The sequence below is a fragment of the Luteolibacter arcticus genome, assembly GCF_025950235.1.
GTDB classification, from domain to species: domain Bacteria; phylum Verrucomicrobiota; class Verrucomicrobiia; order Verrucomicrobiales; family Akkermansiaceae; genus Haloferula; species Haloferula arctica.
Map to the genome: position 1 here is coordinate 112,785 of NZ_JAPDDT010000007.1, position 115,047 is coordinate 227,831.

Below are 115,047 nucleotides of genomic sequence, written 5' to 3' on the forward strand. Positions count from 1 at the left end.
TTTCGGGACGGGCGGGGAACAAGGACTGGAGAAACTCGTGGCACCGTTTCGGGGCGCAAGCCCCGCGGTGCCGACCTCTTTCCAAAAAACACCGGCCCGCCTTTCGGGGGGAACGGTGGCCACAAGCAGACGACGGATCGCGAACGGTGCCGGGGGGCTCGTTTCGCGGATGTCCAAGCCGGCCACCGTCTGTGAGGCGATCGGTGCCAGGGGAACGACACCTGCCCGTCGGGGGACAGGCAAGGTGTCGGCCCCACGGTTTTTCAGACTCTGGTTACCGTAGTATTCAAGCGCGCCCGGGGCCGGGTGGTCCCGGCGCGCTGAAATTTTCCACGATTACACACACACGGAGAGGCTGGGACGGAACGATCCGGGGGGATCGGGGGCCGTTCCGGCTTTTCTGTTTTTGTGGGGGTGGATCGAGTTCTGGATGCGCCGTAGCCCGCCGCGCCCAGCAACTGCCAAGAATGCGGCGCTCCTCCGGGTCTCCAACTTATCGTTTCAGCAGTCCGGATGTCCGACCGCTGGGGAGGGTGACGCGGTGGCACCTAGCATCTCCCCGTGGATCTGCGCGTCGACGGGACGTCGACGCCCCTTATTTCCGGAAGAACTCCAGCGTTGTTGCCAGGGACTGGTCGAGCGAGTGCTGCGGCTGCCAGCCGGAACCGCGGAGCTTGTCGGCGCTGGAGCGCGAGTGCTTCACGTCGCCGGCGCGTTCGGGGCCGTGGAGGACTTGGGATGATGAACCGGCTGCCGCGAGGATCTTCGAGGCGAGATCGTTGATCGTCATCTGGCCGCCGTAGCCGGCATTGAAGACGCCGGTCACGCCGGGAGTTTCGACGGCGAATGACAGCGCGCCGACGATGTCCTTCACGTAGATGAAGTCGCGGGTTTGCTCGCCGTCGCCATGGACGGTGATGTCTTCGCCTTTGATTGCCTTCTCGATGAAGATGGGTACGGCTGCGGCGTAGGCACCCTTGGGATCCTGACGCGGGCCGAAGACGTTGAAGAAACGGATCGCTGCCGTTTCGAGGCCGCGCTCGCGGTTGAAGAGGTCGAGGTAGTACTCACCATCGAGCTTGGTGACGGCGTACGGGCTCTTCGGCTCGGGCAGCATCGTCTCAAGCTTCGGCACCGTCGGGTTGTCGCCGTAGATCGCGGCGGAGGAAGCGAAGACGAGCTTCTTCACGCCCGCTGCGGCGGAGGCTTCGAGGACATTGAGGAGACCGTGGACATTGATGTCCACGCACTCGGCGGGCTTCGCCATCGACTCCGGCACGCTGACGAGAGCGGCGAGATGGAAGACGTAGTCGACGCCTTCGACTGCTTTCGCCACGACCTCGCGATCGGTGATCGAACCTTCGATGAAGACGTGCTTCAGTCCATCGAGATTCTTGCGGTAGCCGGTGCGGAGGTTGTCGAGCACGCGGATCTCATCCGCCCTGTCCTGATAGTGCTCGACGATGTGAGAGCCGATGAAGCCGGAGCCTCCGGTGACGAGGATTTTCATAAGGGAGACAGAAGACGGGAAGACGACAGATGGAAGACTTGAGGACGAACGAGAAGACCCTTTCGAGTCTTCTGTCTGTCGTCTTGGGGCCTTCTGTCTGGCTGATTAGGCAGCGGCCACGATCTTGTCGCTGCCGGCGGCGACTTGCACCATTTCTTCCATACGCTCGAGATTTTCCTCGATCGCCTTCACCATCGCGAACTGCGAGCGGCAGCGGTCGAGGTTGTGGCCGGGGCGCTTGGTCTTGAAGTAGGTGTCGCCCTGCAGGTAGTCGGTGAGGAAGCGGATGCCGCACTCGAGCGTGAGCAGCTTGCCGGAGAAGGCGAGGTGATCGATTTCGGCGCGGTTGAGGAAGGAGGCGGCGCTATCGACGTAGCCTCGGACCAGCGCATCGAAGCGATCGAGGCGGATATTGATCAGCGAGAGGTCGGTCTCATCCTCGCGGGTGGTCGGCGTGGCGGTACGGACCATGTCGCCGAAGTCATAGAGCACCGAGCCGGGCATGGTGGTGTCGAGGTCGATCACGCACACGCCTTCCGAGGTCACATCGTCGAGCAGGACGTTGTTGAGCTTGGTATCGTTGTGAGTGACGCGCTCGGGGATCACACCTGCAGCGATCAGGTCGGTGACCTTGCGGCAGTCGGTGGCACGGGACAGCGCGAACTCGATCTCCGGTTGGCAATTGCGCGCGCGGCCGAAGCTGTCGCTGGCGATCGCTTCCTGAAGTGCCTGGAGGCGCTTCGGCGTGTGGTGGAAATTCGGAATGGTCTCGTTCAGGCGGTTGCCGCCAAGGTCGGCCGCGAGCTTCTGGAACTCGCCGAAAGACTTGGCCGCTTGCTCCGCCTGGAGGTTGGTACGGATTTCATCGTAGCCGCGGGCGCGCTCGATGAATGGGTAGGTGCGCCAGAAGTTGCCCTCGCGATCGATCACGTAGGGCTTGCCGTCCAAGCCGGGCAGCACGGTGAGCGTGCGACGGCGGGCTTCCGGGTGATCCTGGTCGAGAAGACGGGCGAGCGAGTGAGCGGTGACGCGCTCGATATTCTCCATCAGGCTCGCCGGATCCTTGAAAATGTGATGGTTGATCCGCTGGTGGATGTAGCGAATGCGGATGCCGGCTTGGTCGTACCACGCGCAGTACGTGTCGTTGATGTGCCCCGAGCCATAAGGCTGGGCATCCACGAAGTCGGCTCTCATATCGAAGAGGCCGGCAATTTGTCGGACATCATGCATGCCAAGGGGGTAGGTGTGAAAGATCATACATTCCAGAAAAAAATGACTTTTGCGATTCTGGAAATGCGCTTCGTTACTGGGATTTTGCGAAGGGGATGAGTCTTGATGTCGCTGGAATTTAGCCGGAGAAAGCGGGGGATTTGGGTTGATCCGGGGCGGGGGCGGCGGGGAGTTTGGTTCATGTTCGTGCCGGGCTTCCGCGAGTTGGTGAAAGAGGGATGGGTGAAGATCCTCGATGAGCTAAAGATTTCCGGCGGTCTGCCGGTGCCCGAGCTGAGCCGGCGGCTGGGCGGGAGCTACATGGGCATGAAGGACCAGTGCGACCGGCTGGTGAAGCTGGGCTATCTGGAGCGCTGGCGGCTGCCGCGGCAGGAGGTGGGGCGGCCGGAAATCATGTACCGGCTGGCCCCGAAGGCGGAGGCGATCTTTCCCCAGGCCGGCGTTTCGCTGTCGCTGGAATTGCTGGATGCGGCGCGGGCGCTGTTTGGCGCCGCCGCGCCGGAGCGGCTGCTGATGCAGTATTTCAGCCAGCTCCGCGAGCGCTGGCGGCCGAAGCTGACCAAGGCGAAGTCGCTGGTCGAGCGGGCGACCCTGCTGTCCGGGCTGCGCGAGAAGGAGGGCTGCTTCGGGCGCTGCAAGTATGATCCCGCGCGGGGTTTCCGAATTGAGGAATACCACCATCCGCTGCAGACCGTCTTCCAATCGTATCCGGGGGCGGTCACCCTGGAGGTCCGGATGATGGAGGAGCTTCTCGGCGCCCGCATCGTGCGGAAGGAGGTGCCCGGGGGGCGTGGCGGTCCGGCGCGGATCGATTACGAGGTGGCGACGCTCGGCGTGCGGGAGGGGGTTTAAAGCGGCGCTTTGATTTAATTGCGAGGCGGTTGAATAGTCCTCGACCGTCTTCGGTCAAATGCCCGCTATCCCCATCTACCGATGAAACCCCGCCGCCTGATTTGGGCATCGTCTGCCCTGTGCCTCCTGATCGCTTCCTGCGACAAAACGAAATCCACGTCTGCCGCCGCCTCCGGTGGCAGCGATGCTACTGCCGATGCCCTCGCCGCGGAACGCGCCGCCCTGGAGGATGAGCGCATGGCGCTCGAACGACAGCGCCTCGAAGACGAGCGCCTGGCGTTGGATGCGGAGAAGGCCGCGCTCGAGGCCGAGCGGGAAGCCCGCCTCGCCGATCGCGAGCAAGACGTCGAGCAGCGCGACCTTTCCCTTGAGGAAAGACAACAGGCATTGGCGGACCGTGAGCTGGATCTCCGTGATCGCGAAGGGGAGCTCGCCGATCGCGAGGCAGGTCTCAGCGACCGCGAGCTGGAACTTGCCGGCCAGGAGTCGCTCGATGATTGGGAGCCAGAGCCCATCGAGGATTATCAAGAGCCGGTCGCCGACTACGGAACCTTTTACGATGACCTGCAGCCCTACGGCTCGTGGTTCGAAACGCCGGACTACGGTTACGTGTACCAGCCGAGCATCGTGGTGCAGGACAATTCATGGCGGCCATACACGCGCGGGCGTTGGGCATGCACGAATCGCGGCTGGGCATGGGTGTCGGATGAGCCTTTCGGCTGGGCATGTTTCCACTATGGTCGCTGGACCTTGCTCGGCGGCAAGGGATGGGTGTGGGTGCCCGGCGACGAGTGGGCGCCATCGTGGGTCTCCTGGCGTGAAGGCGACGACTGCGTCGGCTGGGCACCGCTGCCGCCGGAGACGCTGTGCTATCGCGGCCGCGGCTGGGACCGCAATGTTGAGAAGGACTTCGGCATCGGGCATGGATGCTTCACCTTCGTCCACTGCCGGAACATGGCGGACCCGATCTGGCGTCATTGCCTGCCGGTCGGGCAGAACAACATCTTCATCAAGAAGACGGTCAACATCACCAACATCCACATGGATCGTGATCGCGTGGTCAGTGGTGGACCGCGCTTTGAAAAGCTGCGCGCGATGGTCGGCAAGCCATGGCGGGTCTATCAGCTCGATACCGATCGCTTCCAAGGCCTGCGAGATCTTGCCCATCGCAAGAGCGAACTCCGCGGCAATCGTCTCTCGGTTTTCGCGCCGAGCATGAACACGCGCTGGAATGCCGAGCTCAAGCCCCAGCGTGTGGCTGGCAAGTGGGATGACGTGAAAACCGTCCGTGCTGAAAGTGGCATCAAGCCGGAGTGGACCGAGCGCTTCCGTGAGTCGCGGCAGAAGCAGAAGGAGCAAGCGGTGGCGTGGAAGCGAGACCATTCCGCAGGCGAGGACGTGAAGAAGCAGCTCGAAGTCAACCGCGAGAAAGTGGCCGAAGCTCAGAAGACCTATCAAGCGAAGCAGCGCGAACTCGTCGAAGCCCGTCGCGAGAAGCAGATGGAGAAGCAGATGGAGAAGCAGATGGAGAAGCAGATGGAGAAGCAGGAACAACTGGCTGAGAAGCGCGGGCAGCAAGCCAAGACCAAACCCACGCCGGGAAGCGTGGCCGGACAGCCGGCGACTCCTGACAAGGGGGCTCAAGGAGAAGCCGCCGATCGCAAGCCGTCGCTTGCCGAACGTCAGCGCGAATTGGCAGAGCGCATGCGCGAGTCGCGCAATCGTGGCCAAGCCGAACCTCAAGCGGAGACGCCGGCGGATCGCACCTCGCGTCCGGGTAATCCATCGGCCGGTGAAACCGCGGACAACCGTCGTCCACGCCAGCCTCGCACGGAGACCCCACGTGCGACTCCCGCGGAGCCGACGACGCGGCCGGCCCAACCCCAGCTTCCGGAGGGGATGGTGCCGCGAGGTGAAGCGAACGAGGGCGGGGTCGCACAACGTGAAAACCGTCGTCCGACGCCACAGCCAGTCGTGCCGGGACGTGCAGGAAATGATGGTGCGGTCGCGCAGGATGAAACCCGTCGCCAGCAGCTTCAGGAAGCGCGGGCTCAGCAGCAGGAACCGATGCGCCAGCGTCAGGAGGAAGCCCGCCAGCGCCAGGAGGAGTCCCGGCAAACGCAAGATCGTTCGCGCGCCGAAGCAGAAGAAGGCGGTCGCCGTGAACTGGTGGAGCAAGCACGCCGCGAGCAGCAGGAAGCTGCTCGCCAGAAAGCCGATCAAGCGCGTCAGCAACAAGAAGCGGGCCAACGCCAGATGGAGGAAAGCCGTCAACGCCAGCAGGAAGAAGCGCGTGCGAGCCAGGAGCAGTCGCGCCGTCAGGCCGAAGACAATCAACGCCGCCAGCAACAGGAGGAGATGCAGAAGCAGCAGCAGGAGACTGCCCGCCAGCAACAAGAAGAGCGTGCGCGTGCGCAGCAGGAGGAACGCGCACGTCAACAAGAGCAGCAACGTGCGCAGCAGGAGGAGCGCATGCGTGAACAACAGGAGCGTGCGCGCCAGCAAGAAGAAGCACGCGCACGCCAGCAGGAAGAGATGCAGCGTCGCCAGGAGGAAGCGCGTCGCGAAGCCGATGAGCGTTCCCGCCAACAGCAGGAGGAGCGAGCCCGTCAGCAAGAGGAGTCGCGTCGCCAACAAGAAGAACGCCAGAAGGAACAGCAGGAGCCCTCACGCCAGGAACAAGACGAGCGCAACCGCAAGCAGCAGGAAGAAGGACAGCGCACGCGCGGCGGACGTTGATCAAAGCGGAGGTGAAGGCGTCAGAACGGCGCCTTCACCAGCGTGGCCAGCAGCTCTTCCATGAGCTCGGCATCTTCTGTTTCGCCGCGGACTGACCATGAAGTCGCAAGTTCTTCCACGACCCGGACCAACAATTCACCGGGAGTGGCGGGACGTGCGACCATCGCGCGGACTTCACGCGGATAACGCCGGATGCGATGCGCGAGATCTTCACTAGTGATCGTGCGGCCTTTCATCGCGGGCTCGGTGAGCACGACTTGTCCCTCGTCATGAAAGCGGCACAAGAACGATTGGGGGAGGCTGACTCCCTCGACATCGATATCCAGCCGGTGGGCGACGAATAGAAATACGAGTCCCAGGCCGAATGCGTTAGACGGATTTCCCGCAAGCACATGGCCAAGGTCGTAATTGTCCGGCTCGTCTTCCTCGCGGAAATTCGCCTTGAAGCGGCCGCTTTCAAATAGCGCCCTGTTCAAGCCGGCAGCTCCTTCCTGAGTGCCGATGTCCTCAAGCTCTTCCGCCAGTAAATCGAGCGCATCTCCCAACGGTTGTCTCAGGGTGACACCGTCGTGCAGATAGTCGGAAAGGGAACGCAGCAGTGCTTCAAATTGATCCCAGTCATCGAGCACTGCTCCAGCGCCACCGGCGGGAACAACCCATTCGCGGCGGAGGCGTTCGCGTCGTGCGGGAAGCAACATCAGCGAGAGCAATTCCTGCTCCGGCTCGCCGAGCACGATCTGGAGTCCGCCGAGCAACTCGCTGACATCGCCATCGTAGGCGGAGAGGGCGGCTTCCACGGACGCCCGCACTGGGGGGGAGTCGTCGTCGAGCAGCCTCAGTAGCAGGGCGAGGCGCTCCGGTGAAGTATCGGGAGCAGCGGTCACAGAAGAAAGGGGATGGTGCGCGATACTGGGATCGAACCAGTGACCCCCACCGTGTCAAGGTGGTGCTCTACCGCTGAGCTAACCGCGCATATGTCCCCGGACGGGGCCGGGAGAATGGGTAACGAGGTGCGGTGATGCAACCCATTTTTCGGAGAAATGCGGGGCGCTTTTGCGGTGGCGAAAAAGACCCGTAAACAAAAGGGCGGGGAGCCGTAGCTCCCCGCCGTTTGAGACAGTAAACTCAGCGCGAACAGGCCGCTTCGCCCAAGGCGAGGGGATCTGTGCGCGGATGGGGAACCTTAGGCCTTCTTCGCGGCTTTCTTGGCGGCCTTCTTGGCAGCCTTCTTGGCCGGAGCGGCTTTCTTGGCGGACTTGGCGGCCTTCTTTGCAGGAGCCTTCTTTGCAGGAGCCTTCTTGGCCGGTGCCTTCTTCGCGGCGGCCTTCTTGGCTGCCTTCTTGGCAACGGTCTTCTTCGCTACCTTCTTGGCGGCCTTCTTGGCGGACTTCGCGGCTTTCTTGGCGGCCTTCTTAGCAACCTTCTTCGCCGGAGCCTTCTTGGCAGCCTTCTTCGCCGCAGCCTTCTTGGCCGGGGCCTTCTTCGCTACCTTCTTCGCTACCTTCTTCGCAGCGGCCTTCTTGGCCGGGGCTTTCTTGGCGACCTTCTTGGCCGCCTTCTTCGCTGTTTTCTTTGCAGCCATGGCTTTGTGTCGTTTGAGTTCGCGTTCGATGTTTGTTTTCTCTTCCGGGGTCAAAGTCCCGGCGGAGAGGAGTGCGAGGATCGCCTCACCGAGACGACCCCCGAAAGCGTTGGTAAGAAAATCGTGCGCGGCACGACGGACGATGGCGTCCTGGGAAAACGCAGCTTCATAAACATGGGCGCGACCATCGCGCGCACGCTTGACGAGCTTCTTGCGTTCGAGGCTTTGCAACACCGACAGCACTGTCGTGTAAGCCCGGTCCTTTCCGTCGGGGAGGTTCTCAAGTACGGCACTTACCGTAGATGGACCCTCGTGCCACAACACGGACAATGCCTGGAGCTCGAGGTTGGAGGGGTGGGTTGCTCGTGCCATGATTTTTATGGTCGCCGAATTGGTGTCACCATAAAGCTAGTAGTTCACAAATCCGTCAAGTTCAAATTGCCGGATTTTTCGGAACACTTAATAAAAATCCACATGCTGTTTTTCCATCTACGACGTTCATCGTAGTTGATGCCGTACTCAATGTCCTTCGACAGCGGGTCGTTTTACTTCGGGTGCAAGTTTCGATAAGGCATCCCACAGTCCGTCTTCAGAAGGATGTCCGTTGTAAATCACACTGCCTTCAGGTGAGACGAGAACCATCGTGGGAAGGTTCTGGATGCGCAACAAACGCATCAGCGAGTCCTTCTCGCGATCCAACAACCACACGCCCGGTGGCTTGTCGCCGAGTCCCGCGACGATCTCCTTCGCATCCTTCGCTGCATCCGGCGTCGACTCTGCAAGCAGCGATGCGACGGCGACTCCATGCTTCTCCAGCTCCGTCGCGGTGACCTTGAAGTCCGGCATGCTCGCTTCGCACTCGCGGCTCCACGGTGACCAGAAGTGAAGCAGAAGCGCCTTGCGATCGCGCATCAGCGTGGCGAGTTCCAGCGGATCCTTCGCAAGCAACGACGGCAGTTTGATCGAGCCATCGATCTTCACGGTACGCATCGCCTCGTCCAGGCGCATGCGATCGATGTGCGGTGCGAAGGCGCTCGCCTGGCGCGGGCTGAGCCAGAAGGCCTCGGTGATGTGCTTCTTGAAGCCGTCGCGATCATTCTTCTTCAGCGCGTCGATCGCCTCGACGTATTCCACGACGGCGAGCCAGTCTTCCTTCACGGCGAAGATCTCGGACTGCTCGATCTTGAAGTCGTCCTTGCGCCTGAGGAATTCCGGCAGCATCGCGGCGATCTTGTCGTCCTCGCGGCGATCCACGTGGTAGAGGAAGCGCGCTTCGAGGATGGCTTGATCGCTGACGCCTTGCTCGCGCGCCTTCTTGATCGCCGCTTCGAAGGCCTCGGGCGTGCCGCGTTCGGAGATCATGCGCTCCAAGGCGGCGCGCTTTGGTGGCAGCGAGGCGTAGGGGTCTTCCTCCGGCGCGGGTTTTGGCTCAGGCACGGTTTTCGGCTCCTGCGCGAAGCAGGTCGCTGCCAGCAACAGCAGCGCGGCGAGGGATGAGGTCGTGCCGGAGGAAAACATCAGGTCAAGGAATGCGGAGCTTGGTGCCGAGCACCACCGTATCGGACTTCATGGCATTGGCCTTCTTGATCGCCTCGGAGGTGGTGCCGTATTTCGCGGCGATGCGGCTGAGCGAGTCGCCCTTGGCAACGAGGTGGGTCTTGCCACCGGCGGCTGGTGCGGATTTCACCGGGCCGGAGGAGCCGGGGATGACGAGCGTCTTGCCGAGCACGACGGTATCGCTGGTCATGGCGTTGGCTTGTTTGATCGCCGCGGAGGTGGTGCCGTAGCGGCGTGCGATGGCACCAAGCGTGTCGCCTCTCACCACGGTGTGACTCGTGCTGGCGGCCGATGGTGCCGGTGATGAACCAGTAGGTGCGGCCGGTGTTGGCGTGGCCGCGTGGTCTTCATAGGCGGCTTGCCCGTACGTCGGGTTGGCATTGGCGGGTGGATTCACCGCTTGGTAAGGCACGGCTTCAGCCGATACATCACCGGGAACTCCGTAAGGATCGGATGGAGGTGCACCATCGACGGTATCGTAGTTTTCCTCGCCCTTCTTGAAGAGCGAGCAAGAGGCGAGTGTGAAGGCGGCGGTAGCCAGGGCAAGGTAGCGGACGGTGCTCATGGATTCGGTGCGACAGGGATTAACAACGCGCGTGCGACTTGGGAAGCACCGACGCGTCGAACATCAAACGCAGCCGGCATGATGCTTTGTTCAAATGACGATCACGCACGGAAGCGGAAGAAGGCCGATGCGGTTGCTTCCGTTTGAGAGGCGAGCTGTTGGAGTGTGATTCCACGATGCTGTGCGAGGTGCTCGGCAACATGCCTGACGTAGGCAGGCTCGTTACGTTGGCCCCGATGTGGCACCGGCGCAAGGTACGGTGAATCGGTTTCCAACAGGAAGCTATCTGCCGGTACTGCAGTGGCGGTGGCAAGCACATCGGCAGCATTCTTGAAGGTCGCGACTCCACCGAAGGATACGAGGCCACCGAGTGCGATCACTTCGCGGGCATTCGCTTCGGGGCCGATGAAGCAGTGGAACACGGCGCGTACCTTCGCTGCATAACGACGATAGATGGCGAGCGCGTCTTGGAACGAGGCATCGCCCTTCGTGTCGCGGGTGTGGATCACGACGTTGAGGTCGGCTTCAGCCGCGAGTTCGAAGTGCGCATCGAGCAGCAGCCGTTGGCGCTCGCGGAAGGTTTCCTCGGTCCATCCCTCGGGCGCGGGGTGGTAGTAGTCGAGGCCGGTCTCGCCGATGCCGCAGACGCGTGGATCGGAAACGTGAAGCCGCAAGCGATCGATCCCGTCATCGGGAGCTTCATGCGCATCGCAGGGGTGGAAGCCGATGCAGACCGAGACTTCGGGATGGGCTGCGGCGATGGCGAGATTCGCTTCGAGGTCGTCGAGACCGGTCACCAAGGTGACGAGGCGCGTCACGCCGTGGGCTTTCGCCCGTGCGATGAGATCGGGAACCTCCGCCGGAGCGAAGCGATGGCTGGCGAGGTGGCAGTGGGAATCGGTGAGCACTGGCAGGATGATTATTCGTGCAGGTAAGTCCGCGGGCGATACGCCAACGCGAAGGGCACGTAAAGCACCGCGGTGCCCAACATCAGCCAGGTGAAGAAGCGGAAGTACTCCGCTCCCTCGAGCTTCGTTTGGCCGCCGCAGAACGCGGAAGCGGAATAGCGGGTCTCGGAAGTGGTGTTGGCGGTGGAGATGCCCATCTGCGCCTTGCGCCTCTCGAGCCAGCTCGTGGCGCTGCCGGGGCCCTCGGGTTTTTCGACGGAGACGGTGAGCCCGATATCCCATTTGGTACCCGGCTTGCGGTCCGCGCCGTCACTGATCAGGCGGAAGTGGGTCGAGTCGATGATCTCGTAGCGGATGGCATTGCCGAAGATGTCCTTGCCGAGGTCGGCGCCGAGTTTGTCCGGCTCGGGAAGCTGGTCGTTGTTCTTGCGTGCGGCGGTCTCGATCACGGCGGCGGCGCTCTTGAATGCATCGTGACCCGGCAGATCGAGTTCATCGATAGTGCCGTTTTTCAGATGGGCCACCATGTCATCGGCCGGATCCTCGAGCGAAAGTCCGGGCAGCACGACATTGCGCGGATCCTTCCGCCAATCTCCCGGCAGGTTTGCCGTGGCTGCGCCCAACTGCTCCTCGGCGGCACTGGGAATCTGGATGAACTCATTGACCTGGGCGGTCATCTTGTTACCGATGAAGACCGCGGCGAGGTAGCACGCCATGACGAGCGACTTCATGCTCTTGGGTGCCTGGGTGTAGGAGAACTCCAAGCCTACAATGGACACCATCACCTCCGCTGCGGTGATGAGAATGTAAGCGGTAAGCTGCCAGCCGATCGAAGGGCTTTGGCCCTTGTCGATCCATGATTGGATCAAGGTGGACAGGGCGAAGCAGCCCACGGTCAGGAAGAGGCCGAAGCCGATCTTGCGCAGGGGCGTGAGTTTGAAGACGCGATTGATCAGCGGGTAGAGCACCAGGCTGAAGAGCGGGACGAAAAGAAGGATGAGGATGGGGTTCGCCGCCTGGACCTGGGATTCCAGCCAGGTGATGCCCATGAAATTCAGGTTCATCTGGGCAGCCTGCTGGACCCATGAGGATCCGGTCTGATCGTAGAGGCCCCAGAAGACCGCTATGAACAGGAAGAGTGGAATGAGCTTGGCGAGCGCGACCAGGCCTTCGCGCGATCCCAGCTCGCGGAAAAAGGAGGATCCCGCCGGAGGTACATGGACGAATCGGTTTCGACCCATCCAGAAGACCAAGGTCGCGAGCGCCATCAATCCTCCGGGAATGCCGAACGCCCAATGCGGGCCATAGTGCTCAAGCAGCCAAGGGGTGAGAAGGGTCGAGAAGAACGAGCCGAAATTGATCGAGAAGTAGAACCAGTTGTAAACGCGCGTCAGCAGATGCGAATTCTTCGGGCCGAACTGGTCACCCACGTGCGCGGAGACGCAGGGCTTGATCCCGCCCGCTCCGAGGCAAATGAGAATCAGGCCGGTGTAGAGCCACGTCGTCGAACTCCCGGAAGTGCCCATGAGGGCGAGTGCCCCGTGCCCCAGGCAATAGAAGATGGATAGCCAGAGGATCGTGCGGTATTTCCCCAGCAGAACATCGCTGAGGAGCGCTCCTAGGAACGGTGTGAGATAGGCATAGGCCACGAAATCGTGGTAATGCTCCCGCGCGGCAGCGTTCGTCATCGCCGTGCCCGCCTGCTGGTCCATCAGCCACAGGTACTTCGTCATGAAGACCACCAGAATGGTCCGCATGCCATAGAAGGAGAACCGCTCCGCGGCCTCGTTGCCGATGATGAAGGGGATGCCCGGAGGCATCCGGTCGGTGTCGAGAGCGCTGGTGCGGTAGGACATGGTGGGAGACGCAAGACTTGAAGACGCAAGACCCAAGACCAGAGGGTCATGCGTGGATTGCGCGCGAAGCTAGGAAGCAACCTGCGCGCCGTAAAGCTCAGGAAATCGCGGCAAAAGCCGGACCCTGCTCAGCGCTCCAGTCTGGCGTCTGTCGTCTCTTCCTGTCTGCTGTCTCAGATCACCACCTAACGGCAGCAGCGGCCCACGTGAGGCCTGCGCCGAAAACGACCAGCACGACGTGCTCGCCGCGTTTGATGAGTCCGGCGCGGTTCGCTTCGTCGAGCGCGATGGCGACGGCGGCGGCGGAGGTGTTGCCGTACTTCTGCAAGTTCACGAACACCCGCTCGGGCGGCACCGACAGGCGGTCGGCGATGGCATCGATGATGCGGAGGTTCGCCTGGTGCGGCACCACGAGCTTGATGTCCTCCGGCTTCAGGCCGGCGCGCTCGATGACCTTCTCCGCCGATTCCTTCATGCGATTCACGGCGTGCTTGAAGACCTCCTTGCCCATCATCGAGAGGCTGGCGAGGTTCATCCCGGCGTTGTCGATGGTGATCGGGCAGGCCGAGCCACCGCCGGGGATATTGAGCAAGTGGGTGAGCTTGCCATCGGTGCCCATCTCGGTGGCGATGATGGATCCTTCATCCGGAGCGGCGCGGCGCAGGACCGCGGCTCCGGCGCCATCGCCGAAGAGCACGCAGGTGGTGCGGTCGTCCCAATTGATGAAGGAAGAGAGTTTTTCCGCGCCAATGATCAGCGCGTTGGCAAAGGCGCCGTCGGAAATCAGGCGCTTGGCGATCTTCATCGCGTAGAGGAAGCCGGAGCAGGCGGCGGAAATGTCGAAGGCCACCGCGCCCGGTGCGCCGAGCTGCTGTTGGACGTAGCAGGCGGTCGCCGGCGTGAGCGTGTCCGGCGTGATGGTGGCGACGATGATCAGCTCGATGTCCTCTGCCGCGAGGCCGGCTTGTTCGAGAGCCCGCATGCCGGCCTTGGAGGCCATGTGCGAGGTGAACTCGCCCTCGGCAGCGATACGCCGTTCACGGATGCCGGTGCGGCTGAAGATCCACTCGTCCGAGGTGTCGACCAACTTTGCGAGATCGGCGTTGGTGAGGACTTTCTCGGGCAAGTAGCTGCCGGTGCCGGCAATGCAGACCTGGTGCTGCGAGGTGAAGGCGTCGCTCATGAACGGGCGGACTTTGGAAACCGGCCGCCGGGGTGGCAAGTGCGAAGGCTCAGGAAGCGGGGGTGGCTGCCGAAGTCAGGTAGGCGCGGTGGCGGCGCTTTGATCGATCGAGCTGCCACGCCCAGATCCCGAGCCAACCCACCAGAAGAATCCAGGTTGGCACCTCGACTCCGCGATATCTCATGACCGAATCGCGTTCGTTGGTCACCTTTGGGAGCCAGATCGTGGGGATTCCGGGATAGGGTTTGCCCCGTTCGTCATTCCCCCCATAACCCGCCCCCGGCCAGTTTATTTCGTCATTCCATCTAACCCCAACCGCTCCCCACGCCAGCATTAGCATGAGCGAGCCGGACTCAGCGGGAGTGCCGGCCGGGATGGTGGTTTCGTTGGACCAGTCCCGCCACGACCCACGGTGGATGGTGCGGATGATGGACATATTGACGTGTGAATCGATGGTCAGCCAGATGAAGAAGGCTGAGACCCCGAGACCCAGCCAGAAGGCCCGTGAATGGAGGAACCAGGAACGGGGGAGAGAAGGGGAGCGCAGGCGGACGGATGGACTATAACGCGGTCGATTTTCTTCATGCGAATCCAGCCATGCTGGTGTGACCACATCCCGGAGAACCTTGAAGAGGGGGCAAGCGGCTACCCAGCTCAAGCGACTTCAACCATCGGGCGGACTCTTGCAGGGGGAAACGGAGTACCGTCGGCAGTCAGATCGTTCTCCCACTCATCGATGACCTCTTGCAGCTCCCGGGCGACCTCAACCGGATCGTCGCCGTGGACGCCCCCACCGAAAAGGTCGGGGCAGCGGCCGATATAGACCTGATCTTCTTCCGACCAAGCGACCCAGCGGTGATAGATGTCGGTTTTCTTTTTCATTGCCCGGAGTCTTTCGAGGCGTTGAAGACGTTCGCTGAAATTGGGAAGGACGGCAAGCCGGAGGCTTGCCTGTCCAGTTGCACGCCGGAGGCATGCACCACTTTACAAACGTGCCAGAATCGCATCCGCCATGGCGACGGTGCCGACCTTGGTCTCGCCCGCTGCGCCGGTGGCGATGTCGCCGGTGCGGAAGCCTTCGTCGATCGCCTTGGCCACGGCGGCCTCGATCGCGGCGGCGGCGTCGTTCTCGCCGAGCGAGAAACGCAGCAGCATGGCGGTGGAGAGGATCTGGGCGATGGGATTGGCGATGCCCTTGCCGGCGATGTCGGGCGCGGAGCCGCCCGACGGCTCATACATGCCGAAGTAGAGGCCGCCGTCCTTCTGCTTGCCGAGCGAGGCGGAGGGCAGCATGCCGAGCGACCCGGAGATCATCGCCATTTCATCCGAGAGGATGTCGCCGAAGAGGTTCTCGGTGACCAGCACGTCGAAGGAATCCGGGCGGCGGACGAGCTGCATCGCGGCGTTGTCCACGTAGAGGTGGCTGAGCTCGACCTCCGGGAAATCCTTCGCGACCTGCACGGCGGTTTCGCGCCACAACACCGAGGTGGCGAGCACGTTGGCCTTGTCCACGGAGACGAGGCGCTTGCCGCGGCCCATCGCGGCGGTGAAGGCGACGCGCAGGATGCGGTCGATCTCGCTCTGGCGATAGATCATGGTGTCGAAGGCGACCGGCTCGCCATCGCGTTCCTCGCGGCCCTTCGGTTGGCCGAAATAGACGCCGCCGGTGAGCTCGCGCACGCAGAGCACGTCGAAGCCATTCGGGATGAGTTCATTTTTCACCGGCGAGGCGTGGGTCAGCGAGGGCAGGCAGACGCCGGGGCGGAGATTGGCGAAGAGGCCGAAGTGCTTGCGCAGCGGCAGCAGTGCGCCGCGCTCGGGCTGGATGTCGGGTGGCAGGCTTTCCCACTTCGGTCCGCCGACGGAGCCGAAGAGGATGCCATCGCTCGCTTCACAAGAGGCGATGGTTTCCGGCGGCAGCGGGTGGCCGGTGGCATCGATCGCCGCGCCGCCCACGAAGCGCTCCTCGCGGGTGGTGGTGAAGCCGAACTTGGTCTCCACGGCGTCCAGTACGCGGAGGGCTTCGGTCATGACTTCCGGGCCGATTCCGTCGCCGGAGAGAACTGCAATGCGATAGCTGCGAGACATGGGCGGGACGCTAGGAGCCGATTTCCCGGCCGCCAAGCGCAGAGCGTGTCGGGATTTCAGCGGGTGACCGTGCAGGTTCCTTTTACAAAGGGCTGCCAACCGAAAATTCCGAAAGTCTGCGTCGAGTGGTGCCCCGAGATCACCGTCTCGGATATCGAATCACACCCTACTTTCACCCAGTAGTAGCGAGGGCTGCCGTTCACTGTGTCGGCCACAAAATTGATATTGTGGGCTCCCAAGGAATAAGGGGCCAGCGAGGTGCCGTCGCTGGGGTTGACGGTCGTAAACGACGAGGTGCTAGAACCACCGGAGGCGGGAGTGTAAGTCAGGATTCCACTTTTTCCGGTGGCGTCGAAAGCATAGCTCAGCGTCCCTCCGCCGAATGCAAAGGCCACGGTCCGGTCAACTAGCGTCGTCGGGCCGATTGCGCCGGAATGACGAGCCACCGTGAGCTGGTAGAACCCTTGGACGCCCGGTTCGGTCTCAATCGTCGCTTGGGTTGCCGATGCGACCTGGGGATGCGAGAGGATCCCGAGCTGGAGAGATGCGTCTTCCAGTTCGGCCCACGTGCCGTTCGGCAAATTTGACCGGAATGCTCGGAAGATCGTCCCGGTTGTGATGGGAGCGTCGAACTTCCAAATGGCGGAGACTCCGGGGGTGACTTCAAGCTTGCCGAAAGGCCTCACCACTTCCGGCAATCCCTGCGCCAGTTCGTTGAAGGCATTTGCCGCAGGGTCGGTGCGCTCAAAGGTGATCCCGGTGATGGTGGATCCGTTGTCACCGGCATTGATGATGGCATCGATGACCGTGCGGCTTGCGGCATCCGGAATCAGCCCGATGATGCTATGGACATCGTCGTAGGAGGGGATGGTGAGGTTGCCGGTGAAAAAGATTTGGCCGTTGTTGGTGTTGGGGCCGGCATTTGCGGAGGACAGCGTGTATCCGGTGTGGCGCACTGACGGAGTGAACTCATCCTGAAACGTGAAGCCGGACTGGCCGGCGGGAGTTCCGGTGCCGGAGCCGGTCTGCGCGAACTTGTAGGCCGCGTTGTTGAGGGTGCGGAAAAACTTTTCGCCGACGTAGAGAGGGTCAGTGGTTGCGGCACCCGTGATCGGATTCACGCGGCTTCGCGTTCCCTGCGCGAGCGTCATGAAATTCGCGACGGCTTTGGGTGCCGTGGCATGCTGGAGCTCGACGTGGACGGTGCCCAAGGTCGTTTGGACATGGGCGATCAACGCCGCATGCAGCGGACACGCCAGGAAGGTCAGCAGGGTGATTGCCTTCGTCACGCGGCGCATGCCGCCATGAAGCAGGCGGTTCGGCAAGCCCGTTAGTCAGGCGCCCTCGGCTTCGGACGGCTCCCACTCGTCGTAGCGGGGGTCCTTGTCCTCGGATTCTTCCTTCAGCTTGCGCTCCCAGATGTAGCGGCGGAAGAGCACTTTCACCGCGGCGGTCAACGGCACCGCGAGCAAGGCACCGACGAAGCCGCCGAGGATGAGCGACCAGAAGAGCATCGAGAAAATGACCGTCATCGGGTGCAGGCCGACCGAGTCGCCGACGATCTTCGGCGCGGTGACCAGCGAATTGATCTGCTGGACGATCACGAAGATCGCCACCACGCCGCCGACATACGCCCACGGGTTCGAGCCGAGGATGTGCTGGTTCTCCGGGACGCTGAAATGGAACCACGCCAGCACGCAGGCGGGGATGAGGGTAATGATGTTCCCGATGTAGGGGATGATGCCGAGCACCGCCATGATGATGCCGACCAGCAGGCCGAGCGGCAGGCGGAAGGCGGTGAGCGCGAGACCCACCAGCATGCCATCGATGAAGGCGACGAAGACCTGGCCGCGGAAGAAGGAGATCAGGTAGCGGTTGATCTCGGTGAGCGTTTCGACGAGCTCGGTTTTGAAGCGGGAGGCCTTGAGCGGGACGTAGTCGTGCCAGTGCTCCTTGATGGCGGCGCTTTCGTTGAGGATGTAGTAGAGGTAGATCGGCACCATCAGGAAGCCGAGTGCGAGGCCGAGGAAGCCGAGCACCTTGCCTGCGCCGCCTTTGACCCAGCCGACGATTTCATCAATGTAGCTCTTGCCCTGTGCCCAGAGCTCTGTGTCCTGAAGAACAATCGGAGGATCGAGTTGTTTGCGGCCGGCCTCTGCTGCCTCGTCGAGTGAGGCGGTCAGGGTGGCTTTCGGCGCATCGGATTTCGGGTCTTCCGGTGGGCCGAGCAGCGGATCGATGAATGGCTTCGACCACTCGTTCTTGTTCCGGGTGTGGATCAGCATGTCGACGATGATCTCGTCGAAGGGCTTCTTCGCAGCGGCAGGATTCTCTTCCACCGCTTTGTTTTGAGCGTCTGCCGGGGCTGGCTGGCCGGCCGTCGCCTGGTCCACAGCGGCGGGCTCAACGGGCGGCGCGATGGGATCGACCACCGGCGGCGCGGGCTCCCTGGAGGCGGCGATGGCCTGGCGCTGTTCCTGGAACTTATGGATCTGCCCGCCGACCAGCGGGATCATGATGGCGACCAGCCCGGCGACCAGCAGGGTGAAACCGGCGAACACCGAGACGACCGACCAGCGGCGGGAAAATCCGCGCTTCTGGAAAATGCGCACCACCGGATCCAGCAGGTAGGCGACGATGGCGGCGACCGCCAGTGGCACCAGCACCGGCTGGAGAAAGCCGAAGATCTGACCAATCAGCCAGACCATCCCGACGATGAGCGCGCCGAGCACCAGAATCGACACGCCGGTGGCGGCGTTCCATAGGGTGCGAAGCTGAAAGCGAGTAGGGTAGCGGGCCATCGGCAGGACGGTCTAGCAGATCCGACGCGGTGGCGGGATGGGAAAATTCGACCGGTTACGGAATCAGCACCGGGGCCGGTCAGCTCCCTTGCTCGGCAGCGGTCTTGGAGATCTTGTCGAGGACTCCATTGACGAAGCGGCCGGAGTCGGTGGTGCCGAAGCGCTTGGCCAGCTCGATCGCCTCGTCGATGGCGACGGCGGCGGGGACGTTTTGGGCGTGCAGGATTTCCCAAGTCGCCAGGCGCAAGATGGCGCGGTCGACGGGGTCGATGCGTTCCGGTGCGAAATTCTCCACCACGGCGGCGAGGCGTTCGTCGATGGCATCCTTTTCGCGCAGCACCGCGTCGGTCAGGGAATTCGACTCGCGCAGCAGGGTGGCGAGAGATTCCTTCGACTCGCGGAGTTTCGCCAGATCGACCTGATCGGGGAACTTCTCCGGCTCCTCGACCATGCGGACGCGCTCGGAGATGCGGTCGAGGCGGCGGATGCTGCCCGCGATTGGATCGAGTTGGGCGCGCAGGCCGGGGATGTCTTCGAGCGCTTCGAGGAAACGCTTGCGGGTAAAGATCAGGTCGCGATCGGTGCGGAAAAACTTCTCCAGTGTCGGCTCGAAGCGCTCGCTGAAAGCATCGTCATCGCTATCGCGCGGGATGCGGGACAGCTCGATCATGACGGCCGACCACTTGTTCTCGAGGTCGGCGACCTGCTGCAGGGCCATCAAGGTGCGCTCGAGGTCGGGCCGGGCTTTCAGCGTGGCCATGGCGACGGCGAGCCTCTGCTGGAACTCCGCCAAGCGAGCCTCGCGGCCTAGGCTCAGGTGATGCAGCGTCTTCCAAGTCGCCTGCAAGATGGCACGACGGTCCGACTCGGTGACGAACTGCCAGAAGGCTTCGCGGAGCGACGCGGGGTCGGCTCCGCCTTCGAGGTCGGCGCAGTAGAGGAACTGGACTACCGCCTCGCGGATTTGTCGGCGGCTAGGCATTGCGGGAAATGACGCGAGGCATGGTGCGCTCGATCTCGTGGAAAATATCGACCATCGATGCGGCGACCCGGGCGGCTTCGCGGCCGCGGTTCAGATTGGAGCCGATGCAGCGGGCGTAGGCCTGCTTTTCATCCTCCACCAGCAGCACCTCGTGGATGATCGGCACCTTGTGCTGGGTGGCCATCGACATCAGCGACTGGGTGATGGTGCCCGCAATGAGGTCGGCATGGGAGGTCGCGCCTTTCAAGATCACGCCGAGGGCGATGATGCAGGCGGGCGGGGACTCGTTGCGGTCGAGGATATTGGCGATGGTCACCGGGATCTCGAAGGCCCCCGGCACGCGGATGATATCGACGCGGGTCTGGGGCATCAGCTCGCCGAGCTCCTCGACGGTGTTATCCACCAGTGCGTCGGAGAATTGCTCATTGTACTTAGCCGCGACGATGCAGACCCGGACGCGGGGACCGATGATGCGGGGCTTGGGCGGCAAAGCCGAGGACATGGGCGGGGTATGGAGGGCGGTGGGGGAAAAGTCAACGGAAGCAACCGGAGAAAGCCGCGGCGGCCCGGAACGCATTTGAAATGCCAATCACTCCACGTTCTGGACCTGTTCCCGGATCTTCTCCAGCTCGGTTTTTGCCTCCACCACGTGTTGGGCGATGCCCGCATCGGAGGCCTTGGAGCCGATGGTATTGAACTCGCGGTGGATCTCCTGGCAGAGGAAATCGAGCGGCCGTCCCGCTGGTTCATCGCCCGCCATGTATTCGCGGAACTTCCGGAAGTGGGAGTCGAGGCGGGTGACCTCCTCGGAAATGTCGCAGCGATCGGCAAAGACGGCGATTTCCCGGAGCACGCGCTCGTCCTGCAGATCGAGTTCCAGACCTGCATCGCGCAAGCGCTTTGTGAGCACCTCGCGGTAGCGCTCGGGCCGGCCGGGGGCCAGCGTGGTAATGGCCGCGGCCGATTTTTCCAGCGCGGTGAGCCGGGTGGAGAGGTCCTTGGCGAGGTCGGTGCCCTCGGCGGAGCGCATTTCCAGCACCTGCTCGATGGCGACCTCCAGTGCGCGCTCGATGGCGCTCCAGACGGTTTCCGCGGCCAGCCCGCCGTCCTCGATGCGGATGATCCCCGCGGTGCGCAGGAAATCGCCGGCCTCGGGGGCGACATTGCGGCCGGTGTGCCGGGAGATGCACTCGAAGGCGGCCTCCAGTGCGTCCACCATGCGTAAATCCACGCTGACCGGAGCGGGCGCTCCGCTGGAGTGGTCGAATTGGACGCTGACCTGAATGCGGCCGCGGGAAATTGTATTCAGCACCGCGCGGCGGATCCGGGCTTCGAGTTCGCCCAACTCGCGCGGGAGCTGGATGACCACCTCGGCCTGCTTGCGGTTCACGCAGGCGATTTCGACCGTGGCCGTGCCCTCATCCGCCGTGGCCGAGCCCCGGCCGAATCCCGTCATGGAATGCATGCGCGGAGGCTGGAGGGACATTCGGGCCTTGGAAATGGGAAACTGGGCCTCAGAGGTCGGACATCCGCCGCTTTTCCTCGTCGGGAATACTTTCCGGCGGATCGTCGCTTTCGTCTTCGGTGGGTTTCTCGGCGGGCCCTTCGGCAGAAGTTTCGCCTTCTTGTCCGGCCTTCCAGCCCTCTTCGGAGGATGATGGATCCCAAGGTTCGCCGCGGTCTTCTTCCTCGCCGCCTTCCGGCTCGTCGCGGCCCGTCAGCAGACGCTCCATGCGTTCGCGCTCCTCGGCTTCCTCGGCGCGGCGGAGTTTCCGGGCATCCAACCACGCCAGCCAGATGCAGCCCTCGTAGAGCAGGATCATCGGTGCGGCCATCAGGCACAGCGTGAAGGCATCGGGCGTGGGGGTGATGATGGCCGCGACCACGACGATCGCCAGGATGGCGTAGGCGCGGGTGCGGCTCATGGACTCGTAACCCAGCAGGCCGATCTTCACCAGCACCATGACCACCACCGGCAGCTCGAAGGAAAGGCCGAAGAGCAGGGTGAACTGGGTGGCGAAGGTGATGTATTCGCCGATCCGCCAATCATTCGACACGCCGAGCTTCAAGCTCCACTCGTGGAAGAACACCAGTGCCCGGGGCAGCACGAAGAAGTAGGCAAAGGCGACGCCGAAGAGGAACAGGCCGAAACCGATCGCCAGCGCCGGCCACATCACCCGCTTCTCATGCGAGTGCAGGCCAGGCAACACGAACTGCAGGATGAACATCAGCAGCAGCGGGAAGGCGACGATGATGCCGGCGAAGAATGCCAGCTTCATGGAAAGCATGAAGCCCTCGGTGGGCTTCAGCGTGGACATCATCTGGACATTGCCCCGCGGGTCGATGTCGGGGCTGGCACCCTTTTCGAGCATCACTGCCAGCGCCTGGGTCACCACCGGATCGGCCTTGCTGAATTCCAGGAAAGCGGGCCGTTTCTCGACCGGGAGCACTGCCATCGCCCGTAGCATGCGCACCATCTGCACCAGGCGCTGCGTCTTGGCGTCGAATTGTGAGAGAAGGTATTCGCCGCTCTCCGGAGAAAGCCCGATCGCGGCACGCTCAATCTTTTTGGCCTGCTCCCACTCGTCGGGTTTGATCTCCTCGGGCAGGATACCCTTGGCGTGGGTCAGCCAGACCTGCTCGACCGGCTTCTTCAAGATCGCCATCAGGTCGTCTTGAAACGAGAAGCAGACGATCATCGAAATCAGCAATGTGATCACGATGCGCGTGACCATGACCCGCAGATCTTCGAGGTGATCCAGGAAAGGCTTTTCGTTATCCGGGTTCGCCTTGTCCCGCAGTTGGAAAACCTTCTTCAGCAAAAACATCGCCGGTGCGGCGGGATTCAAGGCGTGGCCCGGCCCGGTGGCAAGGGCTCATTCCCCATCGTTTGCCGGTTCCGTCATCCGGAAAGATTGCGGCTCTCCGCTGCGTCCCTGTCCAGTTCCGATGAAACCCGCCATTCTCCTCGCCCTCCTCCCGCTGGTCGCCTCGAGCGCCGAAGGCCCGTATCCCGTTGATCCTGCGTCCGCCCGCCAGGATGGCGTGCCAAAAGGGGTCACCAGCAAGCACACCTTTTCCGAAAGCAAGGTCTACCCTGGCACCGGGCGGACCTACTGGCTCCACGTCCCGGCCCAGTATGATCCGGCGAAACCGGCGTGCCTGATGGTTTTCCAAGACGGCGGCGGCTATGTGAACGAGGGCGGGGCGAACAAGGTGCCCATCGTTTTCGACAATCTCATCGCGAAAGGCGAGATGCCGGTGACCATCGGCCTGTTCGTCGATCCAGGCGTGGTGCCGGCACCGAACGGAGAGAGCCAGCCGCGTTTCAATCGCAGCTATGAGTATGATGCCTTCAGCGGGGACTACGCGCGCTTTTTGGTCGATGAGCTGATTCCGGTCGTCGCGAAGGATTATAAGATCAGTGAGAATCCCGACCACCGCGCGATCTGCGGTGCTTCTTCCGGCGGGATCGCGGCTTTCAATGTCGCGTGGCAGCGGCCGGATGCCTTCCGGCGCGTCTATTCGATGATCGGCACCTACGTCGGGCTGCGTGGCGGCGATGAATTCGCGACGCTGGTCCGCAAGACCGAGCCGAAGCCGCTGCGCGTCTTCCTGCAGGACGGCTCGAACGACCTGAACATCTACTGCGGCGACTGGTGGATGGAGAACCAGACCATGGAGCGCTCGCTGACTTTCTCCGGCTACGAGGTGAATCACGTCTGGGGCGAAGGCCCGCACTCGCATCAGCATGGTGGTGCGATCATGCCCGAGGCCCTGCGCTGGCTGTGGAAGGACTTCCCGAAGCCGGTGGCGGTGAACTACGACGCCTGCCGTAGCCGCGCGAAGGAGATGCTGGTCCCGGGCGAGGAGTGGCAGCTTGTTAGCCAGGGCCATGGTTTCACCGAAGGCCCGATCCCTGCGCCGGACGGTGGCATCTTCTTTACCGATATCCCGAAGAACATGATCCACCGCGTAGCTCCTGACGGCAGCGTGTCGGTCTTCCTCGAAAACACCCGCGGCACCAATGGTCTCGCTTTCGGCCCCGATGGCCGCTTGTATGGCTGTCGTGCCGGGAGTGGGGAGATTGTCTCTTGGGACATCGCCACCAAGGAGGAGAAGGTCCACGCCGCCGGTATCAAGGCGAATGACCTCGTCGTCGCCAATGACGGCGTCATCTACGCGACCGAGCCGGAGAAGAAGTCCGTGTGGGTCATCCGGCCGGGCGAGGAGAAGGTGCTCGGCACCAACCGCTGCAACGGCGTCAACGGCATCACCCTCACGCCCGACCAGAGCCGCGTGGAGATCGCCGATCCGAATGGCCGCTATGTCTGGTCCGCCTGTCGCGCGAAGGATGGCTCTCTAACAAACGTCCAGCCGTACCATCATCTCCACCTTCCTCCGGCCGATCCCGATCCGCGCAGCCGTGCCGATGGCTTGAAGGTCACCCGCGATGGCTGGCTGCTGGTGGCGACCGCGATGGGCATCCAGATCTGCGACCAGCCCGGTCGCGTGAACCTGATCCTGCCACCACCTCCCGGTGCCCGTATCCCATCGAACCTCTGCTTCGCCGGCCCGGACCTGAAGACGCTCTACATCACCGCGGGCGACAAGGTCTTCAAGCGCCAGACCAAGCTCACCGGCATCAAGGCATGGGAAAAGCCGGTGATGCCGCCGAAGCCGGGGTTGTGAGGGAACAGCCCGGATGCAATTGGGAGGTGATCGCTTCCGGGTGCCTCACCTTGTTAGACCACTATCTGCCTTTGATCGTCGATCATGTCCTCGGGTTGGTAGATGCCGACACCGCCACGCGTATCGATGAGCAGCCAGCCAGTGTCCGGCATCAGGGCATCGTAGGCAGCTTCAATCGAATGCTCCAGAATGCCGAAGCCCCGCACCTCGGAAAATGAAAATCCGGGTTGGCTTCTTTGGACGGCGCTCAGGGTGTTGTTGGGCAGGTCCTCGCGGAAACAATCACCGACGGTGTGATAAAGGTCAGCGAGGAATCGCTTCTGACCTTTTGGCCGCTGGATGAGGTCGCAATACCTCTCGGCCTTCCGTGGATCCAGAACGTGCCGAAGGAAATTATCGAGAGCCTCGGTCGCGTTCATTTTCTAGGCGCAACGAATGAATATCGAACAACACGCCCTCACAACGACGGCTTCCAGTCGGAGTCCGATGTCGTGGGCTGATCGAGATTGTCGTCGGCGAAGATGATCTCGCCTTTCAGGCTGCCGAGAATGTCCACACCGGCAATTTGGCAGATGCTTTCCAGAAGTCGAGGTGGTAAGGCCGAACTCCTCACAGCATCCGGCACGGCGTCATCCCGTTGCGGATCGACGCCCATGGTTCTTCCGTGGAGACGTCGCATGGGTCCTCGTCCTTTGCTTCGTCGTCCGGTAGCACGGCGGGCGAGAGGATGGCGTGGAAGACGAGCGTTTCAGGGAAAGGATTATAGGTCGCATGTACCACGCCGGCCGGGAGGTGGGCGATTTCGCCGGGGCCGAGGATGCGGTATTCATCGCCGACCCATTGCTCGGCGCGGCCTTCCACCACGTGGATGATTTCCTCGCGGTGCGGGTGACTGTGGAAGGGATGGCAATGCATCGGCAGCATCGTGGCGCGGACCATCAGCAGCTTTTCCGCGGCGACGAGGTCGGGCCGGCAGAGCCATTCGTTGTGCGTCCACGGGTTGGTTTCGCATTTAGTTTCGCCGGCTTGGATGAAGCGCTTGGGTGACTCGATCATATCGGATCTGCACTTTCGGGAGGGTGGGGGAAGTCGACAAGCTCGGGTAGCACAATTTCCCCTATCGAATATCCACATTTCGTGAACTTGCGAACCCGGTTCGCCCGGTTAGGGTAATGCGGCATGTTTGCCCCTGAAACCCAATTGAGCCGGCGTTCGGTGATTCGCGCCGACGTCAGCGATGACCGCGATTGGCTGAGCGGGAGTCCGGTGTGCGCCTTGCTGGCGCAGCACCACATCGCCCATGCAGGGATCCTGGAGGCCGAGCCGACGTTCGAGATGTCGCGGCCGGACCAGTCCGGGACCTTCATGCTCGCCTGTTTCGGCGGTAGCGGGTTGGTGAAGGCGGATGGCCAGTGGCGAAAGGTCACGGCGGGACAGGCGTGTCTGCTTCCGCCTTTCGTGACCAATGCGATGAAGACGACCGGCCGCGAGCGATGGCGGATGTGCTGGGTTCGCTACCTTGAATCGCGGGAGTCGAATCCCATCGTATCCGCGGCCTCGCCGGTGCTCGGCGCCTATGACCCGCAGCCGCTGCTGAATGCGATCCAAGGACTGCACGCCGAGTGCACCAGCGCGAATGCCCCGGCGATGCTCCACCTGTGGACGGAGCTCATCCATGGCTACGTGCTTCGCTTCGCCCAACCGCACCAGAGCGATGCCCGGCTGTGGAAGCTCTGGGACATGGTGGAAAAGTCGCTCGATCACGCGTGGTCGCTGGAGGAACTCGCGGCGCGCGCCTGCGTCTGCAAGGAGCACCTGCGCCGCCTCTGCCGCGATGAACTCGGCCGTAGCCCGATGCAGCACGTGACCTTTCTCCGGATGCAGACCGCGCGTCACCTGCTGTCCACCACGGATGAGAAGGTGGAGACGATCACAAGGATGGTGGGCTACTCGAACCCGCACACGTTTTCTAACACTTTCAAGAAATGGATCGGCTGGCGGCCGTCGGAGAACCGGCGGTGAAGTGAGGGTTCTCCGGGAGTGAATCACTGACAGCAGAACGTCTAGAAACTTGGCGACCCTGCCCGCGCGACACGTCAATTGCAGCCGAAACGCGAGGACCGAGTTCGCTGAAGCGGGTGGTTAAGCCGCGTTTTCACGGTGTCAATCTGACCGATGGACCTCCCGGGAACAGTTTCGATATGAGCGGATCAGGAAAGCCAAGCTCTACAAACCTCTGCATGGCCTCCTCGATCGCTGCCCTTGTTAGTGGTGCTGGTATCACTGCACATAGCTTCGGCCAAAACGGACTCCACTCGTCAACGCGAGCGTAGAGTCCAGGTTCCCGGGCCGCCCTGTCGCTGACACAGCACTCCAGCAGCGCAGCGTCTTCACCGAGAAGACACCAGCAGTCGGCGGTCCAAACGGCGCTGTCGGTCTCATCTGCGAATAAATGAACCGGGATATACGGCCACCCTCCAGAATGATGGTGATAAACGGCTTCTGGCGCGTAAGCCGCTCTCCGCTGGAAATCCGTAACTCGACTCTTGCGACGTTTCATCACCATGGGCACGTGACGCGGGTTCGCTGAGGCGCAAGGTTACGCCGCCTTCGTGTGGCCCTCACGATAATTTTTCCACCTCGTCTAGCATCATCAAATAATCGGGCCCGCCGCTCCACTTGCGAACGTACGGCGCCAGGAATGCCTGCCGGAAAAACGAGATGCTGAAGTAGTCGCGCCATATCTCGTGTGGCAGATTGTGGAATGCATCCGCAAGGTCCGATGCCTGCTCCCCGTGGCCGCTCGCCGCAAGCATCCGAATGTCAACGAAGGCGAGATGCAGCATGTCGCAGAGCTTTTTCTGCTGGACCTCATTTGGAGCTTTCGAGTCAGGGTGCATGGCGTGTGAAGCTCAGCGATGGCGGCCACGAGACGCGCCTATGTCGACTGGGACGGTCTGCCGCGGTTCGCAGCAGCGCGGGGTTGGGCGACTCGATCATATGTCGATGGGTCGCCAGTCGAAGAGAGCAGGAAGGCCGTCTCCTTGGTAGAATGCCCTGAACGCCTCGACCACGTCGGCCAATTGAATGAGATCACGGTGTTCTCCAGGGCTGACGTAGTCGTGCTTCTTTAGTTCGATCGGTTTCGATGAGCCGCCCGGATAGCCTGCACGATAGTGGATGTAGCCGTCGGGGGCTGTTGGGGTGAATATGCGCCATTCCAAATGGCAGCCATTGAAGCCGCGTAGCGTCTGGACGTAGGAGTAGTCTGGTGCCGCCAGGCAACAGAAGCTGTTGCCATGGCCTGGGTCCAACTCGTGGACGACTTGATTGACGAGCTGCCAAGGTGGATTGTCGCAGTGCAGTCCAGCCTCATTCTTGAGGATGAGTCCTGCGGAGGTAACCCAGGGCACCGCTTTTGGCTTTGGTAGTTCGGCAGTTTTCACGGGACGCGCCGGTGGCAGGTGCCTTTCCGGGATTTCATGAGAAGAAGGTACGAGTGCCAAGGGCCCGGCGGCAAGGAAGCTTTGCGGCGGGCAATCTGTTCAAGGGAACTCATTGGCGGTTCTCCTGGATGGAAGCCGGGATTCACGCGGAGCCGGATTGGCCGCTGCGGGCCTACGGAAAACCGCTGGTGAAATCCACAATCCCGTATCGCGTTTGCTGCGCGAGCTAGAACCGGCTTTGTTCCCGTAGTAGTGGAGACGACCAACCCATGAGAGCGACCCTTGCCGCGATTCTTTGTACCGCTTGGATGACTGCCACCCAAGCGGCTCCGCCTCCGATGTTCGTGCAGGAGGGCGTGGTCGAGGGCGCGCCTTCGCAGGCTGGCTTCCCGACGGCTGCGGACTTGGCGAAGGCGAAGGTGATCCTGCTCGGTGCCGGTGAGCGCTGGACCGATGACCAGCGAAAGTCGATCGAGGGCTATGTGGAGAAGGGCGGGGGCGTGGTGCTGGTGCACGATGCGATCACGGCTTCAGGCTGGGTGAAGGGTGAGGCGAACCGCTGGTCGGGGACCGTGCCGTTGTTCTTCACGCCGCCCGGGCGCGAGCATCCGCTGACGAAGGGGATCTCGAACTTCGACATCGAGGATGAGATGATCCACGGCCTCGAAGTTGCGGCCGGCGATCACGTGCTCACGACGACTTGGTCGCCGAACCGCAAGCACATGAAGGGCACGGTGCCGCAGCCCTACGTCTATGGCGTCTCCCCGGTCGTGTGGACCGAGGCTCGTGGCAAGGGACGCGTGGTGTATTTCGTTCCCGGAAAGCGGCCCGAGACGCGCGCGCATCCCGCGATCCGCACCATGATGCGTCGCTCGCTGCTGTGGGCGGCCGGGCAGGAGAAGGTGGATGAGCTTTCCATCAAGGACGACCTTGCAGCGTTGATCTATCCACCGGGTGGCCCGCTTTCTCCGCAGAAGGCGATCGAGAGCTTGAAGGTGCATCCCGAGTTCACCGCCGAGTTGGTCGCGGCCGAGCCGCTCCTCTCGAAGCCGCTCAATCTTGACTGGGACGACAGGGGGCGGCTGTGGGTTGTCGAAAGCGTCGAGTATCCGGAAGGCAAGCGGGGTGGGGGACCGGAGTCGATGCACACGCTGTGGCAACGCGAGACGAATCTGGGCAAGCCTGAGCCGGTGGAGCGCCCGGGCCGCGACAGCGTCTCGTGGTTCGAGGACAAGGACGGCGATGGGGTGATGGACACGAAGCACGTCTTCGCCAGCGACCTCGACATGGCGACGAGCTCCTGCTTCTACAAGGACGGCGTGATCGTCGCGCAGCCGCCGCACATCCTTTTCCTCCGCGACACGGACAAGGACGGCAAGGCGGACAAGCGCGAGACGCTCTACACCGGCCTAGGGACCTTCGATACCCACTCGGTGCTCAATAACCTGCGCTGGGGCCTGGACGGCTGGGTTTACGCGACGCACGGCTATTCGTCGTCCACCAAGGTCACATCGGGCGATGGCAAGACGGACTTTGGAGGGATTGGTTCCGGGATCATCCGCTTCAAGCCGGATGGATCGAAGATCGAGATGGTCAGCGCGAAGAGCGGGAATTGCTGGGGCGTGGATATCACGGCGGATGGCGAGATGTTCTTCACCCAGCCGACCTCCGGCGACTTGGTCATGCACGTGCCGGTCACCGATCGACTGATGGCTGAGGGCGGCATGGGCAATGAGCCCTCGTGGCAAGTGATGGTCCACCTGCGGCCGGTGAAGCCGCTGATGTCGTGGGAGGAGATTGTGGAGAACCAGCCAAACGACGTGATCGGCTCCTACACCGCCGCCTGCGGCTGTGCGGTCTATGAAGGCGGTGCGTGGCCGGATGCGTGGACGCGCGGCTACCTCACCTGCGAACCTACGGTGCACATCGTACATCACGAGGCGCTTTCGCCGGATGGTGTGACCTACAAGGCGGAGATGGTGCGCGACGAGGAATTCTCGGCGACGCGCGATTTCTGGAGCCGGCAGATCGACACGCGGGTGGGGCCCGATGGTCAGCTTTATGTGATCGACTTCTACAATCAGGCGATCCTTCACAACGACCCGCGGGGGCCGATCCACTTGTGGAATCACCAGGCCGCACGGCCCGACCGTGACCACTTCTTCGGGCGCATCCAGCGCTACGCGCACAAGCAGTCGAAGCCGCTGCCGAAGGCTGACCTGACCACGCCTGACGGACGTATTGCTGCATTGGGCCACCCGAATCGCGAGGTGCGTTTTCGTGCGCAACGCTTGATCGAGGAAGGCGACGTGAAGGCGGCTGCGGCGAAGCTGGCCGGTGCGAAGGGCGTGGCGAAGATTCACTCGCTGTGGATTCGCGCGGCGGCTGGTGTGCTGGAAGAGGACGAACTCATCGCTGCTTTGGACGATGCTGACATGAGTATTCGAGTGACTGCCGGTCGTGTGATCGGGACGCATCCGCGCCTCGCCACGGCCAAGGTTGTGAGCGCCATCGGTGCGCGGCTTGCCAAGGAAAAGGAGCCGCGTGTGCGCCTGCAGTGGCTGGCCGGGTTGCCCGGTGATGCCGTGCTTTCTGCGGAGGCGCTTGCCTCGATCCCCACGGATGACCGCTGGACGCTCGCGGCAGTGGCGCGGTTGTCGAAGCGCGATCCGGCAGCGGTGCTTGCGAAGGCGCTGGCTTCACCGGATGCGGCGAAGCGTGGCGGCTTGGTGCGCTTGCTCTTCGATGCCGGGCGCAAGGACGCCGATCAGCTTGCCGGCATGCTGGCCGCCTTGGAGGGCTCCGAGGAGATGGCGGTGGCGTGCTTGAACTCGCTCTATCAGGGTGAGCTGCCGCGCAGCGCGCACTTGGATGAGGCCTTGGGCGAACTCGCCACCAAGGGCACTCCGAAGGTTCGTGCCGCTGCATTGCCGCTGGCTGCGAAGGGATGGAAGGCCGATCAACTTGAGCGCGCGGTGGCAGAACTCTTGAAGGTCGCAGGATCGGATGAGCAGGTGCTCGTTTCCCTCAGTGGCCTGCCGAGCTACTCAAAGGACCTCGCCGTCGCGCTGGCAGGCGGTGCCACGAAGTCCGGTTCAGTCCGTGATGCCATCGCCGGGAATGGTTCGCCTGATGCCGCAAAGCTGCTGATTGCTGCGCTGCCATCGCTCGGTGCGCAGGAGCGGGCGAAGGTGCTGGAGTCGTTGTTAGGAAAGCCGGAGTCTGCCATCGGCTTGATCGATGCGATGGAGCGCGGCGATCTCACGCTGGCGGTGGTGGGCACTACGGTCCTGCCGCGATTGGCCGATCACCCGGATGCGAAGGTCAAGGAGCATGCCGCGCCCTTGTTGAAAAAGCTTCGGGGGGCGAACGAGGCGAAGGATGCCATCATTGCGCGGCTCTTGCCGGAGGTCAGCAAGCCCGGCAATGCCGAGGTGGGGAAAGCGCTCTATGCCTCCTGTGCTTCCTGCCACAAGTACCGCGACGAAGGTGCGCTCATCGGCCCGGTGCTCGAAGGCATGGGCGTTCATGGCATCGAGACGCTCCTGACCCACATCGTTGATCCGAACCGCGAGGTGGAGCCGAGCTATCATGTCTGGAACATCACGACCACGGATGGGCGCTCGGTGTCCGGTTTTGTCAGTCGCGAGACGGCTGGCAGCCTCTTCGTGAAGAATGCCGCAGGCGAAACGGAAGTGCCGCGGGACAGCATCGCCAACCGGGTGAACACCGGCAAATCGCTGATGCCGGAAGGCTTCGAAGGCATCGGCGCGGAAGCCTTGCGCGACCTGGTGGCCTACCTTCGATCGGGCGAGCAGCGCTTCCACACCGTGTCCTTTGGAAAGGCGGCCACGGCTGATGGGAGCCGCGGGGTTTATCTTTCCGTCGATACGCCGGGTGATCGCGTCGGCATCAAGCGCTACGGCCTGGTCGAGGAACGCGGCGTGCCCTTCCAGCTTTCGGATCCCGTGACCACGCCTGGTGGGAAGAACGTCATCGTGCTGAAGGGTGGCATGGACGACCGCGCAGTGAGTCGGACGATGCCGGAGCGTGTGGAAATTCCGGTGAATGCCGCGGCCGGTCGCCTGCACCTGTTAGGCGCTGTCGCCGGTTGGGGTTTCCCGGTGATGCGCGAGAAGGATCCGCTCGTCACCATTGCCGTGCACTATGTCGGAGGCGGGGTGGAAGAAATTGTTCTGCGCAATGGTGTCGAGTTCGCCGACCATGCGGGGCGCATCGATGTCCCCGGCTCGGCCTGGGCTGACCTCGTGAGCCATGGCCAAATCCGCTACCTGTGGCGCGACTTGAAAAAGAAGGACGGCGTGATCGAGAAGCTCGTGCTGACCAGCGGCAACAAAGTCGCGGCGCCGATGATCGCCGCGATCACGCTTGAGTCCGCTGCCAGCGACGGGAAACTCGCAGCGCCGCCAGCCGAAGGAGGTCCGGACGAACAAACGGCCGACTCCTTGCCCGATACCAAGGACAAGGTGCGCGTGCTGCTTGCCGGCGGGGGTGGCTCGCATGATTTCTCCGCGTGGTACAATCGCGAGGACCAGGCCATCCTCCGCGAAGCAGGCTTTGCCACGCTCTACACCTCGGACCCGCGCAAGGCGGCCGAGGAATTGGCCAGCACGGACGTCTTCCTCTTCAGCTCGAATGATCCCGCCTACGTGAAGAGCCCGGAGTTCCAGCGCGCCTTCGGCTCCTATGTGGCAGGCGGCGGAGGCCTGGTGCTGCTCCATCCCGCGACGTGGTATAACTTCGCCGATTGGTCGGCCTTCAACACGACCTTCGTCGGCGGAGGTGCCAAGGCGCATGACCCGCTCGGCGAATTCGGTCTCACCGTCATCAAGCCGGACCATCCCGTGGTGGCCGGCTTGCAACGCGAGTTCAAGCTGCGCGACGAACTCTATCAGGTGACCCTCGATCCCGGCGTGAAGACGCAAGTGCTCATCGAGACCTCTGTCTCCGGCCAGACTGGCAAGAAGCATCCGTCCGTGTGGATCGTCGAGCACCCGAAGTCGCGCATCGCTTGCATCGCGCCGGGTCATGATGGAGCCGCGCACAGCGAAGCGAACTTCCGCAAGTTGCTGGCGAATGCGGTGAAGTGGGCGGGCGGGAAGTGATCCTGGGAATGGCAATTTGAAGACCGGCCGAGAGGGAGCGTAATCGACTCCCCTCGGCCGGTTTCGCTTGCTGCCCTTATCAAAGGACGGGCGTTGCTGGTAAGATTCACGAGGCCGAACAAGTCGCGGGAGGAGAACTGAAAGTTCGGCGACTGCCACCTTACGTGTGAACCTTTTCAAAGAAGTTCGTCCTTCGCTCCGGCGGCAACGACTGATTCCCGGAGTCAGGCTGAGCGAATTGTGATGGCTCTGTGAAAAATTGGCGGGAGACGGTTTTTGGCGAGCGTCCGCCTGTGGATTGAGGGATGGTGGTGCGATTCCTTTGAAAGGGTCGTATCATTCCACCTCCTCCTGAACCCATGAAGGCCTCAATGCTCCCTACGGTGTTTCTATTCACGGCAATCATTGCGTGCTCTTCCAAGAAGCCGGCGCAGGTGGGGGATGAGACGGATCACCGGCTTGTGTTCCCCGCATCGGCCAAGAACATTCAGAACCGCGGCGATTCCACGAATTGGAAACCGGATCGGGGGATCGCAACCCTGCTGGATATGGACCGAGGAGATTTTGGTGCCTTTGAGGCTCAGCTCAAGGTCACCGACCGGCGAGCGCCAGTGAAGGGCCATGGCGATCCATTGGTGAATGGCTGGAATGTCTGGCCGCAGGACGCGAAATCCTTCGTGCCTGGCAACGAGGTTTATGGCGGGTTCAAGAAGACGTGGACGACCGCTCCTGTGCCTGAAGAAATGCTCAGCTGTCAGTCGACCGCCGGAGACCGGTAGCATGTCGAAGTGTGGGACCTGCCGGAGAACCGGGTATTGCTGAAACTGTTCACGGACTGGAACTGAGGCGATATCCGCACGGCTTGATGAAGGGTTCCATCAAGCCGTGAGATCTAGCGAAGACTATTCCTTCCGCTTCAGCAGCGGGAAGAGGATCACGTCGCGGATCGTCGGGGCGCCGGTGAGCATCATGATGAGGCGGTCGATGCCGATGCCGATGCCGCCGGCGGGGGGCATGCCGTGCTCGAGGGTTTCGATGAAGTCGTAGTCGACCTTCTGTTCTTCCTCGCCGCCGGCCTGGTGTTCCAGGCGGTCGCGCTGGACGTCGGGGTCATTGAGCTCGGAGTAGCCGGGGCTGATTTCCTGGCCGTTGATGATGAGCTCATAGACTTCCACGGTCTTGCCGCCGTGGGTGACCTTGGCGAGCGGGACGAGTTCGCTGGAGACGCGGGTGACGAAGCACGGATCGAAGCTGTGTTCCTCGACCTTCTTCTCGAAGACCTGCTGGATGACCTCGTGGTCCTCCATGTTCTCGGAGATCTGCACGCCGAGTTCCTCGCAACGCTCGCGGCGTTGCTCGGCGGTGATGGTGAAGAAATCGGCACCGGCAGCTTCGGCGATCAGGTCGTGGTAGTTCGCGCGCTTCCACGGGCGCTCGAGGTTGATGGTGCGGGTGACGTTGCCCTCGTCGTCCTTGTGCTCGATCTTGAGGGTGCCGCAGAACTTTTCGGCGAGGCCGCACACGAGCTCCTCGACGAGATCGGCCATGATCTCGAAGTCGGCGAAGGCCTGATAGGCCTCCAGCATGGTGAACTCCGGATTGTGGCGGCGCGAGATGCCTTCGTTGCGGAAGTTGCGATTGAGTTCGAAGACCTTGGTGAAACCACCGACCAGCAGGCGCTTGAGGAACAGCTCGGGCGCGATGCGCATGGTGAGCGGCATGCCGAGCGCATTGTGGTAGGTCTCGAAAGGACGAGCGGCGGCACCGCCGGGGATGTCCTGAAGCATGGGCGTCTCGACTTCGAGATAACCGCGCTGGTGGAAGAAGCTGCGGATCTCGGCGACCATGCGGCTGCGGGTGACGAAGATGGCGGCGCTTTCCTCATTCGACATCAGGTCGAGGTGGCGCTTGCGATACTTGATCTCGCGGTCGGCCACGCCGTGCCACTTGTCGGGCATCGGGCGCAGCGACTTCGAGAGCACGGTGAACTTCGCGACCTTCACGGTCGGCTCGCCGGTGCGGGTGAGGAAGGTTTCGCCCTCGATGCCGAGCCAGTCGCCGCGCTCGAGGCACTCGAAGATGGCGAGGTTTTCGGGCGAGAGTTCCTTCACGGAGATGAAGCCCTGGACCTGCCCGTGGACGTCGCCAACGTGGAAGAAGCAGGACTTGCCCATGTTTCGCCAGCCATTGATGCGGCCGGCGACCTTCACCTGCAGGCCTTCGGCGAAATTCTCGCGGAGGCCGACAGGCGTGTGGGTGGTCTCGAAAGCCGCGCCGAAGGGGTCGACGCCCAGCTCGCGCAGTTTGCCGAGCTTCTCACGGCGGACGGCGATGAGTTCGGCTTCGGTGGACTGGGGCTGAGTGGCTTCGGACATGTCGGGGCCGGGATTAAGGCCCCCGGCGTCCGGTGGCAAGTGGCAAGGGATTGGAAAAGAGAGGGGCGCGTTTGAAAAACCTCTGGTTCATGGGCGGCGATCCCATTGTAATCTATCAATGCATATTGCAGTTCGATTATAATTTACCTCGACCGGTTGGTGCGGCGCTTCATAAGGATGCCCGCCATGCACGCGCTCTCCGCTTCCTTCTTCCTCCAGATGGCCGTCATCCTGGTGGTCTGCCGCTTGGTCGGGATCCTTGCGAAGAAGGTCGGGCAACCTCAGGTCGTCGGGGAGATGATCGCCGGTGTGCTGATCGGGCCGTCGCTGCTGGGCTATTTCTGGCCGGACACGATGAAGGCGATCTTCACGCCCGAGTCGCGCGGCATCCTCTACGCCGGTGCCCAGCTCGGGGTGGGGCTTTACATGTTTCTCGTCGGCCTGGAGTTCAATACCGGGCACTTCCGCTCGCGTGCCCGTAGCGCCGCCTGCGTGTCGATTGCCGGGATGGTGGTTCCTTTCATCCTTGGCGCGTTGCTGGTGCTGTGGCTCCAGCATGTGCCCGGCATTTTCACGCCAAAGGTCCGCTATTTTGAAGGCGCGCTCTTCCTCGGTGCCGCAATCGCCATCACCGCCTTCCCGATGCTGGCCCGCATCATTTCCGAGCGCGGGCTCTCCGGCACTTCGCTCGGCACGCTCGCGCTGGCCGCGGGTGCGATTGACGATGCCGCCGCGTGGTGCGTGCTGGCAATCGTGCTGGCGACCTTCGGCGCTTCGCAGCCGCTGGTGATCGGCGGGATGTCGATCGGCGCGGAGGTGGTGGCGATCGGCGGCTCCGCCCTCTATGGTATCCTGGCGCTCACCGTGGGCCGGAAATGGCTGTCTGCACTCGGGCGCGCCGCGGAGCGCAAGGGCGAGGTCACGCAGCCGATGATGGCCATCGTACTCGCGCTCTTCTGCCTTGCCGCGTGGTACACGGATGTGATCGGGGTTCACGCGGTGTTCGGCGGCTTCATCCTCGGGATCGCGATGCCGCGCGGTGCCTTTGCCGACGACATCCGCAAGAAGATCGAGCCCTTCGCCGTGGTCTTCCTGCTGCCGATGTTCTTCACTTTCTCCGGCCTCAACACGAAGCTCAACGTGCTGATCGATCCGAAGCTCATGCTGATTGGGGTGGTCATCCTGCTGGCCTCGGTGCTTGGCAAGGGGATCGCCTGCTGGGCCGCTGCCCGTCTCACTGGCGAGGACAACGCGACCGCCATGGCGGTGGGCACGCTCATGAATGCCCGCGGCCTGATGGAGCTGATCATCATCAACATCGGCCTCCAGCGCGGCATCATCGGCGAGGCTTTGTTCTCGATCCTGGTGGTGATGGCGATCGTCACCACGCTGATGGCATCGCCGGTCTTCGAGTTGGTCTATGGGAGGAAGAAGAAGCCCGTCGAAATGCCGGCGGGAGTGGCGGGTGCGTGAGAGTCCGTCTCCGGATTCGGTCTCGGTCGCTGTCGACAGATCAACTGTGACAGTATCCGAAACATTGGGGCTCCCCGGACGTTCCTCTCCCATGCCCTCGCGGATTCTCCTCTTCCTCTTCCTCTTCCTCTTCGCCGCCGCTCTGCCGCTTGTCGCGCAGTTCCGGCCGGATGAGCCCTACCCGCGCATCCACGATCCCTCCACGGTGGTGACGGAGAAGGGCGATGCCTGGTGCCTCTCCACCGGGAATGGCGTACTGCTGCTGCGCCGGGAACAGGACGGCCGCTGGAAGCGCGAGGCACCGCTCTTCCGCGAGTATCCCGCCTGGCACAAGACGGAGGTGCCGGAGAACAAGGGTCACCTGTGGGCGCCGGACATCGTCCGCATCAAGGACAAGTGGTTCATCTACTACTCGGTCTCCAGCTTCGGCTCGAATCACTCTGCGATCGGCCTACTCACCGGCAAGACGCTCGATCCGAAGTCGAAGGACTATGGCTGGAAGGACGAGGGCGTGGTGATCCGCTCGCGAAGGCCGGATCGCTTCAATGCGATCGATCCCGCGGTCATCCTCGATGGCGGCAAGCTGTGGATGAGCTACGGTTCATTCTGGGAAGGGATCTTTCTCATCGAGCTCAATCCTGAAACCGGACTGCGGAAGAACGACGATGCTCCGCTCAAGCTCGCGATGTATCCCGAGATCGAGGCGCCCTTCATCCATAAGCACGAAGGCTGGTACTATCTCTTCGTGAATTGGGGGAAATGCTGCCGTGGCGTGGACAGCACCTATGAGATCCGTGTGGGCCGCAGCAAGAAGATCACCGGCCCCTATCTCGACAAGGATGGCACCGACATGAAGGACGGCGGCGGCTCGCCCTTCCTCGCGACGCAGGGCCGCTTCATCGGGCCGGGCCATGCCTCGATCTTCCGTGAGGAGGGCAAGGAGTGGCTGGTTCACCACTACTACGACAAGGACCGTAGAGGGCGCTCGGATTTGCGGATGCTGCCGCTTGCGTGGAAGGACGGCTGGCCGGTAGTGGAGTGAATCTAACGCCTCCTGCGGCAAGCCGCTGCCGTGGCGGCGAGCAGTATCAGCAGCGATGTGGAGGGCTCGGGAACGCCGGGCACTTGCGGAACAGAGTCGGCATCGACCGGCTTGAGCCCGTGCTGTTCATACTGCTCGATCGTTTCCAGCACGACCGCGCCGGAAACGCGGGTGACGAGTTGGTAGCGGGCAGCCAGCGCGGGACGATCGGTTTCGGGGACTTCGGAGAGAGTAGAGTCGATCGACTCCATCGCCCACTGGCGGGCGAGGTGATCCCAGACCGGCGCGCCGAGGCCTTCGGGGGGCGTTGCGCTGCGCCGCCAGTGCGAGGCGGGCTCATCGCGCTCGATGGCAAGCGTGTCGAGGAAGGCTGCGAGGTCCTCGAGAGGATTCAGCAGGGCGGGGCCGCGGCGCATCGCTCCGCTGCTTTGAAGTGCTTCCGCCAAGCGGTTCGGTCCCGGTGATGCCATGACCTCATGGATCACTGGGATGCGGGTGCCGCGCTCGATCAATTGGAGCAATGCTTCTGTCTGTGCAAGGCCAACGGCTTGCGGGCCATGGATCCACACGATGTCACCGGCCTCGCCGGACTTGGCGCGGCGGACGGCCTCGCGCAGGGCGGGTTCATTGTCGCGGCCGCCGCTGAAACGTTGGTCGTGGAGGTCCCTCACGGTGACCGGGCTCACGCCATCATCTGCCAGGAGGATGTCGGCATTCCGTCCGCTCAAGGCCTGGAGCAACCACGGCTTCGCCTCATCCATCGAAGCCGAGCCATCGATCACGACCAGCAGCTTGCCCTCGGGCTTGCGGTGAAATTTCTTCGGCTCGCGCACCAGATAGCGCTCGAAGGCGGGCGCGAACTTGTCCTCGCACCATACGGCGGGGGCCTCGCCGGAATCGGCGGTGGCTTTCACGGCGAGAAGGCTGTTGCCAATGGTCGCCGCCGGCAGCGTGAGGGCCATCGAGCGGCCGGGGCCATCTGCCGCGGCGGTGCGTTTCTCCGCTCCCTGCTCTAACAGATCGAACGTGCCTTCGCTCTGCATCCAGACCGCGTGTTCGAGACCGTCCTTCAGGCCGAAGTTGCGTTCGAGGATGCGCGGCATTTCCCATAGGTCACCATCGAGCGGCGCGGTGATGCCAAAGCGGATCTTCATGTCGCCGCCTGCCGGCACCGGGAAGCACTGCACCATCACGGTGTCGGGGCCACACATGGTGACGAGGACGGGATCGCGCCGCTGCACCACCGCAACCGCCTTGTAGGCGGCTTTCACTTTCGAAACCGCGTTGAAGGCGGCTTCGCGCGGTTCGCCATTAACCCACAGCGTGAGGCGGGACACGCGTCCGCCGCGCGGCAGCAACACCTGGCAGCGCGCCTCCTGTGCATTCTGGGCGCGATTGTGAAACACCATCGTCCACTCGCCGTAGCCGAGCCGCGACCGTGGGTCGACATGGCCATCGAAGCGGGACTCGGAGAGGTCGAGGTTCTTCAATCGCAGGGCGACATCGTCGCCCCCGACATGTTCGTCGAATTCCCACTCGCGGTCTCCGTCGACCCGGGACCTGCGGGCGAATCCCGTCTCACTCACGGCCCGCGGCGGCTTCACGCTGGTGAACGGCTTGCCGGTGACGCGGAAGAAGACATCGCGAACCTTCGCGGTATCGAGATTGGAGGATGCCGATCCTCCCAGCGTCGCGGCTTGAAGCCACCCGTGTGCCATCCAGCCGACGATATCGGTGGTGCGTCCCATTTCGCCGTTGCGTTCATAGCAGGCACGCAGCAGCGCCCGGGATGAATGGAATGCGCGCAATCTCTGCACCGCGGCTTCCCGGTCTGCACCGTTGCCGGTGGCGGCTTCCAACTGTGACCGAGTCCACAGCGACGGGCCTTCTAGCGCCATCAGCGCCACCAGTGCCGTGGCAAGGCCAGCCTTCCAACCGCGTCGATAACGCGGAACGTCCGGCGATTCCTTGCCAACCTGGCGACCGATTCGCCATGTCCACAACCCAGCGAAGACCGGCGTGAGGGAAAGCAGGCCCATGCCGATATAGATTAGCGCGAACGCTGACAGATGGATCAGCGGTAAGAAAAGCAGTCCATAGAATACGGCGACGATCACCGCAAGGCCGGCGGCGAAGCCCTTCGTGGGCTCCTTGGCGCCCGGTGCTCCCTTCAAGAACCATGCATTGATCGCCGGTACTAGCAGGATCAGCAGCGCATGCCACCATGTCGGCACTGGATCAAAGAACACGCCGCCACAGAATGACGTGAGGATTTCCACCAGCACCACGATGACCGGCATCACCACTCCCCAAGACCACGCCCACATCGGATTCAGGGGCCGCTTTGATTGGCCCGACCATGGCTCGGGAGCCGGCCGATAGCCTGCATCGAGTCGTCCGAGGATGCCTTCCAATTGCATCAGGCCGATGTTTCCGGAGGCTTCCCTCTCGGCTTCCTCATGGATGTGGCGGCGCAGGTCTGATTTGAGTTCGTCCGCCTCTTCATCGTCGAAGCCTTCGCGGCGGGCGCGCTCGTCGAGGTATTCGGCCAGACGTTTCTCGGCTTGGGTAGTCCACGTTTTCATGGCGGGGAGAAGTCAATTGCGGCGGGGAATTGCCGGTTTTTTCGGAAGTTCGGATGAAGGCACGGTGAAATCGGGGAGACCTCGCACGCCCTTGGCCATCTCTTGGAAATAGGCCTGCATCTCCTCGCCAAGCATCTTCCCGGCGGGCGTCAGCCGGTAGTACTTGCGGGCAGGACCTTCGCTGGATTCTTCCAGGCGGGTGGTCACCAGGCCCTGTTTCTTCAGGCGCGAGAGCAGGGGATAGATCGATCCTTCCGCGACGCCGATGCCTGGAATGGCGACCAGCGTTTTGACCAGCGCGTAGCCATAGCATTCACCACCGGCCAGTGCCTTGAGGATGCACAGGTCGAGCACGCCCTTGCGCATCTGGACGGTCCAGTTCTCGAAAAGCTCGTTGGGATCGACTTCGCTCATGGCTCGTCTTTCATGCCCTCCGGCAGGAAGGGAGGGCGCTCGCTCTTCTCGCCCTTGCTCAGGTCAAAGGTGCGCTCGACCTTGTCACCGCCGGTCATTTCAAGAACCGAGCCGTCCTCGCTGAGGCGGACCGAACAGTGCTCCCAGTGGAGGGCCTCGTGATCGACATAGTAGGCCTGCCAGCTCCCGCCGGGCGCGCGGGTGTGGAGTCGCACGGTGTAGGGCTCGCTCCAGCTATCCCAGCCGTTCCATTCCTGGGTCACGACATACCGGACGCCTTGTGGCGAGGCACCGTGCGCCACCACTCCGCCCTGATCGGGCTGGATGACGAAGCCGATAAAGAGCGCGATGATCAGAGCTGCTGCTTCCATGGCCGGAAAAGAGTTTCCGGACAGGTAGCGTGCATCGCAAGGTAGTGGCAAGCCAAATCGTCACCGGCCGAGGGCGGCAGCGCTCAGTGGTTGTGGCCGTGCTCGGCCGCGCCGAGATTCAGCACGAACTGGAGCCACACCGTGTGCTCGTCCGCATAGCCGCCGAGCCGGTCGTAGGTGTATTGCAGGCGAGTATGGACGTCGGCGTTCTCCGCGAGATGAAACGCGCGCCCAATATTGGCGGCGGCACGCCAGCGGCGTTCGTTGCCCGACATGCGGTTGCCCGAAGCCCATTCGATCCTCGCGCCGAGCGTCCAGTCCTCGGTGAACTCGATGCCGCTGGCGGCGTAGATGCCGAGCTCATCGTAGTCGCCCTTGATGCCTGCGGCATCGCGCGCCTCGACGGCCCGATAGAACGCCTCGCCACGCCACCACACTGGGCGACCACCGGCTTCGCACTCGCCGAAGACATCCGCACCGGCTGTCCAAGTGGTCCGGCCGAAGCCGTTCTCGCCGGCGGCTAAGGACAGGCCTGCCCGCTCGATCACCTTCAGCCCCGGCTTCGTTTCCAAGCGGCCGAAGAAGAAGCCGTCGTCGAGGTAGGCTTCCTCGGCATCGTAGGTGCCGCCGTTGCCGGCAAATCCGTGGCCATGGTGGTGGTGATGCTCACCTTCTTCTTCCTCCTCTTCCTCGTGGTGCTCGCCCGCGTGCTCGACCGCTTCCAAGTACGCCTCACGTCGTAGTTCGCGGGTCGCGCCGTGCTCATGATCACGTGTCTGGCCGTAGCCGAAGCGGAGCAGCCAGCGCTCGTCGGTGCCGGGCAACGGCCAGGAGAGCTCGGTGCCTAGCACGACCAGCCCTTCTTCGCCGAGCAGGCGGATCATCGAGATCGGCGGCTCCACGAACTGGCGGTCGTGCAGGTGCAGCGTGTTCTCATGGCCGAAGGGCGCGAAGAATTGCCCGCCGCGGAAGACCCCCTCGCCCGGCAATTCGACGGTGGCATAGCCTTCCTCCCACTCGCTGCCCCAGCCGTCGAAGCGATCCCAAAACACGTTGTGGTTCGCATGCACCGACACCCGCTCGCCGAACTCCATCACGCCACCGAGTTCGATGCCCTGGAGATTGAAGCCATCATCGATTGGCGCGTGGCTGCCACGGATCAGTCCGAGGTTTTTCTCGGAGGTCGATCCACCGATGGCCATCGCGGCATTCAGGTGGGGGTGGAAGTGGAACCAATCGTTCTTGTCCTCTTCCTTTTCCAAATGCGGATGATGCGGACTGCCCGGCAAGTGGCCGGGGTGTCCGTGATCGTGATCATGATGCTGATGGCCGGAATGCGAGTCACCATCGGCGAGCAGAAGGGCAGGGCAAAGCAGGAGGGCGGCGGCGCGATTCATTGATGCGAGAAAGAAACTGCTGCATGAAAAGTGCAATAATAATATTGCACTTGGTTTGCGTTTTGTGGATTCGTCGGATGTGGCCGCCCTCCGCCACGAACTCTTCGCAAAGCCACCTTCACGACCCATGTCCACCTCGAGTCCATCGCCCTCCTTCGACAAGGACCACGCCGCTGCCTATGACCAGCGATTCGCCAAGCTGGATCCCATGCGGGATGCGCTGCACTCGCGCGCCCGCTGTGTGTGGGTGCGGGTACGGGGGCTGAGCTGTTAGCCTTGGCCGCCAGGTTTCCCGGCTGGCGATTCACCGCGGTCGAACCCTCGGGTGCCATGCTCGATCACTGCCGGAAGAAAGCGACCGAAGCGGGGATTGTGGATCGTTGCGAGTGTCATGAGGGCTATCTCGACTCGCTGGTCGGATAGCTCAGGACGGGATCAATCCACCTCTTGCGGGAGGGCGCTCTTCAGCACCTGCGCTTTCTAACAAGTCAGTCCCTTGCCGGGGCGGCAGGCAGGAACAGCACCACGAACTGGGCGATGGAAGTCAGGATGATCAGGCCCACCCGCATCGTGGCGTCCTCCGCGGGGACTTTCACAAAGCAGTAGAGGTAGAAGCCGAACACCAGCGCGACGACCGGCCCGGCCATCGCGCGGGCGGCGGAGAGCTTTCCGCAGCGGAGGAGGAAAGCCCCGGCCATGACGATCAATCCGGTGACCAGGCAAAACCACAATGCGTTGGGCTTGTAGGCGCGTTCTTCGATGCAGCGCTGCAGACCGGTCCAGATGAGGTGCAGCGAATAGAAGACCGTGAGCAGCCAGCGGTAGTCAGGGGAGAAGGGCACGGTCCTCATTTACGACGATTCTGTTGCCTCTGGTCCTGCTGTCGAGGAAGTCATGGATTAGCGGTGAATTGCCATAGTGTGCGACATGGTAAATGAGAATGGGTCGCAATTCGTTGAAATCCTAGGACTTGAGACTGTTTCTCAAGTCATTCTTAGGTTGCGCGGGAGAAATCCCGGCAGCATGTTAGGGCGAATCTTTCAACCAACCTACCGATCTTATGAATACGAAAACGGCAACCCGCGCCTGCCAGGCCTGCGCTTTCTGGAACAAGCTTGAAGACGATGCTGGCGAGTGCCGCCGCCATGCACCCCAAACCGTCGCCTTCGAGGTCGATGAAGAGGTGAAGTTCGAGTCGATGTTCCCCGTGACCGCCGGTGACGACTGGTGCGGCGACTTTCAAAAGGCTGATTGAAATGGCCGAATGACTTCGGTCATGTGCAAAGCCCTGTCCTTCGCGGGACGGGGCTTTTTCTTGTACCGCGCGATGCCCTTCGTCTTTCCTGCGGCCTGTTGATTGGCAACGACGGGCGCAAGTTCCGCAAGCGGCCGCGAGCGCGGTGGGGGGAGGGGGGGTATCCTCCGGGCATGTTCTGCTCATGGAGAAGAAGCCCCTCGGCCCCGTGCTCGTGTGCGTTCCAACTGCGCGGGCCGCTGCCCGAGCTGCTCAATCATCTTTGCTGTCTTGGAAAGACCACGCTTGTCCTGCGGCAGCAGGGGCTGAGCCTTGCCAAGTCCACCACCTTCGGGCTCTCGGTTGCCACCCGCGAAAGCGGCTGGCAGGTCATTGGCGATCATCTCAGCGGCTTGGAAACCGACACGGGCCGGCTTCAGAATCTCTACCTGCTCGCTGGTGCCTCCGACCGGCGGCCGCTGATCGGAATGGCGGAGCCGGGCCGGCCGCTGCACCTGACGATCCGGCTCGACGGTCACGCATGGGATTCACCGGTGGTTCGGAATTTGATCGATCACTTCGAAGGGGTTTCGCTCGATTGTCTCGAGAGCCGCCGCCTCGGCGCGGGGGCCTGGCTGGATGAATGGGAGCGGCCGGTGAACCCGGCTTGTGATGCCGCCGTTGTCCGCGACGCCTGCCAGATCCTTCACGAGTGCCGCGACCTGGAGGTGGATGTCCGGACGCCGGGCAGCCGGGGCGCGGCACGTTTTGAGCCGTCGTTTGTCGATTCCTCAGGAAGCGTGCTCCGCGTCGCGGACAGGACCCAACGGCACGTGGTGCATGCGGACGTGAATGATCCGGGCTTCCACCTTTCGAGAACGGAGCACTTCGGTCTGCGGTTGCAGATTTCGGCTTAACTCAAAGCGGCTCCACGATCCGGTAGCCGATGCCGGGTTCGTTGCGAATCAGCAGCAGGTCGCCGAGCTTCTTGCGCAGCAGGTTCGCATAGACGCGGAGGTAGTGCGTTTGTTCCTCCGCTTGCGGGCCCCACACCTCGCGCAGGAGTTGGCGCTGGGTAACGATTTTCCCCGGATGCTTCACGAGGGCGCGGAGGAAGGCGAACTCGGTTGGCGTGAGTTTCAGCTCCTCGCCCTTCAAGATCGCCTCGTGGCGGTCCAGCCGGACAAGCAGCGGGCCGAAGACGATCTCCGGAGCATCGTTGCCATGACGGCGGCGCTGGATGGCGGAAAGACGTGCGAGCAGCTCGCCGGTGGCAAAGGGCTTGGTGACGTAGTCGTCGGCACCGTTTTCGAGTGCGGCGATCTTGCCCTGCTCCTCGTCCCTCACGGAAAGAATCAGCACCGGCACGTCGCTCCACTCGCGAAGGCGCTTGAGGACTTCGAGCCCGTCGAGATCCGGCAAGCCGAGATCGAGTAGCACCGCATCCGGCCGGTGGACCGCGCAGGCTTGCAGGCCGAGTTGGCCGTTCTCGGCCTCCTGGACGCCGTAGCCGCGCGACTCAAGCGCCAGCCGGAGCAGGCGGCGGATCTGGATTTCATCGTCAATGACAAGGGCGGTCATGCTTCGGTCACGGCGGCAGGTTCCATCGTTTCCGCATGGAGGCGGAGGGTGAATTCGGCGCCGCCGGCGGGGTGGTTGCGGGCGACGATCTCACCGCCCAAGGCGCGCAGGAAGCCTTTCGTGATCGAGAGCCCGAGGCCCGTGCCGCCGGCTGGCGCGCCGGGCGAGCGGTAGAACTTGCCAAAGATGCGCCCCTCCTCGCCCGCGGCGATGCCCTTCCCGTGGTCGCGAACCGTGAACTCAATGTGCTTGCCCCGGCGCGCGACGGCCAGCTCCACCGGTGTGCCCTCCGGCGTGTGGACCGCGGCATTGTGCAGGACGTTTGCGAGTGCCTGCTCTAACAAGGCGTGGTCGGTCTTTACCAGCGGCATATCCGCACCGATCTGCTCGGTGAAGGTGCGCCCGCGGAAGATCTCGCCCGTCGTTTCCAGCGCGCTGCCTACGATCTCATGGACGTCGCACCATTCCATGCGCGGCTCGATCACCGAGGACTCGAGGCGGGTCATTTGCAGCAGGCCTTCGACGATTCGCTGGAGCCGGCGCGAGGCGGTATCGATCTCGGAGAGGTAGGGATTGCCGGCGGTGCCGTGCGCGTCGAGCGCGGCGCGGATCACGGCAATGGGTGTCTTGAGCTCGTGGGAAACGCTGTCGAGCAGCGCGCGGCGGAGCTTCTCGCCTTCCTCCAGTCGCTCGGCGTGTTGCACGGCCTGGATGAAATGTTCCTTCTCTAACACCAGGGCGAGCTGCAGGACGAAAGCTTGTGCCGCCTGACGCTCGGTGAAGGTGAGCCGCCCCGAGTCGCGTTTCAGGCCCAGCGCGCCCATCGTCGAGGTCGCGGTCTGGAGAGGAAACCAGGTTGCCACCGCGGACGGCAGCGTGTCCGTGAAACGGCCCGCGGCCTGATGATTGGCGAAGGCCCAGGCGGCCACCGCGAACTCACTCTCTTCCGGCGCGAAGGCGCTGGCCGGATGCGGGTTCCGGCCAAGCGAATGGTCGTCCTGCCGGAGCAACAACGTGACCTGGCCCCCGAGGATGGACTCGATGATGCGAAGCGCAGCCTCCAGGCCCTTGTCCGCCTCGGGATGCAGAGCGGCCTGCTGGGTGACCCGCAGCAGGGCATCGGTGTGGCGCTGTCGCTCGCGTTCGGCGCGCTCCCGCATCTTCAGGCGAGCGGTGAGCTGGCCCATGGAAAGCGCCACGACGAAGAACATCGCAAGCATCGCCATGTCTTCCGGTTGCTCGACGTGGAGCGTGAAGCGCGGCGGGATAAAAAGGTAGTTCCACCCCACCGCGGACACCGCGGCCATCATCAGTGTGGGCCCGCGGTCCCAGCGCATCGACCCGAGCACGATCGCCAGCAGGTAGAGGAATGAAGGAACGGTGTAACCGCTGTAGGGCAGCACGAGGAGAGACAGCAACGTCACCCCTGCGGTGAGGAGCAGCGCGCTGCCGTAGTCGTGCCATCGCGACGCGGGTGCCTTTTCCTCGACGGACTTTGGCCGCTTGCCGGCGAGCGGGCGGACCACGCAGACATCGATGTCGCCGCTGCCGGAGATGACGCGGTCGGTCAGGGTGGATCTGAAGATCCGCTTGCGTTCGGATTTCCCGACGACGATCTGGCTGACGTTGCGCTCGCGGGCCACGTCTAACAGCGCCTTCGCCACGTCGTCGCCGGTGACGTGGACGACCTCACCGCCGAGATTGCGGACCAGCGTGAGACCGCGGGAAAGCAGTTCTTCCTGGTCGGGACGCAGCGGCCGGGAACTCTCGACCCAGACGCCGATCCACGGGCAGCCGACCCTCGCGGCGGCGCGGCGTGTCCAGCGGACGAGACTTTCCGAATACGGCGAGGGCGCGACGCCGACGAGTAGCCGGGCATTGGTTTTCCACGGCGTGGCATCACGGCGGGCGCGGCGGAAGTCCTCGAGATCGCGGTCCACCTTCTCCGCGGTGAAACGCAGGGCAAGTTCGCGCAGGGCGGTGAGGTTGCCTTCGCGGAAAAAGCCTTCCGCGGCGGCATCGGCGCGCTCGCCCAGATAGACCTTCCCCTCGGACATGCGCTGAAGGAGTTTCTCCACGCTGAGATCGACGAGCTGGATCTCGTGCGCGCGGTCGAGAATGGAATCGGGTACGGTTTCCTGGACCGCGACACCGGTGACCTGCCGGACGACATCGACCTGGCTCTCGATGTGCTGGACATTGAGCGTGGTGCAGACATCGATGCCCGCGTCTAACAGCTCGAGGACGTCCTGATAGCGCTTTGCGTGGCGGCTACCTGGGGCGTTGGTGTGGGCGAGTTCATCTACCAGCAGGAAGTCGGGCCGGCGGGCGAGTGCCGCGTCGAGGTCGAATTCCTCCAGCAGGTGGCCACTGTGTTCGAGCTTCTTGCGCGGGAGGATGTCGACTCCTTCCAGCAGCGCGATCGTCTCTGCCCGGCCGTGGGTTTCCACGACGCCGGCGAGCACGCGCAGGCCCTCGTTGCGGCGCTGCCGCGCGGCCTGGAGCATGGCGTAGGTCTTGCCGACGCCCGGGCACATGCCGAGGAAGATGAACAGCCTCCCAGCACGACGCCGACCCTCCTCGCGCTGGACTTGCGCGAGCAGCAGATCGGGGTCGGGGCGGTTGTCGGTCATTGCATCAGAGCTTGGGAACCTTGAGCCCGGCCGCCTTGGCCAAGGCAATTTGGCGGGAGTCGAAGGTGAGGAACTCCTTCACGCCGAGGACCAACGCAAGCGAGACGTGGAGGACATCGAGGGAACGGGTGCCGAGCTTGGTGCTGAAGCTCGCGCTGAGACGCTCGAACTCATCCACGATTCGTTCAACCGGCGGGTTCGCCTTGCCATAGACACCCTCCTCAAGCCGGCGCTGGACCTTTTCGAAGACCAAGGCGACTTCGCTTTCCAGAACCTCTCCCCGGAAGACCCGCAGGCGCATTGCATTGCGGAACTCCAGCTCATGCATCCAGCTCCAGGCGAGAGGGAACGTTTGCGTGGTCATTCGGGCGAGCGCGCGGCTCGTGTTCGCGTCGCGGCTGTGAACGGATACGAGAAAGCCGGTATCGGCGTAAGCTTTCATGTATTGCCCCGGTCGTAGTCCATCAATTCGGTCCCGGTGGTTGGCAGGACGCGGTCACCGAAGATCTCGTCGAGTTCCTTCTCGAAATCCGGGCGTATGATTCTCTTTCGCCGTTCTGGCGGCGGTGGGGAAAGAATGGCCACCACCTTGTTGCGGCGGGTAATCTGGACGGTCTCGCCGCGCTCGACCCACTCGAGCACGGTGGAGGTCGCGTGCTTCAGCTCGCGGATGTTCGTTGTCTTCATTGTGACACAATGATGTAACACATGACGCCGGGAGTCAAGGGAGGCGTGGGAAAGCGCGCCGGTCACTTCATGGCGTCGAGTGCCACGTTGAGGCGGGCGAGGTTAACCCGGTTGCCGCCAATCACCCGGGAAGGATGCGGCTCGGAGACTTCCTCGATCAGCTTGGCAAGTTTCTCGCGGGAGCTTTCATCAAGCTTCCGTTCACGGATTACCCGGTCGATTTGAACAGCCACCTTGTCAGGGGCGATCCACGTGACGCCCTGTTCATCTGGAGTAGCCGCGGGATCGTCGGGATGGAAATATCCGGGACCGGATTGCTTGTCTTCCAACTCGATCATGGCGACGCGCTTTTCGTCGGGCAGAGGCTCCGTGTCTTCGCGCAGGGCCGTCCACCACACGATGCCGGAGCCACCGAGCAGCAGTGCGGCCATCAAGACGAGGACTGGGCGTTTCATCGGGGTAGGTCGTCGAGCGCGAGGTTGAGTTTTAGCACATGGACGCCGGCATCTCCCAGGATGCCGAGGTCGGGCTGATCGGTATGGATCTGCATCAGGTCGCGGACCCTTTCCACTGGCAGGTTGCGGGCCTTGGCGACGCGGGCGGCCTGCAGTCCGGCATTTGCCGGGCTGATGTGCGGGTCAAGGCCGCTGCCGGACGCGGTGACAGCATCGGCGGGCACGGCTTGATCCGCCGCCAGGCCGTTCGTCGTTCGATACGCGGCCACCCGGTCCTTGATCTGCTCGTTGAGCTTCTGCGAGGTAGGCCCGAGGTTGGTGCCGCTGGAGCTGGCGGCATCGTAGCCATTCGCGCCGGCGGCGGACGGCCGAGGGTGGAAGTATTTTTCGCCGGTGAAAGTCTGGCCGAGCAAAGCGGAGCCGACGATCTTGCCGGATGCATCCTTGATCAGGCTGCCGTCCGCCTTGTCGCGGAAGAGGGTGCGGGTCACTCCGGTGACGAGCAGGGGATAGGCACCGCAGCAGACCACGGCGAGGACGATGGTCGAGCCGACCGCAGCCCGGATTTCAGTTCCAAAGGATTTCATGATTCAAACGAGGTGAAGGGTGGAGATGATGAGGTCGACCGCCTTGATCCCGGCGAAGGGCAAGAGCAGGCCGCCGAGGCCGTAGACGAGCAGGTTGCGGCGCAGCACGGCCATTGCGCCGAGCGGCTTGTAGGCTACGCCCTTCAAGGCGAGCGGGATCAGGGCGATGATGATGAGTGCATTGAAGATCACCGCGCTGAGAATGGCGCTCTGCGGCGAAGCGAGATTCATGACGTTGAGCGGCGCGATTGCCGGGAAGGTCACCATCAGCATCGCCGGGATGATGGCGAAGTACTTCGCGACGTCGTTGGCGATCGAGAAGGTTGTTAGAGAACCACGGGTCATCAGGAGCTGCTTGCCGATTTCGACGATCTCGATGAGCTTGGTGGGGTTGCTATCGAGGTCGACCATGTTGCCAGCTTCGCGGGCGGCCTGAGTGCCGGTGTTCATTGCGACGCCGACATCGGCCTGGGCCAGTGCGGGCGCGTCGTTGGTGCCGTCGCCGGTCATCGCGACCAAGTGGCCGGCCGCTTGCTCGGCGCGGATGCGCTTGAGTTTGTCCTCCGGCGTGGCCTGCGCCATGAAGTCGTCCACGCCGGCTTCGGCGGCGATCGCGGCGGCGGTCATCGGGTTGTCGCCGGTGATCATCACGGTGCGGATGCCCATCTTGCGGAGCTGGGCGAAGCGCTCCTTGATGCCGCCTTTGACCACGTCCTTGAGCTCGACGACGCCGAGGACCTTGGTCCCTTCGGCGACCACCAGTGGCGTGCGACCGGCACGGGCGGCGGCCTCCACGGCCGCCGAGACATCGGCCGGGAAATGTCCGCCCTGTTCCTCGACCCAGCGCTGCACCGACTCCGCGGCACCCTTGCGGATGCTGCGGCCGTCGAGGTCCACGCCGCTCATGCGGGTCTGCGCAGCGAAGGGCACGAAGTGTGCGTGCGGCTGCTGGAGATCCCGGCCGCGAATGTTGAACTTCTCCTTGGCGAGCACCACGATGCTGCGGCCTTCCGGGGTTTCATCGGCCAGCGAGGAAAGCTGCGCGGCATCGGCCAGCTCGCTTTCCGTCACGCCGGGAGCGGGCAGGAAGGCGGAAGCCATGCGGTTGCCGATCGTGATGGTGCCGGTCTTGTCTAACAAGAGCACGTCGATGTCACCGGCCGCCTCGACCGCCCGGCCGCTGGTGGCGATCACATTGCGGCGGATCATGCGGTCGATGCCGCTGATGCCGATGGCGCTCAGCAGGCCGCCGATGGTGGTAGGGATCAAGCAGACCAGCAGCGCGACCAGCACCGGCGTGGTGAACTCCATGCCGGCATAGATGCCGAAGGGCTTCAGCGTGATGCAGACGAGCAGGAAGATCAGCGTCATCGCGGAGAGCAGGATGGTCAGCGCGATTTCGTTCGGTGTCTTCTGGCGCTTCGCACCCTCGACCATCGCGATCATGCGGTCGAGGAAGGTGTTGCCCTTCTCCGAAGTGATCTTGATGACGATGCGGTCGCTGATGACGCGGGTGCCGCCGGTCACCGCGCTGCGGTCGCCGCCGCTTTCGCGGATGACCGGAGCCGATTCGCCGGTGATGGCGGCCTCATCGACACTGGCGATGCCTTCGACGACCTCGCCATCGGCGGGGATCACGTCGCCGGTTTCGCAGACGACCAAGTCGCCTTTCTCAAGCAGGGGAGCGGCCACCGCTTCTTCCTGGCCGTTCTTGGCGAGGCGGCGGGCGATGGTGTCCTTGCGCGCCTTGCGGAGGCTGTCGGCCTGGGCCTTGCCGCGGCCCTCGGCGACGGCTTCGGCGAAGTTCGCGAAGAGCACGGTGAACCACAGCCAGACCGCGAGCTGGATGATGAAGCCGTGGTCGGCTTTCGCGGTGAAGATCGCGACGGTGGTCAGCACGGCGCCGACTTCGGTGACGAACATCACCGGGTTCTTCACCATCAGGCGCGGGTCGAGCTTCTTGAAGGACTCGCCGACAGCGGGCGCCAGGATGGCCTTGTCGAAGAGGGATGGAGCTTTCGTGGACATGGTCGGAAAAATAGTGACGTGTTAGAAGAGGTTGCCGCCGTACATCAGGAAGTGCTCGACGATCGGGCCGAGCGCGAGGGCGGGAAGGAAGTTCAGCGCGCCGATGAGCAGCACGGTGCCGATGAGCAGCACGGTGAAGGTGCCGCCGGAGACCGGGAAGGTGCCGGGGCTGGGCGGCGAGAACTTCTTCTTCGCCAGCGAGCCGGCCAGCGCGAGGATTGGCACGATCATGAGGAAGCGGCCGATCAACATGGCGAGGCCGAGGGTGACATTGTAGTGCGGATCGCCGTTGGCTGGATTGGCGGTTAGTCCTCCGAAAGCGCTGCCGTTGTTCGCGGTGGCGGAGCTGTAGGCGTAGAGGATTTCACTGAAGCCGTGCGGCCCCGCATTGTTCAGGCCCGCGAGACCCCAGTCGGAAACGGCGGCCCAGGCGGTGAAGCCGAGGATCGACATCGTCAGCACCAGCAGGGAGAGCATCGCCATCTTGACCTCGAAGGCATTGATCTTCTTGCCGAGGTATTCCGGCGTGCGGCCGACCATCAGGCCGGCGATGAACACCGCGAGCACCACGAAGACGAGCATGCCGTAAAGTCCCGCGCCGACACCACCGATGACGACTTCGCCGAGCTCCATCATGAACAGCGGCACCAGCCCGCCGATCGCGGTGAAGGAGTCGTGCATCGAATTCACCGCGCCACAGGAGGCGGAGGTGGTGATCACGGCGAAGAGTGAGGAATTGAAGATGCCGAAGCGGACTTCCTTGCCCTCGAAATTGCCGTCCGCGGCGGCGACCCCGAGCGCGTGATGGATCGGATTGCCCGCGGCCTCGGCCCACCAGCAGGTGACCGTGCCGGCGACGAAGAGGATCATCATGGCCGCCCACACCGACCAACCGTGGCCTTGGTTCCCGGTGGATTTGCCGAGATACCAGGTCAAGCCGCTGCCGATCGCGAAGATCGAAAGCATCTGGATGAAGTTCGCGAGTGGGGTGGGATTCTCGAAGGGATGGGCGGCGTTGGCGTTGACGAAACCGCCGCCATTGGTGCCGAGCATCTTGATAGCGACCTGCGAGGCCATCGGGCCCTGCGCGATCACTTGTTGGTCCACAGTGGTCGATTCGGTCACCGTTTCACCGGCATCGTTGGTTGTCTCGACCTGCACGGTCTGCGGCTCGATCACCTGCGCGGTGTCGTATGCCTTGAAGTTCTGGATCATGCCCTGCGACACGAGGAAGACCGCGAAGGCCACGCAGATCGGCAGCAGCAGGTAGTAAGTGCAGCGGACCAGATCGACCCAGAAGTTCCCCAGCGCAGTGGTGGTATGGCGGGAAATTCCACGCACCAGCGCCGCGGCGATGCCGATGCCGGTGGCCGCCGAAACGAAGTTGTGGAAGGTCAGGCCGACCATCTGCGACAGGTAGGACATGGTCGCCTCGCCGCCGTAGCTCTGCCAGTTGGTGTTGGTCGTGAAACTGACCGCGGTGTTGAAGGCGAGCGCCGGCGAAAGCGCGGGCAGCCCTTGAGGATTCAGCGGCAAGACGTGCTGGAGCCGCAGGATCGCGTAGGTGAACACGACACCCACCAGGCTGAAGAGCAGCATGGCGAGCGCGTAGCCTTTCCAGTCGTGGTCCTGATCGGACTTCACGCCCATCAGTCGGTAGGTGAGTTTTTCCACCGGCCGCAGCACCGGGTCGAGCAAGGTTCTCCCGTTCGGATCGAGCACCTTGGTCAGGTAGATGCCGAGCGGTTTGGTGATGGCGGCGAGGATGCCCAGGAACAGGGCGAGTTGGAGCCAGTCGTTGGCGTGCATGACAGGGGCGTGATGTTAGAATCGCTCCGGCCAGATCATGGCCGTGAACAGGTAGGCGAGCAGGGCGAGGGCGATGAGCCCGACAACGATGGTTTCCATGGGATCAGATGCGTTCGCAGAAGTTGGCGTAGAGAAAGGCGAGGACGAAAAAGCCCCCGGCGATGCTCAGGTAGATGGCGTCGTTCATACGCAGCCATGGTCCCACGGTTTCCGGATCCGGGGAGTCAAAGTCCCGGCGGGAGGCGTCAAGAAAGTGTCAACACGTGGGGACGACCACGCCTCTCCGGAAGGTGGTCAGCCAAGCCGCGACGAACGCATTTTTTCCGCAACGGGCTTCAGCCCTTCCTGCGCCGCTCGACGGCCGAGGGCTTCTGCAGGTCGTACGGCGTCCCGCAGTACATGCAGCGGAAGCGATTGAGGAAAAGAATGCCGAGCACGGCGGTGGTGCCGTGATTGAAGGGACGCAGGCGGGAGGCTTTGACGTGTTTCGCCGCACCGCTGTCGAGCAGCGGGGAACCCTTGCACAAGGGGCAGCGGGCGGAGCGGCGGCGCAGGAACGCGAACAGCCAGCTCAAGGCGGAAGCGATCACCGAGGCGATCAGCGGCTTCACCAACGTCATCGGCGTGGGATGAAGGAAGAGAATCACCGCACAGGTGATGAATGCGATGACGCACAGGTAGTGGACCAGCGTGAAGAAGATCGCGCGACTGAACGGCCGCTTGTCATGAATCGAGCGGGCACGGGAGACAGGATCGGCGACGGGACGGCTGGGCATGCGAGAAGCGGATGCTGAGCAGAGCGGGCGGAAAGGTCCTCGGCAAGCCACGAGGGAGCACATACAGAGCCCCGCCCGGGATTTCCCGTGTCAGCGGAAGAGGATCGGGATCAGCAGGATGGCGAGGATGTTGACCACCTTGATCATCGGGTTCACGGCCGGACCGGCGGTGTCCTTGTAGGGATCACCCACGGTATCGCCGGTCACACTGGCGGCGTGGGCGGGCGAGCCTTTGCCACCGTGGTTGCCGTCTTCGATGAATTTCTTGGCGTTGTCCCACGCTCCGCCGGAGGAAGTCATGGCAATCCCGAGGAACAAGCCGGTGACGATGGTTCCGACCAGCAGGCCGCCGAGGAAATACGGCCCGTGCTCTGGAATGATGGCGACACCCACCACGAAGATGAGCGGCAGCAGCGCGGGCAGGATCATCTGGCGCAGCGCGGCCTTGGTCACGATGTCCACGCACTGCCGGTAGTCGGGAGTGTCCTTGCCAGTGAGGATGCCGGGGAAGGCCTCGATCTGGCGGCGGACTTCCCGCACCACGGCCCCGGCGGCACTTCCCACGGCGTCCATCGCGTAGGCGGTGAAGGAGAACGGTAGCAGCCCGCCGATGAAGAGGCCGATCATTACCCGCGGGTCCATCAGATCGAAGACGAAGTTCTGGTGGAGATGGGCTTTCAGCTCCTCGACATAGGAGCCGAAGAGAACCATGGCGGCGAGGCCAGCGGAGGCGATGGCGTAGCCCTTGGTGACGGCTTTCATCGTGTTGCCCACGGCGTCGAGTTCGTCGGTGACCTTGCGGACGGAGGGATCGAGCCCGCTCATCACGGCGATGCCGCCGGCGTTGTCGGTGATCGGGCCGAAGGCATCGAGCGAGATGATGATGCCGGACAAGCTGAGCATGCTGGTGACGGCGATGGCGATGCCGTAGAGGCCGGCCTGCGAGTAGCACAGCCAGATGGAGGCGGCGATGCAGAGGACGGGCATCACCGTGGCGTGGTGACCGGTGCTGATGCCGGCGATGATATTGGTCGCGTGGCCGGTATTGCAGGACTCGGCGATGCGGCGGACCGGCCGGTGGGCAGTGGAGGTGTAGTAGTTCGTGATGAAGACCGCGGCGAAGGTCATGCCAATGCCGACCAGCACGCAGGTGTAGAGTGCAGGAGATCCCACCAGCTTGCCGGAGAACTCAATGGCCTGCGGGAACATCGCGTGGGTCACCGGATGCAGCAGGAGTGCGGAGGTCAGCCCGCTGACGGCCACGCCGCCGATCAGCGCAACGGTGGGAGAGACGCGGACGATATTGACGAAGGCGATGCCGAGCAGCGCGCCGATGATCGACACGCCGCAGATGACGAAGGGATAGACCAGTGCGGCCTTCGCTTGGTCGGCCGCGGTGAGGAAGGCGACGAGCACGGCACCGATCAGGCTCACCGCATAGGTTTCGAAAACGTCCGCGGCCATGCCCGCGCAGTCGCCGACATTGTCGCCGACGTTATCGGCGATGGTGGCGGGGTTGCGCGGGTCATCTTCCTGAAGGTTTTGTTCGATCTTGCCGACGAGGTCCGCGCCGACGTCGGCGGCCTTGGTGTAGATCCCGCCACCGAGCCGGGCGAAGACGCTGATGAGCGAGCTGCCGAGGGCGAGACCGACGAGAGAGTTGATGGCGATCTTTCCGCTGCCGCTGTATTCAAGCACGACGCGATAGAAGATGCCGACCGAAAGCAGCCCGAGCGCCACCACCAGCAGCCCGGTGACCGCGCCGCCGTTGAAGGCGACACGCAGGGCGGCATGCGGATTTACCGACGCGGCCTGGGCGGTTCGGACATTGGCGCGAACGGCGATCATCATGCCGATGTAGCCGGCGGCCAGCGAGCAGACCGCGCCGAGCACGAAGCCCATGGCAGTATACCAGTCCCGGAGGTAGCCGATCGCGACGAAGAGCATGAGGGCGATCACCGAGACGGTGATGACCTGTCGGTGGAGGTAGGCTTTGGCTCCGGCCTGAATGGCTCCTGCGATTTCAGCCATGCGGTCGTTTCCCGCAGAGCAGGAATTGACCATCCGGATCAAGTAAATCGCACCTGCCAATCCGACGGCACCGAGGGTGAGGGAGGTGGCAATGCCGTAGTCGGTTAGAAAACGCTGCATCGGGAAACTTCTGGGTATGGGTTCGTCTCGTAAGTTGAAGTATCCTCTCTAACTGACAAGCTTGAAACGGATCCAAAGGCCACGAGTGTGGAATTAGTTCCGAATCGCATGGGTCAACGTGGGTGCACGCATGAGCGGCCCAACAAGGCATGGATGCGCCTCGGGGAAGGTAAGCGGAGTCCGTTCCGCGCGATCCGCAATCCTCAGTTGCCCGGCGGCTTCCAGTCGGGGTACTTTTTCAGCCGCTCGGCGCGGTATTTCTCCGCGTCCACGGGATCGCCCTTTTTCTTGAGCGCTTCCTCCAGCTTCCAGAGCACCTCGGGCTTCAGCTGGCGGTCCTCGTCGCTGAGGAAAACCACCACGGCCACATATTCGTTGACCGCTCCGGCCGCGTTGTTCCGCTTCATGAGGATGTCCCCCTTGGTGATGCGGATTCCGGCGTTGACGCGGCCTTCGGGGCGGAGGAGCTGGCATTCCTCGGCGACCTGATAGGCTTCATCGAGCCGGTCGAGCGCGACCAATGCCTTCGATTTGTCCAACAGCCCATCGGTCTTCCAGCCGACATTCTCCTCGACCTCGAGGGCGTTGTTGATGGCAGGAAGCGCAGCCTCCGCCTTGCCGGCGGCGAGCAGCGACTTGCCGAAATTCCGCCAGATCTCCTTCGGCGTGGCGCGCGGGTTCTCCTCGTCTGCGACCAGATCGTAAAAGCGGGCGGCCTGGTCGAAGCGGTTTGCGCTGAAGGCCTGCATGGCGGCCCACGAAATCAATTGGTCGGGCAATGAGACGACGTTGTTGTCCTCGATGGCGCGATCCACCTCGGTGCAGACCGCCTCGGGATTCTGGAGCGCCCAGTGGGCCAGCGCGAGCAGGGTGCCGGCATTCTTGCCATAGGTCTTGCCATCCAGCGTGCGGGCCGCTTCGGCGTATTGGATGGCATCCTTCACCTTGTTCGTTTTGACCAAGCCCCAGGCAAGCCAGTAGCAGGCTTTGGCCTTGCGGGCCTCGGTCGCTTTCGGGAACGCTTCAAAGAAGGCCCGGTAGCGGACGATCATTTCGTCCAGCTTGCCCTCCTGCTTGCAGATGTCGGCGGATTCGAGCATCGCGAGGGCGCGGAATTCGGGGTCGATTCCCTCGCCGCGTAGCTTGTCGAAGTCCGCCAGAGCCTTGGCGGGCTCGCCGGAGTCGCGATAGGCACCGGCGCGCTGGAGCCGGGCGGAGGCGGCACGCTTGTCGTCGGGGAACGATTCCAGGAACTCGCTGAGCGAGCGAATGGCGCCCTGCGGGTCTTCGGAGAGAAGCTGGCAACTGGCGCGGTTGTAGAGGTAGCCCTTGCGGTTTTCCTTGGAGAGCAGGGTGTCGTCGATTTCGTTGTAAACCTTGGCGGCCTCATCCGGTTTCTTGGTGCTCATGAGCGTCTCGGCCTTCATGAGCAGCGCGGTGTGGATCTTCGGGTCGCGCGGACGATTCTTCCGATAGAGCTGGAGGAAAGCGTCCACCTGCTCCGGCACGTGGCGGCCCTCGATGCGGTAGAAGCAGAGCAGCCGCAGGTAGTTGGCCTCAAAGGCGAAGCTGTTGTTCGGCAGCATCATCTTCTCGACCTCGCGGAAGAGCTCAAGTGCCTCGACGTTCTTCTCGATCTGCATGTAGGCGCGGGCGGCCAACATCAGGCGCAGTGCTTCCTGCTCGCCCTGGGCCTTTTCCACGCTCTGGCGGTAGATCTTGATGACCTCCGCATACTCCTTGCGGTCGAAGCGCGTCTTCATCAGCGCGATCTGGGCATCCGGGCGGTATTTCTCGAAGCCGGGGGTATCGAGCGCCAGCCGCAGATATTTGTCGGACAGCTCGGCATTGCCCTGCTTGGCGGCGATCGCCCCGGCCTCGATGGCGGCGGGGCCCCGCAAATCGGCGGTGCTGCGCGACATCACCACCTTGTCGAGCAGCGGCAATGCTTCATCGAGCTTCTCGGCGCGCGCGAGCAGGCGACCGAGGTAAAGCTGGCTCTTTTCCAGGAAGGCATTCGGCTGGCCGGGATCGGCGATGACCTTGCGGTAGTAGTCCATGGCCTCGCGGGTGCGGCCGTGGAGCTCGTAGGAGAAGCCGGCGTGGAAGAGTGCCCGCTGGCGCTCTGCCGGGACCTCGGCGGAGGCAGCCATCCGCTCGAACAGCGGGGCGGCCAGCGCATACTGGCGGTTGTTGAAATGATCGACCGCCAGCATGAAGGCGGCTGCCGAGGCGTATTTGCCCTTGGGATGGTTGCGCAGCAGGTTGTTGTAGCAACGCTTCGCGTCATCGACCCGGCCGCTCTTGTAGTAGCTCTCGCCGAGGTACCACAGCGCGGCTTCCGAGTTCGCGTGATTGGGGAATTGGTTGAGGTAGCGCGAGAGCACGTCGATCGCGCGCTCGAAGCCGGCGATCCGCTGGTCGAGGTCGTTCGCGCGCTTTGCTGCCTCGTAGAGATTCCGTCCGTGCTGGTAGAAGTCCTGTCCTGCATCCGGGCGCAGCGCTGGATCGACCGGTTCGGCGCGCGGCGCGGGCGGCTCCTGGGCTAGCACGGTGCCTGCGGCGATCAGGCAGAGGACGGTTCGGATGGTCACCACGGCGCGGAGCATCGCGTCGTTTACGGCCTTTGCCAAGGCGGGGTTTTCAGACGGAAACCGTCGACTGCCTCAATTCTCGGACTTCCGCTGGGTGGCGAAGGAAATGTTCCAGATTCCCGACTTCTGGCAGGTGTCGATGACCTCGACGATGGTCTGGTAGGTCGCATCCGCATCACCCCGCAGCCGGATCGGCTGGTTCTTGTGGAGAGCGGCGATGGCCGAGAGCTTCTCCTTGAGCTGCACCTGGGTCATCGTCTGGCCTTCGACGGTGACCTCGCCGGTGGCACGCACGTTGACGATGATTTCGCCGAGCGCCCGTTTCGGGTCCGCGCCTTCCTGAGCGCTGGGAACGGACACTTTCATGTCGTATTCCGACCGCTGGAACTCGAAGCTCACCAGGAAGAAAATCAGCAACTGGAAGACGACATCCAGCATCGGCGCGAGCTGAAGCTCCGCCGGGGGCATCTTGTGGTTGCGGAATTTCATCGGGGCTCAGCTCAGATGCCGTGGAGGTCGGGGCGGTCGTCGTGCAGTGGCGACGGCGTCGGCATGGCGAAATCCTCGCGGGAGATTCGGCGGGCGGGAGTGCCGCCGCCTTGGGCAGGCACGGTGTTGTGGCGATCCACTTGGGCGCGCAGGATGGCCATCAGGTGGGTGGCCGCGCCTTCGAGATCGGAAATGAGCTTTTGCACCTTGCCACGGAAAAACGCGTAGAAGACCAGTGCCGGCAGGGCGATGCCGAGGCCGGCCGCGGTGGCGATCAGCGCCTCCGACACACCGCCTGCGAAGGCGATCTGGCGTGCGCCTTGGAAGCCTCCGTCGGAGACCTGGATGAAGGACTTGATCATCCCGATGACCGTGCCGAGCAGCCCGACCATGGGTGCGATGGCCCCGATGTCGGCGAGATAGGAAACCCGCGTGGTGAGCAGGCTGGCTTGACGCGAGCCCTCGGCTTCCGCCACGTCGCGGACTTCGGAAAAGGTCGCGCCGCTGTTGCGGGTCATGAATTCCAGCGCCCGCTCGGTGATCTGGGAGATGCATTCGTTGCGGCGCTTGCAGTAGCCGATCAGGCCGAGGAAGTCATTGCGGCGGATCAGCGCCTCCGCCTGGTTCATGAAGCGGTCGCTGACCACCGCATTGCGGCGCAGGATCATCATGTAGAGGAGGATGAGCACCACGGTCAGCACCGACAGCACGGCCAGCGCCGGCATCATCGCGCCGCCCGCCTTGAAGACTTCCATGAAGTCCATCTCCTGCTTCGGCGGTGTGACGGGCGCATCTTGGGACCACGCCGGCAGGCCAGCCATGGCGAACAGGACCGCTCCGAGAATCTTCGTGTGCCGGATCATGAAATTTCGCGGAGCTTAACGGCCCGCCCCCGGGACGCAAGCCCTGCGGGCCGGAGTTGTAGCCCCGCCGTCCCCAGCCGGGGTCGCAAATCCGTCACCCTGCCCGCGAACCCTCCATGCCAGCGGAAGAATTTAACCACAGATGACACTGATGGACACAGATGAAGGCATGAAGCTGGGGGCTGGGGATCGAGCTGGCTCGGCTCCTCTTCATCCACCCCATTCATCCTGCTCCCCGATTCCCTGCCTTTATCTGTGTCCATCTGCGTCATCTGTGGTTGAAAATGCCTTTCCGCCTTTTCCCTGCCACCTCCCGGTCATTGGAAGAGTTCGAACACGGATTGACGGTTGCGGAAATCGCGGGGTGGCTGTCCATTCCGGGGAGTGGCCGCCGCGGGATTGAAGGAAAAGCTCAGGGAAGTTCCCCATCAGCCGGGCGTGTACCTGATGAAGGACCGCCTCGGCTCGATCATCTACGTGGGCAAGGCGCGTGACCTGCGCAAGCGAATGTCCTCGTATTTCCTCGCCTCGCGGAAAACCCGCGCGGACCTGAAAACCCGCGCGCTGATCGATACGATCGCCGATTTCGAGTTCCACACGGTCCGGAATGAGGCCGAGTCGCTGCTGCTGGAAGGCAAGCTGATCAAGGACTACCGCCCGCGCTACAATGTCGCCTTCCGCGACGACAAGCGGTTCCTGCTGGTGAAGATGCAGCCGTCCGAGCCGTGGCCGCGCTTCGTGCTGACCCGGATGAAAAAGGACGATGGAGCCCGCTACTTCGGCCCCTTCGCCCACTCCGGAGCCCTGCGCGCGACGATTTCCTGGCTCAACCGCAAGTTCGGCCTGCGCGCCTGCCGCCCGCTCAATCCGGGCGAGATCGACTACAAGCACTGCAACGCCGACATCATCCGGAATTGCTCGGCCCCCTGCATCCTGCGGATCACCCGCGAAGCTTACCTTGCCCGGATCGACGAGGCCTGCCTGGTGCTGGAGGGCAGGGGTCGCCGCGAAATCTTCTCCGATCTGGAGGCGGATATGGCCAAGGCCGCCGAGCGCCTCGATTTCGAGAAGGCCGCGCTGCTCCGCGATGTCCTGGACAATCTCCGCAAGACCCTGAACCCGACCCGCCAGTTTACCCGGGGTCGTGGCGTGCCGACGACCGTGAAGCCCACCGAGGATCTCGCCGACCTCGGCGAAGCGCTCGGCCTGCCCGGCCCGCCGCGCGTGATGGAGTGCTTCGACATTTCCAACGTCTCGTCGAATCACATCGTCGCCTCGATGGTGCGCTTCACCAATGGCGCACCGGACAATCAGAACTACCGCCGTTACCGCATCCGCACGGTGGAGGGACAGGACGACTTCGCCTCGATGGCCGAGGTCATCCGCCGCCGCTACTCGCGCATCCTCGGCGAGAATTTCTCCGCCAATCCCGACCTCGCCGAGTCGCAAGAGGATCCTGTGGAAATCCAGCGCCGCCTCGCCAAGGAAGGCCGCGCCAAGATCGTGCTGCCCGACCTGGTCATCGTCGATGGTGGCAAGGGCCAGCTTTCCTCCGCCATGAGGGAACTCCAACAGCTCGGCCTGCACGACCTGCCCGTCATCGGCCTCGCCAAGCAGCGCGAGGAGGTCTTCTTCCCCGGCGAGAGCGACCCGCTGCTCATCCCGCATGACCGCGGCGCGCTGAAGCTCCTCCAGCGCATCCGCGACGAAGCCCACCGCTTCGCCAACGGCTACAACGCCCTGCTCTACCGCCGCCGGATGAAGGAGAGTTTGCTAGACGATTGCCCCGCCGTCTCGCCGAAGAAGAAGCAGGCGCTGCTGCACAAGTTCGGCAGCGTTGATCGCATCCGGAAGGCGAGTGCGAAGGAGATCGCCGCTATCCCCGGCATTTCCGAGAAGTCGGCTGAAGCGATTCTGGAGTGGCTGGGGTGAAGGTCTGACCGCATCCGTGGCAGGATGGCGGGCTAGATTCACTTTGACGAATGGTCGCCTTCAGATGGAACGGCTTTTTCGACGGCGCCCTTATCGGGCGAAAGCAGGTCGGGTGAAAACCTATGAGTTGCCCTGATGGTTTCCAAGTGCACCGCCGGACCGCCTGCGACCCAGCGGTCATCCATTCGCACGCGAAAGGCATAGATCGCATTCTCCCCGTGGTGGAAGCGGTGCTCGCACTCCAGATTGACGACCAAATGGCTCCCCATCTGGAAGAAAGCCCAGAATTTCACCGGGCGGGCTCCCGGGAGCTCAAGCTCGGAAGCATCAAGGAGCTTGCCGGCCTCGCTCCAAATTTGAACGAGAACCGGAAAGCGTCCGGGCCAACGGCCGGGAGCCTCCCAAATCCGAACGCGAATGTCGCCAACACCCTTCCATTCGTGAGTCAGGCTGAAGCTATCAAACAAACGACCTTCCTTCTTCGGATCGGCTGACTTCGTTCCCGACAGGACTTCTTCCTTGGAGAGCACTTCGTTTGATGCCGCGGGAAGCGAAGTCGCGAGAAACAAGGCAAACAAAAGATGGCGCATGGCTTCAGGAGTTATTTGCGGGACAGCCTCTGTGATCTCACATGCTGGGTGCGATCCAATACCGCGTTACGTTGTGGCGATCCTCACCACGATGCGAGGAAAGCTTCGGCTGTCGATTCTCCAGTGGCTGGGACAAAGGAATGCACTGCAGTCTCGCCGCGCACAGGATCGACAAGGCTGAGACGCCCGGCGTAGCCTGATTTCAACCATGAAACTGCTTCCGCCGCCCGGACGATTTCTTCTTCCGGCCTTGTTGGCCTTCGTGCTCGCCGCCTGCGACGGGCGCAAGGAGGTCGTGCAAGGTCAGGTCGCGGAGGCGGACGTCGCCGAGCTCAGCACCCCTTCCGAAAGCGCGGAGCGTCGCCGCGTTCGGGAGTTGTTGGAGGGCGTTGTCATTCCACGGCTCGATTTCGAGAATATCTCCGCGGAAGAGTGTGCGGACTACGTGGCATTTCGGATCAAGGAGATCGCGCCCGCCAAGGCGGTGAAGATCGTGGTTCGCCGACCGATGCCGATTGATGAGGAGGGACGGCCGATATTGCGGGGGCAATTCTGCTACGGCGGGCACACGTGGAAAGCTGAGAGTATCTCTGCGTGGCAGGTCTTGGAGCGCATTGCCAGTGACAACCGGATGTCGGTGGAGGTGGATGAAATGCGGGTGCAACTGATGCCGTTACCGGTGGATGGAGAGCCGATGGCGCTCCTCCGGCCGCTTGAAGAAGACTAATTCGCCCAGCTTGCGCCTTTGGCTGAAGTGGCGGGGATGAGGAGAGAGTCGCCTCTGAAGGTGTGCTCTATTTCATCCCGCTTCACCCCGACGGGGGATCCAGTAACGGGGTTTGCGGCTGGCGTGTGCCACGGCAAGCACCCAGAGCGTTTCGCCACGGACCATGTTGGGCAGGTAATAAGGAAATACCCTGAGATTGATGCGCCGGTGAGCGTCCGCCCGATGACGGTAGAGTTCGGAGGTGGTCGGCAATCCATAGAACGCACCGGTCGACCTCGTCCTTGAAGCGTTGGCCAAGTCCCGCACGGGCCTCCTCGTAGTATGAGATCGCGTCGAGGAACTCCATCTGTGCTTCCCCGACAAACCGGATGTTCATGGAACCAGCCGTTGCTCTGCCGACCGCATGACCTCGGAATAGGAAACGCCGGCCTCCCGTCCTTCATCGATGGCGCGGATTCGGTCGGCGATTTCGGTGTCCCACGCTTCGGCGGCCCCCGAGTCCGCGGTCGAGTCCACGCTTTCCATCAGCAATTCCGCCAACGCCAGTTTTTGCCGTGGCGGCAAATCCATGGCGTCCTTGGTGACTTGGTCGAGGGCGGCTCCCATCGGAGAGAAGGTCGCAAACAGGTGGCCGCAGGTCAAGGACGCCTCCACGCAACCGTTGACGATCCGGCCGGGGAGTGGCAGGAAGCAGCCCCTATGATTCCCGAGGACGACAAGGAACCGGCCGCCGCCGTGGAGGATGAATTTTCCGACGCCGCTTCCGCCGACGCCGATCCCTACTCCGAGCTGGAGGCGGACGTGCTCAAGTGGAAGGAGCTGGCGGTCCGCACCGCGGCCGATCTGGACAATTTCCGCAAGCGCTCCGCCCGCGAGCGCGAGGAGGCGATGCGCTATGCCAACCAAGGCCTGCTGGAAGACCTGCTGCCGGTCATCGACAACTTCGAGATGGGCATGTTGGCCGCCTCGCAGGACAAGAGTTCGATGATCTACATCGGCATGGACATGGTCCGCCGGCAGTTGAACGACTTCCTTTCCGCCCAAGGCGTGACGGAGATCCCGGCCGACGGGAAGACCTTCGACCCCAACGTCCACGAGGCAGTCTCGCAGGAAGCCTGTGAGCCGGCCCAGGATGGCAAGGTGCTGCGCGTGCACCGCCGCGGCTTCATGCTGCGCGACCGCTTGCTGCGCCCCGCCGTGGTGGTGGTGGGCAAAGTGGCATCCCCGGAAACCGACGGAGAGGAAGGCTGACGATGACGACGAAGCGCGATTATTACGAGATCCTCGGCGTCGCCCGCGACGCGAGCGCGGAGGAGATCAAGAAGGCCTACCGCAAGCTCGCGGTGAAGTTCCACCCGGACAAGAACCCGGGCGACCACGCGGCCGAGGAGAAATTCAAGGAGCTGGGCGAGGCCTACGAGGCGCTCAGCGATGCCGACAAGCGGGCTGCATACGATCGGTTCGGGCATGCTGCCTTTGGTGGTGGCGGCGGCGGTGGGGGAGGCGGCGGTGGCTTCCATGATCCCATGGACCTGTTCTCGCAGGTCTTCGGCAGCGCCTTTGGTGGCGGCTTCGAGGAATTCTTCGGCGGTGGACGCCGCCAGCGGACGGGCAAGCAGCGCGGCAGCGACCTGCGCTACGATCTGGAGATCACGCTGGAAGAAGCAGCCCGCGGTTCGGAAAAGGAGCTCGAGATCGAGCACTATGGCCCGTGCGGCACATGCCACTCCAGCGGCTCGAAAAGCGGCGGCGGCACCAAGCCCTGCACCACCTGCGGTGGACGCGGCGTGGTCGCCCGGCAGGCTGGCATCTTCATCCAACAGACGACTTGCCCGGAATGCCGAGGCGCCGGTGAATCGGTGGCCGATCCCTGCAACTCGTGTGGCGGCGACGGTCGCACTCACAAAACCAGCCGGATCAAGATCCGCATCCCGGCCGGCGTGGAAGACGGTACCCGCCTGCGCTCGACCGGCAACGGCGACGCGGGCGTCCGCGGCGGCGCGGCCGGTGATCTCTATGTCTTCCTCCATGTGAAGGCGCACGACGTCTTCGAGCGCGACGGCAATGACCTCTTTTGCGAGGTGCCGATGCCCTTCAGCACCGCGGCCCTCGGCGGCGAGCTGGAGGTGCCGACGCTCGATGGCAAGGCCTCGATCAAGATTCCCGCTGGCACCCAGGGTGGCACGGTGTTCCGCCTGCGCGACCGCGGCGTGCCCGCGCTTTCCGGCGGCAAGAAGGGCGACCTCCACGTCCGCGTGCAGGTCGAAGTGCCGACCAAGCTCAACGGCGAGCAGCAGGACAAGCTCCGCGCCTTCTCCGAATCGATCGGCCAGCACAATTCCCCGATGCAGGAGGGCTTTTTCAAGAAGGCCCGCCGCTTCTTCGATCTCTGACGGCATGGCGCGCTTCTTCCTCGCACCGGAGTGTTGGGGCGGCGCGGCCGTCCTCACCGGCGACGAGGCAAAGCACGCCGCCCAAGTCCTGCGCCTGCGCCGCGGGGACCGGATCACGGTCTTCGACGGCGGGGGGCGTTCGGCGTCTGCGGAGATCCTCGACGTTTCGAAGAGCGAGGTCCGCCTGTCCATTGGCGACGTGGTCCAGCGTCCACCGCTGCGGCCGCGGATTCACCTCGTGCAAGCGGTGCCGAAGGGCAAGACGATGGACCTGATCGTCCAGAAAGCCGTCGAGCTCGGCGTCGCCTCGATCCAGCCGCTCATCACCCGCCGCACCGTGGTGCAGGTGGAGGCGGACGATGCCGACCGCAAATCTTCCAAGTGGCAGCGGGTCGCGCTCGAAGCCTGCAAGCAGTGCGGCCAGGATCTGCTGCCGGTGGTCGAGCCTGCCCGCAGCTTTGCCGATTGGCTGCCGCACTGCGGGGGCGGGCTGAAGGTCATCGCCTCGCTTTTTCCCGGTGCCCGGCCGCTCCGCGACATCCTGCGATCCGGCGAGATGCCGGAAGATGTGACACTTCTCGTTGGTCCGGAAGGGGATTTCACGGCGGAGGAAGGCGAGTCAGCCCTCGCGGCAGGCTTCCAACCTGCCAGCCTCGGCGAGATTATTCTCCGGGCGGAAACGGCGGCATTTTTTGGGATTTCGGCCCTCCGTTACGAATTTTCGGCAGCCTGAACGTCAATGAATTCGGATAATTTGTAAAAATTATCATTTGATTGTTAGGCTTTACTAAATATAAGACGCGGCGTGCTGTCCCACTCGACCAGATATTTCTGGCCGTTGCATGTCGTGTCCGCGAGTTGCCTGATGGCGGCTTTCGCGGCGGATGCGCCGGTCCCGACGCGAGGCTTTGAGGTCGATACCTCAAGCCGAAATGACGTCGTCGCGTTCTATCATTCCATCTATCAGGCGTCCGAAGGCTACCAGAACCGGGTGGCCTGGACCGGCAACTACACTTCGACCGCGGCTGGCGCCGAAGGCACGACCTCGGCGGTCTTCGCGGGCGATGTCGAGCGGCGCCTGAACTACCACCGGGCGCTCGCCGGGGTGCCGGCCACCGTGCGAGTCAATACCGGCTCGACCGTCAACATCCTGGCGGCCGATCCATACAAGCCGGATCCTTCCACCACGAAGGCCGCGGCGGCACAGCGCTCGGCGCTGATGATCGTGCGGACCTATCCGAACAACGGCGGTCTCAGTCACACCCCGCCGCAGACCAACACCGCGTGGACCGCGGCTGCATGGAATGCCAACAAGAATGGCAACCTGGCGCTCGGCTTCTACGGCCCCGGCGCGGTCGATGCCTACGTGCAAGAGAACGTGATCGGCATCTCGAATTGGAACGTGGATGTCGGCCACCGTCGCTGGCTTCTGAGCCACTGGTCCACGGATTTCGCCACCGGTGACACGCCCGGTTCCTTCAACGGAACCACGGTGCGCCCGCCATCGAATGCGATGTACGTGGTGCCCAAGCAGACCGACGTGGACTTCGACGTCGACCCGCTTTTCCACACTTATCCGGCCGCCGGGTTCTTCCCCGCGGAGCACAATTCGCCGTATTGGTCGCTGTCGTTTCCCGGCGCCGACTTTTCCGCGGCGTCGGTGACGATGCGCGATGCGGCGATGAATGTGGTGCCGGTGACGGTGGTCTCCCGGCGCACCGGCTACGGCGACAATTCGATCGTGTGGCAAGTGCCCACCACGGTGTCGGTCTTTTCGGTCGCGTCGGACACCACCTACCATATCACGGTCGCGAATATCCAAGGCACGGATGTGCCCGCACAGCACAGCTATCAGGTCACGCTGATCGATCCGGACAAGCTCAACCAAAGCGGGCTGGTCGCCGGCGAAAGTTCTCCAACCGTGAGCGCGACCTATCAGGTCAGCGGACTTCAGGGAGTGGAGCAAGTCGAGGCCGGCATGTTCCAGCGCAAGGCCGCCACGTGGACCGAGGGCGGGGAGGATAGTCCGGCTCCGAAAGTCATCACCCAGACCAGTAGCAGCTATCCCTTCCGTGCCGCGGTCGCGGGCTACGTGAAAAGCGGGACGAAGGCATTCCGCCTGACCTTTCCCACGCGCTACGATCCGCTGATCAATGGCGTGCCCCAGCAGTCTTTCGAGCTCGACCGCGAGATCGTGTCGGGCGCTGCCACCTCGCTGAAATTCCAGTATCGGCGCGGGCTGATGACCGCCGCTTCCAAGCTCGCCGTGGAAAGCTCCGCCGATGGCGGGGTGACTTGGTCCACGCTCACCACGCTATCCGGTCTCGGTGGCACCGGTGACTCGGCTTTCCAGTCTTCGACGCTCCCGCTGACTGCGTCCGCCACACCGCTGCGCGTGCGGTTCCGCTTCTACCTCTCCGATCCCAGCGCGGCGCTCTATGCCCACGAGGACTACCTGACCCTCGCGACCGGTGTCTTCATCGACGATATCACGGTGTCCGGCGGCGATTGGCTGGAGCCCGCAGGCTTCGTGAAGTCGGCGGGTCTCACGTCCTTCACCTTCAGTTCCGCGACCGCCGGGGTCGCCATCGCCACCGGCCAGACGTGGTGGCTGCGCGCGCGCGCCCATCTCGGCGGCAAGGCGTTCCCGTGGGGGGCGGCAAAGGTCGTCACGCCGCGCGGGCCGCTTGAACTCAGCGGCAGCACCACGGTGCCGGTGACCGGGGCGAATTACTGCTTCATCCCCGATCCCGCGGCCACCTCGTATCGCTTCGAGGTCGCAGCACCGGGAGGAAGCGCATGGACCGAGGGTGCTGAAACCTCACCGGCCCCGCAAATTTCCACGCAGATCTCTGCTTCCTATTCCATCTACAGCACGACCACCGGCTACCGGAAGAGCGGGTCCCGTGCGTTCCGGCTCGGACTCGCCACGACCAGCGATCAGGAGGACCTCTTCACGATCACGCGCGACACGACTCCAAGCGTCACCAGCGCCCTGACGTTCTGGACCCGCCGGGGGACGATGGCGACGACGAATCGCTTGCACGCCGAGCTCTCCTCCGATGGCGGCAGCACCTGGACTTCGATCTGGAATCTGCCGGGCAAGACCACGGCCGACGCGGCGGTCACCCTCCAGAGCGTGTCGCTGGCGGCGTGGGCGGGAACTTCGGTGAAACTCCGATTTGCCCTCCGCAATACCAGCGGTTCCAATCTCACGTGGAATGCCACGAAATCCGGTGTCTGGATCGACGACATCACGGTCACCGCGCCCTCCTTGGTCCTGTGGTCGAGTGAAACCGCGGTGGCCGCCGGTACCCCGATGGTCTGCCTGAATCCGATCACCGCCGGTCGGCCCCTGGTCGCAGGGCAGCCCCTTCAACTCCGCATGCGAGCCATGAATGGCGCCACGCCGGGAGCTTGGGGGCCGGCCTTGATGGTCACGCCCTCGGGGGCGGCGGGGGTCCTCACCGGCTTCGCCGCCTTCAAGGCCTACCTGTATCCGGCAGTGGACCTCGCCTTCGAAGCGGATGCCGATGGCGACGGACTTGCCGACGGTGTCGAGTATGCATTCTCCACCGATCCCACGACGCCAACGGCCGCGTCCGATACGGTCTCGCTCACGGCCGCTCTTTTCGAGATCTCGCGCGACCTGCCGACGGAACACGGTGACGTGGACTACAAGGCCGAGTGGTCCGATGACCTGCACGTGTGGTCCCGCGCAGGCGTCGGGGTGCGCGTCGAGGGTGGCAAGATCATCGCCAGTGTGCCGCTTGGCGGGTCGCCGTCCCGCATGATGCGCTGGGTGGTGGTGGAGAAATGACGGCTCAGCGCTGGCACTTGGGGCACCAGTAGGTCGAGCGTTGGCCCATCACCGCATGGCGAATCACCGTGCTGCACACGCGGCACGGCTCGCCCTTCCGCTCATAGACGAACAGCGACTGGCTGAAGTAACCTGGCTCGCCATCCGAGTTCAGGAAGTCGCGCAGGGTTGTGCCGCCTTGTTCGATCGACTCGGCGAGCACCTTGCGGACCGCCGCGACCAGTTTTGCCAGCCGTGGCTTGGTCACCTTCGATGCGGGTGTGGCCGGCCGGATACCGGCGCGGAAGAGTGCCTCGCTGGCGTAGATGTTGCCCACGCCGACGACGACCTTCGGGTCCATGATCGCCAGCTTGATGGCGACGATTCGCCCGGCGCAGGCCTTCGCCAGAAGCGCGGTGGTGAAATCCTTGTCGAGCGGCTCCGGTCCTAGGCCTTGCAGCAGCGGATGGTCCATCGGGTTTCCCTCCGGCAAGTGCAGGAAGATTCCAAAGCGCCGCGGATCGTGAAAACGAAGCTGCTTTCCCGTGTCCAAGGTCAGCGCCACGTGGTCGTGCTTCTTGAAAGCCGACGCGGGATCGGCAAGCCGCAGGCTGCCAGACATACCGAGATGCACCAGCAGGCCGCCACCCTGCTCAAGATCGAAGAGCAGGTACTTCGCCCGTCTTTGCACGGACTTGAACCGCTCACCGGCGATGGAGTCGAGCGATTCCGAAACCGGTTGCCGCAGCCCTCGGTGACGGACGATCACCTCGGTGACCTGGTGTCCGACGAGGTGGGGTTCGACCCCGCGGCGGGTGGTTTCGACTTCGGGCAGCTCCGGCATGCGGGCTCATTCTAACCGCGGGGGCGGTTCGTCCATGGGAAAAATCCGGGATGCGGATGGATGGATGGGCATGAAGGCGGTGCCCCGCCGTTTTGTAGCGGATGGGCTGCGCCCTTGCGGCGGGGCGGGGCTTCTCCGGTGATCGTCACTCCGATTCGTTTGGCGCACCGTCCCCCGCCGGAACGACGAAGTCGTCCCGCCACGAGAAACACGAATGGGCGAGCGGCGCAGACCGCTTTCAATCCCCACACGGGCTCTTCCGTCGGGGTTCCCGGAAAAGTCATGCTGCCGCCTTGAAATCCTCCGCGGTCTCTCCAACATGTTTTGCTCATGGACCGTGAAGCCTTCGCCCTGCCGGACGGCAACCTCTTTTCCGCCTGGGATCTTCGCTTCGGCGATTGGGAGCGGCGGCGGCAGAGTCGGCCCTCGTTCGTCCACTTGCCGGATGGCAGCGTGAAGTCCGGTTCGGTCAGCTACACCACGGAATCGGCGTCGATCCGCTTCTGCGCGTCGAACGGACCGCTCACGACCGGCGTGACCGGGCAGCTCTCGTCCGGCGACGAGCGGTTCTACCAGGTGACCGTCGTCGCCATCGAGTGGAAGGCGGACCACCTGTGCGTCACTGGCACGGCGGTCCGGAACTTCGATTTTTCCGTGCCGCAGTGATCGGGATCAGCCGGCGTGGATGATGCCGCGCTCGCCCTCGAGTTCGACCGGACTGATCGACTCGCAGGGGACCTGCATCTTTTGGAACCACTCGGCGAGCGCCTGGCGGTCGGGGGCTTCCATCACGCAGAAGAGCGTGCCTTCGGAGAGATTGAGGAAGCTCCGGTAGGGCTGCACGACGGGATCGCTGAGCGCGGCGGTGGCGAGTTGATTGACTTGATCCCGGCTGATCGCACCGGGCGGGACCTTATGGCTGCTCATATAGGTTGGCATGGTGTTCCTCCTTTCGCGGGAGAGTGAACATGGCGCGGGAGCATGGCGCTTGGCAAACCGGAAAGCGCTCGCGGCGCGCGTGACAGGCGCGAGGGGGCTTGCCTACGCTCGGCCCACGATGATCGCGCCGGAGCATTTTGGATCGGAGATCATGAAGTACGTTCTCCTCGGGGAAGACGGAGCCAGCGCGGAGGAAAAGCTCTCCGGCTACACGGGCGTGGTCCCGTGGAGCTACCTGCGTCCGCACTGCCAGAATGGCGTGCTGTATTTCTTGGATCCGGCGCTGGCGCTCACCGACGTCGGCGCGGCAATCGCGCGCAACGAGTCCACTAAAGTGGAAGCGTGGCTGAAGTCCGGCGATCTGGTGAAGTTGGGCGAGGTCCACTCCGTGCAGTGGGAGAAGGAGTCCCCGGAGTTCGAGTCGCTGGTCGTCTCGCCCTTCGTGCTCTGCCGGCCGGTGGCCTGGTAAGGCCTGTTACCGCCGCTTCCTCCGGACAAGAAGCACGCCCGCACCCGCCAGCACCAGGCACGACGGCTCCGGAATGGAAGCGGGCTCCACCCAGGTTCTCACAATCTGGTCGGTCGTGCCTTCGCTGCTCGTCCAATCCGGAAATTCCGGCGAGGAGAGAAAGTAGCGCTCGCCGGCAGCATAGCCGCCGAGGCCGTCACCTGCCCAGGCGAAGGCGGGCATGCCCGTGCCGACTGGCGGCGCATCCGGCGCACCAAGCGCGATCGCAAACGTGTCACCTACGCCGAAGTGAAGGTCCCAACTCCGCACATCCACCGAGACCATCACCAGATCGAAGAGACCGCTGCTCGCGATGGAACTGGCCGCGATGGTGATGGTCATCAGGGGCGCACCCTCAGGCGCGCCGTCGGCATTCAGGATGCTGAGGACGAGGTCTCCCGTGGCCCCTGACTGACGGCTCAGCCACAGATCGACCCGCGACAAATAGCCCTCCACCCCGGCTGTGATCGTCTGCGCCATGTAGATGTCTTCGACACTCTCGCCGGTATCCACTGGACCCACCACGGAAGGAAGACCGCCTTCCTCCGTGGAGCCGGTGACTTGATCGACAATGGCCGTCGCGGAAAATGCCGGAGTGACGAGGGCGATCAGGGCGGCTAACAGGAGCTTCATGAAGTCGCGACGCTGGCTGACCGCCCTACCGACGACAATCCCAATCGCTGCGGAACCTGGACCGACACGAGAGTGCGGCCGCTACTCGCCTTTCACCAGGAACACGATCTCGCCTTTCGGCGGATGCACTTGGAAATGCGCGAGGAGCTCGGCCGCGGTGCCGCGGTGGTAGGTCTCGAATTTCTTGGTGAGTTCGCGGGCCACGCAGCACGGGGCATCCGGAAGTTTTTCCGCGAGCAGTTCCAGCGTCGAGAGCAGGCGGTGAGGGGACTCGAAGAAGATACTCGTGCCCTCGATGGACAGCGACTCCTCCAGCACCGAGAGCCGCTTGCCCTTCTTGATCGGCAGGAAGCCGAGGAAGCGGAAGGCGTGGACTGGAAAGCCCGAGCCGACCAGTGCCGTCAGCACGGCCGAGGGACCGGGCAGCACTTCGAAGGGGATGCCTTGCTCGATGCAGGCCTGCACCACGCGGTAGCCCGGATCGGAAACGGCGGGCATGCCGGCGTCCGTGACCATCGCCACCGTCTCGCCGCCGCGCACGGCGTCAAGCAACTCCGGCAAACGTCGTACTTCGTTGTGATCGTGCAGCGAGACCAGCGGCTTGCCGGTGATGCCGAGCTTCGAGAGCAGCGGCGCGGAATGGCGCGTGTCTTCGCAGGCGATGCGGTTGGCCTCCTTCAACACCTCGATGGCCCGCAGCGTGATGTCGCCCATGTTGCCGATGGGCGTGGGGACGAGGACGAAGCGGCCGGGAGTGCTCATGCGTGATGGGAAGATGACGGGATGCCGAAGGTGAAGCGAGAGGATCTCCGTCAGGTTTGCCGGTGGAATTCAACCGCAGATGAATGGGATGGTCTCTTCTTCTTCGTCCCAACGGGACGGCTCATAATAGCCCGGCACGAAAGTGCCGGGTCTCGTCGGTCGAGCGCGTCGTGTCCCAACGGGACACTTCATGCGTCTTGAGGCTGTCTTGTTAGGGGGGCTCCGGAGGCCAGGCTTGAGGGCTTTGCGCCGTGGCTCGAAGGGCCACTACTTGCCTTGCCAATACCCGGACTCCTCCCCGCATGAGGCGTCCCGTTGGGACGCGGTCGGTTTAACCTGCCCTCCCGGCACTTCGTGCCGGGCTATTATGAGCCGTCCCGTTGGGACGAAGAAGGCAGTTTATAAAAGGCTGGCATTTTAACCGATTCAAACCGAATCGGCATTTTAACCGAGTCGCATTAGAGAGGATGCCAAAATCCGCTCACTTGAAGAAGTCCTGTCTGATGATTTTCCCAGTCGCTGGATCAATCTCACAACGATATGACGAGAACGAATTCACAACCAAGGGGGAGCGTGATGACACGCGGTAGTAATAATCTTCCGAATTGTCCCCTGTCGGGAGTTCTGCTTTCCACAGCACAATGCCAGCGGGCGAGTAACAGAAGAGATTAGTGCCCTTGGGAGCGTTTCGAACCTCTTGAATGTCGAGAATCGGCCCTTTCAAACCTGAGAACTGATCCATAAGAACGATTACTCCCCATCTGACGGTGAAGGCTTCTCGAATCGGCGAAGGCATTTTAACTGCCTTGCCGTCGATTTGTAATTGCGATCCGTTGTAGGTAATATTCATCGTAAGCTTGCGGCGGGATGCCGAAGCTACGGCTCAGAACCCGTTCGCCAGTCGCGAGACCATCGACTCGCTGGCGCGTTCGAGCGCGTCGGGCAGGGCGTTGGTGCGGGAGGTCTGCAGGTTGGTGTCCACGAAGAAGCGGCTGGTGCCGGTGGAGCTGCCGGATGCGAGCACCTTCGAGCGGTCGCGGGCATCGGTGAGTTTCCAGTTCAGGATCACCGTGTTTTGGAGTTCCTCGGGACGCAGCGTGTCGAGGCGGGTGCTGCGCAGCGGCGTGTATTCGATGCGGTGGACGGTGCCTTCCAGCACTGCGTCCGCCTTCTCGTCGGTGGTGATGCGGTAGGTGCCATCGAGCACCACGGCATCCGCCGCCGCGCTGGTGGCCAGGGCCTCGGCGCGGGGATGCAGGGTGTCGTTTTGGAACATCGGGATGGTGATGTTCTTCACGTCGCGCAGGACGGCCGGCTTGGCTCCGCCGAGCTGGTAGCCGGCGCAGGAGCTGAAGGCGAGGGCGGTGAGGAGGAGAAGGAGCGGGCGCATTGGGAGATCAGGTGGATTGGGTTAATTGGGTGATTGGGTCAATTGGGCGACGGGTCTCTGGAATCCCTGATTTCCTCATAACCCGATGACCCGATGTCTTAATTCCCCATCGCTCAATTGCTGCCGAGCGCAGCGAGGCGGGCCTTCGCCTTGTCGTGGAGCTCGCCGGACTTGGCCTTGCTGACGACTTCCTCGTAGTAGAAGCGAGCCGAGCCATTGTCGCCCTTGCGTTCGTAGAACTCGGCGACATTGAAGGATTGCTGGATGTCCTGTCCGCCGAGGTTCGACATGAGCTGGCGGGCCTCGCCGTTCTTCGAGTGGCCGGGATACTGGCGGAGGTAGTCTTGGAATGCCTCGCGGGCGCGCTCGTGATTCGCCTGGTCCTGATTGCCGCGGCGGGCTTCGTCCATGAGCACCTTGCCGATGCGGAACTGCGCTTCCGGCGCTTCCTTGCTTTCGGGGAATTCGACCACGACCTCGCGGTAGGCATTGATCGCCTTACCCGCGCCGGATGAGTTGCCTTGGCTTTCCCAGACTTGGCCGATGGTGAACTGCGCCTTCGACGCCTGCGGGGAGCGCGGTGCATTCTGGCGCACCTTGGTCAGCATCTCGGTGATCTTGTCATTGGAGATGCCGGACTTGAGGCCGAGGAAGCTGGTCTTCACCTGGCCGTCGGCCGCGGACTGCGCCATGCTGGCCTGGCGGTTGAGCGCCTTTTCGTAGAGGTTGCTGGAGTTGTAGCGGCTGATGAAATCCTGATAGGCATCGAAGGCCTCGCGGATCTTGCCGTCTTGCTCCAGGAGCTCGCCCTGGCGGAAACGCGCGTCCGGCGCCTTTTGGGCGATCGGCATGGTGTCGGCGAGTTCGTCGTAGATCTTGATCGCCTTGTCCCGCTTGCCGGAGCTCTCCGCGGCTTGGGCCTGGCTGTAGAGACCCTCGGCGCGGTCGTTGTTGGCGGAGGTGTTGCCGACCAACGGCGGGAGATCGGCGTCGTCGCCACAGGAGGCGAGCAGAACGGCGAGGGCGGGCAAAGCGAGACGCGGGATTCGCATGGCAGGGAAACTAGAAAGTGCGGGGACGGGGCGGAAAGCGAAATTCGCGCGGCGTTCAGGAGCCGCCCATCTCGGCCGAGCGGCGGGCGGCGGTGGTCACCGCCTCGATGAAGGCGGCGCGCATGCCGCGTTTCTCCAATTCCGCCACCCCGGCGATGGTGGTGCCACCGGGTGAAGTGACCTGATCCTTGAGGACACCGGGGTGCAGGCCGGTTTCCAGCACCATGGTGGCCGCTCCGAGCACGGTCTGGGCGGCCAGCTTCAATGCCTCGGCCCGCGGCAGGCCGGCGCGCACGCCGCCATCCGCCATGGCCTCGATCATCATGTAAACGAACGCCGGACCGCTGCCGGACAGGCCAGTGACCGCGTCCATCAGGGATTCGGGCAGTTCCACGGCGATTCCTACCGAGCCGAGCAGCAGCCTCGCGACCTCCGCATCCTCGGCGGTGGCGGCTTTTCCGCTGCAAAAGGCGGCCGCGCCTTTCCCGACCAGTGCCGGGGTATTCGGCATGCAGCGGATCACGCGCACGCCAGCCGGCACGTGGGCCTCCAGCCAGGCGGTGTCCAGCCCGGCAGCCACGGAAATCAGCAGCGCCTCGCCCTCCGGCAGGGCGGCCAGCGCGGACCCGGCCTGATTCGGCTTGGTGCAGAGCAGGTAGGTCTCGGCCGCCAGCTCCGGGATCGACTCGACGATGGTCGCTCCGGTCGCGGCGGCAAAGGCCTTGGCGGCGTCCGGATAGGCGTCGCAGCCGCTCACGTTTTCCGCCGGAATCGCCCCCGAGCGGATCGCTCCTTCCACCAGGGCAGAGCCCATTTTCCCGCAGCCGATGACGCCAAGTTTCATGCCGCGGCAGACTAGGGCGGGGGACTCGGGGCGGGCGAGCGCCATTTCGGGAATGGATTTTGCGCTCGCGGAGGGGTAGATGGGTAATTCCCTCCCCATGAAATTGGTCGCCTTTGCTATTGCCCTATCAATCGCCATCCAGATGGACGCTGCCGCGGAACCCTCCAAGCCCCTGCATCCCAAGTATCCGGTGATCGAAGGAAATTACCGGATGACGGAGGATTGGTCGGTGACCTTGGACCAGAAATACAACCGGCGCATCGAGGATGGCAACCTGGTCATCTGGCGACCCGGATTTACCATCTGGACCATTGTTTGGAATGCCAAGGAGGGCGAGACTCCGGAACAGCGCTTGAAGCATCTGAAGGAGGGCATTTCCGACAAGGCGACCGACGTTACGGAGGAAAAAGAGGGAAAGGTCCTGAAGCTTTCTTATCGCCTGAACGAAGCGTCCGATGACAAGAGGCAGCCCGCATTCTACGGATTCGCCGTGGGGCCGGCCGGGCACGTGCAGATTTCGATCTACTTCGATGACGCGAAGGAACTGGCCAAGGCCCAGCGGATTTTCAAGAGCCTGACGCCGGTGGAGCCAAAGAAGGAGCCCGCACCCAAGCCTGGGTCGCCGGAGAAGTGACCATTTGTTCGGGGAGTTCCGGGTTCCGGCCCGGACCGGCGGGCCGTGATTTTCCTTGAGGCCGTCCCGTCGCGGAACATCGTCCGGGCATGCGTTTTCTGATGGCTCTCGCGATTTCGACGATCGGGCTCTCCGCTGCGGCGGAGAAAGAAGCAGAGGCCGAGGCGGCGCCTGCCGTGGATGCCGCGCCTGCCGCGGAAACGGAGGAAGTGCCGGCCGTGAAGAAGGTGATCTCCGAACGGCTGAAGGACCTGCCCGAGCCGGCACCGACGCCGATCCCGAAGATGCTGATGATGGCGGTGACCACCACCGAGCCGATGGCGCAGAAGCACGTGCTGGATGGCTTCGCGAATCTCCACGGCGGCTGGGACTTCGAGGCCTACCGGCATTTCTGCGCGGCCCTGAAGCTCGATCCGGATTGCCTGATGGCCCACTGGGGCGTGGTGGTGGCGCTGATCAATCCGGAGCCGGACTTGGTCGACGAGCGCACGGCCTCGCTGGAGCGGATGGTGGCGCTGGTGAAAGCGGAGGCCGGCACCGAGCTGGAGCGCTCGTATGCCTACGCCATCGCCGTCTTCTTCGAAAAGGGCTCGGTGGCGGCATCGGATGCCTTCCGCAAGGTCTCGGCGAAATTCCCCAACGACCCGCAGCTCAAGCTGCTGACCGCGGCCTTCGGTCGCTCCGGCTATGACGATGGCAAGCCGAATCCCGACCAGGAGAAGGCCGAGGAGATGATCGATGAGATGCTGACCCGCGATCCGGATCATCCGCTCTATCTCTATGCCTATCTGACGATCCGGGCCGAGGCACCGGACTTGCGCGGTGATCTGGCGCGGGCGCGGCGGCTATGCCAGCTGGCACCGGGCTATGCGCCATTCCTCCACTTGCTCGGCCATTTCGAGCTGCGCAATGGCAATGCCGCCCAAGCCGCCGAGGCGTTTGCCCGTTCCGCCGAGCTTTACCGCGGGTGGATGCAGACCACCAAGGTGAACCACGCGGATTGCCCCGGGTGGGTGAAGGCGGAGTGCTATCGCGCCGCCGCGCTCGCCTCGAAAGGCGACTACGCCAACGCACTCGCCACGGCCAAGGGAGTGGCGGCGATCGAGGTGGTGCCGGAGCGTGCGAACAGCGAAGGTGGCCAGCTCCTGATGTGGGAAGGGCGCACGTTAGCCGCCCGCCTGTTGATGCGGCGGGGTCTGCCGGGCGATGCGGCGCAGGCGCTGGGAACCCTGCCCGATCCCGAGAAGCAGAAGGCTTATGGGACGCGCAGCCACGCGGTTTGGTTCTATCAAGGGCTGGCCTGCGGACTCGAAGCCCGCAAGGCGCTTGAAGCCGGCAATGCCGAGGAAGCCCGCAAGATCACCGATGCACTCACGTTGCATGGCCAGAGTATGCTCAAGACCCGAGCGCCTGCAAGCGCCGCCGGTGAGCGATCGTCATGGGCCCGCGGCTACACCGCGCTGGAAATCATCGCCAGCGAGATGCGCGGCGCGATGGCGATGGCCGGACCGAAGGATGGCATCGCTTCCGCCTTCAACTGGTATCGTGCGGCGCTCGATCGCCAAACGCCGCCGACGATGCTGATGCCGCCGATCACCCTGCTGCCGATGGAAGCACGGTTGGGCGAGTATTTCATGGCCCGGGGCGAGACCAAGCCCGCGATCGACATCCTGGTGGAGGCGCAGGGGAAGTACACTCACGACGTCGAGATTCTCTCGCGCCTGCAGAAGGCGATGGAGAAAGCCGGGGAGAAGGAACAGGCCAAGCTGGTCCGCGAGCAGATCGAGAAGGTGAAGGCTGAGTAACTGAGTTGTTAGTCGCGGGAGCGCCGGTCTTCAGACCGGCTTGAATGGTCCCTAACTGCTGACCTGAATCCGGCTCACGCGCCGTCTTTCCCTGACAATCCAGCCAAGGAAAGCCAGCGACACCAGCGCGCCCACGCCGTAGCAGGTGAGCTGGATGCTCTGGCTGATCAGCAGCGGAAGCGTTAGCTCCGGATAGACGATTTCGGGAAACAACGGCTGCTCCGTTTTCCACACCCACGCGCCGACGGCAAGGCCCGCGGCTTCGGTCACGAGGATCAGCCACGGGACGATCTTCAATAGCCGCGGCGGGGCGATCTTGGGCCAGTCGCCTGCCCGGGCGAGAAACAGGGCGATGAGCCCCAGCCCGAGTCCGGGACCGACCGAGGCGCGGAACGCCCAGGCCACGGCGAGCAAGGTCAGGTCGGTAATGCCCCACAGCGGCGGGTGATAGACGGTGAAATGCTCCGGCGAGATCCGGATCAGATACTGGTCGTGCAGCACGCAGTAGAGGAAGACCTCCGCCCAGATGCCGAAGACGATGGCATAGGTCACGGATCGCTTTTCGCGGAGCAGGGGCATGGGCGAGGGAAGTATCGACAGGTCCCGCATTGCAATGCGAGAGGGATTGCTTCGCCGCCGGAAAGCATGGGCCGACGAAAATGCCCTGTGGATTGTTGGAAATGCCCGTTGCGACTTCATGCGCACTCCAAGAATTTTCATGCTGAAATCGGGATCGGATTATCACCGCCTGGGTCGGCCGTTCGCGCTTTCGGACAACCTCGAATTCCTCCATTGTGAACTCCCGCAACCTCGTATCCGCGCTTTCTCTTGCTGCCGTCACCTCGGCTCAATCTGCCCAGACCTATCAGAACTCGAACCCTCTGAATACCTGGAATGCAGCCGATGCCAACTGGGACGCCGGCGTGACATGGACCAATACCACGGCGAACGACGCGATCTTCGGCGGTACGGGCGAATCGGTCGCGGTCACCACGGTCAGCGCGCGTGACATCACCATCAGCAGCACGGGCTACGTCCTGACCGGTAGCACGATCACGTTGGGGGCAACGTCGGTCCTGACCGCGAATGCGGACGCGACGATCAATTCCGGGACCGCAGGAGGTGCCACGACGGTCACCAAGCAGGGGACTGGAAACCTTACGCTGGGCGGGGGCAACGCCTTCACCGGACAACTGGTGATCAACGCCGGCCGTATGACCGTGAATGCCGGCGGAACCCAGAATAACGCGAATAACGCCCCGGGAAACCTCGCGGGAGCTTCATCCATCGTGATCAACAACGGCGGCTCGCTCGATTTCCGCGGCGGCTCGACGACGAACCAATCCACGGGTGCAAACACCATTGGTGCGAATGCCAAGGCGATCACCGTCAATACGGGCGGCACGCTACTGGCCACCACCATCAACTCCATCGGGTATTGGAACCAGAACCAGTATGCCAACATCACGATGGCGGGAGGCACGTTCACTCCGAATGCGTCGACCTACATCAACCGGCTCACGATCAACCAGACCAGCACGGTCAACGGCACGGGTGCCATCCAGAGCTGGCAGACCTCCGGGGACTTCATCGTGGCGAATGTGGATGCCACCATCAGCTCGGGCTACCGGATCAACAGCACCAGCTCCACGGTGAACGTGGCGGCGACGAAGACGCTCACGATTTCCGGAGCAGTCACCAACCACAATGGCGGGACCGCGACGGCCGCCGGAACGGCGGGGTTTACCAAGTCGGGGGCGGGGACGCTAGTTCTCAGTGGTAACAATGTTTTCGGAGGCGTCGCCACCGTCAGCGTGGGAACTCTGAAACTCGGCAGCGCGAGCGCGCTTGGAGCGAACGGCATTGCCTCCATCACCTCCGTGACCTCCGGTGCCGTGTTGGATCTTAATGGACAGGTGGTCGGTGGTGAGCCCGTGACCTTGAATGGATCCGGGATTTCCTCGGGTGGTGCGCTGATCAACAGCAGCGCGACGGCGGCCAGACTCGGCGGTGCGGTCACGGTGGCTTCCGCCTCCAGCATCGGTGGCTCCGGCAATTTCACACTCGCCGGATCCATCGGCGGCACCGCCGCTCTTAGCAAGACCGGCACTGGTACGGTGACTCTCTCGGGCTCCAGTGGATTCACCGGCACCACGACCGTGGAAGGAGGCACGCTGGCGGTCACCGGCAGCATTGCCGACAGTCCTGTCACCGTCCTGGACGGCGCGACTCTCGCGGCTCCCGGAATCGAAATCGGCGGGCAAGTGGGAGATCTGACACTTGGGACGACGACTGGCTCCACCTTGAGATTTCCCAATCTCTCGGCGGGAGGGCCCGCTTTGCTGGAAGTGCTGAACCTTCAAGCCAACGGTGTCACCACCATCAGCGTCGGGGGAGATCTCACCGCCGACGTTTTCCCCCTGATCACCGCGACAGGACGAAGTGGCTCAAGCACCTTCGCGCTCTCTGCGCCCCGCGGCGTGACTGCCAACTTGATCGACACAGGCAATACCCTCTCTCTCAATGTCGCGGGAATCGTCAAGACGACTTGGAAAGGGGATGCCGGCACGGAGTGGGACATCGCCACCACCCAGAACTGGAAGCTCGGAGCCACCGACCCCGACGTTTTCCAGAACACGGACAACGTGCTCTTCGACGGCACGGCCATCGGGACTGATGTGACCCTTGCCGGTCCTGTCGCGCCTAACAGCGTTACCTTCAATTTCAACGATCCGGTCGCTTACTACATCTCCGGCGAGGGCGCGATCGCCGGCAACACCGGTATCAGCAAGGCGGGCAGCGGCACGGTTACCTTGGCCAACGTCAATACCTTCACCGGGCCGCTGAAACTGACGGGTGGCACCCTCCAGATCGGCGGAGCGGGCTCGCTCGGCTCGGGCAATTACGCGGCCCCGATCCTGAATGACGGAACGGCACTCCAGTATAGCTCAAGTACCAACCAGACCTTGTCCGGCTCGATCAGTGGAATCGGGGCGGTCATCAAGGACTCCGCGGGCAGCACGCTCACGCTTACCGGGTCTAACAACTTCGACGGCGGGCTCACGATCAGTGCGGGAACGGTGTCGGTGGTGAACGACAGCAATCTCGGGACGGGCGACATCACGTTCGATAATCTCGGCACCCGCTTGACCTTCACCGGAACCTCCACGGTGGTGAACAATGAGATCGTCTTGCCTGGCAGCGGCACCGGCACGGTCACCTTGCTGACTCCCGACAATAGCTCGACGGTCCTGCATGGCACCATCAGCGGGGGAGGCGCTGATACCACCTTGTTCCTCCAGGGCGGGATTGCCGGGTCTTCCAGCGGCAGCTTCGTCGTGGACGGCGACAATACGGGCCTGCAAGGCATCATGAACGTGCAGCGCGGTTCGCTTATCCTCGGGAGCGCCAATGCCGCGGGCAGCACGCAGATCCTTCTCGATAGCAACAACAATGCGAACGGGGCTCTCCAGCTCTCGGGTAGCTTCACGATTCCTAACAGCGTGAAGATCAATTTCCAGAGCCAGCGCATCGGTGTCGCAACGGGGCTGGCCGCTGGAATCGATGGAGCGATCACGGAGAACAGCGCGAACGGTCTGGAGAAAGTCGGCGCGGGCACGCTGCGCCTGGGAGGCATCAATACCTACACGGGCAATACCGTGGTCACCGCGGGCACGCTTGAACTGGCCAATACTTCCCGGCTTGCCTTCAAGCTGGGGGCGACCAGCGGCCCCACCAATGTCCTCAGCGGTGCGGGAACTGTTGTGTTGGACGGGTCATTTGCGATCGACACTACCGCTGCCGCTGCCCTGAGCACCGGCACGTGGGTGCTGGAAAATGTGCCATCGCTCACCGGTGCCTACGGTGCCACCTTCAGCGTGGTCAATCCGGACGGCTCCCCGTGGACCGATGCGGGTGATAACAAGTGGACCAAGCCCGGCGCGGTCGCCGGCACGCTGTATACCTTCGTGGAAACCACCGGCACGCTGACCCTGACGCCCGGTGGCTATGACGCGTGGCTCGCTGCCTTCACCTTCCCGGAAGGTGCGGACACCACCCGTACCGGCGACCCTGATCACGATGGGTTCACGAACCTGCAGGAGTTTCTCTTCGGCACCTCCCCGGTCTCTGCGGAAGGGGCATTGGTGGCGTCCGATAGATCCGGCGGGGATTTCATCGTCCGCTGGAAAGAGCGCATCTCGGGATCGACCTACGCCTTCAAGTCGAGCAGCACCTTGGGCAATGACTGGGTTCCTGCCGCTGGGGCGACCCTTTCCAATGACGGGCCTGTGGCCGGCGACTACCAACCCCGCAAGGCGACCATCACCATCGGAGCCGGAAACGAATTCTTCCGGGTGGAAGGCGTGGAGAACTGAATGATCTGACCGCTCCCGCGCGAAACCGATTCACGCGGGAGCGGCAAGCTGCTAGATCGGGACGAGTGTCCGATCTCCGCGAACGTTTCATTGAGCTCGCCATCCGTCCGCTCGCGGGAAAGTCCCCGGCGGAAGACTTGGCGCGGGGCGAGCTGATGGAGCGGCTGAACCACGCGCGGTCCGGTCCACAAGACGAGTCGCTCGAAGTGGCGATCGCGCAACTTGAAGCGACATCCGCCCTCTCGCGGAAAACGGGAGTGCCGGCGTTCTGCCTCCTCCTCGCATTCGCCATCGTGATCGGACTGGTTTCCCTGGCGACGTGGAGGGACTTGGTCCGGATGGATCGCCTCTACAATGTGATCCCCGGCAGGATCGACCACGTAGCTGCGGCAGAGAGGGAGCTGGAACGAAAGGTCCCGGAAGACCAGCGGATTTTCCTTTTCTCGGGCCATTCGTCGATGGGGACCGAGATTCAGAGGGCGTGGCACGAGAGCTGTAAAGTCAGCCTGCCGGATGACCCGGCGTGGTTGGAGGAATACGCGTTTAGTGCCGGCCTTAGCGTCTTGGAGGGGGGGCAGGTTTTCTTGCATGCGCGACGGATCGACCCAGGAAACGGCATGTGGGATGCGAGGGAGGCGACTGGTTCACTGGTTCGTTCCAAGTTCAAACATTCCAGCTCGAGGCCGCGCGGGGCGATCGGCCCGGCACTGCCCGTCCTGAAAACGGACCAGCCCTACAGGGAGGCGGTGGATCACATGGAAAGGGCGTCCGTGGCACCACGCTTCGAATCATGGATTCCACCCCGGACGATAAAACGCCTGGCAATGCTCGGGCCCGCCACCGATCTGGCAGAGCTTGCGGACCGGTGGATGTTTGCGGGAGTCCAATGGAGATCAGGCTCAACGTTCCATCGCTGGGCCGAACTATGGGAAGCCCGTGCCGCCGAATTGGAAAGGGACCAGGACCGGGAGGGTCTAAGGCGGTGGTTCGGAACCATCGAGCGCTTGCTCCCTCGCTGCCTGGCGGATTCCGGGAACAAGCGGCTCTACGATCCGGGTGGCTTCTTCGGCTCGCGCCACTCGCGGAACTTTCTGGAAATCCTCCGCCGTCAGGAGTTGCACGACGAAGCGGCGCGTCTCGACCACTGGATAAGGGAATCCAGCAGGCCGCTCACGGGTGTGACGAGTGGCTCGGGGATGGACATTCGCCCGCGAATGGCGGTCGCCGATTACGGCGACTGGATCCACGCGATCCCTGGTTCCATTCAGGATCGCGATCTCGAGCCAGGCCGCCGGGCGGAGCACGCGGCGGCGGACCGGATGCTCGCGGTCACCGTGGCGATCTTGTTCGGTGTGCTGGCGTGTCTGGCCTGCCTTGAGGGGTGGCGTCGCGCGAGACCGGTGCGAGGATTGGCTGATCGGGTGGGGGCATTGCTACGCCCCTCCGACTTCGCGTGGATCTTTGGATTGGGCATCGCCGTGCCGGCACTGTGGCATGTTGCCATCGCGGGGATTTCCCCGCTGGGTGCCCGGGATTTCTCCATCACCTGCGGCTACATGAAACCGGTTGCGCTGCGGGTGGCTGGCAGCTTCCTCTTCGCCTGCTGCATGCTGATCCAGTCCGCACGATGGCGGCTGGCGAAGCGCGGTGGCGTGCTCGGCTTCCGGCCGGTCTTGTGGCCCGGCTGGGCGATGGCCATCATCGCAGCCTTGTTCGTGCCAGCGATCAGCGCGGTGCGATATCTTCCCACGTATCATCCCAGGTGGCAGCAGGATGATTTCGTGAACTTCGGCAGCGCCGTCGCCGGCCTGCCCTTGCTCTGGCTGCTATGGCGCTCGTTCGCCATGGTCCTCTGCCCCACGCGGGCCGCGCTTCCCGGCGTCCTCGTCTGCCGGATGCTCATGCCATGTTTCATCGGAGCCGCTCTCCTGCTGCTCGCCTCCGCGCCGTTGCTGAAGCGGGAGGAGTCGAAATGGGTGCAGCGCGATGCTCTCGCCCATCCCGATCCCGGCGGCAGTGGCCTGTCCGTCATGGACGCACGCCTCGTGGAGATGCTGCGGGACAAACTCCTCCATGCCATCGAGACGGCTCCGCAGCACAAGTGAACGGTGGACTTTGGATTCCGCGACGAGGCCACGGGAGTCCATTCGCCTCCGCCGTGACTGCCTGAAGAAGTCGCTATTTGATCTGGCTCTTCAGCTCCGCGACCTGCGACTTGGCTTCCTCGATGAGCTTCTGGGCCTCGCCGACCTTCGCCTGTTCACGCGCTGCCCGCTTCCGCTGGGATTCGGCGCGGGTCAACCGGCTCTCGTTGGTGACCGAGCGGGTCGTGGTGCCGCCGTTTTTATCGCGGCGGGTCACGGTGGTGGTGGCGGAGTTGGTGTATTTGTCAGCCTTTTCGTTGGCGTCGCGGACGGTCTCTTTAGCCTTGTCGATGCCCATTTCCAAGCGGCGGATGTAGGCCTCCAGCGATGCGATCTTCACCTCGGGATCGCCCTTCAATTCGGGCTTCTTTTCGACGGTGGTGTCGGGAGTCGTGTCGGCGGTGTCGTCTTCGGCATCCTTGCCGGGAGTTGCTTTCTCAGGAGCCTTGTCGACCGCGCGGTCGTGGGCAGCTTCGCGCTTGGCTTCACGGTCCAATTGCTCCTTCGCTGCGCCGTGGTCGCGGGGGAAGCGGTCGGCCAGTTCCTTCGGCAGCCGCGAGAACTCCACCCGGGCGACCCCGGCGGAGTGGACGATTTTCACGCCCACGGCATCGTGCCCGGTGATCGTGGCATTCTCGAAAACCTTGCCGTCGCGGGTCTTCAGCGTGCCGACATTGAGCGGGAGTTTCAGCGGCTCGGCAGCGAGCGCAGCGCCGGCGAGGAGGAGCCAAACGATGGATTTCATGGGGCCCTCCTAACGAAAACCGCTGGGAGAGTCAACGCGGGCAGGGTTCCAGTAACGTCAGACGCCGTGCTTGAACTTTGGAGGCCGCGAATGGATGCGAAGGGGCGTGAGTGTATGCCGTCCCCGGCTTCGTAGGGGATGGGCTGCGCACTTCCGGCGGGGCGAGGCTTCTTTGGTGATCGTGACTTTGATTTGATTGGCGGGCCGCACACAGCCGGAACGACGAAGTCGTCCCGCTACTACGAAAAGCATGCGGTGGCGGAACGACGAAGTCGTTCCGCTACGATGGAAGAGCTTCCTTTCTCGCCAAGCGGCCCGGGCTTTGCCAGACAACCGGCGAACGATGGCCCGCGTGCTTGTGATCTTTGCCCACCCGGCCTTCGAACGGTCGCGGGTGAACCGCGCCCTGGTCGCTGCCGCCCGCGCGACGGAGGGGGTGACGGTGCATGACTTGTATGAGGTTTATCCCGACTTCCTGATCGAGCCGCACGACGAGCAGCGCCTGTTAGAAAACCATGACACGGTGGTTCTCCAGCATCCCTTCTTCTGGTACAGCAGCCCGGCGCTGGTGAAGGAGTGGCTGGATCTGGTGCTCGCCTACCGCTGGGCCTATGGCGAGGGCGGGACGGCGCTGCGCGGGAAGATCCTCGCCCAGGCGATCAGCGCGGGCGGCCCGGAGATGGCTTATCGCCGTGAAGGTCCGAATCACTTCTCCGTCCGCGAACTGCTCGCGCCCTTCGAGCAAACCGCCCGGCTGTGCGGCATGGGATATGCAGAGGCATTCACGGTCCACGGCGCGCATCACCTGGATGCCGCCGCGCTCGCCGCCGAGTCGAAGCGCTACCAGGCGTGGCTGACCACCCTTCGCGATGGCGCGGCTCCGCTCTGGCTCCCCACTCCCTGACTGACTGACCGATGGCCTTTGAAAGCGCCTTTGCCCAAGCCTTCCTCTACCTCGCCGCGGCGCTGGTCGCCATCCTCGTGGGCAAGCGCCTCGGGCTCGGCGCGGTGCTCGGCTACCTGATCGCCGGTGCCTTGATCGGCCCGTGGGGCTTCGGCTGGATTGGCCGGGAGAGCGAGCAGATCACGCACTTCGCCGAGTTCGGGGTGGTGATGATGCTGTTCCTCGTCGGCCTTGAATTGCAGCCGTCGCACCTGTGGAAGATGCGGCGCGAGATCTTCGGGCTCGGCTCATCGCAGGTGGTCTTTTCCGCGCTGGCGATTGCGGCCGTGGTGCTGATGTTCGGGCTCAGTTGGAAGACCGCGCTGGGGATCGGCCTCATCCTTGCGATGTCGAGCACGGCGATCGTGCTGCAATGCCTCTCGGAGAAAAACCTGCTGCGCACCGAGGCGGGCCAGAATTCATTCGCGGTCCTGCTGTTCCAGGATCTCGCGGTGATCCCCATCATGGCGGTGCTGCCGCTACTGGCCGCGGGTCAGGTGGTGAAGGCGCACGATGATCATGGTCATGGTGGCAGTGCCGCGTGGATGGCCCATTGGCCGGCATGGGGACAAGCCATCGCGACGATTGCCGCGGTGGCGATCGTCGTGGCCGTGGCACGCCTCGCGGTGCGGCCGATCTTCCGCGCCATCGCCGCGAGCGGACAACGTGAGGCCTTCACCGCCGCGGCCCTCTTGCTGGTCATCGGCATCGCGCTGCTGATGACGAAGGTCGGTCTCTCCGCCGCGCTCGGGGCCTTCGTCGCTGGCGTGGTGCTGGCGAACAGCGAGTATCGGCACGAGCTGGAAAGCGATCTGGAGCCGTTCAAGGGGCTGCTGTTAGGCCTGTTCTTCCTCGGCGTCGGGACTGGCATCAACTTCGGCCACATCGGCTCGCATTGGGGGACCGTATTCGGCGGGGCCGTGGCGCTGCTGCTGGTGAAGGGCGGCGTCATCTTCGGCTTGGCCCGCTTGAAGGGATCGAACTGTGCCAGCGCGCTGGTCTTCTCCTCCGCACTCGCGGCGGGTGGGGAGTTTGCTTTCGTGCTGATCGCCCTCGCGGCGAATGCCGGGGTCTTCCCGGTGGAAATCTCGCGCACGCTGGTGGCCGTCGTCGCGCTGACCATGGCGGCGACGCCGTTGCTGATCCTGGCGGCGCACCGCTTCACTGCTCGCAGCGTTGCCTCCGACGAGGTGGAGCGGGAAAGCGACGTGCATGACCAGGGTGCACCGGTCATCATCTGCGGCTTCGGCCGTTTCGGCCACGCGATTGGTCGGCTCCTGCAGACGCAAGGCATCGAAAGCACGGTGCTCGATAACGATCCGGACCAGGTCGAAACGCTGCGGGCGCTCGACATGCCGGTCTTCTATGGCGATGCGGCGCGGCCCGACCTGCTCGCCACCGCCGGCGCGGCGCACGCGAAGGTGCTGGTGATCGCCCTGAAGAGTGACGAGGCCACGGTGAAGATCGTGGAGGCGGCGCGGCAGCATTACCCGCACCTGAAAATTTTCCTGCGGGCCTACAGCCGCAGCTCCGCCTACAAGTATCTCGATCTCGGCGAGCAGGGGATCTATCGCGATACGCTGGACTCCTCGCTGCGCATGGGCACGGATGTGCTGTGCGCGCTCGGCAGGTCCGCCCACACTGCACACCGCGCCGCGAAGCGCTACCGCAAGGCGGACGAGGCCTTCGTCCGCGAAGTCGCCGCCCATCGCCATGAGCACGAGAGCTACGTGGGTGTCGCCCGTGAAGCGCGGGTGATTTTCGACGCTGTGATGCGCGCCGACCTCAATGAGCACCCGGCGGACGACGGCTGGTCGCCCCCGGTGGCCGAGCAGAAGAAGCCGGAGCCGAACTGAGGAAATTCACTTGGCGTGCCGAACACCGTGTCATCGCTCGCGGGTTCGCCGACGCTATCACCGCTTCAGCCTGCCCGATCGAGAAAGGCGCGGACGATTTCGTCGGCGAGAGCAAACGGTGTCTGTGGCAGGGTCATGTTGAGGACCAGGCTCAGGGTGAAGGGCGCTCCTTTCAAATCCGGGTAGTGTCTGGCATAGGTCGTATAGCCGGGGCCGCCACCGCCATGGCCGTAGGCATCGCCAAGCGGATCTTTCCGGAAATGCATCAGCCCGAGTCCGTTGGCGGGAATGGATACGGCGGGTGAAGTCTTCAGCACATCCACCGTTTCCATCATTTTGCGGAGCGACGTTTCCGAAACGATCTTTCCGCCGAACAGGGCATCGTAAAAGCGCGCCACATCGGTGACTGTCGAAATCAGGCAACCGGTGACGATCCATTCCGGCCGGTAGAGCCGCCGGAAGTCACCCTCGAAGCCCGGGGCTTCTCCCTCCAGGAGCTCCAGATTCACGTCAGGGGCGACAAATGCCCGGGTGTCGCGGAGACCCAGTCCTGCCAGCACGTTCTCTAACAGGAAGTCGTAGTAGCCCATGCCGGACAGAGACTCGATCAACTTCTTGAGCAAGCCATACGCGGGATTCGAGTAGGCCCAGCCCTCACCGGGCGGGAACAGAGGAGTGCCACGAAGTCCGACCTCCATCAGCTTCTCATGACTCCATGGTTTCGTGGGATGCGAGGTGACCGCTTCCTGATACTCGCGAGAGGAGAAGTAGTCCGACAGCCCGCCCGAGTGGTTCAGCAATTGCCGGACGGTGATTCCATCCGGGATCGGTGCCTCCGGCATCAGGCTGCGAAAGGTCTCATCGAGAAAGTCCCTGCCATCCTCGCAAAGCTTTAACAGGGCCACTGCGGTGAACGTCTTGGAAATGCTGTAGATGTAAAACGCCCTGCCGTGATCCGCCGCCGTGATCGAGCCGGCGGAGAAGGTCTCCACGATTCCGTTTCGCGAGATTGCGGCGAGAGCACCTTTGCAGCCGGTCTTTTCAATGGCTGCCTTGAGTTGGGGCGTGATGTCGAAGCTCATGCGGGATCCTGTGGGTTAGGAGGCGATGCGAATCGCACCAAAACAAAGCGGCCCGCAGCGAGCTGCGGGCCGTTTTGATCAAAGTGGCGGTGGAGTAAATCTGGAACGAACGAAGCTCTCAGGATTCCCTAATTTCACAGTTTTACAGGGACTTACAGGTGAAAAGTCGGAATTCCGAGCACTTTGAGCTCTGAGTGTCTCCGTAAGTCGCTGATTTTCCGCCATGGGAATGACGGATTTCCCGGGTTCCCTGTTGCCGGAATTTACAGAGAAACCTCCCCCGAATTTTTTCGGCTGCGGGTCATGCAGTCTCACCGATCACTCGGCACCTACCATCTCGCGCCTTCGGCATGCCTCCCAGATCTAGCACGCCGATCCAATGACATAGAACTCCGCTCCAAGACCCTTGCAGGCAAGCTCAGCTTCCAGAAGCAGCGTGTTCAGTTGCCGAAACCGGTCCTCTTCACGCGTGGTCGTTGTATTCCTGAAGGTCTTTGCAACCTTGTCGTATCGAGATTTTGTGACTCGCGGCTGTAGAACCACGACTCGTCTCCTGTAGTTGTGCCCGAGGCCGTCAATTGTTTGGATCAGCTTTTTCCTATTTCCGAGCAGTAGACCATTTTCCCAGGTCGCCGCGGCTACCGAATTGGTTTCATTTCTCCTCACCATCTTTTGCAAGCTCTCGGAGTCGAGCGCGTGAAGGTTCTTCACTGCTTGGCCACAAACCACCTCATATTCTGCAACCGAGATCTGCCGGCCTAGCGTATCCGAACCCGCGGCCTTCACATGAATCAACGTCAGTCGTGGATCTCCGCCGTCGGCTGGCTTGGTCTCCAGCTGAATGAAGTCGGCGATTTCGTCACCTCCGTCATCACAAAAAAGGAAACCATTCCCGCAGCCGAAAAGCGGATGCGTGCGCCAATAGGAGGCCACCCAGCAGAACAACGACTTTTGCTTCCCAATGTCGTTGACGGAAAGTCCAGACGCCGCCGCGGTCGTTGGCTTCTCTTTCCCCACATCGAATCGTTTGGCATTCCCCGCAGCCAGCTTCTCGCCGAGATCTTCAAAGCGCCATCCTTCGAACAAGTAGTCGCGGAATCGCATCTTGAAAACACGGCCGTCACTCAGCGTCATGCCGCTATCAAAACGAATTTTGAGCCACCGGGTATTCCGGCAGGCACGGAGAAGCTCGTCCCACTCTGGCTTACTGGCACCCGCCTTCATCTTTCCCGAAACCTTGACGGTGACCTTCGAGGTGGATGAGGAGATCTCAAGTTCAACGTCGCCGAGTTCCTGACCACGAAGGAATGCAGCGCTCGTGATCTTGTTACCGGTTTGGTTAACCTTGGTGAACTCGGACTCGTAGGCCCATTTTTCCGCCAGCCTTTGATCCTTCACCGAGCCGTTCGCCGCACCCATCACAAGAAGCTCGGGCGGGACAAAGCTTACATCAAAGGCCCCGTTGAGTGCTGCCACTCCGTCCACAGGCTCCGCCAGAAATCGCATGGGATAGGCCACCGCCTTCTTTTTGGTTGAGGTGGAAGTCTGCCAGAGCGCATCGAGGATTTCCTTGGAGAGGCTACAGAACTCGGTCCAGTTGGCTGTGGCCGAAAGCCATAGGCTGGACTTGGAATGAGCTAGACCGATAGGCCGCTGGCCGCCGGCCATCGCCGCCATGGAGCGGGCGGCCGTGTAATGATAGCTCTGATCCTCCAATGGACTCAGAGAGTTTTCTAAATCCATTCCGACGAGCATTTTGGAGTCTGGCTTCAGCGCCGTCTGTCGGTGCACGCCACTGAGCCATAGAGTTCGTGTGCGCCCGCCCATGAAGGCGGTGTCCAATACCTCCCTTGGAACCGCTTCAAAATCGACGAGCGACTTGATACCTACCTTTCGATCGCGGATCTCCTTGAACAAACTGTTCCGGGCTGCCGAGTCGGAACAAAAGACGCCGAAAAAATTCTTATAACGACAAACGACGAGCAGCTGATTGACTACGTCCTTGATGTTCGCGGTGTTGGTGAGCAGCCAGCCGGGGTCAACAGACTCCAGGTAATGTGTAAAGGTGAAATTAACCGCCGCTTTGATTCCGGATTTCTGGGCTTGGACAATCTTGGGGTGAGCGCCTGAAAGATGGATATCGAGCAGCTCCATCGCGCCTTCCATCAGCCTTTCTTCACTCTTCGCCTGTGAACCCTTCGCCGTCAACTTTAGCAACAGCAAGGAAAGGTAGGGGCACGTCTCGCTGATATCTATAGGTTTCCGCATACGCCTTGGATAGGATGTCCTCTAACCGTCCACGCGAAAATTTCAAGGCAAATTGCAAACTGCACTGACCTAGGTTGGAGTTCTCGATGATCCAGCTGCGTCCCAACAGCGATGGCCCCGTATGGGGCATCGAGATCCTCAAGGGGCGCCAGCGGCCCACCAAACCCTCAGAAGCGCCGTTTTTCTGGTTGGAATTTGCTCATCTAAACAAACTGTTCACGGAAAGGCATGGATCAAGACCTCGTCAGACCTTCTCGTGCAGGTGATGCATTTCACTACCGTTGGGCGGCACGCCGTTGTCTCAAGCTGCTGAATCCAGGTAGCGGTGTTGAGAGGGTTTTCATCGAAGGTTCGGAAGAGTCCAGACTCGGGGGAGAGTGCTCGATTGATGTGGCGGAGTATTTGGAAGACGGGCGGATTAGCTATTTCCAGCTCAAGCACACCACCACTCAGATGGGCACACCGTTCCGGTTTTCCGATCTCGAGATCACGCTGAAACGCTTTTTGGAGAGGTTTGCCGCAGATCAAACCGCGCCGGTCAGCTTCCACTTTGTCACAAACCGACCCGTCTCGGGGCAGCTCAAGAACGCCCTTTCGAAGATTTCGGAGGGGAAGGGCAGAAGTTCTGCTTACTTCAAGAAGCTCCAAAAGCTGACGGCGCTCGACTCCGAAGGAATCGAAGAATTCTCCAATCGGCTCAACATCTGCGACACCGAGGGGGATTTCCGACAACAGAAAAATCACCTCAGGAAAGAGTCTGCTCCGTATTTCACATCAGCTGCCGAGAGTATCGAGATGGACTCGCTCATTGCGCTTGTCGCTGAGCGGGCATTGCCAGTCCCGGCCGGCAAGGACCCCTCTGCGATCACGAAGGAGGAGGTTCTTTCGCAGTTCCAGATTGGATCGGAAAAAGTCCTTTACCCGGCGGATCCAAAATTTGATCCGGTTACGAATCCGCAGAAACGTGAGTTCCAAGACGAACTGCTGGAGTGGATTCTCCGTGATGACAGTCCGCTTGTCATTCGGGCATCGGGTGGAGTAGGCAAAACTGTCGTCGCACAGCAACTGGCCGGCGCCTTGTCCCGTCCGCACAGAGCGATTGTTTACGACTGCTTTGGAAACGGCAGCTATCGGAACCCTAGCGAACCTCGTCATCCGACCAAGGTGGCATTGGTCCAGATCGCCAACGAGCTTGCTCGCGATGGTCTGTGCAGCCCTCTTATCCCACGTCCCCACGATGGAGATCACACGCTTTTTGCGGCCTTCAAGGACAGGTTGATTCAGGCCATCACAATTCTCCGCGAGAGGGATCCGGAGGCCCGACTATTCCTTATCATCGACGCGGCGGACAATTCCGAAATGGCGGCGGAAGAAACGGAGGAGAAGGGCTTTGCTAAATTGCTTTTCAGGGAAGATCTCCCGGCAGGTTGCAAACTCGTGGCTTTCAGCCGACCTGGCAAAGGCCGTGCCGAGCTTCTGCAACCACCACCCACTTGCCACTACTATGATCTGCCATCTTTCACGCCTGCAGAATCGCTCGTGCATCTGAGAAGTGTTTTTCCGTCCGCCACTCCCTCCGAAGGCGAGGAATTCCACAAGCTGTCCCAAGGGAATCCGCGCGTGCAGGCATTCGCTCTAACCGAGGAGACCAGGGATCTGAACCGGTTGCTAGCTTGGCTGGGACCGGGGAATCTTACTGTTGAGGATATTATTAGCGGGCAGTTGGAAACGGCTGTCGCCAACCTGAAGAAGAAGTGTCCGGATGTCATGCAATCCCAGATCACGAGTGTGTGCCGATGCCTCGCGACGTTGCCTCCGTGCATCCCGAAAGAAGTGCTGGCATCTGCCGCAAAATTGGAATCGTCCGACATCGATAGCTTCGTCGCGGACCTTGGCCGACCGCTCTGGATTTCCGACAATCTAGTCTATTTCCGTGATGAGCCGACGGAAAGCTGGTTCAGGGATGCCTTCGCAGCGGAAACCGGGCAGATCTCCGAGATGGTCGAGGATCTGATGCCCCTTTCCGAGACATCGACCTATGTGGCGAGAGCCCTACCATCACTTCTTCACCGGGCGAAAAGGTCCGCCGAACTTCTTGCCTTCGCTTTGTCGGATCGCGGACTCCCTCGCAATGCAGGAGCCGCGGAGGTCAAGGAGATCATTATCCAAAGAACCCAGTTCGCCTTCAAAGCGGCTCTCCGAGGAAACCGCCTGCTCGATGGCTGCAAGCTCGCGTTCAAAGCCGCCGAGGAAATGGCCGGCACAGAACGCGTCGATGAACTTCTCCAACGGCATGCTGATTTCATCGGGTCGTGCCTATCACCGGCGGCGACCCAGGAACTCGCACTTTCACGGAGACTTTCAGTCGGATGGACAGGGTCCTCGAATATCTACACAGCGCTGCTCCTCTCCGGCCATGGGGATTTCCGTGGCCAGGCCCTTAGCTTTCTCCGTTCATCCCGCAACTGGCTACATACTTTTATGGAAGATGTGCGGAAACGACGGAAAGGGGCCGACGACCCTTTCGAACACGGCCCTTCACTGGGTCTGGACGAACTTGCAGCCATGGCCGGAGCTATTCTCAACCTCGAAGGCATCGAGAGCACGGTGGATTTCCTCGTCGCATGGCAACCCAAGCAATGCATTTACGAAATCACCGCAAAGCTGGCAAAGTCACTTGTCGATGCGGGACGCATCGATGATGTCCGGGCACTGATGCAGGAGGCCTGTGAAGAGCCTCACATTGTCGTCGGTTGCTGTGAGCAGCTTATCGGGGCCTGCATGGTGCCTGATGGGGAGGACCTCGGCTTCACGCTCCAGTTCATATCCGATTCCGCGGATCTGATTGAAATGCCAACATCACGTGATCTGCATGAACAGCGCCACCATCTACCCCTCGTGGCGTTTTGCGAAGCGGCAGCCGCAAATAACCTTGATCGCGACCGAATCTTGGAGGCTCTCCGAAAAATATGCGAGCAGGCTGAAATACGAAACGTCTCGTACTTTCGGCCGGAACCACGAACTGCATTTTTCCGCGCCCATTCGCTCATGATGGCTCTCAGCGGGCAGGCTGACTTCAAAGCAACTGAGATTTGGAAATCCATTTGTAGAGAACCCGAGGATCGCGCGAATTCCAGGCGCGACGAGTTGCCCAAGCTCTTCGGGGAATATTTGTTTCCGTGGTTCCTGCGTCGGGCACAGACTTTGGTGGGGCTGCCGCGATCGGAAGAGATCCACGAAACTCCCACTGGAAGGGAATTGGCCTACAAGAATCATGACGCCCATCTGATCGGATACGAGGCAGCCTGCGTGTGGGTTGAGGTTCTTGGGTTCAGTAAAGATGTCACCGAGAGCGAATTCTCGCAGTTTCGGAGCAGGCTTCTGAAGAAGCCTGGGGAAAGATTACGGATGGTCGATACGATACATTTGGCACGGATCATCTACCGTCATGAGCATCTATCGCCCGTTGGTGACGAGATCGAAGAGTTCTTTCACCGATTCGTGCGTGTGGTTGACGGGGAGCCGGATGGGGAAAGTTCCGATGACCAAGTATGTTTTGCAAAAGCGATTTTCCCCGTCAGCAAGCCGGATGCCGAAGCCCATTTTGGCAGGGCGATCGAGGCTACGTCGAAATTCGGATACGAACTGAACGAGCGCTGGAGTGCAATCCTTGCAGTCGCAACCAGAACCGCGTCTGACGAAGTAGTTCCTCAGGAGCTTTGCCAGCGATTTTTCCTCAGCGCGGAAGTTGTTGCTGAGGGAATCGCCAGGGAAAAGTATTGGGATCGCTGCGAGACTTTCGCGATCGGCGTGGAGATGAACCTGACAGTCGCCCTGGCTGCATGGAGCCGGTGGAGGGACAGGAGGTTGATTTCCTACAGACCGACACTCCTGAGCATGGCGAGAAGAGCCATCCAAAGAGAAATCCTGCCACCCGCGACGGTCTGGCCGCTTACAGCATTCCTTGAGTGCAATGCTTCGGCTGAGCTTCACACAGAGTGCATAGCGGCGGAAACGGAATCATCCGTTCGGGAAGCTATGAAAGCCGTTGCATCGCGGGATCTGCGTCTGGCAGGCGCGCCCCGCTCCGATTTCGAAACCTTGTCGCGAGTCGTCGGTGATCTTCCCGAGTTGTCGGAAGTTCCCACGCGTCTAGGAAAGAGAGCATCCGATCTTCTTCCCGAAAACTCTCATAACCGAGACACCAGAGAACAGGAGTTCGACGACCATGTCGCGTTGCTCCTTGAAAGGTGCGACATCCCATCTAGGGAAGGGTTGAGAAGAGCCATTAAAGGATGGCGGCAAATACCTGGCGCGCGATATTCGGAACGATTTTGGTCGATTGTCGTGAAGGCGGTTCCCCGGAGTCAGAGGAAACTCTTTCTCGATAATCTCATGGCGATCAATGAATTCGATTTCTACGATCTGACCAACCTCCTTTCCGAGATTCGGCACTGGAAGAAGAGTGCCTCGATTCAAGACTGTTGGCCGGGCTTTCTCGAAGAGATGGGAGCCAGGTTTCCCGAGAGCGTCTTTTCTCTTGGGAGCATGGAATATCATCTCGATAGCGGAAACATCCTTGCCACCGAATTCGAATGCCTTCAGAGGGGAGTGTTCACGGCCTTTGCGGAAACCACCAAGCTTCACAAGGGAACGGTGTTTCTTGGGTTTGTCACCCAATGCGTCGCTAGACTGACGGGCGAAGAAGCGCGGGAACTCCTCGATTTCTCGCTGGGTCGAATGGAACTGCACATCGCTGATGACTTTGGCGAGGGTCGGCTGAAGATTCCGGAGGACAAGCTATACCCAGTCTCGGGTCTGCTTTGGTCATGCCTGGGTTCGCCATACGCGACCCAGCGGTGGCAGGCGATGCACGCGGTGCGGCGACTTTTCCAGACGAAGAACCAGTTTGAGATCGACCATCTGTTTGGAAGAATGAATACGGGAGAAGTGGGAATCTACGGCTGTGCGCAATATGATTTCTATCTCCTACATGCGCGTCTCTACCTGCTGACCGCCTTGAACCGCGCTGCCATGGATGACTGCGAACTTTTGGAAAAGCATTTGGGCACGCTTCAAAATCTAGCCAGATCCGGTCCCACGCATCTCCTGATTCAAAGAACCGCATCCGAAATTTGCCTGAAGATCGCTCAACGCGATTCATCCCTGCTGACTTTGGATGAGTTCAAGGAACTTTCCCTGATTGGGCATAGTCCTTATCCGCTGGAGAAGACAACAAGCCGATCGGATTTGAAGGATGCTCCGTGGGAATCACCCAAAACACCCGGAGGTGAATTCCGTCACCATTTCAGCAATGACTTTGGCTGGTATTGGTTTCCCCAGTTGCGGACGCTTTTTGGAATCGGCCAGCAGCACATCGAGTATTTAGCAAAGCGCTTCATTGAAACCTCGCTCGAAAAACCCGAAGAATCGCATTCCGGCTGGCGAAGGGATAAGCGTTCTGGATCACGCAGCAACCACCGGTCCCGCAGCGAAAATTTCCAGCACAGCCATGGCAGCTACCCTTCTGCGGACACCCTCGACTTCTACTGCACCTATCATTCCTTTCTGCACTCGGCAGCGCGCCTATTGGAAACCACTCCGGTGATTCGGGATGAGTTATACTCGGACTACGAAAGAGATCCTTTGAACTCATGGCTCCGGAGGCACAAGTTGACGCTGAATGATGGCACATGGCTTTGCGACCGGAGGGATCCAGCTCCCCGGACGCGGCGGAAATGGACATCCGAAGCGTCGAGCAAGGACTGGAAGACCAATGTGGCGGAAGAGGAGTTTTACGAGATTCTCCATAAATCGATGGGAACGAGAGACTGGGTCGTCCTTCACGGAAACTGGACTGATTGCAACTCCGGGGCGGTCGAAACACTTCGTGTGAAATCCGCTCTCGCCCATCCGGAAACTTCGGCCGCCTTGGGACGTTTTCTTTCGTGTCAGGATTCTCCTTACGATATCCATCTCCCCGGGTTTTCCGACGACGAATCGACCTTCGACGAACTTCCATTCGTGCTTCGGGGCATTGTTCAAAGAAGTCCCGAAGAAAGTGTTGGGCTCTCCTCCTTAGACCCATACGCTGGCGATCTTCCATTTCCGCCACTGGAGATCGGTGGCAGGATTGCGGAGAGCCTGAACATCGAATCCGATTCTCAAGCAAGGGAATGGAGGAAGCTCGATTCCGGAACGGTTGTGATGAAGAGCGAAATCTGGAATCAGGAAGGCGACGAGACCGGAAAAATTTATCCGTCAGGGCAGAGGATAGGAGCTGAGCAGTCGTTGCTCACCGAGCTCTGCGAAAAGACGAACATGGATCTTGTCTTCTGCGTGGAGATCCATCGCCACTACGAACGCGAAAGTTCAGGATATTACAACGAGGAAAAAGACGAACACGGACAAGGCTTACACTTCAAAATTTTCATACTTTCATCAGATGGAAAAATCCGAGAAGCGCAGGGCAACGATTGAACTGGGGCGGAAGATCGCCGAGGATTTGGGCACGACTTCTCGCTCTGACTTTCTGGGCGGATGGATGGCGCACTACATCGCGGAATTGATCGGACGATACGACAACGCCTCCGGGACGGAGAAAGAAGAGGTTGGCGTCAGAGCTTTCGATGCGATCCTAAAACTCTGGAACCACCGCTACCAGTCTCCGTCGGGCTTTGATGCAATCAAGAGAGGCGAGGCGATCCTGAAAACCCTGAGCCGTCTTGATCCGGAGGAGAAAAGGCCGTTCTATTTTATCAATCACCCCCGGGGGGACGTGCACGACGGAAACGATATGGAAAGACTTTTCGAAATGGCTATGGGAGTGGACAGGACAGCGAGAGGCCTGCTCAAGACGCTCCTTCTTGTGATGACGATCAAGGGAACCGACGAAGAAACCGCTGAATACAGCCGTTTCGCCATGCCGGATCATCTCACCGATGATCTGGAGGCAATCGGCGAACTGAAAACCGATGTCGATTCTGATGATTTCCCCCAACGGTTTCAAGCACTTCTCCAGCAGCTGCGTGACTTCGGCACACTCTGCATGGAATTTGGATCGTTTTCTAACGCCGACCCGGAACCTGAGTAGATCGTTTTTCCAGATTTTCTTCCGTTTTGAGACTATTGACTGTGCCATGGCGGACGATGTCAGCTCGGCCCGCAGCATGCGGTTCCTAAGGCACGCTGTAAGCGGTCCACGCACCACCCGTTGACGGGTGATCGCTTCAGGCCAATATTTGCTCCAAGTGCAGGCATCACGCTAACCTTTGCGATACTGTTCGTTGATGAGCTCGGGTGAGTCTACAGTGTCAGCGCGGCGGCGAGCGGGAGCTGACCGGGGTTGCCTATCAGAAGCCTGACTCCGCCGGGCAACAGCACTTCAAGGCACGGACCCGCCGCCTGCGGCAAGCCGGCATCATCGTGCTCGACTTCGGCGAGCAGAAGCGGCATCGCCTGGGCAGCAGCCGCGTCCGGACCCGGACGGATACCTTTGCCGGCACGGCGTTGCTGCACCCAGTTGGCGAAGGTCGTGTATTTGATGCCGTGCTGGGCGGCGAAGCGGCTGGCGCTCTGCCCGCTTCCATCAAACGCATCCAACAACAGACCGTGCTGGGCCGGCGAAAACCGTAGCCGCCCGAGCTGGTCCGTCCTGATCAATCCCGCCTCCAGATCCATAGGTGCCGGATATCCGACACCTACGACCCGCCGTTCCAAGTAGCTACCAACGGCGCTTCAGACCACGCTTACGCCGCTTCGCCGAACGGTACCCTGTGAGAAGGACAGCTTTTCCATCGCAAGCGTTCCATCTTGGAGCCCCGGCGAGAGCCTCACGATACACCGTGCCTTCTTTCCCTGATGCCCGGAACCAACCACGCAAGAGCCAGCCCGACAGCTTTGGCACGTGGATAGGTAACTCCGGGAATTGGCAATCGCGTTGGTCCCTCGCGAGCCAACATCTTGACGGACCATGGGCGACTTGGGGAATGTTCAATCCATCCAAATGAGTCACTACACGATAGGCGTTCAGTATCGGTTCCATTCTGCCGGCCAGGGAATTTTTGCGAGTGGAACCCTCCAAGCCGATCCTCACGCAGACCGCTTTCACTGGGTCTTTGACTGCGGATCAATTTCCCTAGCGGAGGTGTTGCGGCCGGTGCTAAGTCGATATCGCAGTCTGGTAGTGGATGACTTCCTAAATCTTCTCTGCATCTCACACTTTGATTGCGACCACGTAAACGGCCTCACGGACTTGCTGGATGGCTTGCGTGTCGAGACCGTAGTCATTCCTTACTACAGCAAGGCAGAGCGCTTGACGGTTGCCGCGCGAGAACTCGATCCCACCCCGGAATACCTAGCCTTTCTGAGTGATCCCATTGCCTTTATTCTGGAGAATGCCGGCTCGGTAGGGCAGATCATCGTGGTAGGTGGCGCAGAAGGTGACGCCGACGACCTTCAAAACTTAGGTCGCATCCCCACCGAGCCAGCTGGCGACCTGCGAGACTTCCTCGATGGGCCCCGCCGAGAATCGGCGTGGAGATTCAAGCCGAGCGAATGGCCCAATTTGGATATCGGTCTCGTGGCCGATGAAGGAACTGTCGCGCTGGCGCACAGTTTGGGAACCTCCATCAGGGTGTGCCCAGGATCACTTGAAGCCGCAGCTTTCAATCCCCAAGTACCGGTAGGATGGGAGTTCCTCTTCTTCCACAAGCCAATAGCTCAAAAGCTACGCGAAGATCTATTGAAGAATCTTCGAAAGCTGTTGCCGACATCGCTCAGCGTAGGCTCCACCAAAGACCTTCTGACGCTGCTTCAAAATGAGGTCAAAAGAAAGCTCATCAAAAAGGCATACTTTAGATCGATTGTCGGTAAAGTCGGTAAAGAGGATTTAAATTCTACCTCCCTTTGCAGTTACACCGGGCCTCAACTAGTTCATTTGGCTGACTGTTGGATTACTCGCCCATGGCCCGATCTCTTGATGACAGTAGGTCGCGGCTCTGAATACTGGCATGAACACACTCCTTGGAATTGCTCCGCTCTCTACACGGGCGATGCAAACCTGAAGCCACTAGCTAACCGGGAAGAACTGCGTGAATTCCTCACGTTGAATCGTTGGTACCAGATCGCGGTCCTCCAAGTTCCGCATCATGGTTCACGCGAGAATTGGGAATCTGGTTGCTCAGGCGAATTCTCCAACACATTTTCGATCTTCTGTGCCGACGAGAATCATAAGCGCCATAAGCATCCGCACCGAGAGGTCGTTCTCGACCTAATGGAACGCGGGCCCCACCTTGCCAATAAGACCCAGAGCTGGACTTTGATTGGACGAGCTCATTTCACCACCACCTGATGGGATATGAACAGCTTACAAAAGAAGTACGCAATGATCGCCGGTCGGCGTTAGAATCGTGGTCCGCGTCCTGGCTCGGGTCACGCTCACTCGAAGATTTTGTCGCGTCTGGGAATCAATTTTCGCTCTGTCATTGAAGCGGACGATGCGACCGAGATTACTCATAATCTGACGTCCCCTTCGGAACGGCCAGCCTTCAAAGATTATTACTTCGTCGAACTGCTTACCTTTGGCCTTGTGCATGTTCATCACCACCACTCCGGTCTCGGGCATCGCTCGGGTGGAGAAGTGGTCTTTAACGAAAGCCTGGCGGATGATGGAAAGCGCGTTGGCGTAGGCGCCGTGGTCGCGCCAGTCCTCCGCCAATGCCAGCCGCAGTTCGGTGCCTCTCTCCAAGAGCCGGATGTTTCGAACCTCCTCAGAGATTTCCTGCAACCTTGGGCAGTCAGAACGCCTCATTATTTCGCGCACCATTCCCCAGTCCTTGCCTGGGTCACCGCTCAGCCTGCACTCTTGAATCTGGTCGTATCCGGCTCCCAGTGCCAACATGATGCTGCGCTTGGGCCGCGGCTTTCCCGCCGCTTGCCGGGTGATGTAGGTCTCATGCGCGGCACGGATTCTCGTGGCTTCGTCCAGAGCGGACTGCGTGGCCTCGTTGCCCCCCTTGCCTCTGAAATAATTGCACAGCAATTCGATGAAATGCACTTGGTGCGCGGCCGTCGTCGGTTGCATCAAATAAGCGATCACCTCTGCGGCAAGAATCGCGGCTTCGATTTCGACCACCGCATGATGACCGATAGCCTGCATGCCGGCCGGTGGCTGGCGAAAGGCGTCGGAAACCATGCGGGTCATTTTTTTGGTCGGTACCAGAACCGCCAACGACCAACCCTCTCTACCGGCTTCGACTAACCGCCTCCGAGCCTCATACACCGTCGTTACTAACTTGGTCATTGCGGGGTCCTTAACGGCCGGAAATTCCTGAATGGAGATGCCCGCGTATGCCTGTTGGCGGAACCTCCCGGTGAGTAGATCGTTGCCAAACAAGGCGATTTCGGTGCTCCCGCTCCGATGATTGTCCGTACTCAGGTCCACGGGAGTGGGAGTGAACTCGGCAGTGAATTGGTCTAGCCGGGCCGGATCCGCGCCGACAAAGTCGTAGATCCGCTGTTCCGGATCGGCGAGGGCGATCAAGCGGCAACGGGTCCCAACGGCCTTCAGAAACCGCCATTGGTCGAGGTTTGTGTCTTGAAACTCGTCTAGAATGATCACGGGATACCGAATCGCGATGAGATCCCTAATCCGAGCGCTTCGGTTCACGATCTGCTCGGCATACATGGCGAAGAGATCGAAAGCCACACGCCCCTGCTGGCTCGCTAGCCGCAGCCGCTCGGCCTGCTCCTGGGCCTTCTTCGTGGCCTTGCGCTCGTCACTGAGATTTCTGGCCGGAAAGCGTACCCTAATTTCGGACAGCGCGATCGCCTCATCGACGGGGCTGAGGAGCGAAATGTAACGGGGAAGCCCCACCAGATAGCCGTGGGTTTTGAGAAGTCTCCAGAAAAATGAATGATAGGTCTCGACTTCGATCCGTTCCTTTTGCTCGACGGGAATTTTATGTTCTCGGTCGATCGCCTCTTCGACGCGCGACACCGTGGCTCGGGCGAAGCTCAGGAAGAGAATCTTTTGGGCAGCCCGCAATTGGTGCCTGGCGATCTCGGCGGCCTTCAGGATCGAGATCGTGGTTTTTCCCGAACCTGGACCTCCTTTGACGAGAAGGTGCGAGGTAGACCTCATGATCTCGCGTTGCCCATCCGTCAGAATCATCAGCCGACGTCCGGTTCGATTTCGGGTGGCGCTTCCGGCGCTTCCGGCGCTTCCGGCGCTTCCGGCGCTTCGGCGGCCGCCGGCGGCTGGCAGAAGTCTTTTAACCTGACCGCCGCCTCCTTGATCCAAGCGGGAGTCTCCGCCTCGGTGCATTGGGCGAGGAAATCGGCGATGCCCCCGTTTCCTTTCGTCGCGATAAAGTAGGCGCGCATCGCCTCCAAGGGTTGGTCGAGCCGAAGCGGATATTGGGTCGCCAGGTGTGTAGGCCACTCAATCAGACGCGCAAACCGCTTGAGGGCCGCCTCGGTGGTGCCGGCGAGGATTAGATCTTCGAAACCGTGCTGATCGTGCATCAGCAGGAGGTCAACTTGGGCCTCGATCAATGCTTGGTTCGCTTCCTCCTGCCGGTCACAAATCGCGAAAGTCTGCTTCCCCAATCCCCGGTAAAGCTTGGCGATGCCTGCGATGTTGCTTTCGCTGTCCGCGTCCACGACGCAAATCCCCAACGCCTCCAATGATGTGTAGCGCGTGGGATGGAGTTCTTCGAGATGACGGCAAGCGGCCGGGAAGGCGGCCGTTTCGGTTGTCCCTTCCGCCACCAGAACGCGGCGGGCCAACAACCCTTCGCAAAAGCGCGTCCGGAACTGCTGGCGGTAGCGCTTGAGCTTCACATTTTCCGGCAGCAAAAGATCTTTCTTCGTGAGATGGCCATCGGCATCGCGCGTGAGAATCACAGTCTCGTCGATGGCGAACTCTTCCAATACGTAGGGCGAATGGGAGGTGAAGATGGTCTGCGAAGCGAGCTTGCGGACTTCGTGGACGATGCGCTTTTGGGCGTAGGGCGGAATCGCGGTCTCCGGCTCCTCCATCGCGAAGATGACGTTCTGCTTGTCGGCGGCGATCAACGACAGCATGGCCAGCACCAGCATGTTGAGGGTACCGGTGCCCTGCCGGTAGAATGGAGCGGCATGGCTACCTTCACCGGTGGCGATGAAGGCGGTGATGACCTTGCGCAGGTGTTCGCGCGTGAGGTTCGAAACTTTGAGGTGGGGTTCAATGCCCCACTCCTTCGGAACGTACTTCTTCAGCGCGGCGTTGATGCTGTGCAGCACCGGCGAAATGCCCAAAGCCGCATCGGCGGCCACCTGCAAGGCGGCAAGTTCGTTCAAGGTCGCTTCCCACATTTTGGGCCGGACCTCTTTTAGCCGAAGAATAATGTCTAGGAGACTGCCACGTTCGAGGCTGAGCGCGCGGGAGCCGGTTCGAACCGTGCGCAGGTAGAGGAACCCGCAGATCTGTTTATGCCGCTTGCTGAAGACCGCGGGCCTATCATCCTCGGTCAGGCTGCGAGTGAAATAGGTGGCGCCTTCGAAGTCATCCTCACCTTCGTCATACCGGCCATGGAAGGTCACCCGCAGCGCTTCGGAAATATGGCCGGGATCGACGCCTTCAGGATTGGCCTCTGTATAAAGCTTACAAAGGTTCGAGTCCCAGAACTCGATGTAATCGCCGAAGCGCCCTTTCTGGTCGTCGTTGAGGTCGCAGATGGTCGCTTCGATCTCAATTTTGATTGGATCTTCCTGCGCTGTCGCGACTTCGGTCGTCTCCTCTCCTTCTGTAGCGGGGACGCCGGTGACGGCCGGTGCGTCGGCGGCAAGTGGTGTTTCGGGAACGGGCGCGGCCGCGCCTTCCCCCTGCGGAGCGGCGGGTTCCGCCGGTGGCGTGTGGCGATAGTGACCGCGGAAGAAGTCATGTTCGTCAATGGGCGGCTGCCGGCTCAGACGATCGGGGCCGAGAACCAGATCCAGCGCTTCGAGGATCGTCGTCTTGCCAATGTTGTTATCTCCAATCAAAACGCAATGGTTGGGTAATAGGAGAGTGGCCTCTCGAATTCCTCGAAAGCGTTTGATCGTGAGTTGGGAGACTCGCATGGGAGGCGGCTTTTCGCACGAGCCCTACAACTTCTCCGGGCTAGTGACAAGCTGGGACTAACCACTGACCTCGCCTCTGAACCTTCAAAACATCCACAGTTTCGACCCGGAGCTGGAGGTGATTACCCAAGGCAGATTCAACCGCTACGTGGTTTTCTTCTCACCGTGACGGTTCCCCCGAAATGGGACAGCGGGACTCAAGTTTTCCCGGCGTATGCTCGTTGTTTTTGCTGCTTGGCGAACTCGGCCGGTGACAGTGATCCGAGGCTGCCGTGCGGCCGATCCTCGTTGTAATCCTTCTGCCAGCGGTCGAGTTTCGACTGCGCGTCGGGGATATCCCAGAACAGATGCGTGTTCAAGCACTCGTCTCGAAGTAAGTGGACCCGAGTTCCTGAATCGTGAAGTTCGAGAGAATCGATGACCGCCCAGCAAGTGACACCTGACGAAGTGTCCTCCGCATGGGCGAAGAGCACGGGGAGAAGTTGGCCAGCTGCCTTCGCCTCTGAAAGTAAAGTCACGGCCGCAACCCAGCGGCGAGCTTCCTCAAAGGTGCCGCTGCCGCCAGCCTTGACACTGACACGAAGTGTCTCGGAATGGCGAATGGTATAGACGCAGGAGTGAAAAATGAGATCGAGCATAAGCGGGCTATTAATATTCCTATCGTAGCCCTCACCTAAAAGGTCGTCCGGAAGCGTGCAAGGGCTGTGGGGCCACTTGGTGTTGTCGATCCCGTGGTCCCGCTACACCCTAGTGCCGTGTAGACTCGAATCCTATCCCATTCGCCGATTCGGCCCTCATCTGATCGTTGTGGGGCCGGGAAGATAGCATCGATCCGATCAATGAAACTTACATTTTTGGCCACGACTGGGAATCCCTGTCCCAGATGTCCAAGGGTGCGATCTTCGCCGAAGGTCTTCACTCGGGGCACATGGTTCACGGGAAGGGGTGGAAGAACGCGCTCGATGAATGGTTTCTGAAGCTTAAAATGCGCGGCTCTAAACCACGTATCGGACGAATGCAGATTCTGGCCAGATTGGGAGACTCTCCTGAAACCTACGTTCGCGAGAAGCTTCATGCGGCGGCAATGCCTCCTGCATGCTGCCCCAACTGCCAATGTTCCCGACGACTGCAAGCGCTCGGCTACTACGAGCGAGGGATTACTTCGTCAGGCACGCCACATTACCTTCGCTTTCAGGTTCGGCGATTTCGGTGCATGAGTTGCCGGCGCACCACCAGCGTCCTCCCTGATTTCTCCCAGCCTTATCGTCTGATCGCGAATCACATCATCGGCAGCTACTTCCGTGGCAGATCGACATCGGGCTCCCAGCAATGGAGCTTTCTGCTAAACCGCTATTGGAACCGCTTTTCGGATTGGCTCCCGCTACTCGCACCGAAGGTTCGGAAGGATTTTAGGCTGAGAATCCCTGATGATGTTCCTGACCGTGCTTGGGCCTGCCTAGAAAGTGGCCTCGGTGAAATTGGAATCGTCACCCGAGAACTGACGATCAGGTCCAGAATCACGCTGTTTGGAGCCTACCTTTGCCATCAACCAGGTCGTAGCAAAAACGAGATCATCGGCATCCACACAACTGTATTGTTACGCGTCGGAAAAGATCCGCCAGATTAGGTTCACTCGGATGAAAACCGCCATTTCCTCCCTTGGCCCGCACGTCCACCTTCGCCGTCCTTCCTCTTGGGCCGATTCCATCATCGCGATTTCATGCGGATTCAGAGGTCGCGCGGAAGCATGCGCCCCTGACTCGTGGACGGGCCGCCTGCGGCAACTGATGAAGACCGCTGAATTGCCCCGATCGTAGCAATGAATGCTGGTACTGACATTCCGACAATAGCTGACCCGCTCTTTAAAGTGGCGGCATACGTGCGGATGTCCACCGAGCACCAGAAGTATTCGACCAGCAACCAGATGGACGTGATCCGGGAATATGCCTTCCGGCGGGGAATGGGGATCGTCCAGATCTACTCGGACGAAGGGAAGAGCGGTCTCCGGATCAAAGGGCGTGATGCCCTGGCAAGGATGATCGCCGATGTTGAATCCGGGAGGAAGGAGTTCAGTTCGATTCTTGTCTATGACGTTAGCCGATGGGGCCGCTTCCAGGATGCGGACGAAAGCGCCCACTACGAATTCATCTGCCGCCGGCGGGGGATCGCCGTGCATTACTGCGCCGAGCAGTTCGAGAACGACGGCAGCATGATGGCCAACATGAACAAGATGATGAAGCGGGTGATGGCCGGCACCTACAGTCTGGAGCTTTCCGCGAAGGTTTTCCAAGGAGCGTGCCGCCTAATCCAGATGGGCTACAAGCAGGGCGGGACGGCCGGCTTTGGCTTGCGCCGAATGCTGGTCGATCAGAGTGGTCAGCCAAAAGGCCTCCTGAAAATGGGCGAGCACAAGAGCATCCAAACCGACAGGGTGATTTTGGTCCCTGGGCCTGACGACGAGGTCAACGAGGTGAAGTGGATCTACATGGCCTTCGTGCAGGACCGGCTCACCGAATCCGAAATTGCCGCAGCGCTTAACACCCGGGGAATTCTGACGGACTTCGGGCGCAGGTGGAATCGGGCGACCGTTCACCAGGTGCTCACCAATGAGAAATATGTCGGGAACAACATTTATCACCGCACGTCTTTCAAGTTGAAGGCCAAACACGTCAGAAACCTTCCAGACCAGTGGATCCGCGCGGACGACGCCTGGCCCGCCATCGTCGAGATGGATGTCTTTCGTTCCGCCCAGGCGATCATTCTGCAACGCAGTGAGAAGCTGTCAGACGATGAGATGCTGGAGAAACTGAAGGCCTTGGTCGGTCGTCATGGGCGAATTTCGGGCATCCTAATCGATGAAGAGGAGGAAATGCCTTCCAGCTCAGCCTTCCGCCATCGATTCGGAAGCTTGGTAAAGGCGTATTCTTTGATCGGCTACTCGCCCCACATCGACTATACCTTTATCGAGGACAACCGGGCGATTCGTGCGATGCGCCCCGAACTTTTTGGGACGGTAATTTCACAATTGAAGGAGGTCGGAGCTGGCGTGGTTCTCGACGAGAAGACAGATCTTATCTTCGTCAACGGTGAGCTTCGTGTTTCCATCGTGCTATGCCGGCACTTCACCACGGCCCGCGGTTCGTCCCGCTGGCTGATCCGGCTCGATGCTGGCCTCCGTCCAGATCTTACGATTGCGGTCAGGCTCAGCCCTGGAAATCAGTCCATTCAGGATTACTACCTGCTTCCCACTCTCGACATGACGCTTGCCGATATCGGCCGACGGCTCGCGGACGATAACAGGATCGAATTGGATGCTTACCGGGTGGACGACCTCTGGTCCTTTTTTCGAATGGCGGAGAGAGTCAGAATCAAAGACCTATTATGAACACGGAAGTTGTATGCATCCCGATCGAGCGAATCCGCGTTGCCAACCCTCGCTACCGCGACAAGCGGAAATTCGCGGTTGTGGTGGATAGCATCCGGAAATCGGGTCTGAAAAAGCCGATTCAGGTTACGGAACGGGTCGGAAAGCCAGGAGAAGATCCATCCTACGAACTTGTCTGCGGCCAGGGACGAAAGGAGGCGTTCGAGAGCCTAGGCTTTACGGAAATTCCCGCGATTATCATCAAGGCCGACAAGGAGACCAGCATGCTCATGAGTCTGGTTGAGAACATGGCGAGACGCACAGCGACACCCCAGGATCTTGTCGACGAGATCCTGCGACTGAAGGCATTGGGCTACAGCAATGCCGAAGTAGGCCGCAAGCTCGACATCTCGGATGGAGCTGTAAGCGGTCTGATGACCTTGAACAGCTCGGGCGAGGAGCGCCTGATCTACGAGGCAATGAGCGGCAAGATACCGGTGGGCACCGCAATCGAGATCGCGAGGGCGGAGACTCCTGAACAACAGCGAGCGTTTCTAGAGGCCTATGAGAACGGTCACCTGAATCAGGCAAACATCCGGACGGTCCGAAGGGTGCTCGCGCAACGAAACGCATTTAGCAAGAAGCTCAGCGGTTACGCCGGAGCGACGCGCTACCGGACGGCAGACGGCATCGTCGACACTCTGAAGAAGGAGACCCAGAGGCAGAAATCGCTGATACGAAAGACGCAGATCTGCGAAGCACGGCGGGTCTTCGTGGTGGAAGCGTTCCGGAACCTTCTGGCGGATGAAGACTTCACCACCCTGTTGCGTGCCGAGGGCCTGGATTCCATGCCCAAAGAGCTGAATGAGCAAATCACCTCCAAACCCTGAAGCTATGAGCGATACGAAGAAGATAGAAGCCAAGGTAGCGTTCGGGATGTCCCGCTTGATGCTGCCGCTCGACCGGATCCTTCCGATCCGGCAGGTTGATACGACGGGAAAGAAGTTCGCTCGATACAGGTCGATCGTGCGATCGATTCCGGAGACGGGAATCATCGAGCCTTTGGTCGTGTACCCCCAGAAGGCAGCAAAAGGCTCCTACATCCTCCTGGACGGACATTACCGGCTGGCAGCCTGCCGCGAGCTGGGAATCGCCGAAGTGGAGTGTATCGTAGCATCCGACGATGAGAGCTACACCTACAATGCCAAGGTCAACCGGCTGGCTCCAATCCAGGAACAGCGCATGATTCTGAAAGCGATTAAGAGCGGGGTGCCGGTTGAGCGCATCGCAGCCGCACTTAACAGGAACGAGGGAGATATCCGGGCGAGCCTGAAGATAACCGACGGTCTCTGCCAGGAGGTTGTGAACTTGCTGAAGGATAAGCAGCTCGCCCCCGGAACATTGAAGCTGTTGAAGCGCGTCGTTGCCAGCCGCCAAATCGAGATCGCCGAGCTACTCACTGCCGCCAACAACTACACTAAGCCCTACGCTGAGGCTCTGGTTCTGGGCACTCCGAAGGAAAAGCTTGTCGATAAATCAGCTCCAAAGCCACGGAAGATCAAACCGCAGGAACTCCACAGGATGGAGGTCGAGATGGAATCACTTCAAAAGGAATACAAAGTATGCGAGCAGACGTTCGCGGGGAACATGCTCCAGCTGACATTGTTTCGTGGGTTCCTGAAAAAGCTTCTCGCCAATCCTAAAGTTGAGCGATTCCTCAAGAACAGGCATGCGGGCCTGCACCAAGAGCTCTCCGAAATCGCTGCGAGCGAGACGATTTGCTGACCGCGCGATAGCTCATTGAAACTACGGCGTGCCGCCTTTAACCGGGAAGGTTCCTGTCCTTCGCGCCGCGGAGCTGGATTGCAGTCGGTTCCACTCCGCCTTGAGTGGTTTGAGATCATAAGGAGGAGGGTCCGTGAAGCCAACGAGGAAGAGCATCGGATTTGAGGTTGATTTCTTATGCTTTCGAGGCCGACGGTTTGTTGTCCTGCCGTGCATCAATCAGAATCACTCCGGCTTCATCAGGGATCTTTAGCCTTTGGATGATTCGCTTCACGCTACTTTCTTCGTAGGCTTTAAAAAACATGATCACCTTGAACGACTGGGTTGTCTGGTTCGCCGTCTTGTAGATCTCGACTTGCTTTTCCAGATTTCGTTCAAGCTGCGAATTGCTCGCAAGCTTGAACTCCACGAGGGTCGAATCCTTGGCTCCTCGTGAAATCTTGAAATCGACAGGTCCGCGCCCATTGTTGACCTCGGCGTCGGCAGAACTTGGGGAACCTTCCCAGACCAGCTTGAAAAGGATTTGGAGATCCTTCTCCCGTTCGACGGCTTGGCCATTCACGTAGAAGAGTCGGTAGCCGTCCTGGTTCTCGATCACGTGCTTCAAGAATTCGATCTTGCGGCGTGTTTCTTCCAGCGTCGTTGATGGAGAACTGTAGAATTGCGATCGTTCGGCGATCAAGGACGCCAGCTTTCCAAGGTTCTCGATGAATCGATGCTCCGCCTCGGAGACCTTACCTTTGCTTCGTTCGATCGCTTCTTCCCCTCGGTCTTCCTTGTCCTTGATGTAATGATCGATGATCTCCGGAAACCTCTTGAGCGTTCTCTCGATTGCTTCTCGTTCTTCCTTGGCGGTGTAGTCCTCAGGTAGAACTTTCATGAAGTATGCCTCAATCTGCGATCGAAGGGCTTCGTTCTCGACCGCATCCCGGATGCGGGGAAAGTCCTTCCGGAGGTCCTCCTTGTTAATCCAGATTTCGTCTTTAGTCAGGATGTCCTCAGGGGTGAGGAGGACGTAATCATCGACAAACCAAGGGAGATCGAATTCGCCGTCGATCCAGACCCCAGCCTGATAGTTGAACTCGACCCGAGGAATTCTGACGACTTTACGCTTCTCCTCCACGACGTGCTCCTTCGCAAACGTTTCCGTGTAGCGGAGCAGGAAGCCTTTGATGAGGTTCGTGGTGAAGTCGCTGATGTTGTCGCGGCCAACGCGATCCCGGATGAGGACGAGCTTTTCCAAATGAGATCCTTGGGTGACCTCTTCGGTGCCAAAGTCCTTGAAGAGCTTGCTCAAGTTTTGATCGAGCGCCCCGGCAAATTTCATGCCAAGCCCGGCTCCGCGGTTTCCGCTAAGGCAAAATCCAAGCCGGTTCTGATGAACTTCTTTGAAGCAATACCACGCCTTAAGAAGTCCCTTGTTCACCTGGCCTTGAACCGACTTGTCGCGCAGGAACCTGAGGTATCTGACAATCTCGTCGTGAAGCTTTTGGTATTCCTCCTTGTCGCTGGTGAAGAGGAGGAACGGGTCGATGAACAGCGGCAGATCGACGATTGGTGAAACATTGAAAGCCCCATAGTCCGCGAGCGTCTTCGGCAAAAGGTCGAAGAAGTCCGTGAAGTAGATTCTCGTCCTTGGGCTCTTTGGTGGGGCAATTGGTTTCATGGTGCTGGATTCACAGGCTGCCTCGCAGCTTTCCGGTTAGAAGGCGCTGCATCAAGCTGCGCTTTTGCAGGCCGAGAGCATTGCGTTGGCGGCGGAGGAGCGCGAGCTCGTCAGCGGCAGTATCGAGAATTCGGGCGATCTGGTGTCGTTCTTCGATGGGCGGGCAGGGAAATGCGAACTCCGCAAGGTCTGAGAAATAGATGCGGATGCGGACGCTTCCGTGGCCACCTTTGGTGACGAACTATTGCCGAAGATGTAATGCCATGGGGTAAGGCACTCCATAAGGTCCTTGTCGCCATTCTTCTCGAAAAAGGAAAAGCCCTCGCACACATGGAAGACTGCTTTCATGCCAATCTGGTCAGTTTCCCCTCTCGGATTAACGACTTGAAATAACCGCTCAGCTTTGTCGGCTCAAGTGAGCCCGAGAGTTCTACGCCCACTTCTATATTTCTCCTTTGCGCGGCTTCGGTGAAATTCGCGGACGTGATGAAACATCGCTCCTCGTCCGCAATGAGGAATTTTCCGTGCATGGAGGAACGCTCCGCCACCGTCAGGTGCAGCGAAGCCGGGCTGAAGTAGACTTTGGGTCTTTCAGGCCATGGCCAGTGCTTCCCGAAGAACTCGTTTCTGAATGAAGCGATGATTTCTTCTGAGAGGGTCGTGTCGCCGTATCTCCTGGGGATATTGAGAATCAGGGTGACCTCTAAACCGTGATTCCGCTCCATTGCCTCATGAATTGGCGCAAGGATCTGGTCGCCTTGATAGAGGGCGAAGGTTGCGAGCATGAGCTCGCGCTTCGCGTGTTGGACAATTTCGATGAAACGCGATCCTGTACTGAGGATCTGTTCTCCGGGAATGGCCGGACCGGTGATTACCAAGGTCTGAGCAAGCGCAAGGATCGTCGAATTGGCGCGAGTCTGCGACACAGCTTCAATGATTGCAGCCACCGCAGCAGCGGGGAAATCGCGCTCTTTCAGGAATTGATCAATGCGCGTGGACTGAGCCGTTGAGAGCCCTTGCTGAATAAGGCCCTCTGTGGTTACGCCATACTTGAGTGATCCATGTTGGAAGGCGGCATGGAGGTTCTGAAGCTGTGTAGGGCTGAGATCGATGAACGGATTCATGTTCCTGCCGTGGGGAAGAACTCGCTGCCCAGGCCTTCCAACGTGGGAATGACGAGAGCACGGTCGAGGTACTGATTCATCTGCTCACAGCAGGTTTCCGGTAAGTGGGTGCAGCAGTGACAGGCGCTGCCGAGTAGCCAATGACTCGGGTTGTTTCCGTCCGGTCTTGAGTGCGAGCAGACAGGATCGGCGGAACAGATCGAAGAGCTTTCCAGAGTGGCGTGAAAGATCCCACGGAGGCTCTTTGCCGCCTCGACCAAGCCGCCCAAAGTGCCCTCAGCATCCGATGTGCCGGTATAGAGCAGGATGCCGTAGTGGCCGACTGCTGGGTTGCAGTAGATACGTTCCTTGATGGAACTGGTAGGATAGCCACACTCTAGGGAAATCCGCTGAATCAGGAGGTGGGCGAACGTGTGGAGAAGGTAATACGCCGCTCCATGGAACTGGTTTGGGTCCCGTTGTTTTGCTTCGGCGTAAAGCGCGCTTCCGGATCGGAGGATCTCTGCGCGGTCCTGAACGGCGGGCTTCGCCATCCACTCGTCGATCTTCTCGGGACGAAAGTGCAGGAAGAATCCTTCTCCTCGGTTCTCGAACGCCGGTATGATGTTGATCTTATCCTTCGCCAACGGGGCTGGAGTGATGTTGAGATCCATATCCAGCTCGCCGTCCAAGCGTTTGCCGGGTGCTTCGAAACGGGTAAAGCCGACCTGCGCGACGACTTCCCTCAAGCGATCCACCAAGACGACCTGCTGGAGACAATCCGCGAGCAAAGCGTCATCTTTCCACAGTTCGGGAGGCAGATGGCGGATAAGGAAGTCCCCGTCATGCTGGTCATTCTCTATGGGATCAACGGGGCCGGTAAACGCTCCGAATTCCAGCGTCTTCGCACTGACGTCCTGTTGGGAGGTGTCGGTTCGCAGTGTTTGGAGAGCGTCGAAAACTTCTTCATTGGAGCGACCTCCCAAGCTCGCGTGAAGGGCTCCATTCAACTGCCTTGCCATGGCAAGAATCTCGATACTAGTGACGATCTGTAGGTCGCTTTCGAACTTCCGGAGGACCGCGGCCAACGCAGACGAT

Annotated in this window: 98 protein-coding genes and 1 tRNA gene (1 of these 99 cut by a window edge); 33 read left to right on the top strand and 66 right to left on the bottom strand. The window is 61.7% G+C overall.

Annotation, left to right across the window (positions count from 1 at the left end; translation table 11 throughout):
- Nucleotides 1–595 precede the first annotated feature (595 nt).
- Both OKA05_RS16475 and OKA05_RS16480 read right to left on the bottom strand, forming a co-directional pair.
- Nucleotides 596–1,510: an NAD-dependent epimerase/dehydratase family protein gene (locus OKA05_RS16475; RefSeq protein ID WP_264488271.1), complete on the bottom strand. Its 915-nt coding sequence runs from the start codon at nt 1,508–1,510 to the stop codon at nt 596–598.
- Nucleotides 1,511–1,615: 105 nt separating this feature from the next.
- The gene (locus tag OKA05_RS16480; protein WP_264488272.1) at nt 1,616–2,704 is read right to left on the bottom strand and encodes a phosphotransferase enzyme family protein; all 1,089 of its coding nucleotides are present in this window, start codon (nt 2,702–2,704) and stop codon (nt 1,616–1,618) included.
- 222 nt (nt 2,705–2,926) lie between these two features.
- Between OKA05_RS16480 and OKA05_RS16485 the strand changes: the two genes are divergently transcribed.
- Together OKA05_RS16485 and OKA05_RS16490 are read left to right on the top strand one after the other, a co-directional pair.
- A complete protein-coding gene (locus OKA05_RS16485; protein ID WP_264488273.1) occupies nt 2,927–3,592 on the top strand; it encodes a helix-turn-helix transcriptional regulator in 666 nt (221 codons plus the stop codon).
- An 81-nt stretch (nt 3,593–3,673) separates the two neighbouring features.
- Nucleotides 3,674–6,331, top strand: coding sequence for a DUF6600 domain-containing protein (locus tag OKA05_RS16490; RefSeq protein WP_264488274.1), 2,658 nt, complete (start codon nt 3,674–3,676; stop codon nt 6,329–6,331).
- A gap of 20 nt (nt 6,332–6,351) precedes the next feature.
- On the opposite strand, the gene OKA05_RS16495 is transcribed toward OKA05_RS16490, so the two are convergent.
- The 17 genes from OKA05_RS16495 to tatC form a co-directional block, all read right to left on the bottom strand.
- Nucleotides 6,352–7,215, bottom strand: coding sequence for a transglutaminase family protein (locus tag OKA05_RS16495; RefSeq protein WP_264488275.1), 864 nt, complete (start codon nt 7,213–7,215; stop codon nt 6,352–6,354).
- 13 nt (nt 7,216–7,228) lie between these two features.
- Nucleotides 7,229–7,303, bottom strand: a tRNA-Val gene (locus OKA05_RS16500).
- A 211-nt stretch (nt 7,304–7,514) separates the two neighbouring features.
- Nucleotides 7,515–8,285, bottom strand: a complete 771-nt coding sequence (locus OKA05_RS16505) for a BlaI/MecI/CopY family transcriptional regulator (RefSeq protein WP_264488276.1) — start codon at nt 8,283–8,285, stop codon at nt 7,515–7,517.
- Between the two features lie 147 nt (nt 8,286–8,432).
- Nucleotides 8,433–9,431, bottom strand: a complete 999-nt coding sequence (locus tag OKA05_RS16510; protein ID WP_264488277.1) for a TlpA family protein disulfide reductase — start codon at nt 9,429–9,431, stop codon at nt 8,433–8,435.
- Nucleotides 9,432–9,435: 4 nt separating this feature from the next.
- Nucleotides 9,436–10,035, bottom strand: coding sequence for a lytic transglycosylase (locus OKA05_RS16515; protein WP_264488278.1), 600 nt, complete (start codon nt 10,033–10,035; stop codon nt 9,436–9,438).
- A 101-nt stretch (nt 10,036–10,136) separates the two neighbouring features.
- Nucleotides 10,137–10,943 carry a TatD family hydrolase gene (locus tag OKA05_RS16520; RefSeq protein ID WP_264488279.1) on the bottom strand — a complete coding sequence of 269 codons (807 nt, stop codon included), beginning with the start codon at nt 10,941–10,943 and terminating at the stop codon, nt 10,137–10,139.
- 11 nt (nt 10,944–10,954) lie between these two features.
- Nucleotides 10,955–12,799 (bottom strand): POT family MFS transporter, encoded by a 1,845-nt coding sequence (locus OKA05_RS16525; protein WP_264488280.1) that lies wholly within the window; start codon nt 12,797–12,799, stop codon nt 10,955–10,957.
- A gap of 178 nt (nt 12,800–12,977) precedes the next feature.
- Entirely contained in the window at nt 12,978–13,982 is a 1,005-nt protein-coding gene (locus tag OKA05_RS16530) for a beta-ketoacyl-ACP synthase III (protein WP_264488281.1), read from the bottom strand.
- Between the two features lie 49 nt (nt 13,983–14,031).
- The gene (locus OKA05_RS16535; RefSeq protein WP_264488282.1) at nt 14,032–14,418 is read right to left on the bottom strand and encodes a hypothetical protein; all 387 of its coding nucleotides are present in this window, start codon (nt 14,416–14,418) and stop codon (nt 14,032–14,034) included.
- 218 nt (nt 14,419–14,636) lie between these two features.
- On the bottom strand, nt 14,637–14,864 hold the full coding sequence (locus OKA05_RS16540; RefSeq protein WP_264488283.1) for a type II toxin-antitoxin system HicB family antitoxin: 228 nt from the start codon (nt 14,862–14,864) through the stop codon (nt 14,637–14,639).
- Between the two features lie 102 nt (nt 14,865–14,966).
- Nucleotides 14,967–16,070, bottom strand: coding sequence for a 3-isopropylmalate dehydrogenase (leuB, locus tag OKA05_RS16545; RefSeq protein WP_264488284.1), 1,104 nt, complete (start codon nt 16,068–16,070; stop codon nt 14,967–14,969).
- 56 nt (nt 16,071–16,126) lie between these two features.
- On the bottom strand, nt 16,127–17,395 hold the full coding sequence (locus OKA05_RS16550) for a peptidylprolyl isomerase (RefSeq protein ID WP_264488285.1): 1,269 nt from the start codon (nt 17,393–17,395) through the stop codon (nt 16,127–16,129).
- Nucleotides 17,396–17,404: 9 nt separating this feature from the next.
- Nucleotides 17,405–18,871: an AI-2E family transporter gene (locus OKA05_RS16555; protein ID WP_264488286.1), complete on the bottom strand. Its 1,467-nt coding sequence runs from the start codon at nt 18,869–18,871 to the stop codon at nt 17,405–17,407.
- Nucleotides 18,872–18,950: 79 nt separating this feature from the next.
- The gene (gene nusB, locus OKA05_RS16560) at nt 18,951–19,853 is read right to left on the bottom strand and encodes a transcription antitermination factor NusB (protein ID WP_264488287.1); all 903 of its coding nucleotides are present in this window, start codon (nt 19,851–19,853) and stop codon (nt 18,951–18,953) included.
- Nucleotides 19,846–20,355, bottom strand: coding sequence for a 6,7-dimethyl-8-ribityllumazine synthase (gene ribH / locus OKA05_RS16565; RefSeq protein WP_264488288.1), 510 nt, complete (start codon nt 20,353–20,355; stop codon nt 19,846–19,848). The genes nusB and ribH overlap by 8 nt, the downstream gene beginning before the upstream one ends.
- 87 nt (nt 20,356–20,442) lie before the next feature.
- Entirely contained in the window at nt 20,443–21,309 is an 867-nt protein-coding gene (locus OKA05_RS16570; RefSeq protein ID WP_264488289.1) for a YicC/YloC family endoribonuclease, read from the bottom strand.
- Between the two features lie 58 nt (nt 21,310–21,367).
- Complete coding sequence (gene tatC, locus OKA05_RS16575; protein WP_264488290.1) at nt 21,368–22,681, bottom strand: twin-arginine translocase subunit TatC; 1,314 nt, start codon at nt 22,679–22,681, stop codon at nt 21,368–21,370.
- Nucleotides 22,682–22,802: 121 nt separating this feature from the next.
- On the opposite strand from tatC, the gene OKA05_RS16580 reads away from it, so the two are divergent.
- Nucleotides 22,803–24,545 carry an SMP-30/gluconolactonase/LRE family protein gene (locus OKA05_RS16580; protein WP_264488291.1) on the top strand — a complete coding sequence of 581 codons (1,743 nt, stop codon included), beginning with the start codon at nt 22,803–22,805 and terminating at the stop codon, nt 24,543–24,545.
- A gap of 53 nt (nt 24,546–24,598) precedes the next feature.
- Here the strand turns inward: OKA05_RS16580 and OKA05_RS16585 are convergent, their stop codons facing one another.
- From OKA05_RS16585 to OKA05_RS16595, 3 genes are read right to left on the bottom strand one after another with little or no spacing between them, the layout of a single operon-like run.
- A complete protein-coding gene (locus OKA05_RS16585; protein ID WP_264488292.1) occupies nt 24,599–24,964 on the bottom strand; it encodes a hypothetical protein in 366 nt (121 codons plus the stop codon).
- Nucleotides 24,965–25,002: 38 nt separating this feature from the next.
- The gene (locus tag OKA05_RS16590; protein WP_264488489.1) at nt 25,003–25,200 is read right to left on the bottom strand and encodes a hypothetical protein; all 198 of its coding nucleotides are present in this window, start codon (nt 25,198–25,200) and stop codon (nt 25,003–25,005) included.
- The gene (locus OKA05_RS16595; protein ID WP_264488293.1) at nt 25,155–25,601 is read right to left on the bottom strand and encodes a cupin domain-containing protein; all 447 of its coding nucleotides are present in this window, start codon (nt 25,599–25,601) and stop codon (nt 25,155–25,157) included. Before OKA05_RS16595 ends, OKA05_RS16590 begins: the two co-directional genes overlap by 46 nt.
- Nucleotides 25,602–25,724: 123 nt before the next feature.
- Here OKA05_RS16595 and OKA05_RS16600 point away from each other — a divergent pair, with 123 nt between their 5' ends.
- Complete coding sequence (locus tag OKA05_RS16600; RefSeq protein WP_264488294.1) at nt 25,725–26,567, top strand: helix-turn-helix transcriptional regulator; 843 nt, start codon at nt 25,725–25,727, stop codon at nt 26,565–26,567.
- 599 nt (nt 26,568–27,166) lie between these two features.
- Here the strand turns inward: OKA05_RS16600 and OKA05_RS16605 are convergent.
- Complete coding sequence (locus tag OKA05_RS16605; protein ID WP_264488295.1) at nt 27,167–27,445, bottom strand: hypothetical protein; 279 nt, start codon at nt 27,443–27,445, stop codon at nt 27,167–27,169.
- Nucleotides 27,446–27,541: 96 nt separating this feature from the next.
- On the bottom strand, nt 27,542–27,991 hold the full coding sequence (locus OKA05_RS16610; RefSeq protein WP_264488296.1) for a hypothetical protein: 450 nt from the start codon (nt 27,989–27,991) through the stop codon (nt 27,542–27,544).
- Between the two features lie 269 nt (nt 27,992–28,260).
- Between OKA05_RS16610 and OKA05_RS16615 the strand changes: the two genes are divergently transcribed.
- Nucleotides 28,261–33,117, top strand: a complete 4,857-nt coding sequence (locus tag OKA05_RS16615) for a PVC-type heme-binding CxxCH protein (RefSeq protein WP_264488297.1) — start codon at nt 28,261–28,263, stop codon at nt 33,115–33,117.
- 359 nt (nt 33,118–33,476) lie between these two features.
- Nucleotides 33,477–33,896 carry a hypothetical protein gene (locus tag OKA05_RS16620; RefSeq protein ID WP_264488298.1) on the top strand — a complete coding sequence of 140 codons (420 nt, stop codon included), beginning with the start codon at nt 33,477–33,479 and terminating at the stop codon, nt 33,894–33,896.
- A 123-nt stretch (nt 33,897–34,019) separates the two neighbouring features.
- On the opposite strand, the gene lysS is transcribed toward OKA05_RS16620, so the two are convergent.
- Nucleotides 34,020–35,492, bottom strand: a complete 1,473-nt coding sequence (gene lysS / locus OKA05_RS16625; RefSeq protein ID WP_264488299.1) for a lysine--tRNA ligase — start codon at nt 35,490–35,492, stop codon at nt 34,020–34,022.
- Between the two features lie 186 nt (nt 35,493–35,678).
- Between lysS and OKA05_RS16630 the strand changes: the two genes are divergently transcribed.
- Both OKA05_RS16630 and OKA05_RS16635 read left to right on the top strand, forming a co-directional pair.
- Nucleotides 35,679–36,965, top strand: coding sequence for a cation:proton antiporter (locus OKA05_RS16630; protein ID WP_264488300.1), 1,287 nt, complete (start codon nt 35,679–35,681; stop codon nt 36,963–36,965).
- 91 nt (nt 36,966–37,056) lie between these two features.
- Nucleotides 37,057–38,007, top strand: a complete 951-nt coding sequence (locus OKA05_RS16635) for an arabinan endo-1,5-alpha-L-arabinosidase (RefSeq protein WP_264488301.1) — start codon at nt 37,057–37,059, stop codon at nt 38,005–38,007.
- A 2-nt stretch (nt 38,008–38,009) separates the two neighbouring features.
- On the opposite strand, the gene OKA05_RS16640 is transcribed toward OKA05_RS16635, so the two are convergent.
- From OKA05_RS16640 to OKA05_RS16655, 4 genes are all read right to left on the bottom strand, one after another.
- Nucleotides 38,010–40,592, bottom strand: a complete 2,583-nt coding sequence (locus OKA05_RS16640) for a VIT domain-containing protein (protein WP_264488302.1) — start codon at nt 40,590–40,592, stop codon at nt 38,010–38,012.
- A 12-nt stretch (nt 40,593–40,604) separates the two neighbouring features.
- Nucleotides 40,605–41,006 (bottom strand): PadR family transcriptional regulator, encoded by a 402-nt coding sequence (locus OKA05_RS16645; RefSeq protein WP_264488303.1) that lies wholly within the window; start codon nt 41,004–41,006, stop codon nt 40,605–40,607.
- Nucleotides 41,003–41,377, bottom strand: coding sequence for a hypothetical protein (locus tag OKA05_RS16650; protein ID WP_264488304.1), 375 nt, complete (start codon nt 41,375–41,377; stop codon nt 41,003–41,005). The genes OKA05_RS16645 and OKA05_RS16650 overlap by 4 nt, the downstream gene beginning before the upstream one ends.
- Nucleotides 41,378–41,460: 83 nt before the next feature.
- Nucleotides 41,461–42,774: a hypothetical protein gene (locus OKA05_RS16655; RefSeq protein WP_264488305.1), complete on the bottom strand. Its 1,314-nt coding sequence runs from the start codon at nt 42,772–42,774 to the stop codon at nt 41,461–41,463.
- A 127-nt stretch (nt 42,775–42,901) separates the two neighbouring features.
- Here OKA05_RS16655 and OKA05_RS29530 point away from each other — a divergent pair, with 127 nt between their 5' ends.
- Entirely contained in the window at nt 42,902–43,048 is a 147-nt protein-coding gene (locus OKA05_RS29530; protein WP_264488306.1) for a hypothetical protein, read from the top strand.
- A 2-nt stretch (nt 43,049–43,050) separates the two neighbouring features.
- Nucleotides 43,051–43,197, top strand: coding sequence for a class I SAM-dependent methyltransferase (locus OKA05_RS29535; RefSeq protein WP_264488307.1), 147 nt, complete (start codon nt 43,051–43,053; stop codon nt 43,195–43,197).
- Between the two features lie 65 nt (nt 43,198–43,262).
- Here OKA05_RS29535 and OKA05_RS16670 read toward each other — a convergent pair whose 3' ends face one another.
- Nucleotides 43,263–43,616, bottom strand: a complete 354-nt coding sequence (locus OKA05_RS16670) for a hypothetical protein (RefSeq protein WP_264488308.1) — start codon at nt 43,614–43,616, stop codon at nt 43,263–43,265.
- Nucleotides 43,617–43,834: 218 nt separating this feature from the next.
- Between OKA05_RS16670 and OKA05_RS16675 the strand changes: the two genes are divergently transcribed.
- Together OKA05_RS16675 and OKA05_RS16680 are read left to right on the top strand one after the other, a co-directional pair.
- Nucleotides 43,835–44,029 (top strand): hypothetical protein, encoded by a 195-nt coding sequence (locus OKA05_RS16675; RefSeq protein ID WP_264488309.1) that lies wholly within the window; start codon nt 43,835–43,837, stop codon nt 44,027–44,029.
- A 173-nt stretch (nt 44,030–44,202) separates the two neighbouring features.
- A complete protein-coding gene (locus tag OKA05_RS16680; protein WP_264488310.1) occupies nt 44,203–44,925 on the top strand; it encodes a hypothetical protein in 723 nt (240 codons plus the stop codon).
- A gap of 1 nt (nt 44,926) precedes the next feature.
- On the opposite strand, the gene OKA05_RS16685 is transcribed toward OKA05_RS16680, so the two are convergent.
- The 14 genes from OKA05_RS16685 to OKA05_RS16745 form a co-directional block, all read right to left on the bottom strand.
- Nucleotides 44,927–45,589: a response regulator gene (locus tag OKA05_RS16685; protein ID WP_264488311.1), complete on the bottom strand. Its 663-nt coding sequence runs from the start codon at nt 45,587–45,589 to the stop codon at nt 44,927–44,929.
- Nucleotides 45,586–48,222, bottom strand: a complete 2,637-nt coding sequence (locus tag OKA05_RS16690; RefSeq protein WP_264488312.1) for a DUF4118 domain-containing protein — start codon at nt 48,220–48,222, stop codon at nt 45,586–45,588. The genes OKA05_RS16685 and OKA05_RS16690 overlap by 4 nt, the downstream gene beginning before the upstream one ends.
- A 4-nt stretch (nt 48,223–48,226) precedes the next feature.
- Nucleotides 48,227–48,664: a PIN domain-containing protein gene (locus tag OKA05_RS16695; RefSeq protein ID WP_264488313.1), complete on the bottom strand. Its 438-nt coding sequence runs from the start codon at nt 48,662–48,664 to the stop codon at nt 48,227–48,229.
- The gene (locus OKA05_RS16700; RefSeq protein WP_264488314.1) at nt 48,661–48,909 is read right to left on the bottom strand and encodes a type II toxin-antitoxin system Phd/YefM family antitoxin; all 249 of its coding nucleotides are present in this window, start codon (nt 48,907–48,909) and stop codon (nt 48,661–48,663) included. Before OKA05_RS16700 ends, OKA05_RS16695 begins: the two co-directional genes overlap by 4 nt.
- Before the next feature lie 62 nt (nt 48,910–48,971).
- Entirely contained in the window at nt 48,972–49,364 is a 393-nt protein-coding gene (locus tag OKA05_RS16705; protein ID WP_264488315.1) for a potassium-transporting ATPase subunit C, read from the bottom strand.
- A complete protein-coding gene (kdpC, locus tag OKA05_RS16710) occupies nt 49,361–49,951 on the bottom strand; it encodes a K(+)-transporting ATPase subunit C (protein ID WP_264488316.1) in 591 nt (196 codons plus the stop codon). Before kdpC ends, OKA05_RS16705 begins: the two co-directional genes overlap by 4 nt.
- 3 nt (nt 49,952–49,954) lie before the next feature.
- Nucleotides 49,955–51,979 carry a potassium-transporting ATPase subunit KdpB gene (gene kdpB, locus OKA05_RS16715; protein ID WP_264488317.1) on the bottom strand — a complete coding sequence of 675 codons (2,025 nt, stop codon included), beginning with the start codon at nt 51,977–51,979 and terminating at the stop codon, nt 49,955–49,957.
- Nucleotides 51,980–52,000: 21 nt separating this feature from the next.
- Nucleotides 52,001–53,788, bottom strand: a complete 1,788-nt coding sequence (kdpA, locus tag OKA05_RS16720) for a potassium-transporting ATPase subunit KdpA (protein ID WP_264488318.1) — start codon at nt 53,786–53,788, stop codon at nt 52,001–52,003.
- 15 nt (nt 53,789–53,803) lie between these two features.
- Entirely contained in the window at nt 53,804–53,887 is an 84-nt protein-coding gene (gene kdpF, locus OKA05_RS29360; protein ID WP_343226974.1) for a K(+)-transporting ATPase subunit F, read from the bottom strand.
- A 236-nt stretch (nt 53,888–54,123) separates the two neighbouring features.
- A complete protein-coding gene (locus OKA05_RS16725) occupies nt 54,124–54,564 on the bottom strand; it encodes a hypothetical protein (protein ID WP_264488319.1) in 441 nt (146 codons plus the stop codon).
- A gap of 90 nt (nt 54,565–54,654) precedes the next feature.
- The gene (locus OKA05_RS16730; protein ID WP_264488320.1) at nt 54,655–56,715 is read right to left on the bottom strand and encodes a sodium-translocating pyrophosphatase; all 2,061 of its coding nucleotides are present in this window, start codon (nt 56,713–56,715) and stop codon (nt 54,655–54,657) included.
- Between the two features lie 203 nt (nt 56,716–56,918).
- Nucleotides 56,919–59,348: a tetratricopeptide repeat protein gene (locus OKA05_RS16735; RefSeq protein ID WP_264488321.1), complete on the bottom strand. Its 2,430-nt coding sequence runs from the start codon at nt 59,346–59,348 to the stop codon at nt 56,919–56,921.
- 33 nt (nt 59,349–59,381) lie between these two features.
- Nucleotides 59,382–59,798, bottom strand: coding sequence for an ExbD/TolR family protein (locus tag OKA05_RS16740; RefSeq protein ID WP_264488322.1), 417 nt, complete (start codon nt 59,796–59,798; stop codon nt 59,382–59,384).
- An 11-nt stretch (nt 59,799–59,809) separates the two neighbouring features.
- On the bottom strand, nt 59,810–60,661 hold the full coding sequence (locus OKA05_RS16745; RefSeq protein ID WP_264488323.1) for a MotA/TolQ/ExbB proton channel family protein: 852 nt from the start codon (nt 60,659–60,661) through the stop codon (nt 59,810–59,812).
- Between the two features lie 384 nt (nt 60,662–61,045).
- On the opposite strand from OKA05_RS16745, the gene OKA05_RS16750 reads away from it, so the two are divergent.
- A complete protein-coding gene (locus OKA05_RS16750) occupies nt 61,046–62,593 on the top strand; it encodes an excinuclease ABC subunit UvrC (RefSeq protein ID WP_264488324.1) in 1,548 nt (515 codons plus the stop codon).
- Between the two features lie 38 nt (nt 62,594–62,631).
- Here the strand turns inward: OKA05_RS16750 and OKA05_RS16755 are convergent, their stop codons facing one another.
- The gene (locus tag OKA05_RS16755; protein WP_264488325.1) at nt 62,632–63,183 is read right to left on the bottom strand and encodes a hypothetical protein; all 552 of its coding nucleotides are present in this window, start codon (nt 63,181–63,183) and stop codon (nt 62,632–62,634) included.
- Between the two features lie 208 nt (nt 63,184–63,391).
- On the opposite strand from OKA05_RS16755, the gene OKA05_RS16760 reads away from it, so the two are divergent.
- Entirely contained in the window at nt 63,392–63,910 is a 519-nt protein-coding gene (locus OKA05_RS16760) for a hypothetical protein (RefSeq protein WP_264488326.1), read from the top strand.
- Between the two features lie 372 nt (nt 63,911–64,282).
- Here OKA05_RS16760 and OKA05_RS16765 read toward each other — a convergent pair whose 3' ends face one another.
- Complete coding sequence (locus OKA05_RS16765; RefSeq protein ID WP_264488327.1) at nt 64,283–64,516, bottom strand: addiction module protein; 234 nt, start codon at nt 64,514–64,516, stop codon at nt 64,283–64,285.
- Nucleotides 64,517–64,609: 93 nt separating this feature from the next.
- Between OKA05_RS16765 and grpE the strand changes: the two genes are divergently transcribed.
- From grpE to OKA05_RS16785, 4 genes are all read left to right on the top strand, one after another.
- A complete protein-coding gene (gene grpE, locus OKA05_RS16770) occupies nt 64,610–65,161 on the top strand; it encodes a nucleotide exchange factor GrpE (protein WP_264488328.1) in 552 nt (183 codons plus the stop codon).
- Nucleotides 65,162–65,163: 2 nt separating this feature from the next.
- Nucleotides 65,164–66,303: a molecular chaperone DnaJ gene (dnaJ, locus tag OKA05_RS16775; RefSeq protein WP_264488329.1), complete on the top strand. Its 1,140-nt coding sequence runs from the start codon at nt 65,164–65,166 to the stop codon at nt 66,301–66,303.
- Nucleotides 66,304–66,307: 4 nt separating this feature from the next.
- A complete protein-coding gene (locus tag OKA05_RS16780) occupies nt 66,308–67,036 on the top strand; it encodes a 16S rRNA (uracil(1498)-N(3))-methyltransferase (protein ID WP_264488330.1) in 729 nt (242 codons plus the stop codon).
- Nucleotides 67,037–67,150: 114 nt separating this feature from the next.
- Complete coding sequence (locus OKA05_RS16785) at nt 67,151–70,123, top strand: thrombospondin type 3 repeat-containing protein (protein ID WP_264488331.1); 2,973 nt, start codon at nt 67,151–67,153, stop codon at nt 70,121–70,123.
- Nucleotides 70,124–70,127: 4 nt separating this feature from the next.
- Here the strand turns inward: OKA05_RS16785 and mutM are convergent, their stop codons facing one another.
- The gene (gene mutM, locus OKA05_RS16790; protein WP_264488332.1) at nt 70,128–70,946 is read right to left on the bottom strand and encodes a bifunctional DNA-formamidopyrimidine glycosylase/DNA-(apurinic or apyrimidinic site) lyase; all 819 of its coding nucleotides are present in this window, start codon (nt 70,944–70,946) and stop codon (nt 70,128–70,130) included.
- 330 nt (nt 70,947–71,276) lie between these two features.
- On the opposite strand from mutM, the gene OKA05_RS16795 reads away from it, so the two are divergent.
- Nucleotides 71,277–71,612, top strand: a complete 336-nt coding sequence (locus OKA05_RS16795; protein WP_264488333.1) for a hypothetical protein — start codon at nt 71,277–71,279, stop codon at nt 71,610–71,612.
- Between the two features lie 6 nt (nt 71,613–71,618).
- Here the strand turns inward: OKA05_RS16795 and OKA05_RS16800 are convergent, their stop codons facing one another.
- Nucleotides 71,619–71,885, bottom strand: coding sequence for a nickel-binding protein (locus tag OKA05_RS16800; protein WP_264488334.1), 267 nt, complete (start codon nt 71,883–71,885; stop codon nt 71,619–71,621).
- 151 nt (nt 71,886–72,036) lie between these two features.
- On the opposite strand from OKA05_RS16800, the gene OKA05_RS16805 reads away from it, so the two are divergent.
- Nucleotides 72,037–72,354 carry a DUF2288 family protein gene (locus OKA05_RS16805; RefSeq protein WP_264488335.1) on the top strand — a complete coding sequence of 106 codons (318 nt, stop codon included), beginning with the start codon at nt 72,037–72,039 and terminating at the stop codon, nt 72,352–72,354.
- A 6-nt stretch (nt 72,355–72,360) separates the two neighbouring features.
- Here the strand turns inward: OKA05_RS16805 and OKA05_RS16810 are convergent, their stop codons facing one another.
- The 6 genes from OKA05_RS16810 to proC all read right to left on the bottom strand — a co-directional run bounded on the left by OKA05_RS16810 (nt 72,361) and on the right by proC (nt 77,074).
- Complete coding sequence (locus OKA05_RS16810) at nt 72,361–73,026, bottom strand: hypothetical protein (RefSeq protein WP_264488336.1); 666 nt, start codon at nt 73,024–73,026, stop codon at nt 72,361–72,363.
- A gap of 81 nt (nt 73,027–73,107) precedes the next feature.
- Entirely contained in the window at nt 73,108–73,788 is a 681-nt protein-coding gene (rsmI, locus tag OKA05_RS16815) for a 16S rRNA (cytidine(1402)-2'-O)-methyltransferase (protein ID WP_264488337.1), read from the bottom strand.
- Between the two features lie 481 nt (nt 73,789–74,269).
- The gene (locus OKA05_RS16820; RefSeq protein ID WP_264488338.1) at nt 74,270–74,638 is read right to left on the bottom strand and encodes a DUF7957 family protein; all 369 of its coding nucleotides are present in this window, start codon (nt 74,636–74,638) and stop codon (nt 74,270–74,272) included.
- A gap of 33 nt (nt 74,639–74,671) precedes the next feature.
- A complete protein-coding gene (gene lptE, locus OKA05_RS16825) occupies nt 74,672–75,178 on the bottom strand; it encodes an LPS assembly lipoprotein LptE (RefSeq protein WP_264488339.1) in 507 nt (168 codons plus the stop codon).
- Nucleotides 75,179–75,291: 113 nt separating this feature from the next.
- Nucleotides 75,292–76,230: a tetratricopeptide repeat protein gene (locus OKA05_RS16830; RefSeq protein WP_264488340.1), complete on the bottom strand. Its 939-nt coding sequence runs from the start codon at nt 76,228–76,230 to the stop codon at nt 75,292–75,294.
- 55 nt (nt 76,231–76,285) lie between these two features.
- On the bottom strand, nt 76,286–77,074 hold the full coding sequence (proC, locus tag OKA05_RS16835; RefSeq protein ID WP_264488341.1) for a pyrroline-5-carboxylate reductase: 789 nt from the start codon (nt 77,072–77,074) through the stop codon (nt 76,286–76,288).
- Nucleotides 77,075–77,171: 97 nt separating this feature from the next.
- Here proC and OKA05_RS16840 point away from each other — a divergent pair, with 97 nt between their 5' ends.
- Together OKA05_RS16840 and OKA05_RS16845 are read left to right on the top strand one after the other, a co-directional pair.
- Nucleotides 77,172–77,708, top strand: coding sequence for a hypothetical protein (locus OKA05_RS16840; protein WP_264488342.1), 537 nt, complete (start codon nt 77,172–77,174; stop codon nt 77,706–77,708).
- Between the two features lie 89 nt (nt 77,709–77,797).
- Nucleotides 77,798–79,513, top strand: coding sequence for a tetratricopeptide repeat protein (locus OKA05_RS16845; RefSeq protein WP_264488343.1), 1,716 nt, complete (start codon nt 77,798–77,800; stop codon nt 79,511–79,513).
- 51 nt (nt 79,514–79,564) lie between these two features.
- On the opposite strand, the gene OKA05_RS16850 is transcribed toward OKA05_RS16845, so the two are convergent.
- Nucleotides 79,565–80,092, bottom strand: a complete 528-nt coding sequence (locus OKA05_RS16850; RefSeq protein ID WP_264488344.1) for a hypothetical protein — start codon at nt 80,090–80,092, stop codon at nt 79,565–79,567.
- Nucleotides 80,093–80,307: 215 nt separating this feature from the next.
- On the opposite strand from OKA05_RS16850, the gene OKA05_RS16855 reads away from it, so the two are divergent.
- Both OKA05_RS16855 and OKA05_RS16860 read left to right on the top strand, forming a co-directional pair.
- A complete protein-coding gene (locus OKA05_RS16855) occupies nt 80,308–83,889 on the top strand; it encodes a beta strand repeat-containing protein (RefSeq protein ID WP_264488345.1) in 3,582 nt (1,193 codons plus the stop codon).
- 65 nt (nt 83,890–83,954) lie between these two features.
- On the top strand, nt 83,955–85,994 hold the full coding sequence (locus OKA05_RS16860) for a hypothetical protein (RefSeq protein WP_264488346.1): 2,040 nt from the start codon (nt 83,955–83,957) through the stop codon (nt 85,992–85,994).
- Nucleotides 85,995–86,067: 73 nt separating this feature from the next.
- On the opposite strand, the gene OKA05_RS16865 is transcribed toward OKA05_RS16860, so the two are convergent.
- On the bottom strand, nt 86,068–86,778 hold the full coding sequence (locus OKA05_RS16865) for a hypothetical protein (RefSeq protein WP_264488347.1): 711 nt from the start codon (nt 86,776–86,778) through the stop codon (nt 86,068–86,070).
- Between the two features lie 343 nt (nt 86,779–87,121).
- On the opposite strand from OKA05_RS16865, the gene OKA05_RS16870 reads away from it, so the two are divergent.
- Both OKA05_RS16870 and OKA05_RS16875 read left to right on the top strand, forming a co-directional pair.
- Nucleotides 87,122–87,682: an NAD(P)H-dependent oxidoreductase gene (locus OKA05_RS16870; protein ID WP_264488348.1), complete on the top strand. Its 561-nt coding sequence runs from the start codon at nt 87,122–87,124 to the stop codon at nt 87,680–87,682.
- Nucleotides 87,683–87,693: 11 nt separating this feature from the next.
- Nucleotides 87,694–89,577, top strand: coding sequence for a monovalent cation:proton antiporter-2 (CPA2) family protein (locus OKA05_RS16875; RefSeq protein WP_264488349.1), 1,884 nt, complete (start codon nt 87,694–87,696; stop codon nt 89,575–89,577).
- Nucleotides 89,578–89,642: 65 nt separating this feature from the next.
- Here OKA05_RS16875 and OKA05_RS16880 read toward each other — a convergent pair whose 3' ends face one another.
- Both OKA05_RS16880 and OKA05_RS16885 read right to left on the bottom strand, forming a co-directional pair.
- A complete protein-coding gene (locus OKA05_RS16880; protein ID WP_264488350.1) occupies nt 89,643–90,659 on the bottom strand; it encodes a serine hydrolase domain-containing protein in 1,017 nt (338 codons plus the stop codon).
- 363 nt (nt 90,660–91,022) lie between these two features.
- Nucleotides 91,023–92,882 (bottom strand): hypothetical protein, encoded by a 1,860-nt coding sequence (locus OKA05_RS16885; protein ID WP_264488351.1) that lies wholly within the window; start codon nt 92,880–92,882, stop codon nt 91,023–91,025.
- A 273-nt stretch (nt 92,883–93,155) separates the two neighbouring features.
- On the opposite strand from OKA05_RS16885, the gene OKA05_RS16890 reads away from it, so the two are divergent.
- Both OKA05_RS16890 and OKA05_RS16895 read left to right on the top strand, forming a co-directional pair.
- Nucleotides 93,156–99,407, top strand: coding sequence for a hypothetical protein (locus OKA05_RS16890; protein WP_264488352.1), 6,252 nt, complete (start codon nt 93,156–93,158; stop codon nt 99,405–99,407).
- Entirely contained in the window at nt 99,373–100,020 is a 648-nt protein-coding gene (locus OKA05_RS16895; RefSeq protein WP_264488353.1) for a hypothetical protein, read from the top strand. The genes OKA05_RS16890 and OKA05_RS16895 overlap by 35 nt, the downstream gene beginning before the upstream one ends.
- Before the next feature lie 212 nt (nt 100,021–100,232).
- On the opposite strand, the gene tnpA is transcribed toward OKA05_RS16895, so the two are convergent.
- Nucleotides 100,233–100,607 carry an IS66 family insertion sequence element accessory protein TnpA gene (gene tnpA, locus OKA05_RS16900; RefSeq protein WP_264488354.1) on the bottom strand — a complete coding sequence of 125 codons (375 nt, stop codon included), beginning with the start codon at nt 100,605–100,607 and terminating at the stop codon, nt 100,233–100,235.
- A gap of 325 nt (nt 100,608–100,932) precedes the next feature.
- Between tnpA and OKA05_RS16905 the strand changes: the two genes are divergently transcribed.
- Nucleotides 100,933–102,279, top strand: coding sequence for a ComEC/Rec2 family competence protein (locus OKA05_RS16905; protein WP_264488355.1), 1,347 nt, complete (start codon nt 100,933–100,935; stop codon nt 102,277–102,279).
- Nucleotides 102,280–102,294: 15 nt separating this feature from the next.
- On the opposite strand, the gene OKA05_RS16910 is transcribed toward OKA05_RS16905, so the two are convergent.
- From OKA05_RS16910 to OKA05_RS29540, 3 genes are all read right to left on the bottom strand, one after another.
- On the bottom strand, nt 102,295–104,100 hold the full coding sequence (locus OKA05_RS16910) for a UvrD-helicase domain-containing protein (protein ID WP_264488356.1): 1,806 nt from the start codon (nt 104,098–104,100) through the stop codon (nt 102,295–102,297).
- Entirely contained in the window at nt 104,100–106,031 is a 1,932-nt protein-coding gene (locus OKA05_RS16915) for an ATP-dependent nuclease (protein ID WP_264488357.1), read from the bottom strand. The genes OKA05_RS16910 and OKA05_RS16915 overlap by 1 nt, the downstream gene beginning before the upstream one ends.
- Before the next feature lie 197 nt (nt 106,032–106,228).
- Nucleotides 106,229–106,669, bottom strand: a complete 441-nt coding sequence (locus OKA05_RS29540) for an integrase core domain-containing protein (RefSeq protein ID WP_439331380.1) — start codon at nt 106,667–106,669, stop codon at nt 106,229–106,231.
- A gap of 245 nt (nt 106,670–106,914) precedes the next feature.
- Here OKA05_RS29540 and OKA05_RS16925 point away from each other — a divergent pair, with 245 nt between their 5' ends.
- The 4 genes from OKA05_RS16925 to OKA05_RS16940 all read left to right on the top strand — a co-directional run bounded on the left by OKA05_RS16925 (nt 106,915) and on the right by OKA05_RS16940 (nt 111,180).
- Entirely contained in the window at nt 106,915–107,658 is a 744-nt protein-coding gene (locus OKA05_RS16925) for a DUF6431 domain-containing protein (RefSeq protein WP_264488358.1), read from the top strand.
- Nucleotides 107,659–107,850: 192 nt separating this feature from the next.
- Nucleotides 107,851–109,416: a recombinase family protein gene (locus tag OKA05_RS16930; protein WP_264488359.1), complete on the top strand. Its 1,566-nt coding sequence runs from the start codon at nt 107,851–107,853 to the stop codon at nt 109,414–109,416.
- Nucleotides 109,413–110,285, top strand: coding sequence for a ParB/RepB/Spo0J family partition protein (locus tag OKA05_RS16935; RefSeq protein ID WP_264488360.1), 873 nt, complete (start codon nt 109,413–109,415; stop codon nt 110,283–110,285). Before OKA05_RS16930 ends, OKA05_RS16935 begins: the two co-directional genes overlap by 4 nt.
- Before the next feature lie 4 nt (nt 110,286–110,289).
- Nucleotides 110,290–111,180 carry a plasmid partitioning protein RepB C-terminal domain-containing protein gene (locus OKA05_RS16940; RefSeq protein ID WP_264488361.1) on the top strand — a complete coding sequence of 297 codons (891 nt, stop codon included), beginning with the start codon at nt 110,290–110,292 and terminating at the stop codon, nt 111,178–111,180.
- A gap of 175 nt (nt 111,181–111,355) precedes the next feature.
- Here OKA05_RS16940 and OKA05_RS16945 read toward each other — a convergent pair whose 3' ends face one another.
- The 4 genes from OKA05_RS16945 to drmB all read right to left on the bottom strand — a co-directional run.
- Entirely contained in the window at nt 111,356–112,846 is a 1,491-nt protein-coding gene (locus OKA05_RS16945) for a DUF8370 family protein (protein WP_498049549.1), read from the bottom strand.
- Between the two features lie 10 nt (nt 112,847–112,856).
- The gene (locus OKA05_RS29460; protein WP_369335609.1) at nt 112,857–113,054 is read right to left on the bottom strand and encodes a restriction endonuclease subunit S; all 198 of its coding nucleotides are present in this window, start codon (nt 113,052–113,054) and stop codon (nt 112,857–112,859) included.
- 136 nt (nt 113,055–113,190) lie between these two features.
- On the bottom strand, nt 113,191–113,970 hold the full coding sequence (drmC, locus tag OKA05_RS16960) for a DISARM system phospholipase D-like protein DrmC (protein WP_264488365.1): 780 nt from the start codon (nt 113,968–113,970) through the stop codon (nt 113,191–113,193).
- Nucleotides 113,967–115,047: the 3' portion of a DUF1998 domain-containing protein gene (gene drmB, locus OKA05_RS16965; protein WP_264488366.1), read on the bottom strand. It continues 779 nt past the right edge of the window; only the last 1,081 of its 1,860 coding nucleotides appear in the window; its start codon lies beyond the right edge, outside the window; it ends in the stop codon at nt 113,967–113,969. Before drmB ends, drmC begins: the two co-directional genes overlap by 4 nt.

Bases quoted from the DNA above. Each gene is read 5' to 3' on its own strand.
- OKA05_RS16475 (WP_264488271.1), bottom strand. From the start codon at position 1,510: ATGAAAATCCTCGTCACCGGAGGCTCCGGCTTCATCGGCTCTCACATC.
- OKA05_RS16480 (WP_264488272.1), bottom strand. From the start codon at position 2,704: ATGAGAGCCGACTTCGTGGATGCCCAGCCTTATGGCTCGGGGCACATC.
- OKA05_RS16490 (WP_264488274.1), top strand. From the start codon at position 3,674: ATGAAACCCCGCCGCCTGATTTGGGCATCGTCTGCCCTGTGCCTCCTG.
- OKA05_RS16505 (WP_264488276.1), bottom strand. From the start codon at position 8,285: ATGGCACGAGCAACCCACCCCTCCAACCTCGAGCTCCAGGCATTGTCC.
- OKA05_RS16510 (WP_264488277.1), bottom strand. From the start codon at position 9,431: ATGTTTTCCTCCGGCACGACCTCATCCCTCGCCGCGCTGCTGTTGCTG.
- OKA05_RS16515 (WP_264488278.1), bottom strand. From the start codon at position 10,035: ATGAGCACCGTCCGCTACCTTGCCCTGGCTACCGCCGCCTTCACACTC.
- OKA05_RS16525 (WP_264488280.1), bottom strand. From the start codon at position 12,799: ATGTCCTACCGCACCAGCGCTCTCGACACCGACCGGATGCCTCCGGGC.
- OKA05_RS16530 (WP_264488281.1), bottom strand. From the start codon at position 13,982: ATGAGCGACGCCTTCACCTCGCAGCACCAGGTCTGCATTGCCGGCACC.
- OKA05_RS16535 (WP_264488282.1), bottom strand. From the start codon at position 14,418: ATGTCCATCATCCGCACCATCCACCGTGGGTCGTGGCGGGACTGGTCC.
- OKA05_RS16540 (WP_264488283.1), bottom strand. From the start codon at position 14,864: ATGAAAAAGAAAACCGACATCTATCACCGCTGGGTCGCTTGGTCGGAA.
- leuB (WP_264488284.1), bottom strand. From the start codon at position 16,070: ATGTCTCGCAGCTATCGCATTGCAGTTCTCTCCGGCGACGGAATCGGC.
- OKA05_RS16555 (WP_264488286.1), bottom strand. From the start codon at position 18,871: ATGGCCCGCTACCCTACTCGCTTTCAGCTTCGCACCCTATGGAACGCC.
- nusB (WP_264488287.1), bottom strand. From the start codon at position 19,853: ATGCCTAGCCGCCGACAAATCCGCGAGGCGGTAGTCCAGTTCCTCTAC.
- ribH (WP_264488288.1), bottom strand. From the start codon at position 20,355: ATGTCCTCGGCTTTGCCGCCCAAGCCCCGCATCATCGGTCCCCGCGTC.
- OKA05_RS16570 (WP_264488289.1), bottom strand. From the start codon at position 21,309: ATGACGGGATTCGGCCGGGGCTCGGCCACGGCGGATGAGGGCACGGCC.
- tatC (WP_264488290.1), bottom strand. From the start codon at position 22,681: ATGTTTTTGCTGAAGAAGGTTTTCCAACTGCGGGACAAGGCGAACCCG.
- OKA05_RS16580 (WP_264488291.1), top strand. From the start codon at position 22,803: ATGAAACCCGCCATTCTCCTCGCCCTCCTCCCGCTGGTCGCCTCGAGC.
- OKA05_RS16585 (WP_264488292.1), bottom strand. From the start codon at position 24,964: ATGAACGCGACCGAGGCTCTCGATAATTTCCTTCGGCACGTTCTGGAT.
- OKA05_RS16590 (WP_264488489.1), bottom strand. From the start codon at position 25,200: ATGGGCGTCGATCCGCAACGGGATGACGCCGTGCCGGATGCTGTGAGG.
- OKA05_RS16595 (WP_264488293.1), bottom strand. From the start codon at position 25,601: ATGATCGAGTCACCCAAGCGCTTCATCCAAGCCGGCGAAACTAAATGC.
- OKA05_RS16600 (WP_264488294.1), top strand. From the start codon at position 25,725: ATGTTTGCCCCTGAAACCCAATTGAGCCGGCGTTCGGTGATTCGCGCC.
- OKA05_RS16605 (WP_264488295.1), bottom strand. From the start codon at position 27,445: ATGCACCCTGACTCGAAAGCTCCAAATGAGGTCCAGCAGAAAAAGCTC.
- OKA05_RS16615 (WP_264488297.1), top strand. From the start codon at position 28,261: ATGAGAGCGACCCTTGCCGCGATTCTTTGTACCGCTTGGATGACTGCC.
- OKA05_RS16620 (WP_264488298.1), top strand. From the start codon at position 33,477: ATGAAGGCCTCAATGCTCCCTACGGTGTTTCTATTCACGGCAATCATT.
- lysS (WP_264488299.1), bottom strand. From the start codon at position 35,492: ATGTCCGAAGCCACTCAGCCCCAGTCCACCGAAGCCGAACTCATCGCC.
- OKA05_RS16630 (WP_264488300.1), top strand. From the start codon at position 35,679: ATGCACGCGCTCTCCGCTTCCTTCTTCCTCCAGATGGCCGTCATCCTG.
- OKA05_RS16635 (WP_264488301.1), top strand. From the start codon at position 37,057: ATGCCCTCGCGGATTCTCCTCTTCCTCTTCCTCTTCCTCTTCGCCGCC.
- OKA05_RS16640 (WP_264488302.1), bottom strand. From the start codon at position 40,592: ATGAAAACGTGGACTACCCAAGCCGAGAAACGTCTGGCCGAATACCTC.
- OKA05_RS16645 (WP_264488303.1), bottom strand. From the start codon at position 41,006: ATGAGCGAAGTCGATCCCAACGAGCTTTTCGAGAACTGGACCGTCCAG.
- OKA05_RS16650 (WP_264488304.1), bottom strand. From the start codon at position 41,377: ATGGAAGCAGCAGCTCTGATCATCGCGCTCTTTATCGGCTTCGTCATC.
- OKA05_RS16655 (WP_264488305.1), bottom strand. From the start codon at position 42,774: ATGAATCGCGCCGCCGCCCTCCTGCTTTGCCCTGCCCTTCTGCTCGCC.
- OKA05_RS29530 (WP_264488306.1), top strand. From the start codon at position 42,902: ATGTCCACCTCGAGTCCATCGCCCTCCTTCGACAAGGACCACGCCGCT.
- OKA05_RS16675 (WP_264488309.1), top strand. From the start codon at position 43,835: ATGAATACGAAAACGGCAACCCGCGCCTGCCAGGCCTGCGCTTTCTGG.
- OKA05_RS16680 (WP_264488310.1), top strand. From the start codon at position 44,203: ATGTTCTGCTCATGGAGAAGAAGCCCCTCGGCCCCGTGCTCGTGTGCG.
- OKA05_RS16685 (WP_264488311.1), bottom strand. From the start codon at position 45,589: ATGACCGCCCTTGTCATTGACGATGAAATCCAGATCCGCCGCCTGCTC.
- OKA05_RS16690 (WP_264488312.1), bottom strand. From the start codon at position 48,222: ATGACCGACAACCGCCCCGACCCCGATCTGCTGCTCGCGCAAGTCCAG.
- OKA05_RS16695 (WP_264488313.1), bottom strand. From the start codon at position 48,664: ATGAAAGCTTACGCCGATACCGGCTTTCTCGTATCCGTTCACAGCCGC.
- OKA05_RS16700 (WP_264488314.1), bottom strand. From the start codon at position 48,909: ATGAAGACAACGAACATCCGCGAGCTGAAGCACGCGACCTCCACCGTG.
- OKA05_RS16705 (WP_264488315.1), bottom strand. From the start codon at position 49,364: ATGAAACGCCCAGTCCTCGTCTTGATGGCCGCACTGCTGCTCGGTGGC.
- kdpC (WP_264488316.1), bottom strand. From the start codon at position 49,951: ATGAAATCCTTTGGAACTGAAATCCGGGCTGCGGTCGGCTCGACCATC.
- kdpB (WP_264488317.1), bottom strand. From the start codon at position 51,979: ATGTCCACGAAAGCTCCATCCCTCTTCGACAAGGCCATCCTGGCGCCC.
- kdpA (WP_264488318.1), bottom strand. From the start codon at position 53,788: ATGCACGCCAACGACTGGCTCCAACTCGCCCTGTTCCTGGGCATCCTC.
- kdpF (WP_343226974.1), bottom strand. From the start codon at position 53,887: ATGGAAACCATCGTTGTCGGGCTCATCGCCCTCGCCCTGCTCGCCTAC.
- OKA05_RS16725 (WP_264488319.1), bottom strand. From the start codon at position 54,564: ATGCCCAGCCGTCCCGTCGCCGATCCTGTCTCCCGTGCCCGCTCGATT.
- OKA05_RS16730 (WP_264488320.1), bottom strand. From the start codon at position 56,715: ATGCAGCGTTTTCTAACCGACTACGGCATTGCCACCTCCCTCACCCTC.
- OKA05_RS16740 (WP_264488322.1), bottom strand. From the start codon at position 59,798: ATGAAATTCCGCAACCACAAGATGCCCCCGGCGGAGCTTCAGCTCGCG.
- OKA05_RS16745 (WP_264488323.1), bottom strand. From the start codon at position 60,661: ATGATCCGGCACACGAAGATTCTCGGAGCGGTCCTGTTCGCCATGGCT.
- OKA05_RS16755 (WP_264488325.1), bottom strand. From the start codon at position 63,183: ATGCGCCATCTTTTGTTTGCCTTGTTTCTCGCGACTTCGCTTCCCGCG.
- OKA05_RS16760 (WP_264488326.1), top strand. From the start codon at position 63,392: ATGAAACTGCTTCCGCCGCCCGGACGATTTCTTCTTCCGGCCTTGTTG.
- OKA05_RS16765 (WP_264488327.1), bottom strand. From the start codon at position 64,516: ATGGGAGCCGCCCTCGACCAAGTCACCAAGGACGCCATGGATTTGCCG.
- grpE (WP_264488328.1), top strand. From the start codon at position 64,610: ATGATTCCCGAGGACGACAAGGAACCGGCCGCCGCCGTGGAGGATGAA.
- dnaJ (WP_264488329.1), top strand. From the start codon at position 65,164: ATGACGACGAAGCGCGATTATTACGAGATCCTCGGCGTCGCCCGCGAC.
- OKA05_RS16780 (WP_264488330.1), top strand. From the start codon at position 66,308: ATGGCGCGCTTCTTCCTCGCACCGGAGTGTTGGGGCGGCGCGGCCGTC.
- mutM (WP_264488332.1), bottom strand. From the start codon at position 70,946: ATGCCGGAGCTGCCCGAAGTCGAAACCACCCGCCGCGGGGTCGAACCC.
- OKA05_RS16795 (WP_264488333.1), top strand. From the start codon at position 71,277: ATGGACCGTGAAGCCTTCGCCCTGCCGGACGGCAACCTCTTTTCCGCC.
- OKA05_RS16800 (WP_264488334.1), bottom strand. From the start codon at position 71,885: ATGCCAACCTATATGAGCAGCCATAAGGTCCCGCCCGGTGCGATCAGC.
- OKA05_RS16805 (WP_264488335.1), top strand. From the start codon at position 72,037: ATGAAGTACGTTCTCCTCGGGGAAGACGGAGCCAGCGCGGAGGAAAAG.
- OKA05_RS16810 (WP_264488336.1), bottom strand. From the start codon at position 73,026: ATGAAGCTCCTGTTAGCCGCCCTGATCGCCCTCGTCACTCCGGCATTT.
- rsmI (WP_264488337.1), bottom strand. From the start codon at position 73,788: ATGAGCACTCCCGGCCGCTTCGTCCTCGTCCCCACGCCCATCGGCAAC.
- OKA05_RS16820 (WP_264488338.1), bottom strand. From the start codon at position 74,638: ATGAATATTACCTACAACGGATCGCAATTACAAATCGACGGCAAGGCA.
- lptE (WP_264488339.1), bottom strand. From the start codon at position 75,178: ATGCGCCCGCTCCTTCTCCTCCTCACCGCCCTCGCCTTCAGCTCCTGC.
- OKA05_RS16830 (WP_264488340.1), bottom strand. From the start codon at position 76,230: ATGCGAATCCCGCGTCTCGCTTTGCCCGCCCTCGCCGTTCTGCTCGCC.
- proC (WP_264488341.1), bottom strand. From the start codon at position 77,074: ATGAAACTTGGCGTCATCGGCTGCGGGAAAATGGGCTCTGCCCTGGTG.
- OKA05_RS16840 (WP_264488342.1), top strand. From the start codon at position 77,172: ATGAAATTGGTCGCCTTTGCTATTGCCCTATCAATCGCCATCCAGATG.
- OKA05_RS16845 (WP_264488343.1), top strand. From the start codon at position 77,798: ATGCGTTTTCTGATGGCTCTCGCGATTTCGACGATCGGGCTCTCCGCT.
- OKA05_RS16850 (WP_264488344.1), bottom strand. From the start codon at position 80,092: ATGCCCCTGCTCCGCGAAAAGCGATCCGTGACCTATGCCATCGTCTTC.
- OKA05_RS16865 (WP_264488347.1), bottom strand. From the start codon at position 86,778: ATGAAATCCATCGTTTGGCTCCTCCTCGCCGGCGCTGCGCTCGCTGCC.
- OKA05_RS16870 (WP_264488348.1), top strand. From the start codon at position 87,122: ATGGCCCGCGTGCTTGTGATCTTTGCCCACCCGGCCTTCGAACGGTCG.
- OKA05_RS16875 (WP_264488349.1), top strand. From the start codon at position 87,694: ATGGCCTTTGAAAGCGCCTTTGCCCAAGCCTTCCTCTACCTCGCCGCG.
- OKA05_RS16880 (WP_264488350.1), bottom strand. From the start codon at position 90,659: ATGAGCTTCGACATCACGCCCCAACTCAAGGCAGCCATTGAAAAGACC.
- OKA05_RS16890 (WP_264488352.1), top strand. From the start codon at position 93,156: ATGGATCAAGACCTCGTCAGACCTTCTCGTGCAGGTGATGCATTTCAC.
- OKA05_RS16895 (WP_264488353.1), top strand. From the start codon at position 99,373: ATGGAAAAATCCGAGAAGCGCAGGGCAACGATTGAACTGGGGCGGAAG.
- tnpA (WP_264488354.1), bottom strand. From the start codon at position 100,607: ATGGATCTGGAGGCGGGATTGATCAGGACGGACCAGCTCGGGCGGCTA.
- OKA05_RS16905 (WP_264488355.1), top strand. From the start codon at position 100,933: ATGAGTCACTACACGATAGGCGTTCAGTATCGGTTCCATTCTGCCGGC.
- OKA05_RS16910 (WP_264488356.1), bottom strand. From the start codon at position 104,100: ATGATTCTGACGGATGGGCAACGCGAGATCATGAGGTCTACCTCGCAC.
- OKA05_RS16915 (WP_264488357.1), bottom strand. From the start codon at position 106,031: ATGCGAGTCTCCCAACTCACGATCAAACGCTTTCGAGGAATTCGAGAG.
- OKA05_RS29540 (WP_439331380.1), bottom strand. From the start codon at position 106,669: ATGCTCGATCTCATTTTTCACTCCTGCGTCTATACCATTCGCCATTCC.
- OKA05_RS16925 (WP_264488358.1), top strand. From the start codon at position 106,915: ATGTCCAAGGGTGCGATCTTCGCCGAAGGTCTTCACTCGGGGCACATG.
- OKA05_RS16930 (WP_264488359.1), top strand. From the start codon at position 107,851: ATGAATGCTGGTACTGACATTCCGACAATAGCTGACCCGCTCTTTAAA.
- OKA05_RS16935 (WP_264488360.1), top strand. From the start codon at position 109,413: ATGAACACGGAAGTTGTATGCATCCCGATCGAGCGAATCCGCGTTGCC.
- OKA05_RS16940 (WP_264488361.1), top strand. From the start codon at position 110,290: ATGAGCGATACGAAGAAGATAGAAGCCAAGGTAGCGTTCGGGATGTCC.
- OKA05_RS16945 (WP_498049549.1), bottom strand. From the start codon at position 112,846: ATGAAACCAATTGCCCCACCAAAGAGCCCAAGGACGAGAATCTACTTC.
- drmC (WP_264488365.1), bottom strand. From the start codon at position 113,970: ATGAATCCGTTCATCGATCTCAGCCCTACACAGCTTCAGAACCTCCAT.